120 protein-coding genes, 1 tRNA gene and 1 pseudogene (2 of these 122 cut by a window edge) are annotated in these 113,717 nt (G+C 43.6%); 50 read left to right on the forward strand and 72 right to left on the reverse strand.

What is annotated here, in order from left to right; all coding sequences use genetic code 11:
- Window positions 1-718, reverse strand: the 5' portion of a protein-coding gene (locus E7X56_RS11945) for a hypothetical protein (RefSeq protein ID WP_210409241.1). 761 nt of this gene lie to the left of the window's left edge; 718 of the gene's 1,479 nt are visible here — the first part of the coding sequence; its start codon is at window positions 716-718; its stop codon lies beyond the left edge, outside the window.
- 359 nt (window positions 719-1,077) lie between these two features.
- Between E7X56_RS11945 and E7X56_RS04070 the strand changes: the two genes are divergently transcribed.
- The 4 genes from E7X56_RS04070 to E7X56_RS04085 all read left to right on the forward strand — a co-directional run bounded on the left by E7X56_RS04070 (window position 1,078) and on the right by E7X56_RS04085 (window position 5,379).
- Window positions 1,078-2,004 carry a hypothetical protein gene (locus tag E7X56_RS04070; RefSeq protein WP_135605101.1) on the forward strand — a complete coding sequence of 309 codons (927 nt, stop codon included), beginning with the start codon at window positions 1,078-1,080 and terminating at the stop codon, window positions 2,002-2,004.
- Window positions 2,005-2,127: 123 nt separating this feature from the next.
- Window positions 2,128-2,634: an amino acid-binding protein gene (locus E7X56_RS04075; RefSeq protein WP_091688734.1), complete on the forward strand. Its 507-nt coding sequence runs from the start codon at window positions 2,128-2,130 to the stop codon at window positions 2,632-2,634.
- A gap of 13 nt (window positions 2,635-2,647) precedes the next feature.
- A complete protein-coding gene (locus E7X56_RS04080; protein WP_135605103.1) occupies window positions 2,648-3,643 on the forward strand; it encodes a homoserine dehydrogenase in 996 nt (331 codons plus the stop codon).
- 50 nt (window positions 3,644-3,693) lie between these two features.
- Window positions 3,694-5,379, forward strand: coding sequence for an ATP-dependent DNA ligase (locus E7X56_RS04085; protein ID WP_135605106.1), 1,686 nt, complete (start codon window positions 3,694-3,696; stop codon window positions 5,377-5,379).
- Between the two features lie 53 nt (window positions 5,380-5,432).
- Here the strand turns inward: E7X56_RS04085 and hmgA are convergent, their stop codons facing one another.
- A complete protein-coding gene (hmgA, locus tag E7X56_RS04090; RefSeq protein ID WP_135605108.1) occupies window positions 5,433-6,677 on the reverse strand; it encodes a hydroxymethylglutaryl-CoA reductase (NADPH) in 1,245 nt (414 codons plus the stop codon).
- 200 nt (window positions 6,678-6,877) lie between these two features.
- On the opposite strand from hmgA, the gene E7X56_RS04095 reads away from it, so the two are divergent.
- The 5 genes from E7X56_RS04095 (at window position 6,878) to E7X56_RS04115 (ending at window position 11,249) form a co-directional block, all read left to right on the forward strand.
- Window positions 6,878-7,105, forward strand: a complete 228-nt coding sequence (locus tag E7X56_RS04095; protein WP_135605110.1) for a hypothetical protein — start codon at window positions 6,878-6,880, stop codon at window positions 7,103-7,105.
- A 10-nt stretch (window positions 7,106-7,115) separates the two neighbouring features.
- The gene (locus tag E7X56_RS04100) at window positions 7,116-7,682 is read left to right on the forward strand and encodes a hypothetical protein (protein WP_135605112.1); all 567 of its coding nucleotides are present in this window, start codon (window positions 7,116-7,118) and stop codon (window positions 7,680-7,682) included.
- Between the two features lie 263 nt (window positions 7,683-7,945).
- Window positions 7,946-9,250 (forward strand): TrpB-like pyridoxal phosphate-dependent enzyme, encoded by a 1,305-nt coding sequence (locus E7X56_RS04105; RefSeq protein WP_135605114.1) that lies wholly within the window; start codon window positions 7,946-7,948, stop codon window positions 9,248-9,250.
- 194 nt (window positions 9,251-9,444) lie between these two features.
- Window positions 9,445-10,731: a DUF2157 domain-containing protein gene (locus E7X56_RS04110; protein ID WP_135605116.1), complete on the forward strand. Its 1,287-nt coding sequence runs from the start codon at window positions 9,445-9,447 to the stop codon at window positions 10,729-10,731.
- The gene (locus E7X56_RS04115; protein ID WP_135605118.1) at window positions 10,728-11,249 is read left to right on the forward strand and encodes a GDYXXLXY domain-containing protein; all 522 of its coding nucleotides are present in this window, start codon (window positions 10,728-10,730) and stop codon (window positions 11,247-11,249) included. Before E7X56_RS04110 ends, E7X56_RS04115 begins: the two co-directional genes overlap by 4 nt.
- Before the next feature lie 32 nt (window positions 11,250-11,281).
- Here E7X56_RS04115 and nth read toward each other — a convergent pair whose 3' ends face one another.
- Window positions 11,282-11,893, reverse strand: coding sequence for an endonuclease III (nth, locus tag E7X56_RS04120; RefSeq protein WP_135605120.1), 612 nt, complete (start codon window positions 11,891-11,893; stop codon window positions 11,282-11,284).
- 116 nt (window positions 11,894-12,009) lie between these two features.
- Between nth and E7X56_RS04125 the strand changes: the two genes are divergently transcribed.
- The 6 genes from E7X56_RS04125 to ahbC all read left to right on the forward strand — a co-directional run bounded on the left by E7X56_RS04125 (window position 12,010) and on the right by ahbC (window position 19,180).
- Entirely contained in the window at window positions 12,010-14,229 is a 2,220-nt protein-coding gene (locus tag E7X56_RS04125) for an ATP-dependent DNA helicase (protein WP_135605122.1), read from the forward strand.
- 81 nt (window positions 14,230-14,310) lie between these two features.
- Complete coding sequence (hisD, locus tag E7X56_RS04130; protein WP_135605124.1) at window positions 14,311-15,591, forward strand: histidinol dehydrogenase; 1,281 nt, start codon at window positions 14,311-14,313, stop codon at window positions 15,589-15,591.
- Window positions 15,592-15,696: 105 nt separating this feature from the next.
- Window positions 15,697-16,095, forward strand: coding sequence for a DUF1699 family protein (locus E7X56_RS04135; protein WP_135605126.1), 399 nt, complete (start codon window positions 15,697-15,699; stop codon window positions 16,093-16,095).
- A gap of 197 nt (window positions 16,096-16,292) precedes the next feature.
- Window positions 16,293-17,045, forward strand: coding sequence for a uroporphyrinogen-III C-methyltransferase (gene cobA / locus E7X56_RS04140; RefSeq protein ID WP_135605128.1), 753 nt, complete (start codon window positions 16,293-16,295; stop codon window positions 17,043-17,045).
- Window positions 17,046-17,131: 86 nt separating this feature from the next.
- Window positions 17,132-17,935 (forward strand): uroporphyrinogen-III synthase, encoded by an 804-nt coding sequence (locus E7X56_RS04145; RefSeq protein WP_135605130.1) that lies wholly within the window; start codon window positions 17,132-17,134, stop codon window positions 17,933-17,935.
- A 42-nt stretch (window positions 17,936-17,977) separates the two neighbouring features.
- Complete coding sequence (ahbC, locus tag E7X56_RS04150; RefSeq protein WP_135605132.1) at window positions 17,978-19,180, forward strand: 12,18-didecarboxysiroheme deacetylase; 1,203 nt, start codon at window positions 17,978-17,980, stop codon at window positions 19,178-19,180.
- A 59-nt stretch (window positions 19,181-19,239) separates the two neighbouring features.
- Here ahbC and E7X56_RS04155 read toward each other — a convergent pair whose 3' ends face one another.
- The 3 genes from E7X56_RS04155 to E7X56_RS04165 all read right to left on the reverse strand — a co-directional run bounded on the left by E7X56_RS04155 (window position 19,240) and on the right by E7X56_RS04165 (window position 22,633).
- Complete coding sequence (locus E7X56_RS04155) at window positions 19,240-20,706, reverse strand: NosD domain-containing protein (RefSeq protein WP_167879439.1); 1,467 nt, start codon at window positions 20,704-20,706, stop codon at window positions 19,240-19,242.
- Between the two features lie 114 nt (window positions 20,707-20,820).
- Window positions 20,821-21,237 carry a hypothetical protein gene (locus tag E7X56_RS04160; protein WP_135605136.1) on the reverse strand — a complete coding sequence of 139 codons (417 nt, stop codon included), beginning with the start codon at window positions 21,235-21,237 and terminating at the stop codon, window positions 20,821-20,823.
- 139 nt (window positions 21,238-21,376) lie between these two features.
- Window positions 21,377-22,633: a M12 family metallo-peptidase gene (locus E7X56_RS04165; RefSeq protein ID WP_135605138.1), complete on the reverse strand. Its 1,257-nt coding sequence runs from the start codon at window positions 22,631-22,633 to the stop codon at window positions 21,377-21,379.
- Between the two features lie 573 nt (window positions 22,634-23,206).
- On the opposite strand from E7X56_RS04165, the gene E7X56_RS04170 reads away from it, so the two are divergent.
- Window positions 23,207-24,061 (forward strand): helix-turn-helix transcriptional regulator, encoded by an 855-nt coding sequence (locus E7X56_RS04170; RefSeq protein WP_371413345.1) that lies wholly within the window; start codon window positions 23,207-23,209, stop codon window positions 24,059-24,061.
- Between the two features lie 137 nt (window positions 24,062-24,198).
- Here E7X56_RS04170 and E7X56_RS04175 read toward each other — a convergent pair whose 3' ends face one another.
- From E7X56_RS04175 to E7X56_RS04205, 7 genes are all read right to left on the reverse strand, one after another.
- Entirely contained in the window at window positions 24,199-24,465 is a 267-nt protein-coding gene (locus E7X56_RS04175; RefSeq protein ID WP_135605140.1) for a hypothetical protein, read from the reverse strand.
- 224 nt (window positions 24,466-24,689) lie between these two features.
- Complete coding sequence (locus E7X56_RS04180) at window positions 24,690-25,307, reverse strand: hypothetical protein (protein WP_135605142.1); 618 nt, start codon at window positions 25,305-25,307, stop codon at window positions 24,690-24,692.
- Window positions 25,308-25,346: 39 nt separating this feature from the next.
- Window positions 25,347-26,600, reverse strand: coding sequence for a C39 family peptidase (locus E7X56_RS04185; protein ID WP_135605144.1), 1,254 nt, complete (start codon window positions 26,598-26,600; stop codon window positions 25,347-25,349).
- Window positions 26,601-27,629: 1,029 nt separating this feature from the next.
- A complete protein-coding gene (locus tag E7X56_RS04190) occupies window positions 27,630-28,061 on the reverse strand; it encodes a hypothetical protein (protein WP_135605146.1) in 432 nt (143 codons plus the stop codon).
- Between the two features lie 3 nt (window positions 28,062-28,064).
- Window positions 28,065-28,256, reverse strand: coding sequence for a hypothetical protein (locus tag E7X56_RS04195; RefSeq protein ID WP_091688773.1), 192 nt, complete (start codon window positions 28,254-28,256; stop codon window positions 28,065-28,067).
- A 305-nt stretch (window positions 28,257-28,561) separates the two neighbouring features.
- Complete coding sequence (locus E7X56_RS04200) at window positions 28,562-28,921, reverse strand: carboxymuconolactone decarboxylase family protein (RefSeq protein ID WP_135605148.1); 360 nt, start codon at window positions 28,919-28,921, stop codon at window positions 28,562-28,564.
- Between the two features lie 5 nt (window positions 28,922-28,926).
- Window positions 28,927-29,457 (reverse strand): ferritin, encoded by a 531-nt coding sequence (locus E7X56_RS04205; protein ID WP_135605150.1) that lies wholly within the window; start codon window positions 29,455-29,457, stop codon window positions 28,927-28,929.
- A gap of 279 nt (window positions 29,458-29,736) precedes the next feature.
- Between E7X56_RS04205 and cca the strand changes: the two genes are divergently transcribed.
- Window positions 29,737-31,077, forward strand: coding sequence for a CCA tRNA nucleotidyltransferase (cca, locus tag E7X56_RS04210; protein ID WP_135605151.1), 1,341 nt, complete (start codon window positions 29,737-29,739; stop codon window positions 31,075-31,077).
- Between the two features lie 6 nt (window positions 31,078-31,083).
- On the opposite strand, the gene E7X56_RS04215 is transcribed toward cca, so the two are convergent.
- From E7X56_RS04215 to E7X56_RS04235, 5 genes are all read right to left on the reverse strand, one after another.
- Window positions 31,084-31,923: a DNA-3-methyladenine glycosylase gene (locus tag E7X56_RS04215; protein WP_135605153.1), complete on the reverse strand. Its 840-nt coding sequence runs from the start codon at window positions 31,921-31,923 to the stop codon at window positions 31,084-31,086.
- Window positions 31,924-31,958: 35 nt separating this feature from the next.
- The gene (locus E7X56_RS04220; protein ID WP_135605155.1) at window positions 31,959-32,549 is read right to left on the reverse strand and encodes an indolepyruvate oxidoreductase subunit beta; all 591 of its coding nucleotides are present in this window, start codon (window positions 32,547-32,549) and stop codon (window positions 31,959-31,961) included.
- On the reverse strand, window positions 32,546-34,351 hold the full coding sequence (gene iorA / locus E7X56_RS04225; RefSeq protein ID WP_135605157.1) for an indolepyruvate ferredoxin oxidoreductase subunit alpha: 1,806 nt from the start codon (window positions 34,349-34,351) through the stop codon (window positions 32,546-32,548). Before iorA ends, E7X56_RS04220 begins: the two co-directional genes overlap by 4 nt.
- A gap of 130 nt (window positions 34,352-34,481) precedes the next feature.
- Window positions 34,482-35,090, reverse strand: a complete 609-nt coding sequence (locus E7X56_RS04230; RefSeq protein WP_135605160.1) for a hypothetical protein — start codon at window positions 35,088-35,090, stop codon at window positions 34,482-34,484.
- Window positions 35,074-35,298, reverse strand: coding sequence for a hypothetical protein (locus E7X56_RS04235; protein WP_135605161.1), 225 nt, complete (start codon window positions 35,296-35,298; stop codon window positions 35,074-35,076). The genes E7X56_RS04230 and E7X56_RS04235 overlap by 17 nt, the downstream gene beginning before the upstream one ends.
- Window positions 35,299-35,353: 55 nt before the next feature.
- On the opposite strand from E7X56_RS04235, the gene E7X56_RS04240 reads away from it, so the two are divergent.
- The 3 genes from E7X56_RS04240 to E7X56_RS04250 all read left to right on the forward strand — a co-directional run bounded on the left by E7X56_RS04240 (window position 35,354) and on the right by E7X56_RS04250 (window position 39,477).
- On the forward strand, window positions 35,354-35,701 hold the full coding sequence (locus tag E7X56_RS04240; RefSeq protein ID WP_135605163.1) for a MarR family transcriptional regulator: 348 nt from the start codon (window positions 35,354-35,356) through the stop codon (window positions 35,699-35,701).
- Window positions 35,702-36,319, forward strand: a complete 618-nt coding sequence (locus tag E7X56_RS04245) for a 4Fe-4S binding protein (protein WP_210409242.1) — start codon at window positions 35,702-35,704, stop codon at window positions 36,317-36,319.
- A 110-nt stretch (window positions 36,320-36,429) separates the two neighbouring features.
- Window positions 36,430-39,477, forward strand: a complete 3,048-nt coding sequence (locus E7X56_RS04250; protein ID WP_135605165.1) for an FAD-binding and (Fe-S)-binding domain-containing protein — start codon at window positions 36,430-36,432, stop codon at window positions 39,475-39,477.
- A gap of 11 nt (window positions 39,478-39,488) precedes the next feature.
- On the opposite strand, the gene E7X56_RS12295 is transcribed toward E7X56_RS04250, so the two are convergent.
- Window positions 39,489-39,764, reverse strand: a complete 276-nt coding sequence (locus E7X56_RS12295) for a hypothetical protein (protein ID WP_371413346.1) — start codon at window positions 39,762-39,764, stop codon at window positions 39,489-39,491.
- 250 nt (window positions 39,765-40,014) lie between these two features.
- On the opposite strand from E7X56_RS12295, the gene E7X56_RS04255 reads away from it, so the two are divergent.
- From E7X56_RS04255 to E7X56_RS04275, 5 genes are all read left to right on the forward strand, one after another.
- The gene (locus tag E7X56_RS04255) at window positions 40,015-40,644 is read left to right on the forward strand and encodes an ATP-binding cassette domain-containing protein (protein WP_135605167.1); all 630 of its coding nucleotides are present in this window, start codon (window positions 40,015-40,017) and stop codon (window positions 40,642-40,644) included.
- Complete coding sequence (locus E7X56_RS04260; protein ID WP_135605170.1) at window positions 40,645-41,442, forward strand: ABC transporter permease; 798 nt, start codon at window positions 40,645-40,647, stop codon at window positions 41,440-41,442. It abuts the gene before it with no gap.
- A gap of 133 nt (window positions 41,443-41,575) precedes the next feature.
- The gene (locus E7X56_RS04265; protein WP_167879440.1) at window positions 41,576-42,103 is read left to right on the forward strand and encodes a YbaY family lipoprotein; all 528 of its coding nucleotides are present in this window, start codon (window positions 41,576-41,578) and stop codon (window positions 42,101-42,103) included.
- 34 nt (window positions 42,104-42,137) lie between these two features.
- The gene (locus E7X56_RS04270) at window positions 42,138-42,467 is read left to right on the forward strand and encodes a hypothetical protein (RefSeq protein ID WP_135605175.1); all 330 of its coding nucleotides are present in this window, start codon (window positions 42,138-42,140) and stop codon (window positions 42,465-42,467) included.
- A 20-nt stretch (window positions 42,468-42,487) separates the two neighbouring features.
- Entirely contained in the window at window positions 42,488-44,002 is a 1,515-nt protein-coding gene (locus tag E7X56_RS04275) for a protease inhibitor I42 family protein (RefSeq protein WP_167879441.1), read from the forward strand.
- 15 nt (window positions 44,003-44,017) lie between these two features.
- Here the strand turns inward: E7X56_RS04275 and E7X56_RS12045 are convergent, their stop codons facing one another.
- Window positions 44,018-44,287, reverse strand: coding sequence for a M23 family metallopeptidase (locus tag E7X56_RS12045; protein ID WP_244603392.1), 270 nt, complete (start codon window positions 44,285-44,287; stop codon window positions 44,018-44,020).
- Window positions 44,284-44,559 (reverse strand): M23 family metallopeptidase, encoded by a 276-nt coding sequence (locus E7X56_RS12050; protein WP_244603393.1) that lies wholly within the window; start codon window positions 44,557-44,559, stop codon window positions 44,284-44,286. Before E7X56_RS12050 ends, E7X56_RS12045 begins: the two co-directional genes overlap by 4 nt.
- A 66-nt stretch (window positions 44,560-44,625) precedes the next feature.
- On the opposite strand from E7X56_RS12050, the gene E7X56_RS04285 reads away from it, so the two are divergent.
- Window positions 44,626-44,925 (forward strand): carboxymuconolactone decarboxylase family protein, encoded by a 300-nt coding sequence (locus tag E7X56_RS04285; RefSeq protein ID WP_135605179.1) that lies wholly within the window; start codon window positions 44,626-44,628, stop codon window positions 44,923-44,925.
- A gap of 74 nt (window positions 44,926-44,999) precedes the next feature.
- Here E7X56_RS04285 and E7X56_RS04290 read toward each other — a convergent pair whose 3' ends face one another.
- The 11 genes and pseudogenes from E7X56_RS04290 to E7X56_RS04340 all read right to left on the reverse strand — a co-directional run bounded on the left by E7X56_RS04290 (window position 45,000) and on the right by E7X56_RS04340 (window position 54,105).
- Window positions 45,000-45,803 (reverse strand): 4Fe-4S binding protein, encoded by an 804-nt coding sequence (locus E7X56_RS04290; protein WP_244603394.1) that lies wholly within the window; start codon window positions 45,801-45,803, stop codon window positions 45,000-45,002.
- Window positions 45,804-45,854: 51 nt separating this feature from the next.
- Entirely contained in the window at window positions 45,855-46,370 is a 516-nt protein-coding gene (locus E7X56_RS04295) for a gamma carbonic anhydrase family protein (RefSeq protein ID WP_135605181.1), read from the reverse strand.
- 253 nt (window positions 46,371-46,623) lie between these two features.
- Window positions 46,624-47,604, reverse strand: a complete 981-nt coding sequence (locus tag E7X56_RS04300) for a radical SAM protein (protein WP_135605184.1) — start codon at window positions 47,602-47,604, stop codon at window positions 46,624-46,626.
- Between the two features lie 67 nt (window positions 47,605-47,671).
- Window positions 47,672-48,187: a DUF134 domain-containing protein gene (locus tag E7X56_RS04305; protein WP_135605186.1), complete on the reverse strand. Its 516-nt coding sequence runs from the start codon at window positions 48,185-48,187 to the stop codon at window positions 47,672-47,674.
- A 302-nt stretch (window positions 48,188-48,489) separates the two neighbouring features.
- Entirely contained in the window at window positions 48,490-49,236 is a 747-nt protein-coding gene (locus E7X56_RS04310; protein ID WP_135605188.1) for a phospholipase D family protein, read from the reverse strand.
- Between the two features lie 136 nt (window positions 49,237-49,372).
- Complete coding sequence (locus E7X56_RS04315; protein WP_135605190.1) at window positions 49,373-49,645, reverse strand: hypothetical protein; 273 nt, start codon at window positions 49,643-49,645, stop codon at window positions 49,373-49,375.
- Between the two features lie 51 nt (window positions 49,646-49,696).
- Complete coding sequence (locus tag E7X56_RS04320) at window positions 49,697-49,963, reverse strand: hypothetical protein (protein ID WP_135605192.1); 267 nt, start codon at window positions 49,961-49,963, stop codon at window positions 49,697-49,699.
- An 87-nt stretch (window positions 49,964-50,050) separates the two neighbouring features.
- Window positions 50,051-51,814, reverse strand: coding sequence for a hypothetical protein (locus E7X56_RS04325; protein ID WP_135605194.1), 1,764 nt, complete (start codon window positions 51,812-51,814; stop codon window positions 50,051-50,053).
- A 280-nt stretch (window positions 51,815-52,094) separates the two neighbouring features.
- Window positions 52,095-52,674, reverse strand: a pseudogene (locus E7X56_RS04330) (flavodoxin family protein).
- Between the two features lie 133 nt (window positions 52,675-52,807).
- Entirely contained in the window at window positions 52,808-53,149 is a 342-nt protein-coding gene (locus E7X56_RS04335; protein WP_135605197.1) for a hypothetical protein, read from the reverse strand.
- A gap of 422 nt (window positions 53,150-53,571) precedes the next feature.
- Window positions 53,572-54,105, reverse strand: a complete 534-nt coding sequence (locus E7X56_RS04340) for a J domain-containing protein (protein WP_135605199.1) — start codon at window positions 54,103-54,105, stop codon at window positions 53,572-53,574.
- A gap of 128 nt (window positions 54,106-54,233) precedes the next feature.
- On the opposite strand from E7X56_RS04340, the gene E7X56_RS04345 reads away from it, so the two are divergent.
- A complete protein-coding gene (locus E7X56_RS04345; RefSeq protein WP_167879442.1) occupies window positions 54,234-54,506 on the forward strand; it encodes a hypothetical protein in 273 nt (90 codons plus the stop codon).
- A gap of 163 nt (window positions 54,507-54,669) precedes the next feature.
- On the opposite strand, the gene E7X56_RS04350 is transcribed toward E7X56_RS04345, so the two are convergent.
- From E7X56_RS04350 to E7X56_RS04385, 8 genes are all read right to left on the reverse strand, one after another.
- Window positions 54,670-54,757: transfer RNA gene (locus E7X56_RS04350), tRNA-Leu, on the reverse strand.
- 214 nt (window positions 54,758-54,971) lie between these two features.
- Window positions 54,972-55,202, reverse strand: coding sequence for a hypothetical protein (locus E7X56_RS04355; RefSeq protein WP_244603395.1), 231 nt, complete (start codon window positions 55,200-55,202; stop codon window positions 54,972-54,974).
- Between the two features lie 354 nt (window positions 55,203-55,556).
- A complete protein-coding gene (argF, locus tag E7X56_RS04360) occupies window positions 55,557-56,462 on the reverse strand; it encodes an ornithine carbamoyltransferase (RefSeq protein WP_135605203.1) in 906 nt (301 codons plus the stop codon).
- Window positions 56,463-56,484: 22 nt separating this feature from the next.
- Entirely contained in the window at window positions 56,485-57,786 is a 1,302-nt protein-coding gene (gene purD, locus E7X56_RS04365; protein WP_135605205.1) for a phosphoribosylamine--glycine ligase, read from the reverse strand.
- 610 nt (window positions 57,787-58,396) lie between these two features.
- Window positions 58,397-58,711, reverse strand: coding sequence for a cupin domain-containing protein (locus E7X56_RS04370; RefSeq protein WP_135605207.1), 315 nt, complete (start codon window positions 58,709-58,711; stop codon window positions 58,397-58,399).
- Between the two features lie 27 nt (window positions 58,712-58,738).
- Window positions 58,739-60,358: a hydroxylamine reductase gene (gene hcp, locus E7X56_RS04375; RefSeq protein WP_135605209.1), complete on the reverse strand. Its 1,620-nt coding sequence runs from the start codon at window positions 60,356-60,358 to the stop codon at window positions 58,739-58,741.
- A 268-nt stretch (window positions 60,359-60,626) separates the two neighbouring features.
- Window positions 60,627-61,172, reverse strand: a complete 546-nt coding sequence (gene pyrE, locus E7X56_RS04380; protein ID WP_135605362.1) for an orotate phosphoribosyltransferase — start codon at window positions 61,170-61,172, stop codon at window positions 60,627-60,629.
- 28 nt (window positions 61,173-61,200) lie between these two features.
- The gene (locus tag E7X56_RS04385) at window positions 61,201-61,728 is read right to left on the reverse strand and encodes a CDP-2,3-bis-(O-geranylgeranyl)-sn-glycerol synthase (protein WP_244603396.1); all 528 of its coding nucleotides are present in this window, start codon (window positions 61,726-61,728) and stop codon (window positions 61,201-61,203) included.
- Between the two features lie 259 nt (window positions 61,729-61,987).
- Between E7X56_RS04385 and E7X56_RS04390 the strand changes: the two genes are divergently transcribed.
- From E7X56_RS04390 to ccsA, 4 genes are all read left to right on the forward strand, one after another.
- Window positions 61,988-62,479, forward strand: coding sequence for a rubrerythrin family protein (locus E7X56_RS04390; protein WP_210409243.1), 492 nt, complete (start codon window positions 61,988-61,990; stop codon window positions 62,477-62,479).
- 124 nt (window positions 62,480-62,603) lie between these two features.
- Window positions 62,604-63,137, forward strand: a complete 534-nt coding sequence (locus tag E7X56_RS12055; RefSeq protein WP_244603397.1) for a cytochrome c-type biogenesis CcmF C-terminal domain-containing protein — start codon at window positions 62,604-62,606, stop codon at window positions 63,135-63,137.
- A gap of 18 nt (window positions 63,138-63,155) precedes the next feature.
- Window positions 63,156-63,590 (forward strand): hypothetical protein, encoded by a 435-nt coding sequence (locus E7X56_RS12060; protein WP_244603398.1) that lies wholly within the window; start codon window positions 63,156-63,158, stop codon window positions 63,588-63,590.
- Entirely contained in the window at window positions 63,587-64,654 is a 1,068-nt protein-coding gene (gene ccsA, locus E7X56_RS04400; protein ID WP_135605213.1) for a cytochrome c biogenesis protein CcsA, read from the forward strand. Before E7X56_RS12060 ends, ccsA begins: the two co-directional genes overlap by 4 nt.
- Before the next feature lie 66 nt (window positions 64,655-64,720).
- On the opposite strand, the gene alaXM is transcribed toward ccsA, so the two are convergent.
- The 10 genes from alaXM to E7X56_RS04450 form a co-directional block, all read right to left on the reverse strand.
- Window positions 64,721-65,425: an alanyl-tRNA editing protein AlaXM gene (alaXM, locus tag E7X56_RS04405; RefSeq protein ID WP_135605215.1), complete on the reverse strand. Its 705-nt coding sequence runs from the start codon at window positions 65,423-65,425 to the stop codon at window positions 64,721-64,723.
- Between the two features lie 61 nt (window positions 65,426-65,486).
- A complete protein-coding gene (gene endA, locus E7X56_RS04410) occupies window positions 65,487-66,542 on the reverse strand; it encodes a tRNA-intron lyase (RefSeq protein ID WP_135605217.1) in 1,056 nt (351 codons plus the stop codon).
- Window positions 66,539-68,011, reverse strand: coding sequence for a Ni-sirohydrochlorin a,c-diamide synthase (gene cfbB, locus E7X56_RS04415; protein WP_135605219.1), 1,473 nt, complete (start codon window positions 68,009-68,011; stop codon window positions 66,539-66,541). The genes endA and cfbB overlap by 4 nt, the downstream gene beginning before the upstream one ends.
- A gap of 14 nt (window positions 68,012-68,025) precedes the next feature.
- Window positions 68,026-68,820: a Ni-sirohydrochlorin a,c-diamide reductive cyclase ATP-dependent reductase subunit gene (gene cfbC / locus E7X56_RS04420; RefSeq protein ID WP_135605221.1), complete on the reverse strand. Its 795-nt coding sequence runs from the start codon at window positions 68,818-68,820 to the stop codon at window positions 68,026-68,028.
- 15 nt (window positions 68,821-68,835) lie between these two features.
- Window positions 68,836-69,951, reverse strand: coding sequence for a Ni-sirohydrochlorin a,c-diamide reductive cyclase catalytic subunit (gene cfbD, locus E7X56_RS04425; protein ID WP_135605223.1), 1,116 nt, complete (start codon window positions 69,949-69,951; stop codon window positions 68,836-68,838).
- A gap of 29 nt (window positions 69,952-69,980) precedes the next feature.
- Window positions 69,981-71,375, reverse strand: a complete 1,395-nt coding sequence (gene cfbE, locus E7X56_RS04430) for a coenzyme F430 synthase (RefSeq protein WP_135605225.1) — start codon at window positions 71,373-71,375, stop codon at window positions 69,981-69,983.
- 18 nt (window positions 71,376-71,393) lie between these two features.
- Window positions 71,394-71,789 carry a sirohydrochlorin nickelochelatase gene (gene cfbA / locus E7X56_RS04435; protein ID WP_135605226.1) on the reverse strand — a complete coding sequence of 132 codons (396 nt, stop codon included), beginning with the start codon at window positions 71,787-71,789 and terminating at the stop codon, window positions 71,394-71,396.
- 267 nt (window positions 71,790-72,056) lie between these two features.
- Window positions 72,057-72,677 carry a DUF2150 family protein gene (locus E7X56_RS04440; protein ID WP_135605228.1) on the reverse strand — a complete coding sequence of 207 codons (621 nt, stop codon included), beginning with the start codon at window positions 72,675-72,677 and terminating at the stop codon, window positions 72,057-72,059.
- Window positions 72,678-72,758: 81 nt separating this feature from the next.
- Window positions 72,759-73,211 carry a UPF0179 family protein gene (locus E7X56_RS04445; protein ID WP_135605230.1) on the reverse strand — a complete coding sequence of 151 codons (453 nt, stop codon included), beginning with the start codon at window positions 73,209-73,211 and terminating at the stop codon, window positions 72,759-72,761.
- A gap of 119 nt (window positions 73,212-73,330) precedes the next feature.
- Window positions 73,331-74,386: an NAD(P)-dependent glycerol-1-phosphate dehydrogenase gene (locus tag E7X56_RS04450; protein ID WP_371413348.1), complete on the reverse strand. Its 1,056-nt coding sequence runs from the start codon at window positions 74,384-74,386 to the stop codon at window positions 73,331-73,333.
- A gap of 109 nt (window positions 74,387-74,495) precedes the next feature.
- Between E7X56_RS04450 and E7X56_RS04455 the strand changes: the two genes are divergently transcribed.
- From E7X56_RS04455 to E7X56_RS04480, 6 genes are all read left to right on the forward strand, one after another.
- Complete coding sequence (locus tag E7X56_RS04455; protein WP_135605232.1) at window positions 74,496-75,347, forward strand: DUF63 family protein; 852 nt, start codon at window positions 74,496-74,498, stop codon at window positions 75,345-75,347.
- Window positions 75,348-75,352: 5 nt separating this feature from the next.
- Complete coding sequence (locus E7X56_RS04460) at window positions 75,353-76,057, forward strand: stage II sporulation protein M (protein WP_244603399.1); 705 nt, start codon at window positions 75,353-75,355, stop codon at window positions 76,055-76,057.
- Between the two features lie 140 nt (window positions 76,058-76,197).
- Window positions 76,198-77,355, forward strand: coding sequence for a formate--phosphoribosylaminoimidazolecarboxamide ligase family protein (locus E7X56_RS04465; RefSeq protein ID WP_135605234.1), 1,158 nt, complete (start codon window positions 76,198-76,200; stop codon window positions 77,353-77,355).
- A gap of 314 nt (window positions 77,356-77,669) precedes the next feature.
- On the forward strand, window positions 77,670-77,876 hold the full coding sequence (locus E7X56_RS04470; RefSeq protein WP_135605236.1) for a DUF5371 family protein: 207 nt from the start codon (window positions 77,670-77,672) through the stop codon (window positions 77,874-77,876).
- A gap of 41 nt (window positions 77,877-77,917) precedes the next feature.
- Window positions 77,918-78,289 carry a type IV pilin gene (locus tag E7X56_RS04475; RefSeq protein WP_135605238.1) on the forward strand — a complete coding sequence of 124 codons (372 nt, stop codon included), beginning with the start codon at window positions 77,918-77,920 and terminating at the stop codon, window positions 78,287-78,289.
- A 354-nt stretch (window positions 78,290-78,643) separates the two neighbouring features.
- Window positions 78,644-78,760: a type IV pilin gene (locus E7X56_RS04480; RefSeq protein WP_135605240.1), complete on the forward strand. Its 117-nt coding sequence runs from the start codon at window positions 78,644-78,646 to the stop codon at window positions 78,758-78,760.
- A 120-nt stretch (window positions 78,761-78,880) separates the two neighbouring features.
- On the opposite strand, the gene gatD is transcribed toward E7X56_RS04480, so the two are convergent.
- The 8 genes from gatD to E7X56_RS04515 all read right to left on the reverse strand — a co-directional run bounded on the left by gatD (window position 78,881) and on the right by E7X56_RS04515 (window position 88,924).
- Entirely contained in the window at window positions 78,881-80,131 is a 1,251-nt protein-coding gene (gatD, locus tag E7X56_RS04485) for a Glu-tRNA(Gln) amidotransferase subunit GatD (protein ID WP_135605242.1), read from the reverse strand.
- Between the two features lie 45 nt (window positions 80,132-80,176).
- Window positions 80,177-81,652, reverse strand: coding sequence for an argininosuccinate lyase (gene argH, locus E7X56_RS04490; RefSeq protein ID WP_135605244.1), 1,476 nt, complete (start codon window positions 81,650-81,652; stop codon window positions 80,177-80,179).
- A gap of 159 nt (window positions 81,653-81,811) precedes the next feature.
- The gene (locus E7X56_RS04495) at window positions 81,812-83,728 is read right to left on the reverse strand and encodes a PAS domain S-box protein (RefSeq protein WP_135605245.1); all 1,917 of its coding nucleotides are present in this window, start codon (window positions 83,726-83,728) and stop codon (window positions 81,812-81,814) included.
- A gap of 148 nt (window positions 83,729-83,876) precedes the next feature.
- Window positions 83,877-86,057, reverse strand: coding sequence for an ATP-binding protein (locus E7X56_RS04500; protein WP_167879443.1), 2,181 nt, complete (start codon window positions 86,055-86,057; stop codon window positions 83,877-83,879).
- A gap of 193 nt (window positions 86,058-86,250) precedes the next feature.
- Window positions 86,251-86,415 carry a hypothetical protein gene (locus tag E7X56_RS11725; protein ID WP_167879444.1) on the reverse strand — a complete coding sequence of 55 codons (165 nt, stop codon included), beginning with the start codon at window positions 86,413-86,415 and terminating at the stop codon, window positions 86,251-86,253.
- Between the two features lie 39 nt (window positions 86,416-86,454).
- Window positions 86,455-87,282, reverse strand: coding sequence for a metal ABC transporter permease (locus tag E7X56_RS04505; protein ID WP_135605248.1), 828 nt, complete (start codon window positions 87,280-87,282; stop codon window positions 86,455-86,457).
- Window positions 87,283-87,293: 11 nt separating this feature from the next.
- A complete protein-coding gene (locus E7X56_RS04510; RefSeq protein WP_135605250.1) occupies window positions 87,294-88,043 on the reverse strand; it encodes a metal ABC transporter ATP-binding protein in 750 nt (249 codons plus the stop codon).
- An 8-nt stretch (window positions 88,044-88,051) separates the two neighbouring features.
- Window positions 88,052-88,924, reverse strand: a complete 873-nt coding sequence (locus tag E7X56_RS04515) for a metal ABC transporter solute-binding protein, Zn/Mn family (RefSeq protein WP_244603400.1) — start codon at window positions 88,922-88,924, stop codon at window positions 88,052-88,054.
- A 406-nt stretch (window positions 88,925-89,330) separates the two neighbouring features.
- Between E7X56_RS04515 and budA the strand changes: the two genes are divergently transcribed.
- The 3 genes from budA (at window position 89,331) to E7X56_RS04530 (ending at window position 92,740) form a co-directional block, all read left to right on the forward strand.
- Window positions 89,331-90,161, forward strand: a complete 831-nt coding sequence (gene budA, locus E7X56_RS04520; RefSeq protein WP_135605254.1) for an acetolactate decarboxylase — start codon at window positions 89,331-89,333, stop codon at window positions 90,159-90,161.
- 141 nt (window positions 90,162-90,302) lie between these two features.
- A complete protein-coding gene (gene tnpB, locus E7X56_RS04525; RefSeq protein WP_135605256.1) occupies window positions 90,303-91,421 on the forward strand; it encodes an IS200/IS605 family element RNA-guided endonuclease TnpB in 1,119 nt (372 codons plus the stop codon).
- A 161-nt stretch (window positions 91,422-91,582) separates the two neighbouring features.
- Window positions 91,583-92,740: an LL-diaminopimelate aminotransferase gene (locus E7X56_RS04530; RefSeq protein ID WP_135605258.1), complete on the forward strand. Its 1,158-nt coding sequence runs from the start codon at window positions 91,583-91,585 to the stop codon at window positions 92,738-92,740.
- A gap of 182 nt (window positions 92,741-92,922) precedes the next feature.
- Here the strand turns inward: E7X56_RS04530 and aroC are convergent, their stop codons facing one another.
- A complete protein-coding gene (gene aroC, locus E7X56_RS04540; protein WP_135605260.1) occupies window positions 92,923-94,020 on the reverse strand; it encodes a chorismate synthase in 1,098 nt (365 codons plus the stop codon).
- Window positions 94,021-94,046: 26 nt separating this feature from the next.
- A complete protein-coding gene (locus E7X56_RS04545) occupies window positions 94,047-94,916 on the reverse strand; it encodes a cation diffusion facilitator family transporter (RefSeq protein ID WP_135605262.1) in 870 nt (289 codons plus the stop codon).
- Window positions 94,917-95,086: 170 nt separating this feature from the next.
- Here E7X56_RS04545 and E7X56_RS04550 point away from each other — a divergent pair, with 170 nt between their 5' ends.
- Genes E7X56_RS04550 through E7X56_RS12170 form a run of 3 tightly spaced genes read left to right on the forward strand, consistent with a single transcriptional unit; the run spans window position 95,087 to window position 96,212 of the window.
- On the forward strand, window positions 95,087-95,863 hold the full coding sequence (locus E7X56_RS04550; protein ID WP_135605264.1) for an AAA family ATPase: 777 nt from the start codon (window positions 95,087-95,089) through the stop codon (window positions 95,861-95,863).
- Complete coding sequence (locus tag E7X56_RS12065; protein WP_244603401.1) at window positions 95,850-96,068, forward strand: hypothetical protein; 219 nt, start codon at window positions 95,850-95,852, stop codon at window positions 96,066-96,068. The genes E7X56_RS04550 and E7X56_RS12065 overlap by 14 nt, the downstream gene beginning before the upstream one ends.
- A 9-nt stretch (window positions 96,069-96,077) precedes the next feature.
- Window positions 96,078-96,212, forward strand: a complete 135-nt coding sequence (locus E7X56_RS12170) for a hypothetical protein (RefSeq protein WP_256360044.1) — start codon at window positions 96,078-96,080, stop codon at window positions 96,210-96,212.
- Window positions 96,213-96,267: 55 nt separating this feature from the next.
- On the opposite strand, the gene E7X56_RS04560 is transcribed toward E7X56_RS12170, so the two are convergent.
- Entirely contained in the window at window positions 96,268-96,828 is a 561-nt protein-coding gene (locus E7X56_RS04560; RefSeq protein WP_135605266.1) for a YbhB/YbcL family Raf kinase inhibitor-like protein, read from the reverse strand.
- A 120-nt stretch (window positions 96,829-96,948) separates the two neighbouring features.
- Here E7X56_RS04560 and E7X56_RS04565 point away from each other — a divergent pair, with 120 nt between their 5' ends.
- Window positions 96,949-97,293: a 4Fe-4S binding protein gene (locus tag E7X56_RS04565; protein WP_244603403.1), complete on the forward strand. Its 345-nt coding sequence runs from the start codon at window positions 96,949-96,951 to the stop codon at window positions 97,291-97,293.
- Between the two features lie 18 nt (window positions 97,294-97,311).
- Window positions 97,312-97,617: a 4Fe-4S dicluster domain-containing protein gene (locus E7X56_RS04570; protein ID WP_135605270.1), complete on the forward strand. Its 306-nt coding sequence runs from the start codon at window positions 97,312-97,314 to the stop codon at window positions 97,615-97,617.
- A gap of 54 nt (window positions 97,618-97,671) precedes the next feature.
- On the opposite strand, the gene E7X56_RS04575 is transcribed toward E7X56_RS04570, so the two are convergent.
- Window positions 97,672-98,034: a class II SORL domain-containing protein gene (locus E7X56_RS04575; RefSeq protein ID WP_091688917.1), complete on the reverse strand. Its 363-nt coding sequence runs from the start codon at window positions 98,032-98,034 to the stop codon at window positions 97,672-97,674.
- Window positions 98,035-98,636: 602 nt separating this feature from the next.
- Here E7X56_RS04575 and E7X56_RS04580 point away from each other — a divergent pair.
- Window positions 98,637-99,119, forward strand: coding sequence for a hypothetical protein (locus E7X56_RS04580; protein WP_135605272.1), 483 nt, complete (start codon window positions 98,637-98,639; stop codon window positions 99,117-99,119).
- 418 nt (window positions 99,120-99,537) lie between these two features.
- On the opposite strand, the gene E7X56_RS04585 is transcribed toward E7X56_RS04580, so the two are convergent.
- Window positions 99,538-99,813 carry a metal-sulfur cluster assembly factor gene (locus E7X56_RS04585; protein WP_135605274.1) on the reverse strand — a complete coding sequence of 92 codons (276 nt, stop codon included), beginning with the start codon at window positions 99,811-99,813 and terminating at the stop codon, window positions 99,538-99,540.
- Between the two features lie 117 nt (window positions 99,814-99,930).
- Here E7X56_RS04585 and E7X56_RS04590 point away from each other — a divergent pair, with 117 nt between their 5' ends.
- Complete coding sequence (locus E7X56_RS04590) at window positions 99,931-100,272, forward strand: PRC-barrel domain-containing protein (RefSeq protein ID WP_135605276.1); 342 nt, start codon at window positions 99,931-99,933, stop codon at window positions 100,270-100,272.
- 192 nt (window positions 100,273-100,464) lie between these two features.
- On the opposite strand, the gene E7X56_RS04595 is transcribed toward E7X56_RS04590, so the two are convergent.
- A complete protein-coding gene (locus E7X56_RS04595; protein WP_167879446.1) occupies window positions 100,465-101,871 on the reverse strand; it encodes a tripartite tricarboxylate transporter permease in 1,407 nt (468 codons plus the stop codon).
- Between the two features lie 252 nt (window positions 101,872-102,123).
- On the opposite strand from E7X56_RS04595, the gene E7X56_RS04600 reads away from it, so the two are divergent.
- Window positions 102,124-102,633: a DUF6141 family protein gene (locus E7X56_RS04600; protein ID WP_135605278.1), complete on the forward strand. Its 510-nt coding sequence runs from the start codon at window positions 102,124-102,126 to the stop codon at window positions 102,631-102,633.
- A gap of 47 nt (window positions 102,634-102,680) precedes the next feature.
- Here E7X56_RS04600 and E7X56_RS04605 read toward each other — a convergent pair whose 3' ends face one another.
- The 6 genes from E7X56_RS04605 to E7X56_RS04625 form a co-directional block, all read right to left on the reverse strand.
- Window positions 102,681-103,544 carry an HD domain-containing protein gene (locus E7X56_RS04605; RefSeq protein WP_135605280.1) on the reverse strand — a complete coding sequence of 288 codons (864 nt, stop codon included), beginning with the start codon at window positions 103,542-103,544 and terminating at the stop codon, window positions 102,681-102,683.
- A gap of 120 nt (window positions 103,545-103,664) precedes the next feature.
- The gene (locus E7X56_RS04610; protein WP_244603402.1) at window positions 103,665-104,702 is read right to left on the reverse strand and encodes an adenosylcobinamide amidohydrolase; all 1,038 of its coding nucleotides are present in this window, start codon (window positions 104,700-104,702) and stop codon (window positions 103,665-103,667) included.
- Between the two features lie 231 nt (window positions 104,703-104,933).
- Complete coding sequence (gene pyrF, locus E7X56_RS04615) at window positions 104,934-105,581, reverse strand: orotidine-5'-phosphate decarboxylase (protein WP_091688948.1); 648 nt, start codon at window positions 105,579-105,581, stop codon at window positions 104,934-104,936.
- Window positions 105,582-105,633: 52 nt separating this feature from the next.
- Window positions 105,634-107,580 (reverse strand): acetate--CoA ligase, encoded by a 1,947-nt coding sequence (gene acs, locus E7X56_RS04620; RefSeq protein WP_135605284.1) that lies wholly within the window; start codon window positions 107,578-107,580, stop codon window positions 105,634-105,636.
- A gap of 470 nt (window positions 107,581-108,050) precedes the next feature.
- On the reverse strand, window positions 108,051-108,194 hold the full coding sequence (locus tag E7X56_RS11730) for a hypothetical protein (protein WP_167879447.1): 144 nt from the start codon (window positions 108,192-108,194) through the stop codon (window positions 108,051-108,053).
- A gap of 48 nt (window positions 108,195-108,242) precedes the next feature.
- A complete protein-coding gene (locus E7X56_RS04625) occupies window positions 108,243-108,692 on the reverse strand; it encodes a hypothetical protein (RefSeq protein ID WP_135605286.1) in 450 nt (149 codons plus the stop codon).
- 284 nt (window positions 108,693-108,976) lie between these two features.
- Here E7X56_RS04625 and E7X56_RS04630 point away from each other — a divergent pair, with 284 nt between their 5' ends.
- Window positions 108,977-110,995, forward strand: a complete 2,019-nt coding sequence (locus tag E7X56_RS04630; RefSeq protein ID WP_135605288.1) for a sodium-translocating pyrophosphatase — start codon at window positions 108,977-108,979, stop codon at window positions 110,993-110,995.
- A gap of 266 nt (window positions 110,996-111,261) precedes the next feature.
- Here the strand turns inward: E7X56_RS04630 and E7X56_RS04635 are convergent, their stop codons facing one another.
- A complete protein-coding gene (locus E7X56_RS04635; protein WP_135605290.1) occupies window positions 111,262-111,717 on the reverse strand; it encodes a 2-thiouracil desulfurase family protein in 456 nt (151 codons plus the stop codon).
- 142 nt (window positions 111,718-111,859) lie between these two features.
- On the opposite strand from E7X56_RS04635, the gene E7X56_RS04640 reads away from it, so the two are divergent.
- On the forward strand, window positions 111,860-112,765 hold the full coding sequence (locus tag E7X56_RS04640) for a hypothetical protein (RefSeq protein WP_135605292.1): 906 nt from the start codon (window positions 111,860-111,862) through the stop codon (window positions 112,763-112,765).
- 61 nt (window positions 112,766-112,826) lie between these two features.
- Here E7X56_RS04640 and E7X56_RS04645 read toward each other — a convergent pair whose 3' ends face one another.
- Window positions 112,827-113,717: the 3' portion of a TIGR00269 family protein gene (locus tag E7X56_RS04645; RefSeq protein ID WP_135605295.1), read on the reverse strand. The gene runs 18 nt beyond the window's last position; the window shows 891 of its 909 coding nt (coding positions 19-909); its start codon lies beyond the right edge, outside the window — the gene reads right to left on this strand; it ends in the stop codon at window positions 112,827-112,829.

Genomic DNA, 113,717 nt, shown 5'->3' on the forward strand with positions numbered 1-113,717 from the left:
CTTCTTCCAGTAGTGCCTTAGCTTCAGCTATCAGAGTGTTGTATTCATCGAGAAGTTCCTGGAGTTCAGCAGCTTCCTCTCCATCTTCCATTTGGTCGACTTCTTCTTGTAGACGTTCGGAAACATCATCGGATTTCTCAAGGTAATTTTCAAGTCCATCGTTCACTTTCTCTCTTGTGCTTTTTCTAATGTCCTTTATTGCATCTTTCCAGAGCTTCCTAATATCCTTGGTTGCATCTGAGAGGTCCTTTCTTGTTTCAGCTTCCTCAACATCTGTTCTGATATCTTCGAGTTCTGCGATGTACGCATCAATTGTAGCGTTTACCTCTGGCGTGTACTCACCTTCATCTTTGATATTCTCAAGACGAAGAACCATGTAGTCTATAGTGCCATTGAGGTAATCTTTAGAATTATTGATCATCACAGATTCATTGATGTCTCCTCTTGCCTGATTTCTCTTTATCATCTGGAATTCAGATGTCATATTGTTGTAATCGTTCTTGGCAGCCTGGATATCGTTCTTAGCTTCCTGATAATTCGTCCTTAACCTGTCCTGGTCCTGTACACCTACTGTCTCACCGGTAGCATTCTTTTTCATCTGTCCGGGTGCGTCCTCAAATCCATTTCCATTATTTGCAAGTGCTGTCATCGGAAGTAAGCTGACTACCATCAGCACAGCAGCAATAATTGCAAAACCTTTCATCGTTCCTCTCTTCATTACGGATTCCTCCATTATCATGAAATTAACTTACAAACCAATATTTGGTATCTTTAAATATAAGTTTACTTTATATATTATCTTTCAGATAATCACCACTTATAATTTGCAGGCACATTCAAGCATTATATTTGTAATAAAACTTGATGATGGTTTATTTACTGAAACTAAGCTTAAATAAGCTTTTTATTGTGAATTAATACTTTAAAGTCGGTTTTTCTGCCGATTTTACTGTTGTTCCCATATCCGGTCCCCGGCGATATGCGCTCTGTATTGCGACCTTTAATGAAAATGATCTGAAAATAGGTTCGAGAACAACAATAAACTATATTAGTTGAGTCCGATATTGTTGGACTGTGATGATCAGAACCTTATTTGTTTTCAGCGTATGTATTTTAGCATGCCTCTTTTCAGCAGTTCCGGTAAGTGCCGAAGGAACAGCTACCATTCATGGTGCCATCTATGAGTGGGATACTTTCCAGCTGATGGAGAATGTGATCATTGAAGTGAACACCACGCCGCCACAGTCCATAGTGGCGAAATATGGTGTGTATTCCATGAACCTGGCACCGGGTGAATACATGATAACAGCAAGTTATTATGAGAACAACACGCTCACAGCTTCTACGCAGGAGACTATAACCATCAGCGATGATGGCGATTATATTATAGACCTGATCCTTCTTCCTTCATATGATAGTGATCTTACCGAAGACTCTGATCTTTTGAACATTACCACTTCATTGGAAGCTGATTCAGAAGCAATTGAAAATGGAGCAGATGATAGTACACTATACTATGTTGCAGGTCTTATTATTCTTTTAATGGCCGGAACCGGTCTTTACCTGTTCTCAAAGAAGAACGGAAAGAATGAGGCGGATGAAGGGGGGCAAATTCCTCCTGTGGCTGATGATGTGGCAAAACTGGCAGACATGGAAACTAAAGTTGAACCCCCAGTAGTTGTATCAGATGAAACTGATGAAACAGAAGAATCGGAAGGTGCAGAAGGATCGAAACCGGAAGTTTCTGAAGTTTCCGATATGCCTGAAGCACCTAAAGTTTCTGAAGTGGAGGGGAAGGTCCCATTGCCTTCGGACCTGCAGGAAGTTCTTGATATTATACGTTCGAGTGGTGGTCGGATCACCCAGAAGGACCTGCGTGCAAAACTGAGCTATTCTGAAGCAAAGGTAAGCCTGATCGTTTCAGACCTTGAGAACCGGGGACTTGTGGAGAAGTTCAAGAAGGGAAGAGGTAATATTATTATAATTCCTGATGATCATAGGTGATAACGGACATAAGTTCCTTTGATCATTATCAGAATGTTTCCCTGAACACTTCTTTCTACTATTCTAAAGCTAGGGTCCTTTCTTATCAATACATTTATATGAGAAATAACTAAGAGGGAACACATGAGAGTTTCAATGGATATCGAACTAAAAGATGCTCCCGGACAGTTGCTTCTGGCTCTGAATCCGATCTCAGAGCTAAAAGGGAACCTGAAGTCCATCGTACACCACCATGAAGAACGAACACCAAGAAGTACTATTCCTGTTCAGCTTGTGTTCGAGGTGGAACCTGAGAACCTCGATCTTATTATTTCACGTCTTGAAGAAAATGGTATCGGTGTTGCCAGAGTAGATGAAAAGCGCTTTATGGAACATGGTGCGGTAATCCTGATAGGTCACATTGTACATACTGACATACAGGACACGATCGATACTATTGACAAGACCGGCTTTGCAGAAGTTGTGGATATTTGCCTTTCAATGCCTCACATCGATAAGCGCTCATCTGCTTCTCTGAAGATAGATGCTGTTGGCAGGAAAGAGCTTCATGAGGCAATGGCTGTCTTAAAGGAAGTAGCAGAGAAGAAAGACCTTCTGGTCATAGAGCCGATAGAGGCTGAAGTTGCATAAAGGTGATATTTCAATGAGAAAAGTACGCGTATCCATTATTGGATTTGGTTCAGTGGGACGGGGTGTTGCAGAGGTCATACTGCAAAAGGATGATGAACTGAAGTCTCTTGATATCGATCTTGATGTGGTGGCAATAGCCGATTCAAGGGGAGCCGAGATCAACACCGAAGGTATTGATCTTAATGCTTCTCTTGCAAGGAAAAGCGAAACCGGTACTGTGGCCATTGAAGACCTCACCGGTGAATACGTCATCAGGAACGTCGATCATGATCTTGTCATCGAGACGACACCTACTGATATTGAGACCGGTGGTACCGGACTGGTCAATATGCTTGCAGCTTTTGAGAATGGCAGAGATGTCGTAACCTCTAACAAAGGCCCTCTTACACTGAAATATCAGGAGCTTATGAAGGCTGCCAGTGAAGCAGACTGCAAGTTCATGTTCGAGGCTACCGTAGGCGGTGCAATGCCTATCATCAATCTTATAAAAGGCACACTTGCCGGTAACGAGATCCTGAGCATTGAAGGCATCCTTAATGGTACCTGCAATTACATACTGACACGTATGATGGAGGAAAAAGCATCATATGAGCAGATGCTTGCTGAATCCAAGGAACTGGGTATTGCTGAGACCGATCCTACCTACGACGTAGAGGGAATCGATGCCGCCTGCAAGCTGGTAATTCTTTCAAATTCCATCTTCGGGCAGAATGCCACTTTCCAGGATGTCGAGGTCACCGGTATTACCAAGATCACGCCTGAATCACTTGCTCTTGCGCATGACGAGGGCTATGTGATCAAGCTCATTGGAGAGGTCAGGAAGGATCGCCTAAGGGTATCACCACGTCTTGTACCGGCTTCCCATCCGCTGGCAGTTGGTGGGACACTTAATGTTGCATCAGTACGCACCGATCTTGCAGGCACTGTCACGGTTGCTGGAAGAGGTGCAGGTTCAATTGAAACTGCAAGTGCGATATTGAGTGATGTCATATCCATTTACAGGGAATAAAACCCTCTTTCCATGCTGCTATTGGAGAATATTTACAGGAAGTTATCTGCATGACCGATTTCAAAGAATTCGCTGACGTATGTAAAAAAATAGAACATACTGCAGGCTCACTGGATATGACGGACATCGTCTCTGAGATGTTACATTCAGTTTCCAGTGAAGAACTTCCGGTTGTTGCCCATTTTATTATGGGCGATGTTTTCCCTGCATGGAGCACCGAACAGCTTGGAGTTGGTCCGAGTCTTCTTTACACAGCTCTTTCCAGATCGTCAGGTCTCTCGCAGAAAGAGATAGAGAACCTCGTACGAAATACAGGTGATATCGGAGAGACTGCAATTGCAGCATTGAAAAAGGAAACCAGGAACCAGGCAACATTCTCTTCCTTTATGGATGATACTCCATCTCTTTCTATTATGGAAGTATTTGAGAGGTTCAACAACATATCAAGTACTACCGGCAAAGGTTCACAGACAACCAAGATAAAGAACCTGCAGTATCTTTTTAATTCAGCAACGCCGGAGGAAGCCCGTTATCTTGCCCGACTGGCTATCGAAGATCTTCGAATTGGTGTTGGTGAAGGTATCGTAAGGGATGCTATTTCCAAAGCATTCGAGGTGCCTGTGGGGGATATTGAACGTAGTTTTATGCTGACCAATGATCTCGGCCTTGTGGCAATTGCTGCAAAAGAAGGTGGCTTGGAGGCTGTTTCAAAGCTTGGTATGGAACTGAACCGCCCGATTAAGATGATGCTGGCACAGGTCACGCCAAGTATTGAAACTGCTATTAATGATCTTGGTGTTGTGGCTGTCGAGTGGAAGTTCGATGGTGCCAGGGTGCAGATACACAAGGATGGGGATAACATCAATATCTTCTCAAGACGCCTTGAGAACGTAACAGGTTCCCTTCCCGATATCGTTGAAGCCGTGAAAGAGAACGTAAAGGCAGATTCTGCAATTATTGAGGGTGAGGCCGTTGCTGTTGATGAGCATGGAGATCCTCGTGCATTCCAGGATATACTCAAGCGTTTCAGAAGGAAGTATGATGTTGAGACTACGGTGCGCGAAATTCCACTTATATTGAATCTTTTTGATATTCTCTATCTTAATGGTGAAGTTTTGATAGACACACCACTTACTGACAGGAGAACCGTTTTGGTTGATTGTGTGGAGAACACCTCTCGCATCAAAGTTGATATTCAGGTACTTACCGATGATCCAGAAAAAGTGAACGAGATATACTCTGAAGCACTGGCCGCAGGTCATGAAGGTGTCATGCTCAAGAATCCGAATGCACCATATTCACCCGGCAAAAGAGGCAAGAACTGGTTAAAGAAGAAGCCTCTCATGGAAACCCTCGACCTTGTGGTCATTGGTGCGGAATGGGGTTATGGAAGGCGTGCAAACCTTATTGGTTCCTATGCACTGGCATGTTTTGATCCGGATGCAGGCACTTTCCTTCCAATAGGAAAGGTAGCTACCGGTTTTTCAGATGAACAACTTGCAGAACTTACAGAGCTTCTGTCCGATCAGATCGTTGTTGAATCCGGAAGGGAGATCGAGCTAAAACCCGAGGTAGTGTTCGAGGTAGCTTTCGAGGAGATCCAGAAAAGCACTAATTATGAATCCGGATATGCATTAAGGTTCCCAAGGCTTGTGAATGTCAGGGAAGATAAATCCCCTGAAGAAGCCGAGACCCTTGAGCGTATCGAGAGTATCTACCTTGCCCAAAGGAATTAATCTCAAACGATATTAGATTTAATTAAATTATTTCTTAATTAAAATTAAAAAGATTACCGGCCGAGCTCGGCATGAGCTCTTGCCAGATGTCCGGCAGCCTGTGCTCCTATCAGTGATATCTCACCTGCAAGGACTGCTGCTGCTACTATTTCTGCCAGTTTCTTTGAGTTCTCACCCGGAACCTTGCCGGCACCTGCAACTCCCAGCAGGTTCAGACAATCTCTCTGGGTGCCGATACTTGTTCCCCCTCCCACTGTACCCACCTGCACCGATGGCATGGTAACTGCACAATAAAGGTCTCCATATTCATTCACTTCCATTGTTGTGATGGCGGTACTGCCTTCCACAACGTGAGCTGCATCCTGTCCGCATGCAATATATAGTGCTGCCACGATGTTGGCTGCATGTGCATTGAACCCAAGTGCTCCTGCTCTTGCAGAACCAAGGAGGTTCTTCCTGTAGTTTACTTCTTCCATCATCTCTGGAGTGGTCTTCAGTTTCTTCTTGACAAGTTCTTTTGGAATTGTTACATCCGCTGCAACTGTTTTTCCTCTGCCAAGTATATTATTGATGGCTGCAGGTTTCTTGTCAGTACACATGTTCCCTGAAAGAGATATTGGATAAGCTCCGAACTCATCGGAGATAAGATTGAGTATTGCATCGGTGGCAATGGTGACCATGTTCATTCCCATTGCATCCTTTGTGTCATAGGCGAACCTTAAGAAAACGGTGTTTCCTGTAACAAATGGGTCAACGCTGAGAAGTTCACCGAAGCGTGTTGTTCCGCCGGCCTTTTCCTTCATCTGTTCAAAGGTCTCAGGCTTCCTTACCCAGTCTACGAATTTTCTTGCATGTGCAACATTATCCATCTTGAAAACAGGTGCACGTGTCATCTGGTCCTGGAATATCCTGACATTGGCACCGCCGGACGCTGTAATGGCAGAACATCCGCGGTTGGTACTTGCAACAAGTGCTCCTTCGGTCGTGGCAAGTGGAAGCATGAACTCATCGTTAGCATATTCGCCGTTCACTTTGATGGCGCCTGCAATTCCAAGTGGGATCTGTATAGCACCTATCATATTTTCGATATTGCGCTTTGTAACTGATTCGGCATCAATTGTATAGTTCTGAATATGTTCGAATTGGACACCTTCCATCTTCTCGATCGCACATTTCCTCAACCTGATCGCAGTGTCTTTATCCGTGTATGCATCGATCTTCCTTAGAGGGATCTCTCCTGATACGACCTTCTCAATCAATTCCTCTTCGTTAAATGTGGGTTCGGTGTTTGATGCCATGATATTCCCCTGTTGTATGATGTCAGATGATTAATGTTAGATGATCTCAGAATGAATAACTTTTTCGTGGTCCGGTAAAAATATGTTCAACTTATTCCTGTTATTGGTCGCTGATTATAGTATTTGATGATATTTATATGTTCATATTCGATAAATCAGTATCAAGCAACTTATTTATCAATTTTCTATTTTTTTGTAAATTGGTTAAAAAGCTCCCCGTGCCCATTATGATGATGATTACTATTAACTTGAGTGCAGATAAGTTTAAATATGAAACTGCTAATGTTTTTAAGGAAGCCATATCTCTGGTATGGGTTCACAAGAGAGGGATGAAACAGACCGTCAGCGGTTTGGTTGTTATCATTCAAGGTTTAATTGCACTTGTCTGTGAGGTCTTCATAGAGGATTCTGGACATGTGGTTACATAGGTGGTATTGAATGATTAATTCGAACAGTCTTACAGGGGATCATGTTGCCAGGTTAGACTCCGGCTCTAAAGGGGAGTTTAATAAATGGCGCAAGGAATGGATCGTTGAAAATGCGAAGTCCAGGCAGTTAGAAGTCTATCAAGAAATGACTGACCACAACAACACCAATGGTTTTTGGGCCTGGTATCTTGAAAAGCATAATGATCTGACCCGTAGGTATAATAATCTTTATTCTGATATAACTGCAAAGGACTGCAGGGAACTGGAACTTAGTGATTCCAATGGTTCAGGTTTCAGCATCTATCCCGGATATGGCGACCTTGACAGGATCAGACAGGATTTTATCAAACATGACAACGAGGCAATCGAACGCATAACCTCAAGCCTGAGCAAGATCGGTCTGGAAGGAGAGGCGCAAAAACTTGCTTCGACGGAACCAATGGATAAAAAGACCATTCACACTCTTGACAGGTTCTTTGATTCATTGCATGAAAATGAATTCAATGATTTTCAGATAATTGATTTTTATCTGTCACTTTCTCCTGAAGAACGGGTTTCTCTTGGATGTAAACCATAATATCCAACCACATATTCAACCACATATTCAACCATGAATCATGCCAACAATATCATGATGCGGTTTCAGGTAGATTACTTCAGGTAAACAATTTACTTTTTCTTACTGTTTCTGCTAATGCCTTTAGTGCTATCTCTCTTGAGGTTTTTTAGATATCAGGCAGGCGGCTTTTGGAATCTGTGATCATTTTAGAACACAACAACTATATATCATAATTTAATCTACATCATAGTACTTATTTGTGCATTATATGAGGAATATCTATGGAACAGACTAAGATCCTACTTGATGAAAACGAGATGCCAAAAAAATGGTATAATATCCTTCCGGATATGCCCACTCCATTGGCTCCTCCACTTAATCCTGTAAATAATGAGCCACTGGCACCAGAGGACCTTGCTCCTCTTTTCCCGATGGAGCTCATCAAACAGGAAATGAGCAGTGAGAGATATATTGACATTCCAAATGAGGTTCTCGAGATCTACAAGCTCTGGAGGCCTGCTCCTCTGTACCGTGCACACAGGCTTGAACAAATGCTTGACACTCCTGCAAAGATCTACTACAAATATGAAGGAGTCAGTCCTGCAGGCAGTCACAAACCAAATACTTCTGTGGCACAGGCTTACTATAATATGAAAGAAGGCACAGAGAGGATAACCACCGAGACCGGAGCTGGTCAGTGGGGCAGTGCACTTTCACTTAGCTGTAATTATTTTGATATCGAATGTAAGGTCTATATGGTACGCTCCAGCTTCGAGCAGAAACCATACCGTAAATCCCTGATCAATCTCTGGGGTGCACAGGTAGTACCTTCACCAAGTCCTGATACTGAGTTCGGACGTCACATGCTTGATAAATATCCGGACACAACAGGCAGTCTTGGTATCGCGATCGGGGAAGCTGTAGAGGATGCTGTGAAGCATGATAATACCAAATATGCTCTTGGCAGTGTGCTCAACCACGTCATGTTACATCAGACAGTTATAGGTCTTGAAGCCCAGAAGCAGTTCGATAAGGTCGAGGAATATCCTGACATTGTTATCGGTTGCTGTGGTGGCGGAAGTAACCTTGCAGGTATCAGCCTTCCATACATGAGGGATAAGATCGAGGGAACTCATGATCCACGCATCATCGCTGTCGAGCCTTCTGCATGTCCGACACTTTGTGACGGCAAGTTCCAGTATGACTATGGTGACATGGCAAAACTGACCCCACTCCTTAAGATGTATTCACTCGGATACGAGTTCATGCCACCTGCCATCCATGCAGGCGGTCTGAGATACCATGGCTGCTCACCGATAATCAGCCAGTTGACCGCAGATAAACTTATGGAAGCTACCACCTATCATCAGGTAGAAGTATTCGAAGCAGGCGTTATGTTCGCCCGTAGTGAAGGTATTCCACCTGCACCAGAGTCCAACCACGCTATCAAATGCGCTATCGATGAAGCTCTTAAGTGTAAGCAGACCGGGGAAGAGAAGACCATTCTATTCTGCCTTAGCGGACACGGTCACTTCGACATGTACTCTTACGACAAGTACTTCAGTGGTGAACTCAGCAACGACTGATCCGGGAAAGCGGCTTAACATCCGTGTTCCTTTACTTTCTTTTTTATTTTGATTACTTTGTTAATTTTGTTAACGTCAGAATTTTCATATTTCTTTGTTATTTCTGTAATTGCTTTATTTTGGTTCGTTTTCATTCATTCCTCTGACATCATAACAAAACGTTAAGTATTCATAAATTCTTTGATAGTATTGCAATGGGGGAAAATGAGCATAAAGCCTGGCTTCAAGAAGAGGTCGATGACTGGAGTCGGGAAGGGATAGTTGACGATCATCAGGCAAAGCTGATCCTATCAAGATATGGGCTGGCTGAGGCACCTTCCGGAATTGAAAAGGTAAGTCCGAAGAAGGATACTTCACAGCTTGTCACAGTGGTTTCAATATTGGGTGCCTTCCTGATCGGTATCGGGGCAATACTATTTGTTGCATCGAACTGGCAAAGGATTCCTAATATTGCAAAAATGGTGCTTCTGCTTGGTACAACGTATGGGACCTACTTTGTTGGCTGGGAATTAAAATTTAACAGGAGAACACACCCTGTAATGGGTGAAGCATTGCTTTTCCTTGCTTCGTTGTTCGTTGGTGCAACAATATTCCTGACTGCCCAGATATTCAACGTGAACGCAAATGCTCATTGGCTTCTACTGGTGTGGTTCCTGGCTATACTTCCTTTCGGTTACGCTTTCAGGTCTTCAAGCATCCTGTCATTGAATATAATCACATTTGCTCTCTGGACAATGTTCTACATATCGCAGAGCAGATACTTGATACATAGCAGTTTCGAAATATTCATGCTCTACCTGCTGTTTGGTATCAATCTCTATGGTCTTGGGCAACTACATCTGAAATTTGAAAAATATGCCCATTTCCGGCTTGTTCATCAGGGCTTTGGTCTGTTCTTCATCCTTATCTCATACTTCTACTTCAGTTTAGAAACACCCTACAGGGAGAGCTTAACCCGATTTATCCCAATAAGCTGGCAGGTCCAGTTATTCTTCCTGTTGTTCACGGTAACGTCAGTTCTCTTTTTGGTATCGAACTTTTCAATGTACAGAAAGGTCAAAAATACAAAATACGAACTTATCGTACTTTTACTGGCATTTTCAGGTTGGGTAGGCGCATGGTTGCTAACCTTTTTCATAGATTCATTTACAACATCGGTAACAGAGTATGGCTATACCTACACGCGAATTGATCCACAAATAGCTACAATATTATTCATATTGTTCAACCTGACATTCTTTGTACTATCCATTGGCAGCATCCTGATCGGATACTATAAATCTACAGTACCGTTTGTCAATATAGGGATGCTCTTTTTTGTGTTGGGTGTGCTACATCTGTACTTTACGACACTTTACGAGCTTTTGCCAAGATCTCTTGCTTTCATTGCCGGAGGTCTGATCCTGATAACACTTGGCTGGTATCTGGAAAACAAGAGACGTTCGATCATAAACGAGATTCGGGGAGGTCATATCGTATGAATTCAAAAAGATTTCTTTTGCTTATGGTCTATTCACTGATCATCATCACATTGATATTCATGCCAAAAATGGTCACATTAAGCCTGGGCAAGGATATTTTACTAAAGACCGAACCTGTGGATCCGAGAGATGTATTCCGGGGAGATTATGTTACTCTGAGATATGAGATCTCAACAATAGACCTGGACAAAACTTCTTATGATGACGATTTTCTGATAGGTGAGCCAATATATGCAACCCTTTCTGAAAAAGAGAAATATTGGTCGATAGATTCGGTAAGCCATACAAAACATGATGTCAATGATGAGGAGGTCTGCATGAAAGGAACGGTCACAGGTAGCTATGATGATACGGTGACCGTTAGTTGGGGCATTGAAAGTTACTTTGTACCTGAAGGAAAAGGTATTCCGATCCAGAGGCAGATGGAAAATACATCCGTTGTTGTTTCAGTTGGTCCGGGATGTTCATCCGTACTAAAACAGCTTTTGATAGACGATGAACCTGTTACATTTGAATAAGGATTGTTCCTACTGAAGCAAATTCATTATCTTCAGATCAACTTCGGACAAATGTCATTCATTATGCATTTGTCACATTTTGGTGATACGGGACGACAGATACTCTTGCCGAACAGTACCATCAGGCCGTTGATATCTTTCCACATTTCCTTCTCGGTCACTTTTTCAAGCTCGATCTCTGTTTCTTCAGGAGTAGCGGTCTTAACAACCCCCATCCTGTTGGAGATGCGATGTACATGAGTATCCACAGCAATGGCATCTTTGTCAAAAGCATAGGTCAGTACGCAATTTGCTGTTTTTCTGCCAACCCCCGGAAGCTTAATGAGCTTGTCGATATCATCAGGAACGATCCCGTCGTATTCATCAATAAGCGTACGGGATATTTCGATCAAGCGCTGTGACTTGACCCTATAGAATCCAACATCCCTTATTAGTTCCTGTATCTCATCCACATCCGCATTTGCCATTTTCTGAGGAGTGTCGAAAACAGAAAAGAGCTTCTGGGTTGTCGGGATCGTTACTTCATCGCGGGTACGCTGGGACAATACTGTGGAAATAAGAAGATAATAAGGGTCCCGGTTAATGTGGAAATCGCCTTTCGGATACAATTTCTTAAGGCGGAAAATGATCTCTTCGACATACATCAAATAGTGTAAAATCCCGGATTATTTAACCTTTTGTAGCAGAGGGTCCTTTGCCGGTTTTAAGAAATTACTTATACGATACTGAAGCAATCGCTGTAAAGTGATGTGAAATTCCCATGCTGATAAGAGAGCTTGACATTCCCGAAGATATCATTCGTTTCTATGAAGATTCCGGTATAAAGGAGCTGTATCCTCCACAGGCTGAAGCTGTCGATAGGGGCCTACTTGAAAGAAAGAACCTTCTTGCTGCGATACCCACAGCTTCAGGAAAGACACTTCTGGCAGAACTTGCAATGCTGAAGGCTATTCGTAATGGTGGAAAAGCACTATACATAGTTCCGCTTCGGGCGCTCGCTTCTGAGAAGTTCGATCGTTTCAGGGAACTTGCACCTTTTGGTATCAAGGTTGGCATATCCACAGGTGATTTTGATTCTAGGGATGAATGGCTTGGTGCGAATGATATTATTGTGGCAACATCGGAAAAGACCGATTCTCTTCTCCGCAATGGTACTTCCTGGATGGAAGAGGTCAACACCATTGTTGTGGATGAGGTTCACTTGCTGGATTCAAAGAACAGGGGTCCGACCCTTGAGGTCACGATCACTAAACTTATGCGTCTGAATCCCGATTGCCAGATAATCGCACTGTCTGCCACTGTTGGCAATGCCCGTGAGATGGCAGATTGGCTTGATGCAGAACTTGTCCTGAGCGAATGGAGGCCCACTGATCTGCATGAGGGTATTTTCTTTGGTGAAGCTATCAATTTCTTAGGAAAGCAGAAGAAGATAGAACGCCGGGATAAGGACAATGCCACAAATCTTGTGCTTGATACGCTCAATGAAGGTGGGCAATGCCTTGTTTTTGAGAGCAGTCGCCGAAATTGTACGGGTTTTGCGAAAACTGCATCGAAAAAGGTCGGGAAATTACTTGATCCTGATGTTCGCGGGAAACTGGCGCAGATGGCTGATGAGGTGGAATCCACTGGTGAGACAGATACTGCAAAGGTGCTTGCGAATTGCATAAGGAACGGCGTGGCTTTCCATCATGCAGGATTGAACTCGTCTCACAGGAAGACAGTGGAAGACGGGTTCAGGCAGAACCTTATCAAGGTAATCTCCAGCACCCCGACGCTGGCAGCCGGTCTCAACCTTCCTGCAAGGAGGGTCATCATCAGGAACTACCGCAGGTTCGATTCAAATTTCGGGATGCAACCGATACCTGTGCTTGAATATAAGCAGATGGCAGGAAGGGCGGGGCGTCCTCATCTAGATCCTTATGGGGAATCTGTGCTGCTTGCTAAGGAATATGCTGAATTTGAACAATTGTTGGAGAACTATGTGGAAGCTGATGCGGAAGATATCTGGTCGAAACTTGGTACTGAAAATGCTTTGAGGACACACGTTCTTTCTACCATTGTGAACGGTTTTGCATCTGATCGGGCAGAGCTGATGGAATTTATGGGTGCGACGTTCTTTGCGTTCCAGCAGGATACCTGGAGCCTTGAGGATGTCATCGACGATTGTATCGAATTTCTGACTGACAATGACATGATCGTGAAGAATGAAACTCCGGAATCGACTTCCTTGAGTTCAACCCAGCTCGGGAAGCTTGTCTCTATGTTGTATATCGATCCGATGTCAGGGGCAAAGATCGTGGATGGGCTGAAAAAGGCGACCAATGTTACTGATCTTACGCTTCTTCATTTGATATGCAGTACGCCTGATATGAGGCAGCTGTACATGCGCAGCGGTGATTATGTAAAGATAAATGATTTTGTGATGTCGCATAGTGATGATTTCATCGAGATTCCGAATCAGTTCAAACAGACTGATTATGAATGGTTCCTTGGAGAAGTAAAGACTGCAATGCTGCTGGACGAATGGATAAGTGAGATCTCTGCAGACGAGATCACGCAGCACTTCAATGTTGGAGAAGGTGACATTCATGCTCTTGCGGACACGGCAGAGTGGCTCATGCATGCGACCACGAAACTGGCGGAACTTGTCGGGGTGAAATATTCTTCCTATGCACGCGGACTTGAGAAACGGATACATTACGGTGCCAGCCCGGAGCTCATGGAGCTTGTTGGTATCCGGGGTGTTGGACGTGTGCGTGCACGTAAGCTCTACAAAGCCGGATTCGTGTCCCTGGCAGAACTTAAAAAGGCCGATTATTCAATATTATCGAAGCTTGTTGGTCCGAACGTGGCTGCAAATATCCTTTCGAACATCGGTGTTCGTGTCAAGAAACAGGTGGATAAGAGCACACCTATATATTCAAATACTCTAGATACATTACTGGACAAAGACCAGAAAACATTCAGTGATTTCCAGTAATGTTAAAATAATTTGATGCGGACAAACCTGCGATCTGTGATGCAGTCCTGTCCTTTCTAACCTTAATAACGAGATGATCACATGCTGTATAAACACCTATCGGATGTCACCGAAGAAGAGATGGATAAGCTTCTTAACCGTACAGGAGAGCTGATGGACGTTTCAGAGACCGTTTCATCAATACTCAGGGATGTGCAGGAAAAAGGTGACGATGGCCTGCGTGAGTACACGAAGAAGTTCGACAGGGCAGACATTCAGGATATAGAAGTGACCTCTGAAGAGATAGAAGAAGCAATGGAACTTGTTGATGCTGAACTTCTCAGGCATCTTAAGATCGCAGCAGAGAACATCAGGAACTTCCATGCAGCACAACTTCCGCAGAAGACATGGTTCATCGAACCTTCTCCCGGCATCAAGCTTGGTCAGATGGCCAATCCTCTTGCATCGGTTGGTGCTTATGTGCCTGGAGGTAGGGCTTCCTATCCTTCCACTGCACTGATGACAATAATTCCTGCAAAGGTGGCAGGGGTTAAGAGCGTTGTAATGTGCACACCACCGGGTCCGGATGGCAAGATCAACCCGCTTACACTTGTGGCAGGTAAAGTTGCAGGCGCAGATCATATCTACAAGGTTGGCGGGGTCCAGGCAATTGCAGCGATGGCCTATGGGACAGAAACGGTATTGAGCGTTGACAAGATCGTAGGACCTGGAAATGTCTTTGTGACTGTTGCCAAGATGATGGTACGGGATAAAGCCGAGATCGATTTCCCGGCAGGTCCAAGTGAAGTGCTTATCATTGCCGATGATTCTGCTGATGCTGGTATGATCGCATCCGATATTCTTGCACAGGCAGAGCATGATCCAAAGTCTGTTTCAGTGCTTGTGACAACATCTTCTGAGCTTGCAGAGCAGACGAACGATGAAATCAAAAAGCAGGCAGCTGCAGCTGTCCGTAAAGAGATCGTGGATTCTTCCCTTGAGAATGCGGCTATTATTGTGACCGATACCATGGATGAGTGTATAGATATCTCCAATGGTTTTGCACCTGAGCACCTTGAGATCATGGTCAACGATGAAGATTCTGTGCTTGAGAGGATAGAGAATGCAGGTTCCATCTTTGTAGGGAATTATGCTCCTGTAGCAGCAGGTGATTATGCATCAGGTACGAACCACGTACTTCCAACAGCCGGCTATCCTAAGATATACTCAGGTCTGAACATCCACCACTTCCTGAAGTACTCTACCATACAAAAGATAACAAAGGAAGGCTTAAGCTCGATCGGGGATACGATCATTTCTCTTGCTGAAAAAGAAGGACTTCAGGCACATGCTGATTCTGTGAAACTTCGCCTCAATGATTGATCGGTTCCTAAAGAACCTTTCAGTCGTTAATTATTTAATAGGTCACTGGTTAATAATTAATTTGATAAGTTATGTTGAACTGTTTATATATAATGAGGGGTTCCTATGAAAATTAGAGTCGTAAGCAAAAGAGACGAAATTCAAAATCTTGACACCGGCGAAAAAGTAATCCATCTTGCATTCAGGCCATCAAATGAGGATATCTTCAATCTCATAAAAAGATGCAAGAATGTAGAAGTTATCCAGATACCTACATCATACCGCCGAACTGTTTCTAAATCCATAGAAATGTTCCTGGACATGCAGAAGATAAAGCTCGTTGAAGGCGATGTGTGGGGACACAGGAAGGACATCAATGAGTACTACAGCATCTCACCTGCGATCATTGAGAAGATAAAGGACATGAAATCTGAAGGAATTGCAGATGATGATATTGCTGAGAAGCTTTCACGTGAAGGGAAACTTAACAAGGAAATGCTTCTATATATTCTCGGCAAGAGCTGATTTTTTCACTCAATTTTTATTGGGTAACCTCTTCTTTCTTTTCGATAGGTATTTTTCTACACATTGTGTTATTTTCAAGAGCCAAAGAGCTTTTGTTCTGAGTATCTCTTTGCAATCCCGGAAGAACCGCATATCAATCTATTTATTATATCAGGTTCTTACCATCAGAAAAATAGAAATTGAGGATATCTGGTAATATGGCTCAAAAATACGGAAAAGTATATCTTGTAGGCTCAGGTCCCGGTGACCCTGAACTGATGACCGTGAAGGCTCGCAGGCTTATGGATACAGCTGATGTCATAGTGTATGATCAGCTTCCGGGAAAGCAGATCCTGGATTCCATGCCGGAGGCAGCTGAGAAAGTAGATGCCGGTAAGCATGCAGGTGATCACACACTTACGCAGAGCGAGATCAACGATGTGATCGTTGAGAAGGCAAAGGAAGGCAAGATGGTAGTCCGTCTTAAAGGCGGAGATCCGTATATGTTCGGTCGCGGTGGGGAAGAAGCTGAAGAGCTTGTCGAGGCAGGTATTGAGTTCGAAATAGTGCCCGGCATCACATCCGCACTTGCAGCTACTGCTTATGCAGGTATTCCGGTAACACACAGGGACTATGCTTCTATGGTGACCTTCATCACCGGACATGAGGACCCTACCAAGGAAGAAACAGCTCTTGACTGGGAAACACTTGCAGCTTTTGGTGGCACGATCGTTATCTTCATGGGAGTCAAGATGCTTGAACGCAACATGAACGAGCTCATGAAATTCGGAAAGGATCCAAAGACCCCTGTTGCAATGGTGGAAAGGGGAACACGTCCTGACCAGCGTGTGACCATCGGCACAGTTGAGTCCATCGCACAGATCGCGAAGGACCATAATGTAAAAGCTCCGGCTCTTACTATTGTCGGTGATGTTGTCAAACTTCATGAGATACTGGGATGCCAGATCTGAAAGTTCGTTAATTGCCAGTTGATGGTATATTGACGATGGTATACTGATAATTGATAATTGATATCTAATAATTAAGAGATGTTCATATGGATCCAACTGATCGTAAGCCTGTAATTGCAATCATGAGACCTCTGGGATATATGGAAGGTTCCCGAAAACTTGCGGAATCCTTTGGTTTCGAGGTCGTGGCAATTCCAATGATCGAGCTTGAGGCTATGAAGGACAAGTACTTCGACACTTTCACAGAGAACGTATTCTCCGGCAGGTCCGATTACGTTATATTTACAAGTGCTAATGGCATTGATTTCACTCTGGAGAAGATCGCTGAGGAAAGGCGTGATGAATTCATCGAAGCGCTCAACAGCACCAAAGTGATAGCTATCGGACCAACCACTCGCAAGCAACTGGAAAAGCTTGGTATCGATGTAATGGGAATGCCCGGTGTTTATAGCTCTGAAGGACTTGTTGAGTTCCTCTGCCCCGATGTTAAGGGTAAGAACATAGATACTGCAAGGAGCGCTTACGGTTCACCACTGCTGATATCAGGACTTCGGGAATGTGGTGCGAATGTTCTTGAGACAAAGGTCTATACCCTGACCATGCCAAAAGGACCATTGCAGGAGGAGCTTATTACCAGAAGCCTCAACAAGGAGATCGATGTCTTTGCATTTACAAGCTCCATGATGGTACGAAGTTTCTTCGACCAGGCAGGATCAATGGGAGCAGGCGAACAGATCAGGCAAGTGCTTGCCGATTCACTTGTGGCTGCGATTGGTATTCCTACGGCCAATACATTGAAGGAATATGATGTTGAAGTGAACGTTACACCTGATGAATACACTTTCAAAGAAATACTCCGGGTTGCAAAAGAAGCACTTGAGAACAAGTAATTGAAAAATGGAATAATTGACTAATATTGCAGGAGGATCATAATGATAGGAATCTCAAAACTCTATTGCGGGACCGTTGAACCATCAGACGCCCTTCGTTACGGGCGGGATTCAAAACGGCTTCCTTCACACCTACTGCAATTCTCAAAGGACAAGAAACCTGTTGTCGTCTGGAACATGACCAGACGCTGCAATCTTCGCTGTGTTCACTGTTATGCACATGCAAAGGACATCGAGTTCAAGGACGAACTTACCACTGAGCAGGGCAAGGAACTGATCGACGACCTTGCAGAATTCGGTTCTCCCGTGATGCTTTTCTCAGGCGGCGAACCGCTGATGCGCAAGGACCTTCCTGAGCTTGCAGAATATGCGATATCCAGAGGAATGCGTGCGGTTATCTCCACCAACGGTACGCTGATCGACGAGGAAACGGCAAAGACGCTCAAGGAGATCGGTCTTTCATATGTAGGTATTTCCATTGACGGCGTGCGTGAGACGAACGACAAGTTCCGTGGCATGAAAGGCGCTTTTGATGCTGCAATGGAAGGTCTTCGCAACTGCAGGAAAGAGGGCATCAAGGTGGGATTACGTTTTACCATTAACAAGCAGAATGTGGCTGATATTCCTGCGATATTCGATATGATCGAGGAAGAGAACATACCACGTATCTGTTTCTACCACCTGGTCTATGCCGGAAGGGGTACCAAAATTATCGATGAGGACCTCTCGCTCGAAGATAGCCGCAAGACCGTTGACCTGATCATGGACCGCACAAAGCAGCTTCATGAGAAGGGGATGCCTGTTGAGGTCCTGACAGTGGATAATCACTGTGACGGTCCATACATCTACATGCGATTGGCAAAGGAGAACCCTGAACGTGCAGAGGAAGTGTACGAGCTCTTGCAGATGAACCGCGGTAATTCCACAGGTATCGGCTTTGGCTGTGTTTCATGGGACGGATCAGTGCACCCCGACCAGTTCTGGAGACACTACACCTTCGGCAATGTGAAGGAAAGGAAGTTCAGTGAGATCTGGACAGATCTTGATGATGATCTTATGGCAGGTCTTAAGGACAGGAAGCCCCGCATCAAAGAGAATGCTGACAGATGTGCAAAGTGCAAATGGTTCGATGTCTGCAACGGCAATTTCCGTGTACGGGCCGAGGCTGTGTACGGTAATGTCTGGGCAGATGACCCTGCATGCTACCTGACAAAAGAAGAGATCGGTTATTACGACGAAGAGTGAGTATTCGCTCTTCGATCCTTGCTTTTATTTTTCCAGTTCCTTATATTCCTCTTCTTCTATTAGCCATTCCTTTTATTGTCTTTATTTCCTTTTTTTCTAAGAAATACAAATGCTATTCCTAATATAATTACTGTCAGTACCGAATCGATGAATGGTATGTTAGAGACATCCTTATCCTTAGTTTCGTTATCATTGATCTCTCTGTCTTTGATTTCATTATTGTAGACTTGGTTGTTGGAGTCTATCATCTCAACACCTTTGCTATTGTTTAATAGGAAATTACCCTTCACGATATTGTTGTTGGAATCCACCAGATATATGCCAAAATCGATGTTAGAATTTGCAGTGTTATTGTTCAAGTCGTTGCTATTGGATTCATCCAGATTGATGCCGTTTTTCTTATTTAGATTTACAATGTTATTGATTAAATCATTGTTTTCAGAGTATTCAAGATGGATACCATTCCAGTTATTCGAGTCTGCAATGTTATTAATTAGTCTGTTGTTGTTGAAAATCCTAAGGTGAATACCATTAAAGTTGTTTAAATTTGCAGTATTATTTTTGAGCTCGTTCCTGCTTGAACGCCAAATTTTGATTCCATTATTGTTGTTTGAGTTTACAGTGTTGTTATTCAGATAGTTGTTATTAGAATCATAAACATTGATACCAGCTCCATTATTTGAAACATTGTTATTGATTAGCTTGTTGTTGCTGGAAGTACAAATCTGGATACCGCGAGTATTGTTCAATGCAGTGTTATTGCTCAGTATGCTATCATTGGATCGGTCAAGATCGATGCCATTATTATTGTTCAAAACATTATTATTGCTCAGCGTATTGTTACCTGACAGCATGAGGGCAATGCCACTTAATCTGTTCGAATTTGCAACATTATCATTCAGCCTGTTATTGTTACTGGATTCCTGTAACCATATCCCTGCCCATGCGTTGTTTGAGTTGGCAGCATTACCATACAAAGCATTGCTGTCTGAATTCTTTAGACAAAATCCTATTCCATTGTTTGATGCAGTATTATTTGTGAGGGCATTGTTACTGGAGTTTTCAAGATAGATACCATAATTGTTATTTAATGCATTATTATTTGTGAGATTATTGCCATTTGATCCAAACAGATTGATGCCTCTATAGTTGTTCGACAAACTATTATTGCAAATAATACTATGCTGAGCTTCATCAAGATATATTCCAGCTACACGGTTATATAGGGAACCTTCCGCTTGTTTAATTTCAAACCCGCTGATTGTAACGTTATTTGCACTCACATAGAAAACATGATCATGTGGGTTATCAGCTTGTACAATCGTATCACTTGGATTTCCAGACTTTGAAATTATAATTAATCCCTTATCCACATCCACATTTTCTGTATATATTCCCCTGAATACAAGAATAGTATCGTTGTCTTTTGCAAGATTTACAGCAGTCTGTATCGATGTATAATCTGCAACTGGGCCAGTGCTATTGTTCACAGTGACTGTAGTTGCTGCTATTGAAGATGTACTCATAACTAAAAAAACGAACGTCATTGTGCAACAAATTACCATCTGCCTTTCAATCATTAATGACCAACCTCATTGAAATAATTTATGATAATGAATTTTCATGCTTTAAGATCAGAATCATGAGACTACAACACCTATATCCAAAGGATCGTCAGGGTCGTCTACTATAGCTATAATTAAAGAATCTGAACTACTCAAAGTAGTCGCATAGCGCACATCTGCCATCTGGGTTTTGGTAATATTGTTATCCAAAGTAATTTCATATTTATATGTTCCAATTATGCATGTTATTTTAGGAGATTTTACATACTCTCCTGGAACCAGCAAATATGATTCTTTGAATATGGAATTGTTATTTGAATCAAAGATTTCCACTGCGACTTCATGATCATTGATATCCATATTATTTAAGGAAAATACTAAAGGATCAGGCTTTTGGAAAAGAGACGGTAAAACAAAAACAATGCTTGCTAACAACATTCCTGCAATAACTATACCTAGAATTGCAGCCAGAATTGGTTTCTTTTCTGTCATTTTACTCCCTTAGACCCTATCTAGTATAAGAATTTATATTTAATTCTTAAAAAAAAGAAAATTGTGTAAATTTACCCACTTATTTGAATATTGTTGATTTAACAATGGGATTAAAATTACACAATTATCCACTAACAATTCATTGGAATCCTGCAACCGTTCCTTTATTAGCTATAATATCCGCGATATTGTTGTGACTAGAGTCTCCATGGTCGTTTATATTAGAGAATTCAAGTTCCATATAATCTGGATAGGATGTACCTGCGAATGGACTCCACATTGTTGTGAAATGGGTTGTACTTGCAATATTCCATTTATAGGCTTCAGAATGGGTTGCACCGAAATTATGTCCAATCTCATGTGCTGTGAGAATACATCTTTCATTATAAGTTGCACCATAAGACGAAAAGATTCCAGGCGATACCATCTGAGCTACCGCATATGCTTCACTTGAGCTTCCTGTATATTGCATAGATTTTCCAATAACAGAACCGTCGAACTCTTTTCCAGAGAATAAAAATGCCAGATCACAATTATCACTGTCTCTGTCACTTGAAGCTTCAGATACAAAATTATCTCTGACAGCGGTTGCATCATCATTTTGGATATTTGAATAGTAGTAGATGGCTTTGGTATTCAGATTTACATTCGCTGCAGAGAATGCACTATTTGCACTGGCTACCATATTGTTAATTTCAGCCGTAGGATTAGAGAATTTATTAGAAAATTCCGTATCATAACCTGCCAGAAGATCAACAGTGGTTGTACTCAGTGTACTTAGTGAGGTGGTTTTTTCGGGTAATGGCAAAATTTCTAGAGGTGCTTGTTCGAGTGTTCCATCGGTATTATACTCTAGAATTTCTCTTTTCTTTATTGCATCTGAAACATAAACAACATGGACAACCTTTCCATTATGTTTTTTGTTGGTTTGTTCAAGATAGTAGGATTTATCTTCAACTGCAACTTTTCCAAGAATGACGTCATCAGCTACTGTCAACAAAACACTGCTGTTTGAATCACCAATAATTTTCCCTTCGTATGTATGTATTTTTGGTGCATCCATGACATATTGTTCGGTTTCATTTACTATTACAAGTTTTGCATCTTCGCTTTGGATAGAAACTTCCTGAAGTTCTATATCAAATTCTTTTCCTAACAGTCTTAGTTTTACCAAACCATCATCCGCAGATTTTTTAAAAATTGCAGGATTTACTGTGACCGTTTCAAAATCGTCTAGTATTTCCGCAAATTCGAGTGAATTTTTATCAAACTCGATTTTTTGTAAATTATCTGGATTGTTGCCATTCGCAAACGCTGTTCCAGGTACAAATGCCATGCTTACCAGCAACATTGCGGCAAGTATCACACCGATTCCAAATTTCATGTTTGTTTTCATTTATTTTATCTCCTGCTTTATTCATTTCAGGAGGCAAAGCTACGCTTATATAGTACAACGGTTAAAACCTAATCTTGCCTCCGGGCACGTGGGGTTCAGCTTCTACCTAAATCCGGTTGACCCCCACTCCGGAAAATTCTATTACCTTCATCATATACATTAATTACTGTGATGAATATTCATCGATCCGGTTAATATTAATCAGACCGATTAATATTCACCATTCTGATTAATGTCAGTAACAGGATAATTCCTGGATATTTTTCATGATGTTCCTTGTGGTTTCAGCGGATAACATTTACAGCAAACAAAAAAAATCATGACTTATTCACAAATCTGATGATTTCAGATATTGCGTCACATGAAGTATTGGGGCGAAATCCCATATATTTTACATTCATAATGTTTTTATTGTTAATCCAGCCATATAATTTATATTCTACGTGTAATTTTATTCCAAATAACTTATTTATAATGACACTGTATATTTTAACTGGGAGCAAAGGTACGAGATTTTACTTTCGTCTAGGCAGACAAAAGACGTAAAACTACCAGAACATTCAATAAATCACCATGAGCAGATTATCTGCATACCTCTTCAGAATGGTACAGGATATGGATATTCTTGAGATCTACAGAAAAGCCGGGAATGATGTCCAGGCGATATACAGATCCAGACTCATTACCGAGATACTGCTGTCATTAAATGAAGGCAGCAAAACGCTTTCTCAACTGCGTGAAATTACCGGCAGCACATCCCAGGCAATACTGCCAAAGATCAGGAAACTGGAATCTGGCCAGCTTATAGAGGCAAAGAAAGACGGATACTGCCTGACCCGGCTCGGACAGATCATAGCATCAAGGATCGTGGATTCCTTCATGATAATGGGGACAATCAATAAGCATAAGTGTTTCTGGTCAGATCATTGCCTCGAAGTAATACCTTCCTCATTATTGAAGGAGATCGGATACCTTTACAATTCCGAGATCATCAGTGATAGCAATATAGAGATATTCAATGTATACGGCACTAATCTGAAGATCATAAAAGAGGCTGAGCATGTGTTCGGGGTCTCATCCGTCGTAACCACGGAATATGCGGATTCCATATCAAAAAAGGTATGTGAGGGAATTCCTGTTGAACTTGTAGTTTCCTCCGATGTTGCAGAACAATTGAAGCAGGAACCCTATGTCGAAAAGATCAATGCACTGAAGGATTATGAAAACTTCAAATTAATGGTCATGGATGAAAACATCAGACTGGGGCTCATTGTCACCGATAAATGCCTGTCATTGAGCCTGTACAAAAAAGACGGGGTGACCTATGATATCACGAATGGCATATTCAGCTTTTATCCGACGGCGGTTGGCTGGGGAAAGAGACTCTTTGAGTATTATAAGGATCGGTCAAAAGTTATAATGATTTGAGGCCGGTGTACTTTGACCTAAAAACTTATTTATCCCAAATTTGAAAGTACACATCCTATCCATCCAATGTACCGGCCCTTGAGGTAAATAGTATGCCTCTGAGTTCAATCAATAAATCCTCTGATAAAAATTACCACTCAGAACAGAAAACAACATATCGCAAGAATGTTGTACTGTATTTCTTTTATTGATGCAAAATAGCCTTCCATACCAGCGAGGATGGCCAGAATTCCAAAATAAGCAAGAATCCCCATACTGATAAATTCTCCAGATATGATTGAACTCAATTCGAAATAAAGGAAAAGTCCGACCACAGGTACCACTCCAATTATGACGGATCCGATCTTATCCCTTGTGATCAATCCATACATGATTAGGGCCAGTGCGAGAAGAAATAATCCCAAAATCTCAATCAGAGATGTCAATGAGCTACCAATTGTTGTATCTAATTATGTTCAAAATGAAATACTCCAGTTGTAGTAACGATAATCACTGAAGATATGATTATTGAAATGACTAAATTTTTAATGTTCATTAATTTTTCCACCAATGTTCTGAACAATAAAAAGGTGGATTGAACCGCCTCCTGGATACTATTCAATTTTCATTTATCACAGTAGCTTTCCCATTATATTTTTAGACCTTCTACTGTTCCATCTTCATTAGCCATATAATATGACTTTGCAATCAGCTTTTTTAATACTGGAGTTTGTTCTGAGAGATTAACAGATTCTCTGGTTCCATAGTAAACTATAAAGTAGTCTTCTCTGCTTTCAAGGAATGGATTTTTATATACCAAAAAATATCCGGACGTTATTTCACTTTCATACTTGGTGGCATCGAAACGTTTTGGACCTAGTGTTGGTCGCCAGACATTCTTACTTTCAAGTCTTTTGATTTCTTCATCTATTTCTTCACTTATATCTAATTGTAGAGTAGAAATTTTTCCATGTTCTGATAAATATTCGTTCAATTCATTCTCTGATTGCAGGAACTTTTTATCATCATCAAAGTACCATACAGCTAACATCGTCCTTCGTGTATAATTCCCATAACTGCAAAATTTTGAGATTTTTGGAAAGAATGGAGTACATTCTTGTTTACTATCAGTGATTGATTTTGGGACATACCAATCTGGCATGGATTCAGAAGGGGGGAGACCTGGACCAATCGTAATGAAATCAAGAATAAACCATACTCCAACAGCAGTTATAAAAAGTACCAACAGAATTGCTTTTTTGTTCATTTTCCATACCTTAAAATTCTGTAAAAATAAAGTGGGTGATTAAGGTCTCACCCATGTTGCCATTGCACCCCACCAGTTTCCAAACGCTATGTAATGGTGATTTTCTGTATCCCAGGTATCATGTATGAAAACATAGTCTTCGGTCCCATCGGAGTATCCAATACAAGTAACACGATGATCTCCATAGGGTTGAGAATATCCACTGCCTGTGCCACCCTGTAACATATTAATCACAAAAGGTCTGTTCCCATCCACTTCAGTTTTTACTTCATTCCATGATACATAGTAATCATTGCTTGCATCGAAGTTGCTATATCCATGATTTTTGCAGACTGTCTCTATCCCGTTGTCAATATCCCATGGCCAAGTCCCTCCATCCGGCCGTGGCCAATCAGATGTTTCCATTGCAGCTGCCAACTCTTCTATCAGTGGCTTTTCGTCGCTGGAAAGGAGAATATTTGGATAACCATGGATGTCCCAATATCCCAGCACCATCGCAGCTGCGGTTGGAGAACACCCTACATGCCATAGATAGTTAGGTACGTCATAGATATATCCCAAACTACCGGATAATGTACTTTCTGTTGTGGTGCTCTCCATCAACATTCTTTCTTCTAAAGCATCCCATTGTACACTAGCTTCCTCCTTTTTCATCTGCTGTTGTTGTAGTAAATCCCCTTCACCGATTGGGATTTCCATCTGTAATTCGGTAAAGTCTACTATCGATGGTGCTGTCAAATCCACTACTACACTGTCTACAGTTTTTCCATGTGCATCTATCAGAGGATACTCCTTATAGTAAAAAGTTGCACCCAGATAAAGAGGTCTTGCTTTTCCAATGGATAATTTGTTTTTGTTTGCACGCTCTTTTGCCATTGTTTCAGAACGAGTTGTAAGTTCTGCTATTGCATTTGGTGTTTTGCCTTTTGAGAACTCAAGAATCGGGTAATTATCCTTCGTTGCTGAAACAAGAATATATCCTGCATACTGTCCATTTTCAATTACGTTGAAGGCATAAGCCGATTTTTTACCATCGAGATCATAATATACTTCGGATTGTTCCACAGTTGCTTCTTGCCATCCCTGGAAGTTTTCCATAAACGACGGGATGTATCGTACATAATATGAAGCAACTGCTTCAGCATCTTCTATACTAACATCGTTTGTTGAATTGACATATTGATCTTTGTTTGGAAGCCCACTTTGCGCACTCACAGCCGGTACAAATGCCATGCTTACCAGCAACATTGCGGCAAGTATCACACCCATCCCAAATTTCATGTTTATTTTCATTTATTTTATCTCCTGCTTTATTCATTCCAGAAGGCAAAGCTAGGCTTATATAGTACAAAGGTTAAAACCTAATCATGCCTCCGGGCACGTGGGGTTCAGCTTCTACCCAAATCCGGTTGAGCCCCCACTCCAGAAAAATCTATTACTTTCATCTTATACATTAATTACTGTGATGAATATTCATCGATCCGGTTAATATTAATCAGTCCGATTAATATTCACCATTCTGATTAATGTCGGAAACAGGATAATTCCGGGATATTTTCATGATGTTGCTTGTGTTTTTGGTGTCTGCAATGGTCATTTCCACTAAAATGTGCCACTGCATTGGAATTTACCGCTCTCAGTCGAGGTCTCTGCAGGAGCAATGTGAAGCTAGGAAGGTCACACAATCCTTGTCATCACCACTTCGATATAAATAAAATTCCAAAATTGCCCAAGATCAACAGTGATATGTTCCGGGATTCAATGGATTATACAGTTATTACTCCTATATCCATGGGAAAGTTGGAAGTATTTGCTTTATTTATATCTATATCTACAGAACTCCAGGCATGTGGCAGTGTTCTACAAGTGTCCGTAATATTTCTGTCTAAACTAACTTTAAATTCATACTCTCCCTCTGCCCAATACATATATTTTCCCTTAGACCATGGCATTGACCATCGAAACAGTAGCCATAATGATTTAGGTTGCGATACGTGCTCTTCGGGAGCCAATTCATACGTTTCTTTGAATATGGATTTATTATGTGAGTCAAATACTTCAACGATTACTTCATGGCTTTGGAGATCATTGTTATTTATATAAAATAGAGGTGTTGGAGATCCGACCAATAAAAGAGGATAAACAATAAAGTAACTCAGCAGAATTAGCACCAAAATTTCTAAGCTAATGAGTAGTTTAGTATTTTTTTAATAATTATACCCCCACTTTGACAGTTCTATTTTTTAACCCTATATAATTTGACAGTGCATGCACTCCCCACCAAATGTACTGAATTTTCAGGTGAACAGCATGCCTCTGAGTTCAATCAACAAACCCTCTTATAAAAAATACTACCCAGAACAGAAAACAACATATCGCAAGAATATTGTACTGTATTTCTTTTATTGATGCAAAATAGCCTTCCAAACCACCGAGGACAGCCAGGATCCCAAAATAAGTAAGAGTATCCATACTGGTAAAGTCTCCTGATATGATTAAGCTCAAATATATATTAAGAAAAAGTCCGATTACAGGTATAACTCCAATTATAACGGATCCGATTTTATCCCTTGTAATCAATCCATACATAATAGGAGCTATCGGTAAAAGAAACATGCTGAAAAACACAATAGGAAATGTCAATAAGTCCCCAATTGTTGTGCGCAATGCGTGCTCTAGATGGTTTACTCCAGTTGTAATAACGATGATCACTGAAGATATGATAATTGAGAGTATTAATTTTTTGATGTCCATTTATTACCCTTCAATGTTTGAAAACAGAGATTTAGCAAAATCCTCCTTAATAAATTCCCAACTTTGTTCCTTCCAATAAAAGTTTTTCACTCTTATAGTAACTAATGTATTCAGTGTTACTGAAGCAGCAGGTGATATAAGTAGACCTATTAGACCAGCAAATCCTGCAACTGTAATTGTTCCTGCAAGACCCAATTGAGCTCAACATTGTAAAAATCTATGACTGTTATCATATATATCAATTACTGTGACAATCTTTCATCGATCCGATTGATATTAATCAGCCCGAAGAATATCCTTTATTCTGATTAATGTCCGGAGCAAGGCAATTTTAGGACATATTTTGTAATGTTCTTTGTAGCTTCAGTGATAAAATTTACAGCAAACAAAAAGATCGTGGGGTTTTGCAAATCCAATGGCCTCAGGTATTGCATCATATGCAACATTGAAGCACAAAGTTATTGTGACCACAAAAAAGAAGTTAAGGCTTTGATAAAGCCTTAGAATCCAAGTTTATCCATTTCCGGCAGCACATCGGTGCTGATGTCAGTAAAGTTCTGGATTCCGCCAGCCCATGAGGCCATCATCATTGCATCATTGATCTCAGCTCTTGTAGCACCGTGCTTCTTGAGCTTCACAAGGATCTTCTTGGCACTGTTGGTGTTGTTCCTGGAGCAGGCTATGGCGAAGACAATGAGGTGTTTGTTCTTCATTGAAAGTCCGTCTTCCCTGTCCTTCCAGATAGCCTTGTAGAACCCTGCAAGTCCCTGTCCGAAGTCATCGTCCATCTCTTTAGCCATTCTGATAGCTTTCGGCATAGAGCCTTTGACCTGCTTTACTTCTTCTGGATTTCCTGTCACAAATATCACCTGACCTGTGTCCAGTCAGTTACTGCTGCAGGCGGGTTGAATATCCTTGTTGCAAGTTCCTTGTCGATCATGAACAGGCCGTTACCTTCCTCGCCTGCAAGTTTGAGCTTGTCGATGATCTCATTGTCATTCCCTTCTTCCTCGATCTGCTCGGTGATGTACCACTGGAGGAAGATATGGGTTGCATGGTCCTTCTCTTCTATTGCAAGGTCAACAAGGTCATTGATTGAACGTGTGATGAACTGCTCATGCTCAAGGGTTGCATAGAACATATCAAGTGCAGTGCCGAAATCCTGTGGTGGTTTTTCTATCTCCATAAGTTCGACCGGAGCTCCCTGATCACTAATATAATTGTAGAGCTTCATGGCGTGTACCATCTCTTCCTGATACTGGATCATGAACCAGTTCGCGAACCCGTTAAGTCCGATGTTCGAACTGTAAGCGGACATTGCCATGTAGAGGTATGCAGAATACATTTCCTTGTTGATCTGTGAGTTAAGCGCATCGACCATCTTTTCACTTATCATGTTATAGACTCCTCCGTAGTGATCTTTAGTGGTTCCATTTCGGCACCGGCTCCCCGATATTTCCGGTCGTTCCCCCTGAGCCTCCGAATGGTATTTTTGTTCTGGAAGTACAGTAAAATATAGTTTTAATCTGTATAAATGGTTATCTGTTTTGGTAATTAAAGCATCTGTATAGTATCCTGCACACAAAAGAACCTGTATTCAAAAATGGTTCTATATCAAATGGTTTTATACCTTTGAGGAGTAGTATGTACAAGGACTATCATTGAGAGAGTGAACATGGAAGATATCAAAAACAGAATTCTGGATAAGATCAAGCCATCAGATGAAGAACGGGCACGCCTGACCAAAGTTGCCGATGAACTGATGTACAAGATCGATTGCATGACCTTTAAAGTTGGCTTAACGGGTGTAAAGACACAACTTGTAGGCTCAGCTGCCAGAGGTACTTGGATATCCGGAACTCATGATCTTGATATATTCATCATGTTCCCTGATACGACAAGCCGTGAGGACCTTGAAAGCTACGGTCTGTCCATTGGCCGGCAGATCGCAAAAGAAGCACAGGAGTGGGATGAACACTATGCTGAGCATCCTTACGTCAAGATGAAATACGGTGGTTTTGACGTTGATCTTGTTCCATGTTATAGTGTTTCCAGTGCATCATGTATCCTTTCTGCAGTGGACAGGACTCCTTTTCACAATGAGTTCATAAAGGCCCATCTCCATGGTCGCGAAGACGATGTACTGTTGCTCAAGCAGTTCATGAAAGGTACAGGTGTCTATGGCTCCGAACTTAAGACCGAAGGTTTCTCGGGGTATCTCACAGAGCTGTTGGTGATCAACTACGGTTCTTTCGAAAAGGTGCTGGAAGCTGCCTGTGAATGGCATCCGGGTCTGCTTCTGGACCACATGGAACACGGCTGCCTGAAATTCGAGGACCCTCTTGTTGTTATCGATCCCACAGACCCCCGAAGGAATGTGGCTGCAGCACTGTCTCTGGACAAGTTCTGTACGTTCATAGATGTTTCCAGAAGCTTCCTTAATGCTCCCGATGAAAGTATGTTCTTCTCTTCTGCAAAACCTCCTATCTCGGACGACGATCTGCTGGACAGGATGAATCGCCGTGGTACATCATTGATAGCTATTGTTTTCAAGACACCTGATGTTGTGGATGATATTTTCTATCCGCAGTTCGCGAAGATGGAACATTCCATTGTACCACTGCTTGAAAAGAACGAGTTTACCGTTTTGAAGGCAGGTAAATGGAGTGGCGAGGATTCGATCGTATTCCTGGAGATGTTGTCAAGAACACTTCCTGATGTGAAAAGGCACAGAGGGCCACCGGTTTGGGTACGAGCTCATGCTGAAGCATTCAGGGCAAAATATGTGGATAATCCGGATGCTTACTCGCTGAGCATTAAGGATGGTTTCTATGTTGCTGAGATCCCCCGCAAATATACCGATGCAGTTGTATTTCTGGAATCCGAAGTTGCCGGATGTTCCCTTGGAAAGCACATCTCAAAGAGCGTAAGGGAAGGGTTTACCATTCTTGAAGGTGAACAGATCCTTGAGTTGAATGACGAGGGACTTCGAAGTTTCATCAATAGCTGGCTTTGAGTGGCTTTAGATAAGGCCTTCGAGACGTTTCTGGTAGAACAGGTATTGCTGGGCGTAGCCGCAGTACTTCCCAAAATATTGCCTGCCCCAGTTTCCTATTTTTGTCTTGGTGACCTTGTCTTCAAAGAAAGGGTCATTGCCGTAGTAGGTCCTGACGATCTTCTCCACGTGGGTATCCACAGGGAAGCCTTCCATCTTATCAAAGGCGAACAGCAGGATACAGTCAGCAACCTTCTCACCGATACCCTCCAGTGACATCAGCTCTTTCTTTGCAGCCTGATAGTCAAGCCGGAACAGTTCATCAAGGACAATGTCCTCGCTTACAATGACATTTGCTGCCTTGATTATACGGGCTGTGCGAAATCCCATCTTGCATTCGCAAAGTTCATCACAGCAGGTTGCTGCGAGGTCTTCTGCTTTCGGGAAGCTGTAGAGACCGTCTTCCAGTTCTTCTCCGAACATTGCTGAAAGCATGGATATGTTCTTCTTGATACGCGGGATGTTCGAGGCAGTGGCAAGCATGTAGGAGATAAGGCATTCCCAGGGATCCTGACGTATCAAACGTAATCCGTGATATTTACGGATCGCAATATCCATATGCTCGTCCTTGTCGATCTGCTCGAATATTGCCGGCAGGTCGTCGTCGAGCCTGAAATAATGATAAAAAAAGTCTTCATCAAGAGATGAATCGACCAACAGGTCAGCGGTTCCAGGGTTCTGCTTTATGCGGGCAATAGCACCGTTGACAACGCCTGTCCACCAGTCACCGTCCTTATCCCAGCGGAACACCTGACCGCAGTCGAGCGTAAAATCCAGGTCGAGATCTTCTGTCCTGATGGTATACATCTCTGGTTAAAAAACAAAAAATTGAAGCTATGGTCTTATTCGACCATGCTTCTTCCCATTTCAAATGCTTTTACGTTCGTGTCAATGGTCTTTGGAGGGACCATCTCTTTAACGCGGTCAAGCAGGGTTTCCGTCTTGATAGGCAGGAAGTTGGAAACGGCTCCGACAAGGACAACGTTCGTTGCCTGCCTGCTTCCGGCCTCTGCTGCTTTTTCACCTGCATTGAAAGCGATGACGCGGTGTGTTTCCTTCAGCTTTTCCACGATGCTGTCAACAGGCGGGTAAGTTGCCTTTCCTGTACTGACCGTTACCGGGTAGACTGATTCGGTGTTCATGATGATGACACCGTCATCTGCAAGGAACTCGATGTAACGCAGGGCTTCCACGGGTTCGAGCGCGAGCAGACAATCTGCGCCTTTGAGCGGGATCATGGAGCCAAGGTCACAGCCAATACGGATGTGGTTGACAACTGAACCGCCACGCTGTGCCATTCCATGTGTTTCTGCTGCCCTTACGCTTTTTCCTTCAAGGACTGCTGACCTGCCGATGATATCTGATGCAAGGATCGCTCCCTGCCCACCGACACCTGAGATAACAAGATCAAATTCAGAAGCTTTACTGCTCATTTCTGCACCTCCACGATAGCATCGAACTTGCAGACTACACTACAGAGTCCACAACCTGTGCACATTGCATTGATATGTGCTTTCTTTGATTCTTTATCGAACTCGATAGCAGGACATCCGAGATTGACACACATTCTGCATCCGATACATTTCTCTGTATCAACTCTGAAAGGTATGCGTCTGACACCGGCTCTGCGTGCTGAGATGACACATGCCTGTTTTGTGATGACCACAGAAGGACCTTCGAAGTCCTTTGCACGTTTGAACACTTCTTCGGTGGCCTTGACATCATACGGATCGACGGTTTCCACGAATTCCGCACCAAGTCCGCGGCAGAGCAGTTCCATATCGACCTCTTTTGTAGGTTCGCCTGTGGATGTCAGTCCCATGCCAGGGTTTGGCTGGTGACCTGTCATTGCAGTGATACGGTTGTCAAGGATGGTTATTGTGATGTTGGCCTTGTTGTAGACCGCGTTGAGCAACCCATTCATCCCGGTATGGAAGAATGTGGAATCTCCAATGGAACAGCAGATAGGCTGCTTCTCACCTGCATCGTAGATACCTGATGCAACGGTGATACTTCCACCCATACATAGTGTTGTATCGACGGTTCCGTTCTGTATGCCAAGGGTGTAGCAACCGATGTCACTTGGGAACACAGCGTTCTTGCCGAAGACCTTCTTCATTGCATGGTAGGCCGCACGGTGTGAACATCCGGGACACATTGCAGGTGGTCTTGGTGGCAGTTCCATATCAATTTCAGCTATTTCCGGAACATTCGTTTCAATGCCGAAAGCTTCTCCGATCGCCTTTACACAGATATCGACTGTGAGTTCGCTGACCCTTGGAACAAGACCGTCTGTCTTACCGAGTATCTTCACAGGGCTTTCGATGTCCTTTGCTATGATCTTACAGCGGTCTTCCACTATAGGCTCAAGTTCCTCGATGACAAGCACTGTCTCAGCCTGCTCATACATCTTCCTGATAAGACCTTCAGGTACAGGATATGCACCGATCTTCAGGAAGGATACTTCCAGACCGAGGTTCTCCATGGCTTCCTTAGCATATACTGAGCCCAGGCCGGATGCGATGATGCCGATCTTTGAGTTCTCGTTGATGGTAAGGTCGTTCCATGGTGAGTTCTCAAGCTCTTCCCTGATACCGTCCTGTATCTCAAGGAGGTGTGGGTGCCTGAGTCTTGCATTGCTTGGGATCATTACCCAGCGTGAAGTGTCCTTTTCGAACTTTGCTTCGACACTGTGTTCGGTTATTGGCCCAAGCTCGATGTTGGATTTGCCGTGTGATATCCTTGTTGTTGGCCTGAATATCACAGGGAGCCCGAACTTCTCGGAAAGTTCGAATGCGTATGGGATCATGTCCTTTGCTTCCTGTGGGGTGGAAGGGTCAAGACATGGCATAAGTGAGAATTCGGAATACTTACGTGTGTCCTGTTCATTCTGTGATGAATGACATGCAGGATCATCAGCAACAATGATGATCATTCCACCTTTGACACCCATGTAAGAAAGTGTCATAAGGGGGTCTGCTGCAACGTTCAGACCGACGTGTTTCATTGTCACCACAGAACGCACACCTGTCATGGCAGCTCCTGCAGCAACCTCCATAGCAACTTTTTCATTAACTGACCATTCAACGTAGAAATCACGTTCTTTCATTGCAGATAACGTATCAACGATCTCAGAAGAAGGCGTACCGGGATACCCGGAGATAACTTTACCTCCTCCTTCCACGATACCGCGTGCGATCGCCACGTTTCCAAGCATATACTCGCGTGTGCTCATGTTAATCTCCTGCCGTTTTGATAATAGTCCATCATTGATAAATATGTAGGTAAAATCCGGCAGGCGATTCTTTTTTCCAATGTCGGTTGTTGTACGTTGGTGTATATGTATTGTTCATGTTCTCTTTTGTTCAATTTTCAAATCCACATTTTTCACAAAAATAGTTATTTTGGCTTGAATCCCATGAACATCTTCCACCGCATGCATTACATTTTTTGTAAGAAAATGTTCCGTTCTTATTTCTTTTTCCTTGAGAATCCACCCACGGGCTTGAAGCGATTAATTCACCTTCTGATGTGGTATTTGGAATGTTTGGGACTAATACTTGTCTTTTTTTGATGGGTGTTTTTGCTTCCGGGTTTACTTTTTTAGCATGTATGTTATTATTGTTATTATTTTGAATTATTTGAATTTTTATTTCATCTCCGATTTTCATACCAATATAGTTTTCAACATATATTCTAGAATTCATTTTTTTTGCAACGCCCAATCCAAATCTTGTTTTTTCTACAATTTTCACTTTGTATATTCTTCCCGTTCTAAAATGGTTTGGATTAGATTGCTTTTTTGAAAGGTTTGATTTTTTTGGAGCAATTTCAGATTTTGTTTTATTTCTTTTGTTTGAATTTTTCTCACAAATTTCTGGAAAACCTTGTTCAACCAATTTACATTGATATCTTTTTTCACATAATGAACAATTTAGATTTTCTTTGCTTCTTTTCTCAAAATCTTTCCTCATACAAATCATCTTCTTTATCGTATGAAACAATACAAATAGAAACATTATAAACATTTGGCAAGCAATGTGAAAGTATTGGTATGAACTGTTTATTTTTTGATATACTCTTGTATCCTGAATAATCTTTTACAATTTGAAAAACTGCCAGATCCTCACAGTTATCCACGGTACTGCCAAAACCATCCCTCTTCCTCCAGTACTTAACCATGTTTATATAGAACTGTGGCAATGTAGCAGTACTGATAATAAATGAAGGTGATTCAATGATAGATTTCGCATGTAAGGAATTCAAAATTAAAGATGTGATAAAATGTGCTCTGAACCTGACGCGGGCTGACATGAAAGTATTGGAGTACTTCTTTGAAGAGCCTGATATCTGGAGCAAAACGGAGCAGATCGCAATTCTTACAGAACTCGACCTTTCAACCGTCCAGAGGTCTGTCAAGAAGCTGCATGAGAAAGGTATACTGACAAAATCACAGAACAACCTCGACGGAGGCGGATATTCATTCATTTACAGGATAAACAGCAAAACAGAGATCAAAGAGCTGATCATGGGCATTGTCAGCAAATGGGTAACGAAGGTCGAACAGGAACTGGAGGGCTGGTAAATGCTTAAGATAACACCTTATCTTGGTTCTTTGGTGGTCATAGTCTCTCTCGGGGGTCTCTGGTATCCGATCCTTGGTTACTTCATGTTCCTTGTCATGGGTACACTGTTCATAACCAGCCTCTTCAGAGGGCGTTGGTTCTGTGGGAATCTCTGTCCACGTGGAAGCTACTTCGATTACGGGATTATCAAGATCTCAAAGAAAAGGAAGATCCCAAAGATCCTGTCAAGCATGTGGGTCAGGGTTCCTGCATTCACGCTCATGATGGCTCTCATGATGTACCGTATCTCAGTCACATTTGCTGCACAGAACACCTTTGAGCTCATCGGTACCATCCTTGTCTCAATGTGTCTTGTAACAACCATCATCGGCACAATGCTTGGAGGTTACTTCAATACAAGATCCTGGTGTAACGCCTGTCCAATGGGAACAATGCAGAGGTTCATCGGCGGTAACAAACACCAGCTTCAGATGGATCATGAGTCATGTGTTGACTGCAAGCTCTGTGAGAAGGTCTGTCCCATGGAACTTAAAGTTCGTGATATAGGCAACAACCCGGATTGTATCAAATGCGGACGATGTGTTGAGAAATGCCCGAAGGATTCACTGTCATTCTAAAATGAAGAATATTTGTTTCCAATTTTTTCTTTTTTAAATTGGATAAATCTCAAAAAATAACTTAAAAGTTTATATTGAAAAACGACCCACATTATAAGGAGGAAGATCGTATGGTAAAAAACACAGCAAACCTCACCTCCTCCCAGGAGGAGGAACTCGGTGGCATATTTGGCGACCGCGTGAATTTCAGCAAACGTGAAAGACACTTCTACTGTCATGATGTCGGAGCACTTCCGTCAATGGCAAAGATGATGTTAGGCAACACCGACCCTGCAGCGATAGTCAAATTGCGTACAGAGGATGATATTGTCAAACTGATGGATTTCTCACTAAAATATTCTATTCCTATTGTCCCCCGTGCCGGAGCATCATCCGGTTATGGTGGTGTCATTCCTACAAAAGGCGGTATCATTGCAGATGTCAACCTGATGAACGACATCATATCCATCGATCCTGAGAATATGACCGTAACTGTCGGAGCAGGTATCGTATGGGAACGCCTTGAGAGAAAGCTCAATGAAAAGGACCTTTCTGTCTGCGCCATGCCTTCAAGTGCCCCGGCTGCAACAGTAGGTGGGTGGCTTGCACAGAACGGTATCGGTTATGGTAGCTATGAATACGGCTGGTCACAGGACACCATGGTCTCTGCAAGAGCAGTACTGCCAACCGGCGAGGTCAGGGATTTCACAGGCGATGAAATGGACAGCCTCATCGGAAGTATGGGTACTGTTGGTATCATTACCCAGGTGACCCTGAAGATACGCAATAAGGAAGATACCGCATCCATCTCTGCGGAATTCGCTGATTCAGAGTCCATGCAGAAGGCTCTCCTGGAAGTATCTAAAGAAAAAGTGCCACTGTGGTCTATCTCATTTATAAATCCCGATTGGGCAGGCATGAAAAATGAAATGCCATTTTCTACCCACCATGGCGAACCGGTAGTCGAGGACAGGCCGGAATTGCCGAAGTCATATCTTTGTAACTTCATTTATCCAGAGTCAAGGGATGTTAGTTCCCTTGAAAATATCATAACCAGCAATGGTGGCAAGATCCTTTCTGAAGATATTTCCAAACATGAAGCCAGCGAATGGTTCCGTTCCATGAAGGTCAAGAGGCTTGGTCCTTCGTTCATCCCTGCGGAGATCATCGTTCCTGTTGACAAGGTCGGCAAGGTCTTCAATGAGATCAAAGCTAAGATCGATCTTCCTGTGCTCATAGAAGGTATGGTCGCAAAGGACGGAAATGTGATCCTCCTCTGTTTCATTCCTCACTCCGAGAGGTCATTCAAGTTCAACCTTGCATTCCCACTTGGTATCAGCATTATCAAGATCGCTGAGGAGAATGGTGGTAGAATCTATGCTTCAGGACTTTACTTTGCAAAAGAGGCAGAAAAGGTCTATGGTGACCGTCTTAAGAAGATGCTGGCACTGAAGCATCAGGTCGATCCGGATGATATCATGAACCCGGAGACCATCTCAGGTAAAGGCATCCTCAAGACCGGAATTGCATTCTCCAAGGCCTTCGAACCAATCATGAGATTTGTCGGAAACCGAAGCGGTGTAGGGAACGAGACGTTCAAAAAACAGAAGGATATCCCTGCAGACATCGTATCCCATGCATACACCTGTGCACAGTGTGGTTACTGTGTTGAGGAGTGTGACCAGTACTATGGTCGCGGATGGGAATCCCAGTCCCCGAGAGGTAAGTGGTTCTTTATCAAGGAATACCTTGCCGGAAGGGATAAAATGACACAGGAGCAGGCAGATACTTTCCTTGCCTGTACAACCTGTGAGCTATGTGACCACAGATGCCAGCTTGACCTTCCGATCAATGATTCCTGGATGACCATGAGGGAAGAACTGGTCTTAGAGCGTGGCATGATGACCATCCCGCCGTTCGAGATCATGGCTTCCAGCCTGCTTAAAGAGCGTAACATCTGGGGAGAATACCTCAAGAACAGGGAAGAATGGCTGCCAGATGACCTTAAGCCTAAGATCAAGGACAAGGCCGAATATGCTTACTTTGCAGGCTGTACCGCTTCCTTTGTGGAGAAGGACATCGCTGAAGCATCAGTGCGTCTGCTGACAGATGCAGGTATGGAGATAACATATCTTGGCAAGGAAGAATCCTGCTGTGGTATCCCTATGCTTGCTGCCGGCAAGTGGGATGTTTTCGAGAAGATCATGAGGATGAACATCGAGAACATGAAGAAGAAGGGTGTCAAGACCGTTATCACATCCTGTCCTGCATGCTGGCTGGTATGGGATACCTTCTATCGTCAGTGGGCGGAGAAGCTCGGTATCGAATACGACTTCGAGGCAAAGCACTATTCGCAGGTGCTTCAGGACAAGCTTGACATTCTTTCTGAGAAGTTCGTAACACCTCTTGACAAGGTCGTCACAATCCACGATGCATGTCACATGGGTCGTGCCGGTGGTATCTATGAGCCACCAAGGGACCTGATCAAATCGGTACCAGGTGTCGAACTGCGTGAAATGGAGCACAACAGGGCAGAAGGCCACTGTTGTGGTTCAGTGCTGACACTGGTTGCAGATCCGGATGTTGCTAACGTCATCGGTAACATGAGGCTGAAGGAGGCTGAGGATATCGGTGCTGACATTATGGTAGCTGCCTGTCCATGCTGTCAGGTACAGCTGAGAATAGCTGCAGAGAAGAGTGGCAGTCCGGTGGATGTCCAGGACCTTTCAGCAACCGTTGCCCGCAGTATGGGATATGATATTCCTGATACGACGAACACCGCACTTACCGCATGGGTGACATTCGACCAGATGATCGCGCTCCTGAAACCTGAGAACATGACCGACCTGATGGTGGAACTGTTGCCTCAGATGATGGATGCAATGCCTGCTCCGCTGCGTGGTATGATGAAGATGGTCAAGTACGTACCGGGCATGGACCTCCTGATGAAGCCAATGATGCCTGTCATGATGCCAATGCTTTTGCCATCCATAATGCCAAAGATCATGCCTGACATGCTCAAAGCTGTCGAGAAACGTGTTCAGATGTCCGATGATATGAAGGAGCAGATGCCTGATCTCATGCCACAGGCAATGGGGAACCTGATGCCGAACATGCTTCCGCAGATCATTCCAATGCTGACACCGAGGATGATCCAGTACATCAAGGAAGATCTGTAATGCAATAAGGGTTAACTGAGTGAAAAAGACAAACAGATTATCATAGAAGAAATAAAACAAGGATGGAAGATGTAAATCGCATCATTCTTCTGTCTTTTTTGTTTTCTTTGAATAACGTCTGATGGAATATTTTTCTGTGGACAGACTATTGATAGTTCCTCTTCCGTCCTTGTGATGGAGATTAATCCTTTATTTCTTGCCCAAACAGGCGTAGGGCTGGTTTTTTCCAGCCGAGAAATTCCAAGTCTGTCTTTCAGTAGAGTTAAGCGCAGCTTCTTGGTTTTCATTCCAATCGTATAGTTATTTAATTAGCCACATATCACAAGTGTTATTTTCATTCAACGAAAATAACACAAAATATGAAATATGTATGAACGAATATGTAGAATATGCTATTTTTGGATAAATACTTTCATATAACATTCGTGTGCAGTAGTGTTTAAAAGCATTTACTGGCAGTGACTGGTGTATTATCCTGCTGGGACATAAGGATTTTCCTATAAACCTATCTCAACATCATAAGGTGACCAAAAGCTCATGAGTTCAGAACTTTTGAATTATAAAGATATCTCCATCAGTTATGGTGAGAAAAAAGTATTATCGCATTTCGATCTTGATATTAAACAAGGGGATCGGATCCTGCTGAAAGGCAGGTCCGGTGCAGGCAAATCCACACTTTTAAAGATGCCAATGGGCTTTGCCCATCAAACAAGTGGAAACCTATATTTTAACAACAGTTTGCTTGATAGCAATACTGTATGGGATGCAAGGAAAAGGATTGCTTATGTATCTCAGGACCTTGACATCTACGAAGGCTCCGTTGACGAATTTATCGAGGAAGTATTTTCTTATTCATTTAATGAAGGAAAACTGGACCGGACCAAGCTCAGAAGGCTTCTTGTTTACTTGGGTTTTGAGAAGGATGTTCTTGATATGAATTTCGAAGAGCTCTCCGGTGGTGAAAAGCAGAGGATCGGCATTATAATGTCAGTACTCATAGGAAAGGACATCTACCTGCTTGATGAGATCACTTCCTCCCTTGATGCTGTATTAAAGGAAAAGGTCGCTAATTATTTCCTGGAACGCAAGGAATGGACCCTGGTGATAATTTCCCACGATAATGTATGGGAAAAGGAAAATGTGAAGGTCGTACCGGTGGGTGTTTGAATGGAAGTCTATGATATTAGCTATCTGTCTCTGGTAGCATGTTTTCTTTTGCTTGTAATACCTGTTTTTGTAAGTTACTACCTTAAACTCGGTATCATACATGATACAGTTGTTTCGGTTTCAAGGATGGTCGTACAACTTGCTTTTGTGGGTGTTTTCCTGACAGTGCTCTTTGATCTGAACAATTCAGTTGTGAACCTGCTATGGTTATTGGTCATGCTCATCATGGCAACCCATACTACAATAAGCGATGTCGGGCTTGATCTGAAGAAGTTGCTGGTGCCAACGATATTTTCGTTTATAATAGGTAATTTCCTGGTACTTCTTTACTTCAATATGTTTGTGGTGAACCTCGAGAATCTGTTTGATGCCCGATTTTTGATACCCATATTTGGAATGTTCCTCGGCAATTCCCTTCGTGGCAATATCATCAGCATTAGCAGCTTTTATGATACTATAAAAAGGAACGAGAATCGTTATCTGTACAGTTTGTCGCTGGGTGCGAAGAAGCATGAAGCTATTCTTCCCTATGCAAGAAAAAGTCTCGATCTGGCATTGAAACCCTCCATTGCAAATATGTCCACCATCGGCATAGTTGCATTACCGGGAATGATGACGGGTCAGATCATTGCAGGTTCCAGTCCGATCCTTGCTATCAAGTACCAGATGGCTATAATGGTCGGGATATATGTCTCCACTGTGATGACGGTAGCCATTGGCATATTTATGACGATCCGTTCAAGTTTTGACGATTATGGTATCCTTAAGCAAGATGTCTTCAAGTCAACAAATGCCTGATTATACCATTTTCTTCCTTTTTTCTTTTGTTGAATTTCCTGCTTCTAAGACTACGAATTATTTTGTAGCTTAAATAAATGATATATATCTACGAGCCATTTGTTCATTTAGTTAACATTGAGGAATGATAAAAATGAATAGATATTTTGCATTAGGCCTGACACTTTTGTTAGTAATGGCTGCTGCTTTTTCAATGGGTTGTACGGAAACCGCCTCCGATGGGCCGGCAGATGAGGTAATTGGAGTTGATGAAGTAGCAGATGAAGGAACAGACCATGAAGCCGATGAAGATGCTGAAGATCAGCGATCAGAAGAAAATGCTGTTCAGGGAATGATCATCTTCGATGAACCTGTGGAGTCCTTCTCTAATGCGACTATCTACCTGAAAGTTGAGGATGTAAGTCTTCAGGATGTTGCATCAGTTGTGATCTCAGAGGATACTATTACTGGTGTTTCCATGGATCGTGATAATATTGAGCCGATATCATACCTGATCAATCACCCGGAACTTGATGAAAGAATGACATATTCACTGTCAGTACATGTGGACGTGGATGGGGATGGAAGCCTTTCAAATGGTGACTATTATAGTACCTGGCACAACTCTGTACCTACAGATCCCGGGGTACATGATCTTGATGTTCATGTGGAAATGATCTGATAATAACGTCTAAAGAAAAAAGGGGACTATCGTTATGGACTGTGTATCAAATCCCGTAAACGTTGATAAGTTCCTGATCCTTCCTATTGCTGAAGGGTCAAGGACTGTAACTGAAGTGCTTTCAAGAGAAGGTTCTTTCAGGATACTGGAAGTGCTTTCGGAATATCCACTTTCTGTTCGGGAAATTTCCCGGAAGACCGGTCTTCCTTTTGTGGAGGTTGAAGATAAGGTACTGGCTTTGATGGAGTCCGATCTTGTAGAGATAAAGAGCACATCCTCCGGTCTGGAGGGGAAAGAAGATATCTACGGACCTGCTAAAAGGTTTGTTGCATTCTCTTCTGAAGACAATAGTATGGTTGTATGAGATCAACCTCTGGTGCGAACATGGTCACTAAAAACGTTGAAAATAAGAACAAGGCTGAAACTGAAGATACAGATCAGGAAAGTTCGGACAATGTAGTTGTGCTTCCGCTCAACGAAGATTCAAAGAAGATCACCCAGACGCTTTCCAATGAGAAGTCCCTGAAGATCCTGGACCTTCTTTCCGAAGAGCCCATGTCTGCAACGGATATTTCAAAAAAGCTCGGTCTTTCCATTACCACTATCAAGTACAACATTGACAGTTTGCTGGAAGCCGATCTTATCAAGGTACACAGGATAAAATGGAGTTCCAAAGGTCGTGAGGTCAAGATATACGAGCCGGTACAGAAACTGATCATAGTAGCTCCGGGAAACATGAATGTCAACAGGGCTTCCATAATTAGCATGCTGCAACAGTATATTGGTGTTATCGGTGCTGCATTCCTTGGTGCTGCAGGGCTTCAGTATCTGTCAAGACCTGTTGCTATAGGGAATGGAGATGCCTTCACAGCACCTGCAATGATGGCGTATGATATGGAAGAGGAAGTCCTCCGTGAAGCACCTATGGATATGGCTCCTTCGCTTGCTGCTGATGAGGTCGTAGAAGAAGTTGCAAAGGCAGTTCCTGAAGAAGCAGCTCCTCAACTCATGGACAGCGTTCATACGTTCTTTTCGAACCTTTCCGATAACATAGGTCTCTGGTTCTTCCTGGGATGTCTTTTTGCTGTCCTGCTAATGATGCTAAAAGGACGCTACTACGACAATGCCAGCAGTTCTACAAAGAGGTCCGTAAAACGCTACCTTCTACCGGTAATGCTTGTTGGTGTGGTGATAGCTGCACTTTCTGTGGGAATGGCTCCGGCGGAAGATGACCAATTCGTTTTCCCTGAGATCGAGAAGATACCCGCGGACTATGTTTTCACTGAGGAGGACAATGGCAGTACAGTATCGGTAAAAGCCGGAAGCATTGTACGTATCGATCTTGATGCACCATCGGATGGCTACTGGGATCTTTCAGGACGTGATGACCTGTCCATAAAGGAAGAGGGATATGGATATTCATCATCATACAGTCCTGCAGATGATGATTCTGTCTATGGATGGACCTTTGAGGCCCTGTCCATTGGTGAGAAATCCATTATGACAGAATACAATTCCTGGAACGGCCAGTCCTCTGTTCCGGAAGATTTCGAGATGACCCTGGTCGTGGAAGGGGATAATGAACTTTATCCTTCATTCATCGTGGATGGCTACTATTTCGGTAATGCGATTGAGATCAAAGAAGGTGAATGGATGCTTATCAGGCTGTTCGAATCCACAGCCGATACCTATGCTTGGAATATGACCTTGACGGACGGTCTCCAGGTAAGAGGGGATGAGTTCATCCCGCAATCAGAGGGGTCCCTTTATGGACAGCATGTATGGGAGATCGAGGCAATTGCAGTAGGTGGGCAGAATGTCTCTGCTGTCTACATGCAGCCAGAGGTGAACCTTACAGGATACGAACAGACCCTTGACCTTACGGTCAGGGTCCTGTGATCTATTTCTTAAACTTTAATTAATTTCAATGGACCTCAAGTATTCAGTAGGGTCAAGAAGCTTTTTGGGTCGATTATCTCCGAACCAATTGCCTCCGAGATAATCGCTATCTTCAACGACAGGATCAGCTTCCCACAGCTCAAAGTGGAGCATGCTGGGATTCTTGTCTTTTAGCTTCCGGATGTATTCGGGGGCATTCCCATCGATCTTCTCAATGTTCAGCACGGTCCCGACGTGACCGATCACCTGGCCGGCTTCAACGGTATCTCCGACTTTTACGTTCAAGGAACCAAGCTCGCCGTATTTGCAGAAAGGCCTGAACGATTCCTGATGATAATGTAATAGGTCTCATTCCAGTAAGATATCATTTCAGGAGATGTCATTGTCCCAACGTCGATAACTTCTCCGTGCTCAATAGCAATAACAGGTTCACCTTCAGGTGCATAGAGGTCGATACCGCAATGGTGCCGGTCTTTCCTGTCTTCCCAGAAGGACCCGCTTTCTCCGTTTTTCCGGAGGATGTTCTTTGTCTTGTCAGGTAAGGGAAATGCTCTCATAGCCATTTTGATTATGAACAAATTGATATATATTCCTGTCAGTCTTAACACGAAGGTGATCACAATATGTCAGAAAATCCACTTCAGGTCATAATAGATTCCGATGCAGACTTTTTCCAGCTTCTTGAGGATACACGTGTAAGTTCTTTCGAAGAAGACGGCATCCCGCTGAAATACAAGCTTCTTATGGCAATGGCCCTTGACGCATCAAAAGGTGCCGTGAACGGTGTAACCTCTCTTGCAGTACAGGCTATGGAAGCAGGAGCCACCAAAGAAGAGGTCATGCAGGCAGTAAAGGTCACCCATTACATATGCGGTGTCGGAAGTGTTTATGTTGCTGCAAATGCTTTAAAGGATGTCCTTTGATCCTTTTCATCATTTTTCTTTCCTGATTTTATTAGTCAGTGCAGGTTACTTATCCTTGATCCGTTCGTTTTCACTCATTTTCCACCGTAAGAACGGATATGTTCCCACGCATTGTGGTATTCTTTAAAATCATCCTTCTTTTCGTACATTGAAGCGTCTTCCCTTCCATAGGTCCTGCGATCCTCTCCTATCGGACAGACCTTTATGCAGATCCCGCAGGGCGATACATAGCGTTTGTTCAATTCATCGCTAAAGGAAGCACAGGCTTTCTTGTTGATTATTCCCTGAGGATAATTCTTTTCGTCAAGTGCATTCGATGGACACATTCTAACGCAGCGCATACAGTGGTTGCATAGCTGCTCTTCCATGATGTTGTCAGGCTCGAGTTCAGCAGTAGTGAGAATTGTACCGAAGCGTATCCGAGGGCCGTATTCAGGAGTAAGGATTGTGTTGTTCACTCCGAAGTTCCCAAGCCCGGCAAGAAATGCAGCGTGCCGGTGTGAAAAGAAAGCAACGGGGTTTTCCAGAAGTACCTTGATAGAGCCGTATCCGTCCCTTGGAATGAAGACTGAGGGGTATCCTTTCTCAGTAAGGAAGCTGGACAGGCGGTAAGTGTACTGGTCCAGCAGGCTGTTCACTGTTTTGTAGAGCTCCCTGTAATATATCGACGGGGAGGTTTCCAGTACCGGGAGGGTGACCGGCAGTCCGATGACGATCACAGACCTTGCTTCAGGGTAGATGGAATGGGGGTAGAACTCTTCCGGTATCCATGGTTGGAACAGGGGCTTTTCCCAGCGTTCAACATTGGCTACCCCTACCACAGGTATTTCCATTTCCCTGCATTTATCCAGAAGAACTTCCTTCTGATTATGTTCCATGACTCTTTCCTCGGGATCTGTTCAGATCAACCGATCAAAATATGAACGGAATTATTCCTTTTGCTGCTTCTTATATTCCGCCGCCAGCTTCACATATTCTGCTGCATTTTCCTTGATCATGGCAACATCCTCAGGTGTGGCTTCCCTCCTGACCTTCCCGGGAACCCCTGTGATAACGCTGTTAGGAGGGAACTTCTTTCCCGGAGGAACTAAGGCATTGGCACCAACGATTGAGTTCTCTCCGATCTCAACCCCGTCAAGAACTGTGGAGTTCATGCCTATGAGGACATTGTTCCCGATCTTGCAGCTGTGCAGGACCGCTCCATGGCCTACGGTTACGTCGTCACCGATCTCGACTGCCAGTGGGGGGTCGGTGTGGATAACTGTATTGTCCTGAATGCTTGTGCGGTTCCCGATATGTATCCTGTCCATGTCTCCCCGGATGACCGCATTGAACCAGATGCTTGAATTGTCACCTACAATAACATCTCCTATGATCTCTGCAGAATTCGCAACGAAAGAAGTTTCAGCTACAAGAGGTCCCTTGTCCTTGAATTTTGATAGCATGTTTGTCACCTGATCAAATCGTTCTGTTCTATTTGTGGAATATCGGGCTATTTAGTCCTATAGATTGCAGCAATTTCGTCTTAAGAATAATATATGAACTCCGATCTATGAAACTATTTCCGATGTTTGTATACTATCGTATAATGAACGGGAGATATAGTGATCAAAAGGTTCATTGCATGGAGTTGTATAGGATGCAATGCACCTCCGGAGGAAAATATATCTCCCGACAAATTGCAAAAAGCTAAAAAAGTTATGTTGGGCGATAGTAAGTCCCGTTCTCAGATAAGATCTCAGTGACCTTCTGCTCCTCGATCAGGCCATCGATTATCGGTTTTAGCTCCTCTTTATCAATATCCAGAGATTGAACGACCTGCTCAAATGTACAGGGTCTTCGGAGTATGAGGTCATAGACCTCGTCCGCAAGGTTCTCATGTTTTATGTTCGACCTCTTTCTTTTCAGGCCTTTCAGTACCAGTCTTACTCTTTCCCTTCCCAGTTCTTCATCGAACTTCTGTGCGATCTCCTTGAGCCGTGTTTCAGATACCGGGACAATAAAATCCTCAGCAGGTGGGCGGCTTGTGGTCAGTACCTCGATCTCATCCGGATCGATGTACCTGAGAACTTCGGCCAGCTTATCGATTTCCTGCTCGCTTGAATTTGTAGGATAGTCATTACTCGAGTCAAGTAGCATGACCTCTATGGCAACCTTCGGACCTTTCATTTTCTGCAGTTCTCTCAGGCCTTCGATGATATCCTGAAGTTCGATCCCGGGTGCAGGTCTGTTGATGGCCTGGAAAGTATCTTCATTTCCTGACACCAGTGTAGCAACCACAAGATCTGCTTTTGATAGGTTCTTCCTGACATCCTCTCTGTTCATGAGGGACGAATTCGTGATCACACAAACGGGAACATCGCTGATCTTCCTTATCTGGTCGATCATGTTACCCAGTTCCAGGTTCAGTGTAGGTTCACATGTTCCTGAAAATGTTATGTAATCAAGATCATCCACTTTCTTGTGGTAGTTAGTGATGCCATCGATCACTTCTTCAGTTGTTACAAGGCCTGTAGCTTCTGAAGGGGTTGATATTTTCCAGTCCACATGTCCAAGCTGACAGTAGACGCAATCGAAATTGCAGTTCTTCCTGAACTCGCCCTTTTTGATCACATCAATTCCAAGCGATCTTCCAAGCCTTCTTGAAAGGATTGGTCCGTAGATGATTCTTGATTTCATTTTGATCACATTTGTTGATGGCACTCTGTTTTTTCTGTGTGATTCCGCAGTTTACTGTTCTGCCTGATCATTTCCTGATCATAGGTTTTCCGCATTGCGGACAGGTCATCTGGGCACAGGGAACCCCTGGCTGGTGAGTTTGTTCATAACCACAGCTCGTACACTTGCATTCTCCTCCGGGTCCGGCAGTTCCTGCACCCATTCCTCCGCGGAATCCTCTCTGTCCCCGACCTTGACCCTGATTCTGTCCTCCGACTGGTCCCTGACCCATCGGTCCTGTTCCGTCCTTTCCTGGCATTGTATAATCTCCTCCTTCTACTCGAATTGATTTTCCATGTACGAGAGCATCTGCAATCTTCTGCAGTGTTCTCTGGAGCGTCCTTTGAAAGGTAGACTGGTGTATTTCCATTGTTTGAGCTGCATTGTCCTGTTTCATTTTTTCAAGATAGCTCAGCCTAAGGGTTTCCAGTTCATCAATGGTTATGTTGACCTCTTCCAAATCTTTCAGGTAAACACCTGATGGTTTGAAATGCCTTACATTGTGGTCAAAATTAACCATTCTCCTTTTTCTCGGGCGTCCCATAGTTATGCATTATAATGCATAATGTAGATAAAGGTTTTGGATTGTAGCCTGAGGACGTATTGGTTAATGGGAGAATGTTTAATGTGGGTGGGGTAGGGGAGGTGCAGATCTTACCCCTGCACAGCACGTTGGGGATATAGTTATCTCCAAAAAACCGAACTCTTACAAATAATTGCTGAGGATGGGATACTTAAAGCAATTTTCGTTACAATTTAAAGAGTGGGTGTTATTCAAAAAATTGTGTTTTCATCTTCATATCATTTAATGACTTTAGAAGATGAAACTATAAGCTAATGTGATGTTTACATCGGGAAATTAAAATCCTTTTTGTGTTTTTTGTAGCAATTGTAACAGGTCGGTTTCATCTTCGAAGATTCAGTTGTTTTACCACAAATATGGCAATATTTTTCTTTGTATTCTTCATTCTTGTATTTATTCCAAGACGTGAAACATTTTTTGCAGTATGGATACATTGGATCTAACTTTATCTGATCTTGGCAACGAACACAAAAGCCTGTTTCTGTTTTGTTCTTATTACCATTCATCTTAGCAGAAACGTGTTTCTGTTTTGTTTCCACTTTTTTGTCTTCTTTTGATTCTACTTTCTCAATCGTTATTTTAAGTTCATCACTCATTTTGAATATGTCCATAGCCTCAATATAGATCTCATGATACAGTGAAGGATCATTCTCTTTTGAAGCATAAATTCCCATTTCGTAATTATTAACTTGGGAGTATTCATAAAGATTCATTGATGTTATTATTGCTTCCTTTTCGCTAAGATAACATTTTGCATGCAGGTCTTTACAGAAAGCTAGGCGAACAGAAACCAGTTGTTTAATCCAATTATTTTCGTCTGGTTGAAGTTCATTTTTTCCATAAATAATTTTTATATCAGTTGTCCTTTTTCGGTCTTGGTTTTCGATTAAATTTTTTATTTTTTGATTTATTTTTAAGAATGGACTTATTAATACGATTTCATGATCTGCATTTTTTATTAATTGATTTAATTTATATGAAGTCCCTTCTGTATTTAGAAATTCAACCATTCAATTCACCTGTTTTATTTTTTAGTAAATACTACATTAAATATTATATATTTATTTGATTCGTAAAGTATCAATCAAAGTTATCCAAAATAGAAACAAGGTACACAATAAATACATTTGTTGAATACAAATATTTTTATCTATTAGACATGGCAATATACCAACTTATTCCAGCAACTACTGAACCCACAAAAGGCTGAACTATTAACTGAGATAAGGAAGTTGGTGGTAAAGCACTATATATAAAATATTCCAAAAAAGCATTCATAAAATTATCCGTAAATATTTCCGAAACGGTATTGAAAAATGTTAGTATTGTCCCACCAAATATGTACATACTTCCATATCCAACGGCTGATGTAAACGGTGTCTTAACAACATATTTTAAGAATCCAAGTTCTAAACTCAAATAATCCCCCCATATTTCTAAAATATTTTAGCTTGTATATTATTTAAGCATTTAGTTTTCAACCACCCTCCTCACAGCAGGAGTATACAAATTAACATCCCCTGTTTCCCTTATTCTTTTCTTTATCCCCTGAAACGTACTCCTAGAAACACCCAACGATTCAGCCTGCTTTTGAGAAATACTAAGAATCCTCTGCATGATCTCCTGCTTATTGATAAAAACCTGAGCCTGCTTCACATTCAATTCCTGCTCATCAATACTATTAGCTTCCTTCCCAATGTAAACAACACCATCAACATGAATATACCTGCGTTTCATCTGTCTAATCTCTTGTTGCTATCCAGCGCCATAAAAAAAGAAACCGGATGGCCAAAATGCCACCCAGCATTAATTCACAAAAAAATCTTAGAACCCAAGTGCCATCCGTATAAGCACTATCAATCCAACGAACAGGTTAAGCACGATCAGTCCACCGATCACCATGGCACCCAGCTTGATCTTTCCGGTATCCATATCCAGGAAGGAAAGTGCATTCTGGATGGAATCCATTGTGTCATTTGCTTTTGAAAGGGTTTCCTGGGATTCCGTCAGATTCGCATTCAGGTTGTCAAGTAGCTGGTCTATGCGTGGCTGCTCTTCTGTCCTGACGTTCTTAAGCACTCCGTGAAGTTCATCCAGTGTCTTTGGGATTATTCCGGGCTCTTCCACCCACTTATTTGATAGGAGCTCGTACTTCCTTTCAAGCTTCAGGGACTGCCTGTAGTAAAAGGTCTTCTGCGCTTTGAGTAGGTCGTAGTTTCTCTGATAGCCATCGAACTTTGTGCTTAAGGATGCAGATATTATGGCACCGTGTGGCTGCATCGACATCATTGAGTATTTAGGACCCTTCGCAACAGCCCTTTTCATGCTTGAAATAGCTTCCATGCTGGGTTTTGCTATTTCGGGAGTGTAAGTGGCTGCTGCTGTACGCATTTCACGTTCTTCAACGGCCATATCTCTTGAAATTTCCCTGTCAATGTCCGTTCCGGTAGTGCTTTCCGCTCTCCTGATGAAATGATCGTCAGTTATCTTTTCATGCCTGATGGCTGTACCTGTTCTTTCGATCTCGGCTCGGTGTGGTTCTTCCTCTTCGATGAAATGATTGTCAGTTATTCTTTCATGTCTTATCGCCGTATCCGCTCTTTCAATATCGGTTCGACCTTCTTCCTCTCTGATGTCTTCTGCACGACCTCTTTCCCTTGCAATATCCTCGGCACGTGTTCCTTCTCTTACAATATCGTCCCGGTGAGGTCTTTCCGTTGCAATGTCTTCGACATAGGGTCCTTCCTTTACGATATCACCTGCATGGATATTTGCTCCGGCAATGGATATGGATCCCATGTTTATGTCGAATTTCTTCTCCGGGAAAAGTTCAATGACATTTGCAAGCTGGGAAGTGACCGTATCCTTCCTTGCGATCAGTCCTTCATAATACTGCTTATCCTTCTGGATCATCTCCAGCTGTCCCTGTACGCTGGGGCTGAGGTCGGCTATTGAAACCGGTACTTTCCTTTTCGTTACAAAGAGTTTCTTGACTTCCTGAAGCACTTCTTCGCTAACTTCCAGGTTATCATCAAGGGAATCAAGTATGTCCTCGAGCATTGGCTGTTCAATGGTATTGAAGCGCTCAAGTGCTTCTTTGGCATTGTAGATACCATTGGCAAGGACACCCGGCTCCTGATAGAATATGTCATGGATCTCTTTTCTGACAGCTGCAAGTCTTGCCATTATCTGGAACTTCTTAATGACATCCTGCATATCGGAAAGCATGTCCCAGAAATCAAAGCTGAAATCGGTTACGTCTTCAACTCCCATTTCGGCAAGCTTGTTCTTAAGACGGGTCTCTTCCTGTCGAAGTGCATTCAGCCTGTCCTTTTCCTCATCCCAGAGATCATCTTCATCCCTTGGTGTCATTCTTCTTATTGTCAGCAGCTCTTCTGCTTCCTTAAGTGTTGATTCGAGCTGCTCCCCTACAGCTTCAATGGTCGAACCAATGACCGCAAGTGCCAGTCCTGCTTCTTCGGCTGCATTTCCGGCAGACTCTGCCGCATTACCTGCCTGGTAAATAGCTTTCCCGGCAGTGTATAGACCGCCTGTACAAACACCCGCAACGACATCAAACCATCCCATAACATTGCCTCCTATCTTAAGATCGATCTACAGAATACAACACAAATTCTTTGTCTAACTACAAAATAAAATAATACATTACAGCATCTGCAAGTATCCTGTTTTTACTCCCCGGTCAAGATTATGACCAGTTTAATTTTATATGTCTCTTGGAATATATACATTGCCGACAGTAACTATAAATTTCAACAAGAATTATAAAAAAGTTATCAGATGATATATTTACGCATTATAGTCAAAAAAGTAAAGCTGAATGACCGAGTATGGTCAAGTTCAGCCATCAATCAGTGATCTTATTCAGGAGCCATGCCATGTTCTGCCCGAGGGTTTCCATGGTATGAACGCCTTCTTCATCTGAATCCACATCGCCAGGCATGAGTCCCAGTCCCACGTTCCAGTAGCTTGAGCCCGGGATTATCATTTCAGATATCGTGAAGAAATGGTTGATGGAATCAAAAGCATGGATTCCCCCTGCTCTTCTTACAGCCACTACAGCTGCTCCGACCTTGCGTTTGAAAAGCTCTCCATTTGCTTTACCAACGAATCCAGCCCTTTCGATCAGGGCTTTTGTTTCTGCACTCAGGTCTGCAAAATATGTCGGGGTTGCAATTATGATGCCATCGGCTTCGATCATCTTTTCAATACATTCATTGATAATGTCATTCTCAATGACACAACGCTTGTCCTTTTTATCAAAACATTTCATGCAGGCAGTACATCCACGAACGGCATTACCACCAAGCTGGACCATTTCTGTCTCAATTTCTTCCTTCCTTCTCAAGTTCTTCCAGTACATGTCCGACAAGGCGTGATGTATTCCCTTCTTTTCTGGGACTTCCATTGAATGCTACGACTTTCATTATTTTCCTCCGGGTTTTCCGAAACAAATGGAATTAACAATATGATACGAACAAATTGACACGAAATAGGATCAATTAAAAAAAGAAAAAGTAAGTGGCTTTACTATCGATATACTATCAGTAGACTGATAATTTAATTTTTAGCCTTCCTCATACTTTTCATCTTCTCAAGCTCAGCCTCAAGTTCATTGATCTTCATTTCATCGATCTTATCTGAAAGGTTTTCCAGTTCCTTATCTGCCATCTGGATCGTGCCGTGCAACTTCTCAATGATATTCTTCTCCAGATTAAGCCTCTGCTTCTTTGTTTCGCTCACAAGGTCTTCAACAAGCATTTTTCCTTCTTCTTTGCTCACTGCACCTTCTTCGATCTTTTCCTTGACGAAATCCTTAATTCTCTCTTCGGATAGTGCTGCCAGTCCTGCACCGATCAAAGCTGTTGCCCCTAACAGCCCCATTTTCTTCATCTTGTCCATTTATTTTCACTCCCACTGTTTATTTATAATATACTTTTGAGCTTACTTTTTATTTTATTAAAGCTGTTTATCGGGTTCTTGCAGGGTGCAATAGGTTGGTTGTAACACAAATGATGGCCACACCCCATCTGCTAGATTGTGATTTCTGTATCATATCCATTAGCCAATATTTCAGCATAAGTGCAAGCGTCAATATTTTACTGATTCAGAAATCCTGCAATACCCCTAATTGCATTTTCCCGTTAGAATAAAAAATGTGTTCAATTTAATATATATTTATTGGAAGATCTCAAGGTAGATCTGTTGAGGAAGAAGGTTATTGATCTACTTTGTACCCGTTGAAACAGCAAAACTCGAAATCATCGCATAATTAAACGATAAGCATTGAAATAATTTTCAATGCATTGAGGGCTGAAGAGATCTTATGTTAATTCTCTCTTCAGTATCTTATGTGCAATATTTAGCTTCTTGAATTTCTCAGTGTCTCCAGTTGGCATATCCGGGTGCAACTCTTTTGCCATCGACTTGTATTTTTTATTAATGATCTCAAAATCGGTTTCATCATGGTCACAGTCAAAAAACTCTCGCGCTTCTTTGCGCTTATTATAAACATCTGAATCCTCTTTGAACTCTAAAATAAAATCGGATAGTGTTTTTTCCTCAGAAAGGACCCTATTTACCTCGATCTCAATTACCTTGGATAGGACATGAAGATTTTCAACATATTTACTTTGCAGGTTATGGCTGTAATGCATTCGATGGTCTGATAGGTACCAGGTTGCAGAAGCTTTAGCTTTTTTCATTGCTATACGTTCAAGAGGGATATCAATGTCATTTTCGTTAACACCAATCCTTCTTAAAACCGTAACAATATTATTCTTAAATTGCATAGCTCTTCGATTGCCAGCGTCCTTAATAATGATCGAATCGATTTCGTGTCCTTTTATTTTTACCATTTAATTCACTCATTTCCGTTTTTGAAGACTGCACTAGTACTATGCTCCTTTATAAAATCATATGCATATTCTGGGGTATTATTGGTGCTTAAAGCCAATAAAATTTAAAGAGAGTGGGGGCAAAAATCATGGTAAAATATCTTGTAGAATCACCACACACTGAGGAGGAATGTCCGAAAGCGGTGGATGAAGTGCTCGCAATGGGAACTGACGTATTGAAACAGTATGATTTCGGTTGCATGGCTGGCGAACACACAGGCTGGGTTATTTTAGATGCTGAAAATGAATCAGAAGCTTTAGAAGTTGTTCCCAGTTTCCTGCGTAGTAAAGCACGGGCAATCGCGTTAAACAAGTTTACTCCTGAGCAGATTAAGAAATACCACGAGGAACATGACGATTAATCTGCAATTGATCTTTTTGAGCTATCCCTAATTTCTTGCCTACTACAAAATACGTATTGGTGATTTGGGGTAAACGCATTATTTTACTTTTATTCTCACAAAGATTAAGTAATTATTTTAAAAATCAGGTTTTTTTTGTTTTATCTATATCCAAAAAAAGAATTGGTGCGAGAGAAGGGATTCGAACCCTTGTACTCCTACGAGACTAGGCTCTGAACCTAGCGCCTTTGGCCTGGCTGGGCAACCCTCGCAATGCGGATAGCCAATAGTAGTGTTTTTCATTATTAAGCGTTGTGGTTATGGGAATCTGTTGGCTTAATTTGATTGCCTGGAACCAATTATAGAAAGTAGAAAATCCGTTCTTTTCTTTATGATCTAAAGAAATATAGTTATTTTTAGAGAACTAGACCTTTGATATTGAGGAAAAAAAGAAAAAGAGAGGGGTGTAAGGTGTTACATCCACTTTTAGTCTGTTTCAAGAGCTACAAGGGAAAGGCCTAATTTCTTTTCCAGCTCTTTTACTTCTTTGATAGCGTCATCGCTGAGAGCTGCATATTTGGTACCCTCTTCTGAAAAAGCAATAAGGGTTACACCCAGCTTTCCTTCTGCAGCACCAATAGCGTCCATATTTTCTTTACTTAATTTTGAGAATGTCCACATATCTATCACCAGTACTACGTTATACTTTATGGGCAATATACCTAACCCTGAATTTAGGAAGTTGCATGTATTATTTATTTTCTTATAAGTTAGAAAAGTCACAACTGAAAACTTTCAATATTGAAAAAAGAGCCGGGGATCCTTTCAAAGCAGTTTCGGAGGTTGTCTTGAATACCCCGGTCTTCAACAGAGTCAATAAAGGAGTCGATCAAGAGAAGAAGAAACAGGAACTCTTGATCTAATATATAGGTTGTTGTCGTTCATATATAGCCTAATCCACTTCTAATCGGCGACTGATATGTAAAATGGAATGTGGTCTCAAAATGGACAACGGCTTTAAAATTGTACAAAGCCTTTTGAATGGCTAAAAAAAAGAAGGTGGATGGCATATCATGCCATCAGTTTCAGGATAAGGGCCTTCTGTGCGTGCAGGCGGTTCTCTGCCTGGTCAAATACTACGGAATGAGGACCTTCCATGACCTCTGCTGAGATCTCCTCGCCTCGATGTGCAGGCAGGCAGTGCATTACGATCACATTGTGTTTTGAGAGGCCGACCAGTTCGGAATTGATCTGGTAGTCTGCAAGGTCGCTTAGCCTTTTCTCCCTCTCTTCCTCATCACCCATGGATACCCATACATCGGTATACAAAACATCTGCGTCCCTTGCGGCTTCCTGCGGATCGTTCGTGACGTTGATATTTCCGCCCAGTTCCCTGCCCTTTGCCACGATATCGGCATTTGGTTCATAACCTTCAGGGCATGCGACAGCGATCTCCATGCCAACGAGGGCACAACCGAGGATAAGTGAATTACAGACGTTGTTACCGTCACCTATCCATGCGAACTTCAATCCTTTAAGGCGGTTCTTGTACTCGCGGATGGTCAGGAAATCTGCCAGGATCTGGCATGGGTGTTCAAGGTCGGAAAGTGCATTAATGACCGGTACCTGTGAATGTTCAGCCAGGTCCTCTACGGTCTTGTGGCTGTTCACCCTTGCAGTGATCCCTGCAACATAGCGGGAGAGCACTTGGGCAGTGTCTGAAACGGTTTCACCGCGTCCGATCTGTATATCCCTTGAATTAAGATAAATGGAGTGTCCACCAAGATCGCTCATGGCAACCTCGAATGAAACCCTTGTTCTTGTGGATGATTTTTCGAATATCATCGCAAGGCTTTTGTTCTTAAGCAGGTCTGTGACCTTTCCGCGTACCCTCTTCTCCTTGAGGTCTTCTGCCATATCAAGGATCTCGATGATCTCATCGGATGTAAGGTCGGTTATTGATAGTAGATGTTTCATGTTATCAACTCAGGTTTGAGAGTTAACCACGGATCTCTTCCATGTGGTCTATTCTTCTCTGGATAAGCTCAGGCTTTCCAATATCACTTCTGAAATGGAGGTCTCCAATAATGTTCTCAAGTGCATTCTGGGCGATCTTCTCAGCTTCATCGATGGTGTTCTCGATACCCACAACAGCTACAGCCCTGGAACCGGTTGTATAGACTTTTCCATCTTTCTCATATACACTTGAATAGAATAATATCGCATCACCGATATCGCCAACGACGACTTCCTTGTCCTTTGTCGGTTCGTCAGGATAGCCTGCAGGTACCGCATACTTACAAACAGTTGCCTTGTGAGCGAATTTCACTTCAAGTTCATCAAGTGTTCCATTGGCAACTGCGGACATGACATCCACCATGTCGGTATCGAGGAGTGGTAGTACGTTCATTGCCTCCGGGTCACCGAATCTGGCATTGAACTCGATGACCTTTGGTCCTTCCTTTGTAAGGATGAACTGCCCGTAAAGGATTCCTTTAAATGGTGTGCCTGTTGCTTCATGGAGTGCTTTCACGGTTGCCTTCATGATCTCCCTTGCAGGTTCGATATCATCAACATTCATGAAAGGAAGAAGCTCATCTGAGTTGGAATATGATCCCATTCCACCGGTGTTTGGTCCAAGGTCGTTCTCAAAGGCACGTTTGTGGTCCTGCACACATGGTGTGAATGCAAGGTTCTTTCCATCAACAAATGCCTGTAATGTGAACTCCTCACCGATCAGGTTCTCTTCCACAACGACATTGTCACTATCAAGGAGTGATCTTGAATACTCAAAAGCAGCCTTTGTGTCAGGCAACTGGTCACCCATGACCTTGACACCTTTGCCACCGGTAAGTCCTGCAGGCTTGATCGCAACGTTGCCTAATTCCTCAATATATTCCTCAAGTCCTTCCTCACTGGAGAATACCTTGAATGCAGGACAGCCTTCGATGTTGTTGTCCCTCATGAAATTGCGTGCCCATGCCTTGTCGAACTCGATACGTGCGACATCTTTCCTGGGTCCCACTGCTCCGATCCCGACATCCTCAAGGGCATCCGCAAGACCGGCTGCAAGAGGTGCTTCCGGCCCGATAAACGCGATCTCTATGTTCTTTGATCTTGCGTACTCGACTACCTTTTCCACTTCTGTCTCTTTAATCAAAAGGACATCTTCGCACAAGCTGGCAATTCCCGGATTCTTCTTTGCCATCACTGAGAACATAGTGGGTTTGCGTTCACTTCTTGCAACAGCATCTGCAATAGCATTTTCTCTGCCGCCGCCACCAACGATTAGAACATTCATCTGTATAACCTCATTTGATCAAAAAATGTATCGATATTAATAATAAATTTATTTTATTATATTATTGAAAAATAACGTTGATCTGTTTATTTAAATCTATTAAGGGAGCTAGTTTTCTTTGTATTAAATAAATAGTTTCCGACATGGTTGCTTTGTTAATGTCTGCATTTCGTTAATTTGGGCTGATATCTCCGCTTCATTATAAAAAACAATCGAATCATCGTACATTTCTATCTAATGAAGTCCAATAGCTTTCTAATTAAATCTGGAGTGAACACGAAATGGTTTCCCGCAAAAACTGTTCATACTCAAAGCCGCTGTATATGGTGCCAAGATCTGTTTTCTCTTGAGGAGAATACAGATACACGGTCTGTGCTACGTTGGACAACAATACCACCAAAAACATGACCATAAATATGACCATAAATATGACCATAAATTATCATCTATGGAACAATCCTCGTATAATAGTATATAATGGTAATATAAGCGTAGGCGAGATAACTGTCTGATATTAACTAATTACAAAAGAATCAGATCGTAAATTCAACAATAAAAAAAAATCTAGAGGTCTTCTTAGATTTAAGACTGACCTCTACATATGATTTCTTCACTCTTTCAGTTTTACAACGAGGAAACGGAACAGGCTATCACTTTCATTCCTCAATAAATGAGGTATTGCTTTCGGGCTTTCGATAAGCATATCCTTTGAGACCGTTTCTTCCTCATCTCCGATCACAACAATCCCGGTCCCTTCGAGCACATAGAAGAACACGTTCATTGGTGTTTTGTGTAACTTAAGGGCTTCTCCGGGTTTAAGCTCAAGGTGTACGACCTGTGCCTGATCGGTATCAAGGAGTCCTTTAGCAAGTACTTTGTGAGGGTTTTCTTTCTCAGGTGCTTTCTCCAAATCTACAATTTTCATAATTTCCTCGTCTCCATTAATCAATGTTTATTTTAAGAGTCTCTCCATATCCTCTTCTACGGTGGTGTTCAAAGTTATGTTGAACTCATCGACCAGCACGTTGAGGACATTCGGTGACACAAAGGCCGGAAGCTTTGGTCCGAGGGTAATATCCTGTATTCCAAGTCTTAACAGGGCAAGCAACACAAGGACTGCCTTTTGTTCGTACCATGCGATATTGTACGAGATCGGTGCTTCGTTAACATCTGTAAATCCAAGTCTGGACATAAGTCCTTGTGCAATGATGACCAGTGAAAATGAATCATTACACTGTCCTGCATCCAGTACCCTTGGAATTCCATCAATGTCCCCAAGGTTAAGTTTATTGTAGCGATATTTCGCACATCCGGCGGTAAGTATGACAGTATCCTTTGGCAGTGCTTCTGCAAAATCCGTATAATACTGCCTGTCCTTGTGGCGTCCGTCACATCCTGCCATGACAATGAACTTCTTTATCTTGCCTGCTTTGACGGCATCAACGACCTTGTCTGCAACAGAGAGTACGGAGTTGTAAGCAAAACCGCCCATGATAGTTCCCTCTTCAAGTTGGACAGGGGGTTCGCATTTCTTAGCCTGTTCGATTATCGCTGAGAAATCTTTTTGTCCGTCCTTTCCGGTAAGATGTGCAACCCCATCAAAACCAACTGAACCGGTAGTGTATATTCTGTCAAGATATGTATTCTTTGGAGGTACGATACAGTTAGTTGTCATCACTATAGGTCCGTTGAAGCTTTCGAACTCCTTTTTCTGATGCCACCATGAACCACCATAGTTCCCGACAAGGTGTTCGTACTTTTTAAATTCAGGATATGAGTTTGCAGGCAGCATCTCACCGTGAGTATAGACATCGACACCGGTTCCCTCAGTCTGATCCAATAGTTGTTTCAGGTCCTTTAGATCATGACCGCTTACGAGAATTCCGGGATTGCCTCTTGTTCCAATATTGACCTGCGTAGGTTCTGGATGTCCGAATGTAGTGGTATTTGCCATGTCAAGTGTTGCCATTACATCAAAACCCTTTTCCCCACATCTTAGGACCAGTGACATGAGGTTCTTATCAGTTAGGCCGTCATCCGTAGTTGCCACAAGGCCTTCTTCTATAAATGAATTAACTTTTTTATTGGTATGCCCAAGCATCATAGCATGATGTGCATATGCTGCAATTCCTTTGATACCAAAGATCAACAGTTCTCTTAATGATCGGATATCTTCGTTCTCTGTTGCAAGTATGCCGGTATTCCTGTCCTTGAGGTTTTCAGGGTTCAAAGTTGCGATCTCGGGCAGATCGTTCTCATCAAGTGCATTGTTATCCAGAAGTTTCTGCTTGATCTCATCCTGAAGCTTGAATCCTCTGTCAATGCGGTCCTGAATTCCGGTCGCTCTGAAATCGGTATTCGTTATGGTTGAGAACAGTGCATCGAACATAAAATCATCAGTGCTCTCTTCAGAAATGTCTGCCTTTCTTGCTTTCTGGTTGTAGAATGCAATGCTCTTAAGCACATAGATGAGGTCGTCCTGAAGGTCTGCGACCTCACCTTTCTTACCGCACATTCCGTTCTTTGTGCAGCCTTCTCCGTTCATTGTTTCTTCACACTGGTAACAGAACATTTTATCACCTTTATTTTGTAGGTCGTTCGGTCAGTAGGTAGAGGGACTCATTAGCTCTAAATTATGGTCAGTGTCGGTATATTTGAGATACTGGTATTTATAAAGGTAGTTTCCACTTTGATACTTCAAAACGAATACTGCTAAGCCCACTCCGGTATAGGCTATGTAGCTGCATCTATTTATAATGCGAACAGCAAAAATTTATAATGTTAAATCAAGTCAAAAAAGGCTGTTGCAGCAGTGCAAATTCACTACTGCAGTTATATTTTCAGTTATCAGCAAGCAGATCACTTGCACGCACAAGAGGGATCAGCTTAACATCGATCTCATTGAGGTTCTCTGTTGCACCATCTTCACGGTCCACAACAGTGATCACTTTATCAATGATACATCCGGCTTCACGTATGGCACCGATGGCCTCCAGAACGGAACCACCACTGGTGGTCACATCTTCAAGCAGGATGATCCGGTCACCTTCTGTAACATCACCTACGAACCTGCCGCCGGTACCATACTCTTTGGCAGATTTGCGTATTAGCAGGAGTGGCATGTTCGTCTCAAGAGATACGGCTGTGGCGACTGGAACGCCACCCAATGCCACACCACCAACAATATCGATGTCCATTTCCTTGATCTTTGCAGCAGCCTGCTTTGCAATTATCTTCAATGTGCCCGGGTCGGAACTGGCTTTTTTGATGTCGATATAATACTTGCTCTTCTTTCCTGATGCAAGTGTGAAGTCCCCGAACTTGACAGCCCCGCAGGCTTTGAGTGCATCTATAAGCTCTTCCTTATCGTTTGATGATGTTGTCATTGTGATCCTTTCCTTTTTTCTGGTGTTTTCACCATGGTTCTTTCTTGACACCCATGAAATATCCTATGACATTCGTCACAAGGTGGAGCAGGGGCGTGATGATCAGTATAACTAATATGATCTTGAATGTGAATTGTTCGGAGAACCAGTAGGGTGATGCAAGGTAGGCAAATAACCATGCTCCCATGACGAAATCAAGCTGGTCTACAACAGGTAGCGGAGCTCCGCGTTTTAATCCCATACGCCGCTTGAAGAAGCTCATGAACATATCCCCGAAAAGGGAACCAAAGGCAAGCGCGAACACAACGATGGTAGAGTTCAGTCCACCTGTTCCGAATGTGGGAAGTTGTGCTCCCAGTATTACCGGGTAGCTTTCGATCAGTCGCATCTGTAATAGTCCTGCGAGAGTGCCGCATATAAGCCCTGCAAAGAAACCGCGGAAGGTCTTTCCATCTCCAAGGATTCGTCTGCCGTCGGACATTGTTTTTCCTCCATCGATGGGCCTGCCGCCTCCAAAGACAGCTGCAAAAGGATTTGGAATATATGCAGGAAGCATTAACCATATTGCAAGAACAATTAGCTCGATCGTGTTATCAACTCAGTAGGTTTTGCTCTAATCTGCTTCATTGCTATATAAAACCAACTCTAATATCCACTTCTATTTCTTTCTCTACCTACTTCTCTTCCTCTCTTTTTTCCTTTCTTCCTTTCTTTCTTTCATTCACTCATTCTTCTTTAGATTCTTCCTTCCATTAATCATATATTTGATATGTACCCAGTTATCTTGCAATATAGTAAAAAAGTGGAGGCATATTATGAGTACAATGGAAAATCTGAAAGAAGCGTTTGCCGGCGAGTCAATGGCAAACAGGAAGTACCTTGCTTTTGCAAAAATGGCTGACAAAGAAGGCTTTTCACAGATCGCCAAATTGTTCAGGGCTGCAGCTGCTGCAGAAACGGTACATGCTCACAATCATCTGAGGGTCATGGGAGAGGTCAAGAGCACTGAAGAAAATCTTCAGGAAGCAATAGCTGGCGAGACCATGGAATTCAGCGAAATGTATCCTGCCTTTATAGAAGAAGCAGAAAAAGAAGGCAATAAAAAAGCTGTCCGTAGCTTTGATCTGGCAAATCAGGTCGAGAAGGTCCACGCTGAACTCTACCAGAAAGCCCTGGACAATATGGGTAGCAATGAAGAAGTTGACTATTATGTCTGTGAAATCTGTGGATATACTGTAGAAGGTGAAGCACCTGAAAGGTGTCCGGTATGCGGAGCCGTACATTCAAAGTTCACGAAGGTAGACTGAATCAAAAAGCGAGTTTCTTTAAAGGCGGGTCATTACCGTCTTTTAGCTTTTCTTTTCCAGAGAAATGTAATGATCCGGGATAGTACCGATACATATTTTAATAGAAATTACAATTGTGAATTCCATGAAAGAAAGCAAAGACCTCGTAAACAGCAGCAACATCATGCTGGCAGCAGTATTGACCATGCTGCTCCTTGCTGCTCTTATAACAGTGGGCATGCTGACCCCACTTATAGTCAGGCTGACCACAGGCGTTGAGATGGGCATGACTGCTGAGTATTTTAACAACAGGAGTGCTCTTCCCACAGCAGCCCTGGTAATATTGCTTACGATGGGTTTGCTTTATGGTTATTTCGATGCTAAGAGAACGTTGTTCGTTGGTGGTCTCACAGTGGCGATCTCCATTGCATTTGCTTTTCTATCTCCTTTTGGAAACCTTCCTCTTGATTTGGCCGTGCCTGTGGTGAGCATGGCTCTGGTCGCTACATCCTATAAAATATATATGTCTCTGCAAAGGGATTCCCGTGCAATGAAACTGCGCAGTGTCAGTGCACATGTGATCCATCTCGGGATCATTCTGATCCTCATAGGGATCGTTGCCAGCAGTAATTTGAAAGTAGATGGTTCTGCTGTGGTTTCAATGGATTCTGCCGGTTAGTTCGAAGGGCAGAACTATATGGTTTCGATGACCGGAATGGATTCCACTTTCGAAGGCTCCCAATATAAGCAGTATTCTGGTTCTTCCTATGCAACCTATGTGGATTTCGATGTCTACAAAAAAGGCGTTTATTTTGATAGCGGACAGGTCAAATACATCACCGATTTCAAATGGGGTCAGACGTACACAACCACCTACGTACATCGCGGTATATTCGAAGAATTGTTCATCGCCCCCAAAGCACTTAACGAGACCAGTGGCGAGGTCAGCATATATGTGAGAACGGTACCGTTCATCACATTCATCTGGGGTGGCCTGTTCCTGATGCTCGCCGGTATGATAGTTCTTGGAGTGATCGATTATTCAGCTGACGGAAAGGTAACAACTCCTATGGCTAAGATAAAAGGAACAAGGAAAAAGGCTTCAGAAAGCCGGAAGGGGGGGAAGAAATGAACTTTGGAATGATCCTCATATGGATGGCCTTCATTCTGGGTGCCGGCTCAGCGATATATTCCATCATCCATCTGCGTACAAATAATGCTAATGCAGGTTCACTTTCCAGAAAGCTTGAGTTGGGCTGCACCGCGGTCATTACACTCGCCATCCTGATGCTTACCTACTACCTGCTAACGGCATCAGCATCCTATGTTTATGTCTACATGCATTCAAGCATCGACCTTGAATTTGTCTATCGTCTTTCCGCATTGTGGGCAGGCCAGGAAGGTTCATTCCTGCTCTGGACATGGTTCACCCTGCTGATGCTTCTGGCAATGCAGTATACAGGCCACACAAAAGAGCTGTCCGATACCAGGCTAATGAACATCACACGTGCAATATGCCTGTGCATCGTTACAGTTTTCCTTATGTTGCTGGTATTGAAGAATCCGTTCTCCATGTATTATGGGGATGTAGGTGCATACGTCGAAATTTCCAACTGGAACCCATTTGTATCAGCATACCCGCTTGTGGACGGACAGGGTATGAACCCGCTTCTGAGAAATCCCTGGATGGCAGTCCATCCTCCGGTACTGTTCCTTGGCTATGCAGCTTTTACCCTTCCATTTGCAGCTGCCTTTGCTACACTGCTAATCGATGATGAAAGATGGATCAAGATATCAAGGGACTGGATGAGGATAGCATGGTTTTTCCTTACAGCAGGTATTGGTCTTGGTGGCTTCTGGGCATACGAGGTCCTTGGATGGGGGGCATGGTACTGGACATGGGACCCTGTGGAAACCTCATCATTGATCCCATGGATAACTGCGACTGCTTATCTTCATTCCCAGACAAGGGTCCAGCAAGGGGAATACAGGTTCCTTGCGCCGATGCTTGCAGTGGTGTCTTTCATACTGGTCATATTCGCGACATTTGTTACCCGCAGTGGGATGTGGGTGTCGGTTCATTCGTGGCAGGACTTTACTCTCGAAGGCATGATTATCGCAATTTTCCTGCTGGTACTGCTTGGTTCAAGTCTTGTACTGCTTGTGAGAAGATACTTCGAGGAAAATGATGATTGATGTTAGTATAATGGCGAAGAGCACCGAGGAAAAATGAAGGGCAAAATAGTCATCCCAAAAAAGTGATCAGGTGAATCTGAAATAGATCCTCCTGTTGTTCTTTCCTTTATTCTCTGCCTTGAATATCTCTATGTGTGGGATCTCTCCGGTATTTCGGACATGTGTTCCGCCACATGCCTGATCATCAACATCAGGAATTCTGATCACACGTATTTCTTCTATCTCTGGAGGGAATGCATCCCTGAGCTTGACCACGGAAGGTATTGCAAGTGCTTCTTCTCTTGGAAGGATGTCGATTTTCACATCCAGTGCCCTGTCGATCACGTCGTTGACCTTTGCTTCGTATGAGCTGATCTGGTCCCTGTCAAAGTTCTCCAGATTGAAATCCACACGTGTTTTTTCCTCTGCGATCTGGTTTCCGGATATCTTCGCACCGGTCTCATTGTGTATGATGGCACTGAGAATATGGGATGCGGTATGGTAGTTCATGAACAGGGTACGCTTGTCCCAGTCAATGATCCCCTTTACCTTATCTCCTTCTTTTAGTCCGGGTTCGCTGACCTCATGGCTGATCTGCCCATCGAACTTCCCCGTGAAGACAACCTTGTATTCCTTCCCTTCATTGATCAGAACTCCGGTGTCATGCGGCTGACCTCCGGATTTTGGATAAAAAGCAGTCCTGTCAAGAACAACGAATTTGCCGTCCTTCACACTCGTCACAGTAGCTTCGAATTCTTTGACGTAACAGTCTTTCAGATAAAGTGCTTCCATAGCAAATGATTCGAAAAGGTACTTAATAAATGTTATTTTGGAAAAGTGATTATGAAGATGATCACATCTTCACTCTTCCGATATCGATGTAGTCGATACCAGCTTCTGTAGGAATTGCATATAGCATGCTTTTCCTGACACTGTTCGCAAGGCGGATGGCCCTTGACATTAAAGGCAGTGCAAATTCATGGTCTGACGGAATTGAATGTACCAGATATTCCGAGTGAGGTATCTTTGCAGGTGATTCCACCTGTGCATAAACACGGAAATGACTGCCGAACTTAAATCCTGTTTTCGGCACGACTCCCTTCTCACGAAGGTCTGTGTATACACTGCTCTTCAGGAGAAACTCGGGTTCGATCTTCGAAGCGATCTCTGTGAACGACTCGCTATCCAGTGCATTATCCTGACGGTCCATGATATTGATCACGTTGTTTTGCATCAGGTAGCGTGATTCCACAAGTGAAAGCTGTAGCCTTTGCTTATCAAGTGGTTTGCCATAGAAACCATTTTCAAAGAGCGTGGTGGATGCGTCCTCATCCCAGATTATGACCCTGTCCTCAAGGAACGTGGCATCGGCAGTGATGTCCGGGTAAAGCGTATCTCCCATTCCTCCTTTTATCCTCGGTCTCTTTACCTCGTAGAACGTGATGTCACTTTCTTCATCCACGATCGCAAGTATCATCTGTTTGCGGACATTTTCCGCTGCATTCAGCGATCGAAGGAGGTCCTTGAGTGGCATTGGTATCCTCTCAGACCTGACATAGACGAACTGTTTTGCAGCACCTTTTCCAGGATGGCTTCCACGCGGGTAGACCCGGAAATCAGTAACTCCGGGCTGGACGTAGAATCCTCTTTCCCTGATGTCCTTGTAAACAATGTACTTTAGCTCGAATGCTGGCTGCAGGGTTGATGCTGTCTTGAATAATCCGGCAAAATCAAGCACTTTGCCCTCATTTTCCACTTTGATCTTCCCGCGGTATGCAAGATAGGCAGCTTCAATAAGTGTAAGTTCCAGCCCGTTGTCCTTGGGCCTGCCGTAATAACCTGTATTGTAAAGTTCGTTTATTGCTTTCTTCTCTACAAGTACACGGTCTTTGATTATCTCTGCTCTCAAGCTTTTTCACTCCTGTATTTTGCTGCCGAGTCCACAAAAGATGTGGCAAATTCCCTGTATGAAACTGCTTCCAGATGGGCATATGCTCCAAGTGTATTATTTGTGATCAGGCCATCCCATCCGTCTTTTATCCCGGTTCCCCGTGAAAGTTTTATCGCGAACTTTGCGTCGGATGGTATCTCAGTTATCTCGGAATGGTGGAACTCATGTCCGATGAACGAATTTCCGGATTTGCCAATGATCGTATCCACATCAAGTGCTCCGATATTGTAGCTGACCACACGTTTGTGACCCATCAGTGAATGGCCGGGAAGTGCTCCCACCATCTCATGTGTGGACTCTGGCATTTCTGCCATATGGTAAGTTCCCTCGTCCTTAACGCCTGTGGTAATACGCTCTGTAAGATACATCAGGCCGCCGCATTCCCCGTATATGGGAAGTCCGTTCTCGGATGCCTGTTTTATATCCTGCCTCATGCTCTCGTTTGCTTCCAGCTCGGAAGCGAAAAGTTCAGGATACCCGCCTCCAAGATAAAGGGCGTCTACATCCGGTAGATGGCTGTCATGAATAGGGCTGAAATACTCGATCCTGGCTCCTGCAAGCTCCAGAAGCTCAAGATTGTTATGATAGTAGAAGTTGAATGCCTCATCAAGTGCAATTCCGATCACGGGGGCTTGACCTTCCAATTTGCGTGATGTGAACACGGAAGTTTTCGGTATTTCCACGGCTTCAGCCTGTCTTGCAAGCTCCAGCACTTTATCGATGTCTATGCCTTCAGATACCCTCTTTTCAATGGCAGCGATACGCTCATCAAGATCATTTATCCGGCGTCTCTCTTCAATGGCCGGAACAAGTCCCAGATGACGCATGGATATCTGCATTGCATTGTCCCTTGGGATTATTCCCAGCACAGGGAGGCCTGTGAAGTGTTCCACAGCTTCCTTTGCTTTGCTGGCATGTCTCATGCCGCCGATGTTGTTCAGTATCACCCCGACGATGTTGACATCAGGATCGAAGTTCTTGTAGCCGTTGACAAGGGCGGCGGCAGAACGTGTGATACTGCGGGCATTGATTATCAATATGACCGGGCAGTTAAGCATCTTGGCTATCTGGGCAGTGCTCCCGATCTCACCAAGGCTTTCCAGTCCTTCGAAAAGTCCTCTCACACCTTCGATAACAGCGATATCGGCTTTCCCATCGACCTCGCATGCATGTGTGAACACATCAAGTACTCCTTCCTCTTCCATGAGGTACCCGTCAATGTTGCGTGCCCGCCGACCGGTGATCTCGGAATGGTAGCTTGGATCGATGTAGTCAAGGGCGACCTTGAATGGCTGCACACTGTAGCCTCTTGAAGTGAGGGCTGCAAGAAGTCCTGCTGTGATGGTGGTCTTGCCTGAAGATGACCTGTCGGCTGCCAGGAGAATTCTTGGCATGTCCATTTTTCTGTCCGCTGTTTCTGCTGGCATGAGATGTTCTCTTTTTACCTTGTAAGTTCTCTAAGGCGTTCATCGTCAAGGGCTTTTGGCATGACCGAAGTGTCCCTTTCCATGATGGCCTTTGCAAGTTTGCGATAGATCTGTGCTATATTGGAATCCGGTGCTTTTTCTATAACAGAAAATCCATCCCTTTCGCAGTCCTGCACTATCTGTTCCTTTGGGATGAATGCCATAAGCTCGCTTCCGATCTCTGCTGCGAACTTTGTGACTATCTCCTCTTCACGGCTGACACTGCGGGAGTTGCAGATTATTCCGCTAAGTGGTGTGTTGATCTTTGCAAGTCCTCTGCAGATGTTGTTCGCTGCATAGAGGGGCATGTATTCACCGGACGTCAGGACGTAGGCTTCCTTCACAAGTCCCTTGCGTATAGGTGCGACAAAGCCGCCACATACGATATCTCCGGGGACGTCATAGATGATGAGGTCCATTTCATTAAGTGATTTTGAGATCTTCTTAAGGGTCTGGATGGCAACGATAATACCACGTCCTGCGCATCCTATTCCAGGCTCAGGACCGCCGACTTCCACGCATTGTACGCCTTTGTAGCCTTTAAAGATCACATCTTCTTCTTTCACATCGACCCCGTCACGCAGAAGGTCTAGAATGGTTGGTATGCGCTTGCCTCCAAGCAATGTGATGGATGAGTCGCTCTTTGGGTCACAGCCGATGATCATTACTTTGTATCCTTCATCTGCACAGGCAGCTGCAACGTTGGATGCGGTACTGGATTTACCGATACCGCCTTTTCCATAGATAGCTATTCTTTTATGTACGTTCATCTGTGAATGCTCCGTTTAAAGTGATTCCTTTGCAACTTCCCTCAATGTGGCTCCGAACTCTGATTCTACGATATGGTTGACACCAAGTGTCTTCGGATGAAGGTCGATCTCCACGAGCACATGTTCATGTCCAAGTTCCTTGAGAGGCAGTACCTGTCTTGGTCCGTTGGTGACAGAGATGATCTCCATGTCAGAGAGATGGTCCATTGGTATGGCGTGTGGAACTCCGGTGATAACAGCAAAGTCATAGTCGCTGTATTTCTCCTGTATCAGCTGGTCTATGGTAGTTCCTGCAACCGGATACTCGTCCAGGCCGCCAATGATCTCATGGACCTTCAGACCTTTTTCCTCAAAGTCCTTCATAATGCACTCTGCATGATGGCGTACCCTTGGAAGTCCCAGGTTCTGGTCGATGTTAGCCATGTTAATGATATTATCAGCTTTGCCAAGTTGCTCAGCGACCTCGTTCACAGCAAGTGTGATATCTGCGAACATGTATCCGGTCTCTTTCTTGGCGTTCATGATGGTAATTCCACGTTTTCCTTCTTTAAGCAGCTCGATGATCCTCTGTGCTACCTTGTACTTCACATCACCACGGGATGGTGCAAGGTATTCCTTACTTGCAGCACCATGGCGCAGTTCAACATTGGTCGCTTCTTCCAGAAGGTGCTGCTGTCTCTTGAATTCCTCCCTGTCGATGATGCCTGCATCAAGGGCAGATTCCAGTGCAAAGAGCACACCTTTAGTGTTGTTCCTGTATCCTGCATGAACTTCCACTTCAATTACAGGTACATCAAGATTGGCTTCCATTACAGGTTCATGCATTTCCTCGCCTATGATCATGCTTGCACAGGTACCCACAACCCCGATGAGCTTTGGGTGGAACATATCGTTTACCTTATGGAGTATATTGACAAGTGCATCATGTCCTCCGAAAACGAAACCAGTTTCATCAAGGGCTGTTGTTACAACATGTATCCCATCCTCTTCCAGCAATCTTGCGTGCTTGAAAGAGCATCCCGGCGGACCGTGAAGTATTGCAACATCAACGTCCAGGTCCCTCAAAGTATACAATGCGGCCACGATGGAGCTTGGTCGTGGGTGTATGATCGAAATATTCTTGTTGTCCATGACAGTTCCTCATTTTTCATTGATTCGTTTTATCTGAAACATTTAACACATAATATAATTATATCGCCAATACTGGTATATTGCAAAGCTGCGGATAGTCCGTCCTCAAATGATCCTGCATAATATGCGTCATCATATTTTATATCACGCATCCGGTTTCCTACCAGTGCAACTCTGTCCAGAGATCTGCCATTTTTCAGCAAGAAGTCAGATACATCTTCAGGCGGAAGGCCTTCACATACCTGTTCAGCTTCCTCTCCCAGAACCACGACGAGTTTCCCATCGTTAGTGTCTGATGAAATACCGGATGCATAATCAAGAGCTCTTTTTACAGATCGGATGTCCATGCCCGAATTGGAATTATCTATCAGTATCCTGCCTTCGAGTTCTCCTCTTACCATCCTTCCTGTAAGGCCCCTGAACTTTCGGAATGTATCAATGATGTGCTTATCTTCAATTCCCATGGCAAGTGAGATGGCAGTGGCAGCGGAAAGTGCAGTTCTATATGCGGAGAGGTCGAATCCATCCTCCATGATCGCTTCTATTGTCCGGTCCTTTGTGGAAATGACAACACGGTTGCCGCATATCTCAAAATCCACATCCGCAGTGGTCTTGTTAACATCACTGGACCTGTTTCCATCACTAAATGTGATCACTTTAAGGTCCTTCTCTGCGGCTCTTTGCAATGCTTTTTCAGCGCTGAGGTTGATGACGGCAAGGCTTCCGTCCTTTGCGTTGTCCAGCATTTGCAGTTTTGCATCGCTTGCAAGGGCAGTATTATTTGCTATCCCGTAATCCTGTTCAAGGGATGTTATGACACCGATGTCAGCACATCCTGTGCCGCCTATGGATGTCTCAAAGATGAACACTTCCGGTCGGATATTTTCCTCTTCTATCTTTCCGATAGCAGAAAGGATACTTCCGGGAGCTATACTGAGGCCTTTGTGAATGATGGTCGCAACACCGTCCTTCCAGTGTTCCAGTCCTCTTGATGTGTGGAGCACGACATCCATACTTCGTGAAAGGATGTCTGCAAGGATCGAAGCTGTACTGGTCTTGGCTTTTGTACCGGTCAGCTCGATGACCTTTGAACCCGAAAGCCTGCCACTTTCCAGAATAAGTTTTCCAACCATCGTATGATGGGTAATGACAGTGTTCCCCTTTTCCTTTGCACTTTTCAGCACATGGTATTCGGGATTCAGATGCACAGGTGAAACAATTGTTTCTGCAGGTTTAAGTTCAAAAGTTTCATTTGAAGAAAGAACAGGGAATATCTGCTGCAGGTCAGAAATTGTCGCATTGTCCAGTGTATCATAGACATCAATGGCACGAACATTGTGTCCAAGTCGCACCATTTCTTTTGCAATTGGTATGCCGGCGTGCGTCAGGTCGAGCACGACAGTTTCCCTCTGGCCTGCAGTCATATTCTATATATTTGTAATTTACAATGCTTCTGATGCTCTATCGAACACAAGGTCTGCGAGGAGTTCGTGGTGACCCAGTGGTTTACCATAGACGACAGGAATTTCCTTTCCATCTACTGCAAATTTACCTTCGTTTGTTTCAGGGTCAAGTTTGAGGATCTCGGGGATATCTTCTGTGATGTGTACACCTGATGCAAGGAATACTGGTACTGCTGCGATCTTTGTAACACCTGTGCCTTCAAAAGATGCGAGTCCCTCTTCTACGGATGGGCCGCAGTTCTCCATGAAGCCTGTTTTGATAATATATTCGGGGTGCTTCTTTGCAATGGTGTCTGCGATCTCTGTAACAACTTCCTTGTTGTAAGGCAGTCTGCTTCCGTGTCCAATAGCTAAGATTCCTATCTTTTCGCTCATTTTTATACCTCTGATATTAATTTTTATGTCCATGGTGTTCATACGTTTGCACACCATTTGTGTTACTCACTAGATAATGTGATTACATAAAAACAATTCGGATTTTATCCGCTGGATGTCTGTAGAACCGACTGAGTAACTATTGATTGATTGATTGATTGATTGATTGATTAATTGTTAAATCTGAAAAAAAAGAACTAAAGAACGAAAAAGAAATGAATGACAGTAAGGCTCAATAAAAAAAGCCCACAAAAGAATTAAAAATGATCAGACGGCGTCGTATTTGCCATCATCCTCCTTATAACTGTCAGCTCCCATCATGGCAGCTTCGATGGAATCAATGCCATCAAGCCATTCTGCAACAAGTCCGTATGGTAGTTCCTCCATTGAAGATTCTGGGAGTGTCTTACCGTCAAGCACAAGTGCTCCTACCTGAGCTACGTAACCAATTGCAGAGTCAATGTCTTTTGCTTCTTCAGCTTCCACTGCTGCACTGATAAGTTCATCGAGCTTTGCTTTCTTGTCGAAGCCTTTGCCAATGTAGCATTCACATGCAGCAAAGCTTCCCATAAGGGATGTCTGGAGTGATTCGATCATAAGGTCAATATCTTCTGACATTGGTTCGACCTCTGTCAGCGCAATTTCCCTGATATCATCAAGTATTGCCATGGCATCTTCTGCAGGAAGTGCATTGCTTTCATATTTTGCAATTACTTTGAGACATGAGAGAATGACATCATCCGCCATGTTCACAAATACAGCACCTTCCTTCTCAGAGTTTTCTTCTTCCTTAAATTCGAATCCGCTTTCCTTTACCTGTCCAAGCCAGTTGTTCCAGCGGTCCGTTGTATAAAATTCATGATCGATCTTTTCATGAGATTCTGGCATTTTGATACCTCGTTTTATTGTCACTTATAGGTTTATGTAGGACATGTTTCCAGTATTCATATAAAAGACATTCGAACCGTTTCAGAGCAATAGTTCTACTTTTTTAAGTGAAACCGGTTGTTCTGATTCGAGATCCACACTCTCCATCACTTTATTGATGGTGCATTTGTCCCCATTACGCAGGCCTTTTGGAGAGCACAGGTCATATGTCTCAGCATCCAGGTCACCTTCGCAATTTGGTGCCTGATATCGGATAGTTGCGCCCTTGATCGCCTTTTTGGAGTCGATAGCTGCAATTATCGGTGCTTTTATAACGTCCACTACCAATGCGCCGGTATCATGGACAAAGCACTCATGGGTGGTCTGGTTCCTTACCTTGACTATCCTGTACCTTCTTCCTTTTTCAAGACCCATGCAGGTGTTCTTCAACTTGCAATGTTGGCATTCAGGTGTCTCACCTTCGAAAAAGAACTCTTCGCCTTCCTTTGCAAGCCTGGTTCCAATGAGTGTTATAGCGGTATCCATGTCCTCCATTTAATCACCTTGTGTTATTATGAAACTGTAATAATGTCTGTGAGTATGATGTTTATCGTGGGTATTATGTTCCCATGTTCCGATAATATTGCTTATCCTATCTGCTTATAATAGCTTTATTAGGATATTACCTTTGTTTTCCTCGCAACTATCTCGGCAGCATCAGGTGTCAGGCCTGTGGCAAGTATTGTATATCTTTCGGGACGGATGGTATGTGAGAGTACAAGTGCTTCTAATATATACTTATCTTCAATTCCCATCTCCTCTGCGGTTACCGGAGCGTTTATGATCATCAGTGCATCACGTATCCTCTTCCAGTCACCACCATGCAGGTACATCATCATTATCGTTCCAACACCACACTGTTCACCGTGAAGTGCCGGTATGGGTGCTACCATGTCAAGTGCATGGCTGAACATGTGCTCGGATCCCGATGCAGGTCTTGAGGAGCCTGCAATGCTCATTGCAACACCGCTTGATACAAGTGCTTTGACCACCATACGCACAGAACTTTCAAGTTCCGGTTTTATGGTATCTGCTGAATCGATCAGTATCTGTGCTGTCATACTTGACAACGCTGCAGCATATTCGCTGAAAGGCACATTTTGGAGGCGATTTGCAAGTTGCCAGTCCAGAACTGCCGTGCAGTTGGAAATTATGTCTCCGCAGCCCGATGCAAGAAGCCGGTAAGGGGCATTTGCAATGATCTCTGTATCAGCAACCACCGCCATGGGTGCATTTGCCTGGATCGATGCTGTTTTTGTGCCATCTTTTATGGACGCTCTGGATGAGACGATGCCATCATGTGATGCAGCTGTTGGCACACTTATGAATGGTACTTCGATCTCGGTTGCTGCAAGTTTTGCAACATCTATGGATTTGCCACTGCCGACTCCAAGCAGGTATTTCACGCCTGAATCGATTGCCTGTCTTCTTACCCTGTCAACCTCTTTTATGGAAGCAGATTCGGAAACGATCATTTCCACGTTCTGTCCGCTGTCCACCAATGAATCATGGACAATGTCGCCGGCTATCTTTCTTGTGCTCTTGCCTGTGACTATCAATGCATTGTCAACAAGTTTCAGGTCTGCGCAGACATCCTTGACATCATCGATGACGCCATGTCCGACCACGACATCCCTTGGGAGTTGCATCCATTTCTTCTGTGCGTTCATATCCTGCGTCACGTCCATATGTGTATGGTTTCCTGGTATTTTCGACACCATATATTAATAAGTATTAGTGCTATTAGGTTGTTCCTATAGCTCTGTCAAGTGATAATCAATGTGTCCGTTCGTAGATAAAATTATGCAATTTGTTAACGAGTACTATCTCGATCCCATTTTTCAGGATAGTGGATATAATCCTGTAAATACCCTTACATGGGCACTGATACTGGGGATCTGTGTATTTGCAGTGGCAAAGTTGCTCGATAAATGGAACGTTAAGGTGGATGAAAGATTTGTGTTCTCTATCATTCCTTTTATTCTCGCAGGTTCTTCCCTGAGGGTCATGGAGGATGCCGGTATATTTGAACCACCTCTTAGTTACCTGTTCATTACCCCGAACATCTATTTCGTTGTGTTCATTGCTACTGTCGTATGCCTTCTTTTTTCAAGATGGCTTTATTCATCAGGCAGGATCACTGACTGGAACAGGTCCTTTGCATTACTGGGACTCGGCTGGTTCGCACTGAACATAATAGCCCTTCTTGTTGTGGAGGATATAGAGCGTCCTTTCAGCCTTATTGCAATACTTTCTTCCGGGACACTGTTTGCAGGTGCAATGTATTTCCTGCTGGAAAAGGTCGGCTGGCCTTACATAAATGACCACCTCAACCTGATGATCATCTGGGCACATCTCTTGGATGCATCCTCAACCTTTATCGGAGTTGATACCCTTGGTTATTATGAGAAACATGTCGTACCTGCCTATCTTATTGATCTGACAGGCACAGCGTTGGTGATGTATCCTCTGAAACTGGCCATATTCCTGCCGGTGATCTATATTCTGGACACACAGTTCACGGCAGATGAAGAGTCAAGGAATCTGAGGACATTTGTAAAGATGGTGATCATAATACTGGGCCTGTCTCCTGCATGCAGGAACACTATCCGTATGGCTCTTGGGATCTGATAGCAATGGATGATACTGCAATTGATGAGACTGCAATTGATGAGACTGCGATGGATGATGCTGCAGTGGAAGATGTTGATAATTTGACCTTTGAGGATGAACAGATCGGTACAAGAGGTTTGTGCAACGTACGCAACTACATTTCCGGATTGATGCCTGAGATCTCAGCAGTTGTTGTGCTGTTCGTACTATCCGGTATTGCCGGCTATTTCTACACGGCATTGAATCCGGCATCTTCTGATATTGCGCTGGAGGGTCTGGAAGATCTTATTGAACTCATCATGAACATGACGCCGATAGAGATCATGCTGTTCATTTTCTTCAACAATGCCATTAAGAGCCTGATGGCTTTTGTCCTGGGGCTGGGATTTGGTCTTATTCCCCTGTTGTTCGTGATCTCCAATGGTTATATCCTTGGTGTTGTGACCTACCTTGAATCTCAGGAGAACGGGTTCACCTACATATTCCTGGGTATCCTGCCTCATGGCATCATTGAGCTTCCGATGATCCTGATCTCTGCAGCCATGGGTCTGCGGATGGGGCTTAATGTCCTGAACGCCATGGCAGGCAGGTATGTTGATATTAAAGGTGAATTTAAGCAGGGGCTAAGTGTGTTCTTCCGTTTTATTGCGCCTATGCTTTTGCTGGCAGCAGGAATTGAGACATTTATAACGCCGGTGGTGATCGGTCTGTTCACAGGCACCATCTGATCACATTGTGAGTGATCATTTTTTGTTATTGTTTTTCTGTTATTGCTTTGTCATTTCAATGCAGGAATTTATCTGATATGCGATAATAAGTCTTTTATAACCACTTAACTATTGTATCACAAAAACCCGGAGAACAAAGGATGATCGACAGGAAAGAGATTATTGAGATTGCTGAAAGCTATTATACTGATAATATCAAGATCGGAGCGGTTGCTTCCCATTCAGGGCTGGATGTTTATGACGGTGCCATCGAGGAAGGTTTCGAGACCTTCGCGATATGCCAGTCCGGACGTGAGAAGACATATACTGAGTATTTCAAGTCCAAGAGGGATGCTGATAACAATGTTGTACGCGGTATCGTTGATGACTATGCTGTCTATGACAGGTTCGATGAGATCCTGCGTCCTGAGAACCAGCAGAAGCTCGTGGACGACAACATTCTTTTCGTTCCTAACAGGTCTTTCACCTCATACTGCGACATCGATGCGGTCGAGAACGATTTCCGTGTCCCTATGGTCGGTAGCAGGAACATGCTCCGCAGTGAGGAAAGAGGACTTGACCAGGACTACTACTGGCTTCTGGAAAAGGCAGGTCTCCCCTTCCCTGAACGTATCAACGATCCGGAAGATATCGATGAGCTCGTAATGGTAAAGCTCCCTCACGCAGTCAAAAAGCTCGAGCGCGGTTTCTTCACAGCAGGAACCTACAGCGAATATGTGGAGAAGTCCGAGTCCCTGATCAAACAGGGCGTCATCACAAGGGAAGCTCTCAAGGATGCAAGGATCGAGCGTTACATCATTGGTCCTGTGTTCAACTTCGACCTGTTCTACTCTCCGATAGAGGAAGAGATGAACAAGACCGAGCTGCTCGGTATCGACTGGAGGTTCGAGACAAGCCTTGACGGTCATGTCAGGCTTCCTGCGCCACAGCAGATGACCCTTGCAGAGCACCAGCTTACTCCGGAGTACACCGTCTGTGGACACAATTCCGCAACACTTCGCGAGTCTCTCCTTGAGGAAGTCTTCAAGCTCGCAGAGGCATACATAAAAGCATCCAAGGAATACTACGACCCCGGAGTTATCGGTCCGTTCTGTCTCCAGACCTGCATTGACAAGGACCTGAACTTCTACATATATGATGTTGCCCCAAGGGTAGGTGGCGGTACCAACGTCCACATGTCCGTAGGTCACCCATACGGCAACACTCTCTGGCGCAAGCCAATGAGCACCGGAAGGCGTGTGGCACTCGAGGTCCGCCGCGCCATCGAGTCCGGCCAGCTCGACAAGATCATCACATAAGTCATTCTATACAGTTCAAAAGCTCCTTTCAAAAGGAGTTTTTATTTTTTATTTGTTGTACTTCAGTTCTTTGCAATTCTCTTTATAACCTGAGCTTGCTCTTGATTTTGTTCCTTAAACATTGATCATGGCCATTGATCAGTTTTAACAGTATGCAATAGTTATTATATTTCATTCCTCATATCTCTTAATAGGATTATATTTGTCTGATATTTTTGGCGAAATGGTTTTATACCAATTATTATAATAATTATTATTATGATGAGACTGGTTGTGTGTATGTTCACATGATGTTCTTATCAGGAGAAGGTCTCATGAAAATAGTACATGCACAAACTGTACTTACTCAGGACCAGCTTGAAGAACTTAAGAAAAAGACCAAAGAACCCTCTACAAAGGATGCCCTGAGTACAGCGGTTCAGCACTATCTTGAGTGTGAGTACACTGAAATGAGTGATGAAATGTGGACTCACAAGCTAGAGAAAGTAGTACAGAAGAAGCAACAGAAAAGTATTAATTAAACCTAACCTATATAAAAGTGGAGGAATATAATTTGTTTAAAATGAATCGAAATGAAGACGCAGTGTCTCCGGTCATCGGTGTAATCCTGATGGTCGCAATCACTGTGATTCTTGCTGCTGTTATTGCAGCATTCGTGTTTGGAATGGGACCATCCGAGATGGCACCACAGTCAAGTGTAAGACTGAGCAATGTATCAACTGACGGTTTCACACTGGAACATCAGGGTGGAGATGAGATTCTATGGAACAATACCTACATCACTGTTGATGGTGACCGAATAGCTGATAGGACAGGTAACCTGACTGCAGGTACGTCTGTCTTTATCACCGCAACTGTGGAGAATGGTGATTCTATCAAACTTATCGATATATCCAGCCAACAGTTGATTGCTGACCTTGATGTCAGGCTCTAAGTTCAATAACCATGGTGCTTAATCGCACCATTCTTTTTTCTTTAACTCCAGCGACAGTCCATTTTGATTATCGCAACAACATGCTTTCATCGATTTATTGATTAGCTCTTGTGCTCTGCTTGAATGAATATACCTCTACCCCATACCGTCGGGTCGGTTTTTTGAGATTCATAATCTGATGTCTAATAAATGCAATAATTTCTATTTTTGCCCAATCATATGTCTGGATTTATAACTTACACGATTTGTTCTTAGATTACATCTAATGATAATTAGAAATGAATTATTAAGTTCTGAGGACATACCAATATTTAAATGGGAATTACACATTGTACACATATTGGAGAATCTAAAATGTTTAAGATAATTAATAACGAAAATGCAGTATCTCCTGTCATAGCTGAGATCCTGATGGTTGCAACAGGTGCAGTTATTGCTGCTGTTCTTGCAGCGTACGCACTTGGGATGTGAGCTCCCGATGTAGCACCACAGTCGAATATTCTAAAATTAAGAAAAGGATGGTGCATGACTGCACCAAATATACTCTTTTAAAATTCAATTTTGATTAAAAAACAAGTTGAATCAATTCCCTCACTTCAACGTACATTCCGTTATCTCTTTTTCAACACTTGTACTCATAACCGCAGCGATCTCGCTCGCATTCCTGCCCTGCCCAAGTGCCCACATAAGCTTCACCAGAGCAACCTCGGGCAGCATATCTTCGCCTTCTATTGCACCGGCTTTCTGGATATCCCTTCCTGTGTCGTAGACGCGGTCACAGACACGTCCGTTGAGACACTGTGATGTCATGACCACCGGGATGCCTGCTTCTGTGGCACGCCTGATATTTGGGATCCAGTCGGTGGAAACATGTCCCAGTCCGGTTCCTTCGATGACGATGCCTTTGTAGCCGGAGTCGATGTAGTATGAGAGAATGTCCGGGTCGGCACCGGGTACGAATTTTACCAGGGCGCATTTTGGTTCAAGGGTGGCTTTAACTTCCAGTTCATGGGTGCCACGCTTGGTGTATGGCTGTCTCGTCTCGATCTTCTTTGTGGAATAGTCCACATAGCCGATGGGGTTGGAATTGATGGACTGGAAGGCGTCCCTTCTGGATGTGTGCATCTTCCTGACCTTTGTGCCATAATGGATGGCACACCTGTCGTCGCAGGTGGTATCGTGCATGACCACGCATACTTCGGCAATGTCACTGACCGCGACCTTTGTGGCACAGATAGCGTTCATGGCATTATCACTGCTGGGCCTGTCAGCACTGCGCTGGGAACCCACGAAGACTATTGGTACCGGGGTTTTGAGCATGAATGACAGGGCTGCTGCGGAGTACATCATGGTGTCTGTTCCGTGGGCAACGATGATACCGTCTGCTCCATTCTCGATCTCTTCGGCGACAGCGCGGGCAAGTTCGGTCCAGTATTCGGTCTTCATGTTCTCGGACAGTATGTTGTACACAACCCTTCCGCTGATGTTTGCGATCTCTGTGATCTCCGGGATAGCATCCACGATATCGTCAGCAGAGAACTGTGCGGTGACAGCGCCTGTGCGGTAGTCCACTTTACTGGCAATGGTGCCGCCGGTGGAGAGGATGGTTACCTTCGGGAGCTTCTTCGATGGTTTGGCTTTTTCAGCTTTCGCTTTCTTCGCTGATGCTTTAGGTTGTGCTTTCTCAAGTAACGTTATCGTTGCACCTTCAGGGTCAATACCTGCATTGTAGCCACTGACCATCTTGAACACAACATGATCGGTCGTGGTTGGCATCACAATGCCTTCGTAAACATTTCCGTCCTTCTCTATCCTTATCCTGTCACCAAGTTCAAATTCCATCATCATCCCTCATCAATATGATCGTTCGTTATTTTCAGCCATTTCTCAGGCACTCATGCAGTCATCCACGACACTGAACAATGTTTCCATAGCACTGTCAACATTTGCCTTCAGTTCCCTGAGGCTGTTCTCATCCTCTGTTGATCTTGTCTTGCAATTGCTGATCAACTGCTGCATGGTGTCCGGTGATGGTCCGCCGGTCACAGTTCGCTTCCTGACATTCAGTATGGGGTCAAGTGCCTCGTTGACCATCTCCTCGGTAAGTCCTCTTCCGCTTAAGCTCTCCCCGATGACATTGTGGGCGACCGCATCGATCTCACCAAGTGTCGGTTCGCCATTTCCGCGTGCAAGCACGCCAACTATCTGATGTGCTGTCCTGAACGGGATGTCACAGACACGCACCATGGTATCTGCAAGCTCGGTTGCAGTTGTAAAGCCTGCTGTTGCCAGACCTGCCATGTTCTCCTTGTTGATCTTCATCGTTGCTATCATTCCGCTCATGATCCTGACAGATGCCCTTGTTGTCCTGAGGGAGCGCCAGATGTTCGGTGTTGCTTCCTGAAGGTCACGGTTATAGCTTAACGGCAATCCCTTGCAGATGGATATCAGCGACATCAGTGAACCGATGGCAACGCCGCTCTTTCCTCTCAGCAGTTCGGCAGTGTCGGGGTTCTTTTTCTGCGGCATGATGGATGAAGTGGAAGCATACCTGTCATCCAGTTCAATGAACGCGAATTCGGATGTGGACCAGATAACGAGCTCCTCGGCCATCTTGCTCAGGTTTATCATGAGATTTGCGAACACCGATGCTGTCTCTATCAGGAAATCCCTTGAGCTTACGGCATCCATGGAGTTCTCAACAATTCCGTCAAAACCGAGGAGTGTTCTTGTCCTTTGCCTGTCAAGATCAAAACCTGTGGATGCAAAAGCAGCAGCACCAAGCGGGCTCATGTTCACACGTGAGTAGCAGTCCCTTGTACGCTCGAAGTCACGACCGATGGCATTTGCATGTGCTGTCAGGTGGTGTGCCAGCGTGGTTGGTTGTGCATGCTGCAGGTGTGTGAATCCTGGCATGAGTGTGTCAACATTTTCCGAAGCTACATCTATCAACGTGTTGCGCAGTCCGATCAGGTCTTCCATGATCAATAACAGTTCATCCCTGAGCGTAAGCCTGATGCAGGTAGCGACCTCGTCGTTGCGTGACCTTCCGGAATGCATACGTCCGCCGACATCTTCGCCTACCATGTCAATAAGCCTTGATTCAAGTGAGATGTGAATATCCTCATAAGTGTGGTCGAGCTTCTCGATGCCTTCCTCTCTGATCTTCAGGAGCCCTTCAAGTATCTTCTGGCAGTCCTCTGCCCTTATCACATTTCTCTCTTTGAGCATGACCGTGTGTGCAAGGTCTACGAGGATATCCGAATTGAATATCCACTTGTCAGCGCTCATTGATGAGGTGTACTCTATGATCTCTTCATCAGGGACGGACGCCAGTCGCCCTCTTCTTAAAATATCGCTCATTAAATACCTCGGGATGATCTAATATCTATAAATTTGTCAGGTTATGTAGCGTGGTATGCCACAAAGACTTAAAAACGAATCGGTTTCCCTTATACATCCCGACGTTCATTGATGAAAATACAGAAAAATGGAGAATAAATAAAAAAAGGAAAAGCAGAATCATGAGGCGTGTAATGCTAGTAATTTAGGAAGCTGGATGTGGATCTCTGTTCCCTTGTTCTCTCCTTCGCTTTCTGCCCGGATCGTGCCGTTGTGAGCTGTGATGATCTCCTTACAGATATATAAGCCCAGACCGGTACCGCCATATTTGCGTGTTCTGGTAGCATCTATCTGATAGAAGCGCTGGAAGAGCATTGGAATAAGGTCTGGCGGGATACCGATACCCGTATCCTTCAGGACGATATGGAGGTATCCATCCTCCTCTTCAACAGTGAAGGTAAGCGTTCCGCCTTCTGGCGTAAATTTGATGGAATTGTCCACGATGTTAGTGAACATATCTGTGAGCTTGTCCTTATCGCCGTTTATCAACGGAAGTTTGTCCGGGATCTTCCTCTCCACATTGAGCATTTTCTGTTCTATCTGTATCTTAAGGTCAAGGAGTGTCATGTCGATGATCTCTGCAATGGAGGTTGGCTCGAACAGGTATTTCACATTGCCGGACTGCACCCTGCTTATGAATAACAGGGACTCCACAAGTCTCTTCAGTCTTTCAGCATTTCGAAGTACGGTGGTTTCCACCTCTTTCTGCTTATCGGTCAGTGGTCCCAGGGATTCTTCCGAGATAAGTTCGGTATAACCTTTGATCGATGTAAGGGGCGTTTTCAGCTCATGGCTCACGTTGGACAGGAACTGGTCCTTCATCCTGTCGAGGGTCTTGAGTTCCTCATTGGCAGCTGCAAGTTCCTCTGCATACTTCTTCAGTGCTTCTTCTGCTTCTATGCGGGCTGTGATATCCTCAACGATCCCGATACCACCCAGAAGTTTTCCATCATCCGAGATGTTCGGGCTGTAATCAGCTTTTAGGGGTGTGATCTTATCGCTTAACGGGTGGCTGTATTTTCCCTCGTAATGCCCGGACTTTATCGAGAAGATCGCCTTGACAGCTTCTTTCATCTCCCTGTCATCGATGTCGCTTAGCATGTTCATGCCAACGATCTTGTCCTTTGGCACGCCCATGATCTTTGCAATATTGTCATTACAATGGGTTATGATTGCATTTTCGTCGAAATTAAATATTCCAAGGGGTGAGTTCTCGAAAATGAACCTGTATTTTTTCTCGCTTTTAAGAAGGGCTTCCTCGGCGAGTTTACGTTCGGTAATGTCTATCATTATACCCTGATAATAGGATGGCTTATTATCCTCATCAAATCCAAGTAATGATCTTTCAGCTACCCACCTAACCTCGCCGGACTTTGTCAGTATTCTATATTCCTTAGAAAAGAACTGCCTTCCTTCAACTTCAAGCTGTGTTACGTCATTGCGCACAAAATCAAGGTCATCCGGATGGATTATATCTCCATATATCAGTTTTCCGGATGTGAAATCCTCAGTTGTGTATCCGAACTGGGATATGTTATCTGAAACGAACTCTACCGGCCAGTCCTTTTCTGCTGTCCAGAGGAATGCGACCACGGGACTGTTCTTGTAGATATCTTCAAGTTTTTTCTTTGAACTTAACATATCCTTGAAGGTCTTTTCGCGTATCTTCTGCTCTGAAAAGCTTTCCACAGTACATATTATTCCGGAGTACTTGTCATCTCCGTTTATCATCGGGAAAATATGCCCGCTCTGAATACTAAGCTTCCCTTCGGGTGTCAGAAATTGTAATGAGTGGTAACGGGAAGGTTTCAGCGTGTCTTTTACACGAAGTGCCAGTTCCCTGAAATGTCCTTCATCCCCTACACTGAGGTGTGCCAGCTCCATGAAGTATTTAAGGTCTTTTCCAATGATCTTATCTCGCGAAAGGCCAATTATTTCTTCCATTCCTTCATTGAAATAGATGAATTTATTGTTGATATCAACAGCCCATATTCCTTTACACAGGTTGTTGAGCAGTTTGTCTGGCAAACCTTTCATAACATCTCCCCGCACATAGTCGGTTACTTGTTGAAGCTACTGCTAGTGGGTACAGGACATCGATCATCGTATAGGGAATGATCACATTATGTGGAGCTCCGCTTGAATAGCTACAACTAATCCCATAATTAAATTGATCCTGCTCGAATTAATAAGTTTTGGCAGTTTGGTCTTTGAGCTCATCGGTGTATCTCTTTAACTTCACAAAGAAGACAGAACCTTTTCCGGAAGGATTGTCCCTCACACCAACATCTCCTTCATGGAGCTCAATGGTCCTCTTGACGATGGCAAGCCCAAGTCCTGAGCCCTTCACTCCTGTTTTGTTCACCCTCTTGAAGCGGTCAAATACAGTTGTTTTATGTTCATCCTTAATGCCCTCGCCAAAGTCAGTGATCGTAATTTCTGCGAAATCACTGCCTTCCTTTATCTCGATGATCACTTCGCTTTTTTCAGGACTGTACTTGATCGCATTTGAGATCAGGTTAGTGAACACAGTTTCAATGATCGGGTTGGCCAGTACATAATGTGGCTCTCTTTCATTGAACTCGATGACTATTTCCTTGTTACTGGCCTGTGTGGTCAGTATCTCCATTGAATGCTCGATGATCGTGGTAATATCCTGGATCTTAAGTTCGAGCTCATCGGAGCTTTCCACTTTGGCAAACTCTGCAGCAGAGTGGATCATTTCAATGAGATTATTGTTGTTCTTCAGGATCCTTTCAAGGAACAGCTTTGTCTGCTCATCCTCCTCGGTCATAAGAAGCAGTTCAGTAAATCCTTTTATAACACTTGCAGGGTTTAACAGATCGTGGCGCATAATATCGGTGAACATGTCTTTAAGTTCATTGGACTGCTCCAGCTTCCTGGCATATTCTTTAAGTTCCTGTTCTGCTTTCTGGCGATCGATGCTTGCCTGCTGTAGTGACAGGCGTGTCTGTTCGATACCTTCTGTAAGTAATTTCAGATCACCATGGCCATGGAAATGAACCCTTCGGGAAAAGTCCTCTTTTTCCATTGCTTCAAGAACTTCATTGGACTCAGTAATGATGATATCCAAAAGTTTGGCAAAATAATTGATCGATTGGGCAAGTTGCTTGAATTCACCTTCGGTGTCACCTTCGAATCGGACATCGAAATGACCTTTCGAAAGTTCAACTGCAACTCTGGTAGTTTCATGTACGGGAAGTACCACTCCGTCAAGGATGTTGTTGAGACCTTCCGGTATCTTTTTAAAATCTTCATCGATAGCCGTGTTTGCCCTTGTGTTCAATTCTCCATCAGCTATAGAATCAGCCATTTCCTTGAAATCGTTTACAATATCGTCTATGGATCCAGTTACAGTTCGTGAGGTAAGGTATGCTGCAATACTGGTAAAGAATATTGAAAGGATGCCGATCGCGATCAGCTTATCCCTTAATGCAAAAGTACCTTCAAGCATTTCCTCTTTTGGTATTACGAGGAAGAATCCATAGTTCTTTGACTCGATAGGTTCGTAGAACACGACGACCTCTTTCCCTGTGTCCGGGTCTATCGTATTGACATAACCACTTTTCTTATGTTTGATATCCTCTGCAGCTTTGGAGAATTCATCATTCCCATAATCATAGATCGTCTTATTTCCGATCCAGTCCTTGTTATAAGGTTGGGAAAGTATCAGTCCGGAACTGCCGGTCATGATGGCATATCCTGTATCGAATGCTGTGATCTGGCTTACAATCTCATCCATATAGTCCAACGAGACATCAACTCCTCCGACACCTATGAATTCTCCGTCTCTTATGATCGGTGAAGCATAGCTGACCATGAATATGCCATCGTAGAAATATGGGTCGGTGATCATATCTTCTTTGAAGACCTTTGGATAAAGGTAGTAATCATAATTTTCGCAATCCTGCAAATAATCCTTTTCAATATTTTCATTGATCCTGTGCCAGTATGGTGCGAATCTGCCGGTGCTGTCGTAACCTTCAACGTTTGCAAATTCGTTATCCTTGCCATCAAAAGCATTTGGCTCATAGGATACATACGTTCCCAAAAGATGTGGATTGTCTTCCAGGATCGCAAATAGGACCCTGTTTATCTCATCCCTGTCAGATGAATCATATTCACTCAATGTGGAGCTGATAGAGCGGGCGATCGCAAGGTCGGAACGCATATCTCCATCGAACTTGTTCGCGTTGCTCTTTGTGATCTCAAAAGCTTGCTGGTGGGCAAGCTCTTCCTGCACTGAGATCTGAGTTGTTATCGTGATAGTAGTTGTCAGTACCATTACAAGAAGAACTCCTGTAACAGCAGCAAGAACAAGTTTAGATCTTAACGGGATCTGCATCCAATTCATGTGACTCCATTCTTTAAAAGCGGATAATGCGATATTAACGTTTCTGAACTGTTTTTATATTTTTGCATTTTTATGCCAGATTCTCGCATTATTGCACTTAATTCTGTCACATCTGTTTATATTTCAAATCACATGAATTTGTCAAATTAGATGCATATTATGCAAAAAAAGAGTTACTCCGAAACTAATAATTTGTTAGGAACATGCTGTAATTGTAAGTAACCATCTTAATAATGGTGTAAATGCCTGTGGAATGATGTGCTTCAAGCTTTTCGATCTCAATTCCATAAAGCTTGAACACATCTGCTGCGAAGGTATCGACAATATTCACAAGCTCATCTATCTCCATGTTCGATATTGCTGGTCATTATATCTTTTGATATTGGTCTCAGCTATCAACTCGATTCCCTGAAGCACTTTTCCATTTCTGTAATACTATATTTAAAAGGTATGCAGTAGCCATTACAATAATTATGGTAGCTCCGGATGCGATATCAAAATAGTATGATAGTATCAGTCCGGTTACGGTGAATATAGCACCGAACAGTATGGAGAGGTACATCATGATCTTCATGTTGCTGGTGTACTGACGGCTCAATGCTGCAGGAATTGTAAGAAGGGCTATTACAAGTATCAGTCCGACCACGCGTATCATCACTACGACTGTCAGTGCAATAAGGCATAGTAGTAGGAGGTATAACTTTTCTGTAGGAACTCCTGATACTTTGGAGAATTCCTCATCATAGCACAGTGCCATGAACTCTTTGTAAAGTACGTATACAGTCCCTATGATCACTGCATCGAGTGCCAGCATCAGGTAGATATCCGAACCGGGCACGGTCAATATGTTCCCGAACAGGTATGTCATAAGGTCAGGGGCATACCCGGGTGTCCATCCGATGAATATAATTCCAATTGCCATTCCAAGGGACCAGAGAATTCCAATGATGGTGTCTTCCGGAACATCCGATCTTTTACTGATAGTTCCCATTGTCAGGGCTGAGAACAGGCCGAAAGGGAGAACTCCGAACATCGGGTTGATCCCGAGGAAGTAACTGATACCAATGCCTCCAAAGGAAGCATGTGCAATACCACCACTGATGAAGACGATCTTCTTTACTACAACATAAACACCGATTATGCCACATGCGATACTTGCCAGTAATCCTGCAACAAGGGCATTTGTCATGAACTCGTATTGTAAAAGCTCTATCATTGAAGTTCCTCTCAATGTTCATGTAATACCCTGTGCGGGACACCATGTGCAATAAGCTCCACAGGACATCCGTATGACTCTTCTATATCTTCAGGGTTCAGCTCCTTTGAGCCGTGGTAGTATAGTTTACCGTTAATGCAGGCGATCTTGTCAACAAGGACTGATACTGCGCTCAGGTCGTGGGATACCATGATAATGGTCACCTTTGACTTAAGCTTCCCCAGAAGTTCGTAGAACTCTTTCTGCATCCGGGTATCAATACCCGTTACCGGTTCATCTAAAAGGAGGACCTTTGGGTCGCTTACGAGAGAACGTGCAATGAAGACCCTCTGGCGCTGACCGCCTGAAAGTTCTCCTATCTGCCTGTCACGAAACTCGAGCATATCAACAATTTCGAGTGCCTTATATGTTGCTTCACGGTCCTCATCAGTGTAATGCTGGAACAATCCTTTTGTTCCCAGGCGTCCCATAAGCACAACTTCCCATACACTGATGGGGAAATCAATGTTCGAGGGCCCGTACTGTGGCACATATCCTATTACCTGATGTGCCTTCTCCGGACTTTTTCCGAGAACTTTCACTTCTCCTTTTTGTGGTTTTATCAATCCGAGGATGACCTTTAATAAGGTACTCTTCCCACCGCCGTTAGGTCCTATGATTCCCAGGAAGTCCCCTTCGTTAACTGTCAGGTTCACATCTTCCAGTACGGTGAGTTTGTCATATTTTACCCATACATCCTTAAGACTGATCACTTCTGCCATTCAATCCCTCATTCTTTTGTAATGCCCTGTGAAAATGCTTCGGTGATAATGTCAAGATTGTCGATGTACTCTTTTGCAAGGGGGTCCACAGTTACCACTTCACCATCAATTGCAGATGCGATCGCTTCAGCACTCTGTGTGCTGAACTGTGCCTGTACGAATATCACTTTGATATTTTTCTCTTCGGCTTCATCAATAAGTCTTTGCATATCCGCTGGGCTTGGTTCCTTTCCTTCTTCCTCGATAGTTATCATATCGAGTCCGTATTCAGTTGCAAAATAGTTCCAGGAAGGATGGTATGTCATGAAACTGCCGCCTTCTTCACCAAGAGTGGCTCTAATTCTGGCATCAGCTTCGTCCAGCTCTTTCAGGTAAGCCTCTTTGTTCTGTAAGTAGAGCTCGCTGTTATCCGGATCGATCTCGATAAGGCCAAGGTATGTGTTCTCGACCATGATCTTAGCATTCATTGGAGATGTCCAGATATGAGGATCAATTCCTCCATGGTCGTGACCAGCTTCTTCTTCACCTTCATGCTCTTCTTCATGCATTTCAATTATCGTGATTCCTTCTGAGCAATCCACTATCAGCATGTCTTCATTTACCGTTTCTATCTTCTCAAGCCAGACGTTCTCAAAAGGCAATCCTGATCCCACTGTAAAATATGCTTTTGCATCTGCTACATCCCTCAGTTGACCGGCTGTTGGTTCATGAGTGGCAGGACTTGCTCCGGGCGGTATCAGGACAACGACATTAACTCTGTCGCCAGCTATTTTTTCTACAAATTCCTGTTGTGGCAGTATGCTTACCGCAACAACGATACTTTCATCCTGATTGGTGTTCTCTTCTGTCTGGTCAATGCAACCGGATATGAATACTGCCATCAGTAAAGTGAAGAGGCTCAATATGAGTTTAATATTTCTGTTCATGCTATCCATCTTGCAGCGGTTTTAGTTTCGGCTTTTCCTTTTTTACACATTTTTGGCATTATACCAAAAAAAACCAATTTCATATTTTCACTTTATAGTTAAAACATATTACTTATATATGTATTCCGCCTTCAAAACGAATTGTTCACATTTCATTCAATAATTTTGCCATACCCCAAATTTGGTATTTATGACTGTTTTTGATATTGCAAGCCTCTTTTATTAGGAACGTACATTATTTTTTAGATGCGCTTTCATATGTTTCACGTTTATTTTCCAGGCTTCAAGATCCAAATAACTAGTACCATTTGATTAATTATTTATAAACATATTAATTATGTTATAATGAATGAGGTAGAAAATGAAAAAAGAATTTCAATTATTTATCTGTTTATTGATCGTTTCTGGAATATTGACACTATCCGGTTGTGTTGATGATTCTCCGGACATGCCGGATGTTACGCAAAGCGAGTTGCAGAATGATGTCCTGTATCAGGTATCGACCATTGATGCCTTGCTTGAGGGTTTGTATGATGGGCAGTTGAGCATGGGTGAACTGAAAGAGCAAGGAGATCTTGGTCTTGGGACATTCGATGCTTTAGATGGCGAGATGATCGTTATTGATGGTGAGGTCTACCAGATGAAAACCGATGGATATGCCTATTCTGTGGACGATACCGTCACTACGCCCTTTGCCGCTGTAACTGATTTTGAGACGGATGAGTCCATTGTATTGAAAGAACCATCCCACTCCTCTGAAGTTGCTTTATTGATATGGGAATTGCTTCCTTCAAAGAACTTGATGTACGCTATACGAATTGACGGTACGTTTGAGCATATGAAAGTACGCAGTGTCCCTGTTCAGGAAGAGCCATATCCTCTGCTGGTCGATGTGATCGCTGATGAGCAGGCTGTGTTTGAGCTTGAGGACGTTGAGGGCAGTATTGTAGGTTTCTGGCTGCCTTACTATGTTGAAGGCATAAATGTGCCGGGTTACCATTTCCATTTCATTGACACTGGCAGGGAAAAAGGCGGTCATGTACTTGAGTATGTGATCCGGAATGGTACTATATATATAGATCAGACAGCAGGTTTTGAATTAGTACTTCCAGAGTCTGCTGAGTTTATGAATGGGGATATTTCACGTGACAAAGGTGATGAGCTGCACACTGTGGAAAAGGATGATAAATGAAGGTGGGCCTGTTTTCCGGTCACCCATGATTTTTAATTCTAAGGCGAGAAATCCCCTTGTGTGAGTTGGGGGCTGAAAGCCGTACCACTCCTAAATTTTTATGCGAAATGTATATACATTGTTAAAACTATTGACATAATAATGCTAAAAGCTTACAAATATCGATTATACCCTACTGGATCTCAAAAAGAGATCCTTCTGAAACATATCGGTGCATGTAGGTTTACATATAATTGGGCATTAGAACAGAAGATCAAAGCATACGAAACTGATAAGAAGCATTTGTCAAGGTTCGAATTGCAGAGCTGTCTTGTTCATGAGCTGAAGCCAGAGAACACATGGCTCAAGGAAGTTAATTCACAAGCGTTGTTGAATACACTAATCAACCTTGAATCCGCTTTCACCCGATTTTTCAGGGAAAAGAAAGGATTTCCAAGATTCAAGTCAAGGAAGGTCCCTTTCCAATCGTTCCAGATTCCACAGCACTATGTCGTGGATTTTGAGAACAATACGATCAAGCTCCCTAAGATAAAACAACCGATCAGGGCAAAACTGCATAGGAAGTTTGAAGGGAAACTGAAAACCGCAACGGTATCATTTACAAAGACGAGGAAGTTCTATATCAGTGTCCTTGTAGATGATGGAAAGGAACTTCCTGAAACACAAAAATTTGATAATAATTCAACATTGGGAATAGATGTGGGTGTAACCCATTTTGCTACACTCTCCAGCGGCAAAAAGATCGACAACCCCAAACATCTCAAAAATAGCATTAAAAGATTGAAAGTCCTGCAAAAAAGGTTGAGTAAAAAACAAAAAGGCTCACAGAACTGTGACAAAGCAAAGCTAAAAGTGGCAAAACTTCATGAAAGGATACGAAACCAGAGGATAGATTTCCTGCACAAGACCTCTTCTAAACTGGTAAGCGAGAACCAAGCAATAGCAGTGGAATCTCTGGATGTATCTGGTATGCTGAAAAGTCATTGTCTTGCACAATCGATCAGTGATGTTTCATGGAGTGAGTTTTTCCGACAACTTGAATACAAAGCACAGTGGTATGGGAAAACATTGTTAAAGATCGGTCAGTTTGAACCATCTTCGAAATTATGCAATATTTGTGGACACTATAACGGTGAAATGACACTTGCAGATCGAAAATGGGAATGTCCGGATTGTAGTACAAAACATGATAGGGACATCAATGCCGCAATTAACGTCAAGAAGTTTGCACTTCAAAATCAAAATTTACTAAACATTTGACACCCTCGGAACGAGGGGAAGAGCCTGTGGACTTGTGAACGATGGTTCAAAGAATGAAGCAGGAAGCTCCGTCCGTAAGGACGAGTAGTTCACATAGGTTTGTAGCAATAGAAGCGCTACAATACCTAAGAGATCTTTTTAATTTAAACCAAGGTGAACATATGTACGCAGACAGAATCAACGCATTACCTCCTTATTTATTTGCAACAATCGATGAAGCAAAGGCAGCCCAGAAGGCAAAAGGTGTCGATGTTATCGACCTCGGTGTGGGTGATCCGGACCAGCCAACCCCATCTCATATTGTTGATGCCATGTGTGAAGCGGTAAGGGACCCTGGCACCCATAGGTACCCTTCCTACACCGGCATGATGGAGTTCAGGGAAGCAGTAGCAGACTGGTGCAAGGAATCCCGCGGTCTTGAACTTGATGCTGCAACAGAGACCCTCACACTTATCGGTTCAAAGGAAGGTGTTGCACACGTTCCTCTTGCATTCATCAACCCGGGCGATGTGGCACTTGTCCCTGATCCAGCATATCCTGTTTACAAGATCGGAACACAGTTCGCCGGTGGGGAGCCCTACATCATGCCTCTTCTTGAGGAGAACGGCTTCCTTCCTGACCTTGAAGCTATCCCTGCAGACAAGCTTGCAAAGGCCAAGCTCATGTTCCTGAACTACCCTAACAACCCAACATCTGCAACTGCTGATGTCAAGTTCTTTGAAGAGGTCGTGGAATTCGCTAAAGAGAACGATGTTGTTGTAGTTCATGACAATGCTTACTCTGAGATGGTCTATGATGATTACAAGGCACCAAGCTTCCTTAGCGTAGATGGTGCAATGGATGTCGGAATGGAGCTTTACTCCATGTCCAAGACCTACAACATGACCGGCTGGAGACTTGCATTCGCTGTTGGTAACAAGGACCTCATCACAGGATTTGGAAAGGCAAAGTCCAACATCGATTCCGGTGCATTCGATGCTATCCAGAGGGCAGGTATCACAGCTCTCTCAAGCTCACAGCAGTGCGTTGCAGATATGAACACAATGTATGAGGAAAGGCGAGACGTGCTTCTTAAAGGCTTAAGGGGCATTGGTCTTGATGCAAAGGCACCAAAGGCAACTTTCTACATGTGGGTACCAGTTCCGGATGGTTATGATTCCATCGGATTCTCCAAGCTCTTGCTCGAGGAAGCAGGAATTGTAGCAACACCAGGTGTCGGCTTCGGTGAATACGGAGAAGGTTATGTGAGATTTGCTCTTACACAGTCCGCTGACCGCCTCGAAGAAGCTGTTGGAAGAATGGAAAAACTGACCATTTAAGGTCAGATCAAAGTTATATCAAAATAAGTAATGCCACCAATCTTCGGTGGCATCATCTCTTCTTTTTTACTTGTTTGTGAACTTTGGACCAGCCAAAGGTTTGATTGATTGATTGATTGATTGATTGATTGATTGATTGATTGATTGATTGATTGATTGATTGATTGATTGATTTTTTTTGATCACTTCAAAAGCGAATTTGGATGAATGTGACCACTTCTGATCATGTGGTCAACGATCACCAGTGCCATCATGGCTTCTGCCACAGGGACCATTCTTGGTGGGATCGTCGGGTCGTGGCGGCCTTTGATGTTGATTTCAGTATCCTTCATCTCTTTCATGTCCACGGTTTGCTGCGGTTGTGAAATGGATGGGGTTGGCTTGACTGTAGTGCGGCAGATAATGGGCATTCCCGTGGACAATCCGCCGAGTATTCCGCCTGCATTGTTGGTCCGGGTTGCTACCATTGCATCTTCCATGACAAAAGGGTCGTTCATCTGGCTGCCTTTCATCCGGGATGCCTCAAAACCTGCACCGATCTCTACAGCTTTGACCGCACCGATGCTCATCATGCCCTTTGCGATATCGGCATCCAGCTTGTCAAAGACCGGTTCGCCGATGCCTGCCGGAACGCCGGTTGTAATGATCTCAACGACTCCTCCTATGCTGTCATGCTCTTCTCTTGCTGCTTCGACCTCTTTGAGCATCTTCTCTGCGGCTTCCAGGTCTGCACATCTGACAGGTGTCTTTTCCAGGTTTTCCCTGATAGCATCCAGGGGCATTGGTCTTGCATTTACTGTGCCAAGTGCTATGACGTGGGCAATGACCTCTATCCCGAATTTTGCAAGTATCTCTTTTGCGATCGCACCGGCGGCTACTCTGCCAATGGTCTCACGAGCGGATGAACGCCCGCCACCACGGTAGTCGCGGATACCGTACTTTTTCATGTATGGGTAATCTGCATGTCCCGGCCTTGCAAGGTCTTTGATGTTGTCGTAAGAACTTGATCTGGCATCCTTGTTCCATACCATCATGGAAATTGGTGTGCCGGTTGTCTTGCCTTCGAAAATACCTGAAAGTATCTCAACGCTGTCTGCTTCAGAGCGCGGGGTGGATACCTGGCTCTGTCCGGGGCGTCGCCTGTCCAGTTCTTTCTGGATCATCTGCGGCTCAAGAGGAAGTCCTGCCGGAACTCCATCTACCACGACTCCCAATGCTTTTCCATGTGATTCTCCCCAGGTTGTGATCCTGAACGAGTGTCCAAAGGTATTTCCGGGCATGTTGATCAATTCCATTTGATGTTATTTTATTTTTTTTCCCTAAATGGGTCGATGTGAACCAATACTTCGGCTACACCTTCCAGTTTTTCTTCAAGATGGTCCATGACCCGATGTGAGATCGCATGAGCTTCGGAAACGGTCATGTCAGGTTCTACCATGATATGAAGGTCGATATGTATGTTGCCTTTACATCCTCTGGTCCTGATCTTGTGGCAGTCACGAACTCCATCTATCTCATAGGCCAGTGAACAGATCACATCTTCTTCAAGCTGGGCTGCATCACACAATGTGTTGGAACTTGCCATTATTATTTTGATGCCGGCCCTGACAATTACGGCTGCTATTATCAGTGATATCAGAGGATCTACTATTGGGTATCCTGCTTCGATCGCTACAAGTGCCACGAGTACTGAAAGTGAAACGAATATGTCACTTCTGGTGTGGATGGAATCGGCCAGCAGTATCTCGCTGTTAAGTTTTTCACCCTTTCTTCTTTCATATTCGGTTACCATCAGGTTAACAGCCATTGTGCCTATCATGACGATAAAGCTCAGGCCGGTTACGGTGGGTTGTATGTCCGATGTGAACCTTGTAATTGAATTATGGATTATCTCGAACCCGACGAAGATTATCAGTACTGCAATGACGATGGATGCAAGGGTCTCGAACTTCTGGTGTCCATAAGGATGTGTCCTATCAGGAGGTTTGGCTGCAACAAAGATGGCAACGATCCCGACGATGTTTGATATCCCGTCAAAAAGGGAATGATAACCGTCGGATTTCATGCTGAGAGTATTTGTAATTGTACCATAGATTATCTTTGCAAAAGCTACTATCAGATTCAGAACTAATATAATTACCAGTATCTGCTGTATCTTCTTCGAACGCTCATCCATGAAAATCTTTCCAACAATATCTTTGACGTGACATATATAGTTATGTTGAAATTTCAGACCTGCTTAAATAATTATATCACTTATATGTCATTAATACAATATACTGACAAAAAAGATGATAAAAAGACGATATACAGTAACATTATAGAATATCAATGAGGTCTATATTAATGGTAAAAATCGCAGTTACAGGTAAAGGGGGTGTTGGCAAGACCACCCTGTCCGGAACTCTTGCAAGGCTGCTTGCCAGGGACGGTTACGAGGTACTTGCCATTGATGCTGATTCGGATATGAACCTTGCATCTTCACTGGGTATAGCCGAACCACCACGTCCGCTCACGGAGTACAAGGAGATGATCGACGAGCGTGCCGGCGAGGTTGGTGGCATGTTCAAGTATAACCCGAAAGTGGATGATGTCGTGGACAAGTTCGGCGTTGTCGGCCCAGATGGCGTTAAGATGCTGGTAATGGGGACAGTGGAGCGTGGAGGAAGCGGTTGCATGTGTCCTGCATCTGCATTTTTGAGAGCATTGCTTCGCCATGTGGTGCTAAAGGATACCAGTGCACTGATCATGGATATGGAAGCTGGAATTGAGCACCTTGGTCGTGGAACGACCCGTGGTATCGATCTCATGATCATTGTAGTGGAACCGGGAATGCGCTCCATTGAGACCGCTGGAAGGATCAAGGAACTTGCGGGCGGGATCGGTGTGAAGAACCTTGCTGCGGTTGTCAACAAGGGGACCTCTGCTGATGTTAAGCCAAAACTTGCTGAGCTTGGTATTCCGGTTCTTGGCGAGATCCCGTTCTCTCCGGATCTCATGAATGCTGATTTTGAAGGCAAGTCCCCGATCGATGCAGGCAGCGAGAGTATTGCTTCCTTTGTGGAAATAAAGGAAAAAATGCTTGAAATGATCGAGAACTTCAGTACGGATGAAGATAACTGAATACTCACAGGTCGAACCATTCACTACAAAGGATGGCTCGACAATCCGTGAATTGATGCATCCGAACATCGGTGGCAGCAACAGTCAAAGCCTTGCAGAGGCAACCGTTCCTGTGGGATGCAAGACCCTTGAGCACCGACATCATGGGTCAGAAGAGATCTATCATATAACAACTGGAAGCGGTCTCATGACCCTGGGGAATTAGGTTTTCGGGGTGAGTGCCGGTGACACCGTTCTGATCGATCCGGGTGTCAGGCACAAGATAGAAAATACCGAGGGTGAAGACCTGAAGATCCTGTGTTGCTGCTCCCCGGCTTATTCACATGAAGATACTGAACTGCTGGAATGAACACGTCTTCTTCTCCTTTTTGCTCTTTCCCTTTCTATTCTTTTATTCTTCCTCTTTACTTTTTGGAATAGGTTCCCATCAACTCTCCTTCTGCAATGATGTGATCCTGCATTGCCTGTTCCAGAGCTGTTCTTGTGGAACCTGAATTAAGATCAATCATGGTGTCCAGAGCATATGCCCGGAAAAAGTAACGATGAGTTCCTGAGGGTGGGCATGGCCCGATATAATCTGTTCCTTTAAAATCGTTAAGTCCCTGTACTCCCGGGACGACGTCCTCGTTGATGATCGATCCCGGCTCGATGTTCCATACTACCCAGTGGGTGAACGTTCCCCCCGGAGCATCGGGATCATCGACTATCAGCACAAGGCTTTCGGTATTCTCGGGCAGGATGCCGGGTACAAGTTCCGGATTAATATTGTCTCCGTCACAGGTGTATCGTGAGGGAATCTCAGCGTTGTTGTCAAAGGCGCTTGTCGAGATCGTGAAGGTATTCTGGTTTTCATTCTCAATTATATCCGGTATTGGTTCAGGTTCAGTATCAGTGGTCGTGCAGCCTGATACTGCTATGACCATCATTATTGTAGCTAATGCAACAATCTTCGTAAATGTACTCATTTCAATTACCCCAATCCTACATTTGCCTGTACCTTTAATAAACTATATATCGAATAGGTGGTTTTCAATTATATTGTTCGATACATTCCTAACGATCATTGGGGGGCAATGCTGTTGAAAGTGGCAGGAAATATCATATCAAGGTTGCAAAAGACCGAAAAGGTGGAGAGGTTCAGGCTGTCCCTTCAGCTCGTTGGCCTTGCTATCTTCATATATTTTGGTTCGCAGTCAACATTCTATGTTGTTCTCCTGTCTGTTCCCGTTGCTCTGCTATTCGGCCCGGTCTACTGTGGATGGATGTGCCCAAGGGGCATGTTCCAGAATATCATTGGTGCCATGGGGAAAAGGGTCCTCGGTAAAAGATACAACAAACTGGTCCCCAAAAGGATCCATAAGCCGTTGCTATATTTCCGCTATGTAGTATTGCTCTTCCTGCTGACTTCTCTGGTGCTGCATGAGCTCTAGGTCATTGACGATATCATCATGGAATCGGTGGTAACAGATGGCCTGATCGTGGTGATGGTAGTCTCGATACTCCTGTCCTTCTTCGTGGACCGGGCCGCATGCAGGTACTTCTGTAAGGAAGGTGCAGCTGCTTCGCTGACAAACCTTGTTAAGATCAGGATGATCAGGCGTGACCCTTCGATCTGTAATTCGTGTGGTATATGTGACAGGGTGTGTCCGATGTGGATCGATGTTTCAAAAAAGGATGTTGTCAGGGACACTGCCTGCATCAGTTGCATGAAGTGTGTTCAAAAATGTCCTGTGGATGCGCTTAAAGTTGAATGAATTAAATGAAGCTGAAAATTTGAGGAAAAAAAGGTGATCAGGGATTAAACCCGATCATGCTTCAATGCAGTTTTCCCACAGACCGTGGATGTTACAATATCCAAGAGCACAGAATGCCTTGTATTCACCAATGTTCTCAAGCTTGAACCAGCAGTCAGGTTTTGTATTACCCGGGCTGAAGTTCACTCTTCCGAGGTTAACGACTTCGCCGCCATCTTTCTTGCCATAAAGCTCTACCCAGGCAATGTGGTGCTCAACGGTATTTGGATGTGCGGTCTCTTTACCTACGATTACCCGAATCAGGTCAGCATCTGTTCCTCCATGGCCTTTGAGGATCTCAATGGTAGGTACATGTTTTTCCTTCATTGCGCTTTCTGCTTCAATGTCCTTTCCTTTGACTAACTCTCCAAAATTCAAAGATTTCACTCCTTTATGGTTTATTCTTCATTATTTATCATTGGTTGAGATATATGCTTTTTATGGTTGAGCACTCCGTGAGTGTCGAGCATACTGGTGGTATGGTAGTGTCTTTACTTTAGAATAGTCGTGCAAAACAGGATACTACCACCGTGCTCTTTAAGAATAGTACATCAGGCGTGTATATCAAGAGGAATGTTTCTTAAAGAACTCAATATTCGATGTCTGAGTTTTTATTTATATGTGAGCATTTTAAAAAATCAGATATGGAATGTTAATGATTGGAATATTGATGCAAAGTTATTAGGAAACAGAAGGTTGAGGTGAGTTTTGGAAAGACACATCTTTACACACGCACGATCATCCATTCAGCCCATATTGTGAACATGACTATAATTGCACATATGGAACCATCGATTAGGTTTTGTTTGTTTATGTTTGCCCCTGTCATGATATTATTCCTCCTTGATCTACTATATCATTTGTTCACACATATCAATACCTTGACCACATTTTGTGTAATTGTGACCATTTGCTGCGTTTTAGTGATAGTGATCATTTTTTGGATAACTTTTAATATCAATATTAAAAATAACCAAAGCATGACTAAAATTATTTTAGTATTATTTCTATTTTCGATGGTTATTATGTCTGGATGTGTGAGTACTGCAGAAGAAACACCATCTGATGTCGTTAAACAGTTTTTTGATCTTCAAACAATGAATAAGGATCAGGAATGCTATGATCTGATGTCTGAAGATTATCAAAACGAGCATGATCTTGACGCATTCATGGATCAATTAAAAATTAATGGTAAAACTTCTGCTAATTATCGATTATTTAAAGTTGTCAATGAAACTGAAGTGATTGCTGGTGAGCATTCAATTGTACGAATTCATGTTATAGAACAGTCAAACCTTTCAGCTTTCCATGAGTCTGAATTGAATGGATCTGGATTAGGCCAGGACCTTCTGGAAACTCGGGAAATTGAATTATTCAAAGAACAAACTGGATGGAAACTTAAAAGTGTCTACCCAGAATTGGTCATTAACAAGGCAAACTACTCAGTGTTTTATTTTAATTAATGAAACCAAAAGAAATAATCGTTAATTAGTAAGAAAATCCAGATTTGTTTTACAAAAAACAGAACTGAGATGTCAATGATTGGAATAAGGGCACAAAGTTATGAAGAAACAGAAGTTTTAGGTGAGTTCTAAAAGGGCAAAAAAGTTAGTTATGGGGGGTGGGGGTACAGCCCTTAAAGAACTCGCTGAAACCACTAAACATTACACAACTATATAAACATTTCCACATGGGGTAATCGAAAAGGAATATATTAGTGATTGGAATAAAAGCACAGCCCGAACCACAATATCAATTCCTGGAATCAACTGCTGACATCTGCTTCTACGGCGGAGCATCTGCTTCAAGAAAATGACACTACCGGAAATCACATCATGGAGCAACTAAGTCATATTTTTCTATTAAATTCTCAGTCGTTTTTTACTTTTTTGATATCCGATCAGGTGTCCATGGAGGATCCCAGACCAACTCGACTTCTGCCTTCTTTATGCCGTCAATCGATTCAACCTTCTGTCTGACATTATCCACGATCATTGCAGCCATCGGGCAGCCGGGCGTTGTCAAGGTCATTTTGATATGGGCTCGGTCGCCTTCAACATCTACATCGTACACTAACCCAAGGTCCACGATATTGATCGGGATCTCGGGATCGTAGCATTTCTTAAGAACTTCCATCACGTCTTCTTTAGTTACCATAGTCAACCACTCCTTATCTTTTGCATATTATGATAATAACTAAATAGTTTAATCCTGAATAATTATTACGGGCATGATAAATGCCTATTAAATTCGTTAAATGGGGGTAATTCGAGTATGGCAAAACCTAAGATGTTATCTATAGAAACCATAGCCAGAGATCCTATAAAGGATGCAGAAGGAAAAGAAATTGGGAATTTCGTAGACTTTATAATAGACTTGGAGCAAAATTGTATTCCATACGTCATTGTGTCGCTTAAAAGTAGAGATGGATACGTTGGAATTCCCTGGGGAATTTTCAAATTAGGGGAAAAACACAGTTTTATTCTGGATGTTGCTAGCTCCACGCTTGATAGTGCACCGGGTTTTTCAGAAGATAAATGGCCTGATATATCTACTCGCGAATACGAAGAAAAGATTTACAAGCACTTTGGCTGTCCGTTGTGTGTGAGCTGCTAAATCACATCAATTTTGTATTACAGGGACGTCATGTGACGGTTCCTGAACTTTCCTTTTTATAATCCGAAGTGACGCCTACTGTATGCCACAAATTTAGTCTACTCTTCTCTCCGAAAAACCACTCATTGAAGGCAACTCTGTCACACTGCCAATTGTGAAATCCGCACTGAACCTCAATAGTTACTCATTAAATCACAAAAAATACAAGATCACCGGCAACAGTATCACTCCCATTGCATGCGACTTCCTGATCTTCATGAACGACGCAGACATGCCAAGAGGGATTGCGATCACAAAGATGAGCAGACCAAAGAAGCCGGTGAACAGCAGACTCATCAGTGCGAGGCCCAGAAGGACTGTGATGCAGATCATTGAATAATCGAGCTTTGCAAGCATCCTGTGGATATTGTTTCCGATGGCTATTGTTGAGATGTATGATAATAGTGCTGTGATGGCGATGACCAGCAAGAACAGGATGATGTCCTGAGCGCTCAGGCTGGCGGCTTCCAGAAGCTCGTCTACGGCAACCATTGCGCCACTTCTTGTTTTTCCTATCACTGCGAGGGCGAACAGGCCGAAGATTGCGTTTGCTGTGTTGACGCCGGAAACCGAGACGATGAACTCTTTGGAGCTTTCCATGGTCTCATCAATGTAGAACTCGTCATCTTCATAACGATAATCATTTTTATTATCGCATTCGTATCCATGTTCGTCATCATCTTCAGTTTGTGTGTTCTTTTTCCTGTCAAAATCGCTTTTGATGAACAGTCTTGCAAGTACTGCTGCAATGGATGACGATATTCCCGGGAGCCAGGCCACTATGGAGCCGGCTGCACTGCCGGTGATAACTCCTCTGATTATTCTTTTTGCAGGCAGCTCGATCTTTGAATATTTCTGGGGTGGGATGTGGGAACCTGAGAACAGGCTGATGAGCAACTGGGATGCACCGAAAAGTCCGCTGAGAAGCGGGAGGAGTATTGATGGAGAGCCGAAGTCGATCAGGGGGTGCATTGAGGCTTCCATCCTGAACGCGAACAGGCCGAGGAATCCGGTCAGAACGAAGAGAATGAGTGCGTAGGCTTTGTACTTGTACTTTACAAGGGAACCCTGGTTGATGGTATATTCACCTTTCTCGCTCAGTATCAGGCTTACGGAGATTAGCAGGAGGAGCAATCCGAGGTAGTTCTGTAGTATCGGGTAGATGTTGCTGAAAGCAAACGCAAGGGGAACTGCAATTATTAGTGAAAATGCCACTGAACCTGCGCTTCCCAGCGCTGAGAGGCGTATGGCCTCCGAGCCAAAGCCCTCGAGCAGCAGCCGGTGTCCTGGAAGGACTGCCAGCGCCATGTCGTCATTTGGTGCTCCAAGATATACAGCGGGAATAATATCATGAAAGGTGTGTGACAGTGAGTTTGCCAGAATGGCTATGGCTATGTAGGTTGGCGGGATGCCGCTGTCCATGAGCATGGGGGAGAGTGCTACCAGCATCAGGGCAAAGTTGTTCGTGTGTATTCCCGGGATCAGTCCCGAGAATATCCCGAGAGCATATCCGATGAGCACTGACAGTAGCAACATCGGGATGGTGATGTCGGAGGGCATTTGAGTTCCTTCTAAGTATCGTTTTTTAGAATAGGTGCAATTTCTTGCATCCGGCAGCTCGAAGGTTTTTGCTCTTAGTCGGTGTGTTACGATATAAGAATTTCCTGTTTTTATTGGGGTTGAAATATTTTAGTTGGGCTTTCCTGTAGCTCTCCTGTATTCTGGTCTTTTTACCAGTCATACAACAAATATTTATGCAATTGACGATATATAGAAATTATACACGAAATATGGTCATACCTGGAAATCAATATGTTCAACAAAAGTTCTTCATTCAGGGAAGTGCAGAAATTCAGGCAATTCTGGGTAAGTTCATTGGTACTGATTCCTGCGGTTGTGACACTCTATGGAGCTTACCAGCAACTGGTGCTAGGTCAGCCTTTCGGCGACAACCCTGCCTCGGATAACACCATGATAATTCTGACGATCATTTTTGGTTTCCTGTTCCCGTTATTCATCTTTTCGATGAAACTGGTGACCGAAGTGCGCAGCGACGGTGTTTATGTTCGTTTCTTCCCGTTCCACCTGTCGTTCAAGAAGTTCGGCTACACAGACATTGCCAGCTATAAAGCAGTGCATTACAGTGCACTTCGGGATTACGGAGGCTGGGGCATACGCTATGGAAAAAATGGTAAGGCTTACAACATAAGTGGGAATGATGGCATCATACTGGAATTCCAGAACGGAAAGCATTTGCTCATCGGTTCACAAAAGGTCCACGAATTCCTGATGGCAATGGATCAAAGTGCCAGAACTGCCTGAAAGGGCAGTCTGACATTCAAAAAGTCTATTTCTTTTAACGAGGCTGTTCAGAACAGCTCATCTACACAATCCTTGTAATCACGGTATGCACGGGTGTCTGCGATATTCTGCGGTCCGGTGGCAAAAACTTCCAGCATTGAGCGATAATACCATTCCTGCTCATCCTTTGGTGCATTGAACTTGCTCCAGAAATCATCACCTTCCTGCTTTATATCGCTGATAAGGTCCCTTATGTTGGCAAGCTTGTCCGCACATGACAGGAGTCTGATCTCACTGTTTGCCCTGCTTATCCTTTTGATGGTGTACTGCTTTCGTTCTTTCCAGGTCTGTGCCTTATCGCCCTCTGCAGCCTGTCTGAGCTCAGCAGGTTCGGTAACAGCTTCCACATAATCACCGACTGCCGGTCCATATCTTCTTCTTATGGTCACAAGGTCAACGTCCGTATCCTCAACGATATCATGGAGCAATCCTGCAAAAACAAGCTCTGAAGATGCATTGTCTTTCATCAGTATGGATGCTACGTCCATTGGATGGGATATATATGGCACTCCTGACTTCCTTGTATTATTTCTATGTTCATAGCTAACGAATGAGAATACGTCTGCAAGCTCGTTCAGGTCGCTCTCCTGCTTTTCTCCATATTCTTCATCCAGGTCAAGCAACTGTATACTGTAGGATGCCATCCTTGAATGCTCATATACAGTAATCTCACCATCGATCTCTGTTAATATCATCCGGTAAACGTCACTATTCCAGATCCTCCTTGAAGGTTCATCAGAAAGGAAATCCAGGTAGTCGAACATTTCAGGGGTTTCTACAGGCTCGGAAACATTACCGGTATGGATGATAAGTCCATTTCCTTTTTTCTCAGTGTTGTCACAGTGCTGGATTATAAGCTCGCGTATTTTCATGATAAGGACTCCATATTTGATGTGTCTGTTTTTGTTATACTGGATGGTATTCTATGGATAAAGGTTTCGTATAGATAAAGCCTGAGCTACTAAGACCAAACAGATTTTCATAAAAGATGATCAGGAAATGTTATTCTTCACGATCCATGAGGTGACAACTATCCAGTTATCAAGAATGCTATCATACTCATTCAAAAGTTCATCTGCCGGAATATCAAGATCCATATCCAGTACCTTCGGCAGTTCTCTCATGATCGCAAAAGCAGCTTTCCTACCGGCATTTTCCGGAATGAGCCCCCATGATACTTCATCGATGATGTGGAGCACAGAAACAGTTGCAGCCACAAGTGCCGGATTTCGTGATATCTTACGAAGCTGCTCTATGAATCCGGGTTTCTTGTTCTCACCCTCCAGAGTTGATGCCACTTTCCAGTATCTTGCTTCATCGATCCCGAAACGGTCCAGTCTTACCAGCATATCACGCTGGGATATCGGTGTTATGTCCGATTGGATCCCCACAGCTTTTGTTACGGCTTCAAGAACACATTTTCCGATAAGTTCCCCCAGTTTGGAATGCTTTCCGACATCTGTAAGTTTTAGTGAACTGGTGGTGTCTGCAACAACAGTCATCATATCAGTTCCTGTTCCTGTTGCTATCCCGCTCGAATAACGGCTGGGTGCCATAAGCTGCTGCAATGCTGCACTCTTTGCCTCAGTTGCGGTAATCAATGCCCTTGCAATCGAATATGCGGGCAGGTCTGCTCCTATCAAAAGAATAATGTTTATCGTGCCGCCGACTGGTTCGAACCTTTCGTCTTCCTGATAATAAGATGAAGTATCCCCTGCACGACCGCCGTTTATCTCAACTCCACCGGTTATAATTGCTGTGACCTCAAGACCTCTGAATGATTCGGATGAGATGACAGCATTTTCCATTCTTGCTGTTGTAAGCATCCCCGATGTCCTATTGGTTTCAAGTCCAAGCCTGTTTGCGACTATCTTGAGATATTCTGGAACACTCCCGCCTTCAAGGTCGCCTGCACCATGGCTTCGGTGTGGTATCATATGATTGAAGACCGATTCCAGATCCTCACTGTATCCTCCGTTGAGCCACGAAGTTGTGAGTGTCCTTCTTCCTGCAGGAAGCTTTACTACCAAAGAATTATCCTGCAGGTATGCAAGCTCCCCTGCAGAGGTTTCAAAAAGTATTTTGCGCTCCGTCTAACCACTACCTTTTGTGTAACCGTTTTAGTAATTGCTTATATCGGTTATCTATTAATAACCGTTTCTGAAAATATTTGTTTCACATTTCAGAAAATTCTGTTTCGCCTCAGTACTCATAGGGTTCATCATTGCTCAGAAAAGTTACTCATCACAGGCGATAACAGATCAGCATTTCATATCATTGCATATTTTCATGGCGGCATCGGCAGGCGAATCTGAGTTATAGATACTACGTCCTACGATCACCCAGTCAGCACCTGCATTGATAACATCGGCAGCACTGCCACCCTGTGCACCTACGCCAGGTGAGATTATGTGCAGATCATTGCCGATGATCTTGCGAATATCCCTGACCCTTTCAGGTCTTGTGGCTGGTGCAACAACACCTGTAGCACCGGCATCAACCGCCATCTTTGCAATGGTCTCTGCAACAGGTCGGAAGAACTCCACACCACCGGGGTGGCTCATTTCTGTTACAACGTAGACGTCTCTACCATATTCTTTTGCGACCTTTACACAGGAATCCAGGCTGTCACGACCTGTAAATCCGTGTGTTATGACTGCATCGGCCCCGGCTTTGAATACCTGTTCGCAAATAAGGCGGTCGGTATTAGGGATGTCAGCAACCTTGAAATCTGCAATAACAGGTGCAAGCTCGGCTAATTCTTTAACGATGCCCAGCCCTTCTCCGAGTACAAGCGGATATCCGACCTTAATGGAATCCACATATTCAGATACTTCATTAGCAATACGCAGGGCATTTTCCCTGTCTGTAACATCAAGGGCAAGGATCAAGCAATTCTTCTTTTCCATAGGGCATCTCCTGTATCCTGGTTTTGGAACAAGTATAAGTTATACTACCGGTTCAATGCTCCCTTAGCTCATTAACCTTTCTTTTAAGTTCCTCGACCACAGCAGGGTTCTGGAGAGTTGTGATATCTCCTACCTCCGTATCATTGGTAATTGCTTTCAGGACACGCCTCATGATCTTACCGCTTCTTGTCTTTGGAAGTTCCTCTGTGAATATGATCTGTTTCGGACGTGCGATGGCACCGATCTCCTCCACAACATGCTCTTTTAATTCCTGTTTAAGTTCATCACAGAGTTCGGCATCTGATTCAAGGATCACATAAGCAACGACGACTTCTCCCTTGATCTCATCTGCCTTTCCATCAACAGCAGCTTCTGCAACTGCCGGATGTGATACAAGTGAGCTTTCGATCTCCATTGTCCCGAGCCTGTGTCCGGAAACCTTGATAACATCGTCCAAGCGACCAAGTACCCAGAAGTCCCCGTCCTTGTCCCTGCGTGCACCATCGCCTGCAAGGTATCTATCTGTACCCCACTTGCTCCAGTAGGTATCAAGGAATCTCTGCTCGTCCCCGTTTATTGTCCTGATCATACTCGGCCATGGTCTCTCAATGGCAAGGTATCCGCCTTCACCTTCAGGAACTTCATTTCCTTCCTCGTCAAGGACAGAAGCCTTTATTCCCGGGAATGGCCTGGTCGCAGTACCCGGTTTCATGGTGGTGAGGCCGGGTAGCGGACTTATCATTATCATACCTGTTTCGGTCTGCCACCATGTATCTACAATAGGGCAGCGGGAATTGCCGATGACCTCATAGTACCATAACCAGGCTTTTGGGTTGATAGGCTCGCCGACACTTCCAAGCAGGCGCAGGGATGAGAGGTCATGCTTTGCGGGAATGTTATCTCCCCACTTCATGAAGGTCCGTATTGCAGTAGGTGCTGTGTAGAATATAGTTACTCCATATTTTTCCACGATGTCCCAGAACCTGTCCTTGTCAGGATAGTCAGGTGCACCTTCGTGCATTACAATGGTCGCTCCGTTTGAGAGGGGGCCGTATACAAGATATGAATGTCCGGTGATCCATCCGATATCTGCAGTACACCAGTAGATATCATCATCCTTCAGGTCGAATATCCATTTGGAAGTAACATTCGTGCCGACCATATATCCGCCGGTAGTATGGACAACTCCTTTTGGTTTGCCTGTTGTACCGCTGGTGTACATCAGGAACAGTATGTCTTCGGCATCCATTTGTTCAGGTTCACATACCGAATCAATATTGTGTATAAGGTCATCCCACCAGATATCCTTGTCCTCTTTCATGGCGATAGCATTAGCAGCATGGTTGACCACAACGACCTTTTCCACACATGTAGCAGTCTCAAGTCCCCTGTCAGCTTTCTCTTTCTGTTCCACCAGTTTACCCTTGTGGGAATAACCGTCACATGTAATGACATATCGGCTGTTCGCATCATCCACACGTTGTGCAAGAGCGTCTGCGGAGAATCCTGCAAAGACCACGCTGTGGGGTGCACCTATTCTGGCACATGCCAGCATGGATATCACTGCTTCGGGTATCATGGGTAGGTAGATCGTTACAACGTCACCTTTCTTCACTCCCATTTCTTTTAATGCAGCAGCAAAACGAGCAGTTTTGTCCAACAGTTCCTTATATGTATAGGTCTCTGAATTTTCCATCTCACCTTCCCAGATAAGTGCTGTCTTGTCACCATGTTTTGGGATATGGCGGTCGAGACAGTTGTAGGAGGCATTCAGTTTTGCACCGGTGAACCACTTTGCGTGAGGTGGCTGCCAGTCAAGGACAGTATCCCATTTTTCGAACCAGTCGATGTTGTAGGCAAGATCCCCCCAGAATCCCACAAAGTCCTCTTCCGCTTTTTCATATATCAGCGGGTCCTTCATGTTAGCCTGCCTGACAAACTCTTCCGGTGGATAGTACTTCTTCTGTTCCTTAAGCAAAGATTCGATTGTTTCTGTCATTTGTTAACAAGACCTATTGATTATGTAAGGATATATGTAATTATAACGATTAATTAGGTAAATATGTAGTGGTCAAATCTTTTATCTTAATGGCTCATAATTCATCAGAAGTTTGAATTTTATTTCAGGTAGTTTCAGTTCCATTTTAAATTCTGCTTTTGCTGTCTGAACCCGTTTCAATAGTATTTCAGCTATCTATATTGTGTTCCTTTGTGGTGAAAATAGAGAAATCTAAAGGAGGTCTGAAGAATAAAAGGTTCAAATGGGGGACACTCATGGACATGTTTATGGATGCCAGGTGAGGGGAAGCGCAGACAAGAGCGTAATTTGGGGATCACCTGGCGGGGAGTGGTGGTACGTATGGAAAGCCTGCGCTCTAATTATTAATCTGTCACAATTCTATAAATAGACAATCATTAATCATGATATTTTTATACTAATACCTATTTTTAATGACACCCATTTTTAATTCATACCTGAAGGTCAATTATCTCTTCAAGGGTCATCGACGTATAGGATGCAGGCACGAGGGACCTTTTGTGATCGCTGTGCAAATGATACTCTGTGCCATACTCTGTACCACATTGAATGAATTTAATGATGAGATCGCCCATAGATATTCAGTATATTATAGTACATTAACAGGTACTGAACTAAAAATATCAGTTCCTGTCATAGAATATATTTGGTGTTTTTGTAACATCCGTAAGTGTTTTTGAAGTTCCGCCGGGATATATGACCTGAAGGGAATGGATGTTGGTTCCCAGATTATGACCGTCGTGCAGGTAGTAACTGTCACTTGACCTGGAAACATCCTTTAATGTAATAACTGCAGTATCGTAACCTATCTCCTCGATTTCTGTTTCTTCATATTCGGAAAAGATGTTCTCAAAAGATGATTCGAGGTGACGTGTGCCGAATGCAAGCACGTACATCCTGGCGAACATGTCAAGGTCATAGGTCACTGTCACATATGCATCTGTTTCATCAAAGCGCATGACCATCCTGTCAAAGTGCATAAAATCAGTTTCTTCTTCTATTTCTTGTGCTAATGCAGGTATCGAAACAGAGGAAACTAATATGAATAATACAAGGAAAGAAAGCACTTTCATATTAACAGGATTGTGCTACAGGTAGATATTACTAACGCGTTTTCTTTGGAAGAATGAATGTAATTGGAGTTAAAAGAGGCTGAATTGTACAAATCGAGCTCAGTTCCTAACAGTTTGACATTTCCCAATCGATACATTCATATTTAGTGTGTTCTATTTCAACCTGCTTTTAGCATTAATATATAAGTGAACACAATGATCCGTTAACATGATTTGTATGTTGTTGCTATTATAATAATATCATATTGATCAAAAATTAGATCTAAACAAAGAGGAGTATGATTATGGAGAGTTTAATTTACCTTGCCCCTCTGGCAGGTATTGTAAGCTTGGTATTTGCTGCATTCTTTGCTTCCCGTGTCCTGAAGGAAGGAACCGGTTCAGAAGAGATGCAGGAAATATCACTTGCGATCCAGGAGGGTGCTATGGCTTATTTGAATCGTCAATATAAGACAATAGCTATCGTAGCAGTTATACTTGCAGGACTTATCTTCTTCCTTCTGGGAGATGACAGTGGCAAGATCGCAGTAGGATTTATCGCCGGTGCTGCAGCTTCCGCAGTAGCAGGATACATCGGTATGAACGTTTCTATCAGGGCAAACGTCAGGACAGCACACGCAGCTTCCAAGGGACTTCAGGAAGCAATGTCCGTCGCATTCCGCGGTGGAGCTGTCACAGGACTTGCTGTGGTCGGCCTTGCATTACTTGGTACCAGTGGTTTCTACATTCTTTTCGGCGATGTTGACCTTGTTATCGGATTCGGTTTCGGTGCAAGTCTTATCAGCCTGTTCGCAAGGGTCGGTGGAGGTATCTTCACAAAGGCTGCAGATGTAGGTGCTGATCTTGTTGGTAAGATCGAGGCTGGTATCCCTGAGGATGACCCAAGGAATGCCGGTGTCATTGCTGACAACGTAGGAGACAATGTAGGAGACTGTGCCGGTATGGGTGCAGACCTTTTCGAGACCTATGTCGTTACCGTCCTTGCGTCAATGCTTCTTGGATCCCTTATCCTTGAAACATATCCAAACGCAATCCTTTACCCATTGATCCTCGGTTCAGTGGCTATTTTCGCGTCCATCATTTCCATGTTCTTCGTGAAGGTCGGCAGCGATGGAAAGATCATGAAAGCACTCTATAAAGGAGTTGCTGTATCAGCAATTCTTTGTCTGGTTGCATTCTACTTCGTCACCGATTCACTCATGGGTGACATCCGCCTTTACTATGCATCCATCGTGGGTGTAATTATCATGGTGCTGATGGTAGTGTTCACAGAATACTACACTTCCACAAGCTTCCGCCCGGTCAGGACCATTGCCAAAGCATCAGAGACCGGTGCAGGTACCAATGTCATTTCCGGTCTTGCTATCGGATTCGAAAGTACGGTACTCCCAGTGATAATCATCATTGCAGGTATCCTTGGTTCCTACTTCATTGCAGGCGGTGCAACAGACCCTGCATTAGGTGTTTACGGTATTGCTATTGCAGCAGCAGCAATGTTGTCCACAACCGGTATGATCGTAGCACTTGACTCATACGGTCCTATCACCGACAATGCCGGTGGTATCGCTGAAATGGCAAAGATGCCTGAAGAAGTACGCAAGATCACCGATGCACTCGATGCGGTCGGAAACACAACGAAGGCTGTAACAAAAGGTTATGCCATAGCTTCTGCAGCACTTGGTGCAATGGCACTTTTCGCAGATTTCAGGCACAAGGTCAACCTCGAGGCAGGTTCGCTCAGCCTTGACAACCCTATAGTTATTGTTGGTCTGCTTATAGGTGCACTGCTTCCATTCCTGTTCACTGCAGTTACAATGAAGGCAGTAGGAAAAGCAGCATTCGCTATCGTGAACGAAGTTCGCCGCCAGTTCAGGGAGATCCCTGGTATCATGGAAGGCACCGCAAAGCCTGAATATGGCAAGTGCGTGGACATCGTCACTGCAGCAGCTATCCGTGAAATGGTGATTCCGGGTATCCTCGCAATCTTCGTTCCACTTTTAGTTGGAGTTGTGCTTGGTCCGGAAGCTCTAGGCGGTCTGCTTATCGGTATCATCGTTGCAGGTCTTCTCCTTGCTCTTACAATGAACAACGGAGGAGGAGCATGGGACAATGCAAAGAAGCTCATTGAAGATGGAGAACACGGCGGAAAGGGTTCCGACGCTCACAAGGCAGCAATTGTCGGTGACACAGTCGGTGATCCATTCAAGGACACATCAGGACCCGCTCTTAACTCACTGATCAAGGTAGTGAACATGATCGCGATCCTGTTCTCTTCTCTCTTCATCGGAAGGGGCCTGTTCTAAATTTGAAACATCGATCCGGCATTGTCCGGATCATCTATTTTCTTTTTTTGTTGATCTTTCTGATAACGTTCTCATCACTAATTGTTTTGAAAAGCCAGTGGCTTATTAAAGATCCGTGATTTGATATTATCTGGCAATGGCTGGTACTAGTTAGCAAAAAAAAGAATATGGCTGATCAATAATAGAACTAAATAAGGACTAATATGTCCAGATAGGACTGTCCGAGATACTTATTATTGAACACCGATCTGTAAATGCCTATTGGATCAGGCATCGCATATCTCGAAGAATACACCTCTCTCTTCTAGTTCTTCCATTATCTCTTCGTAGAATACTCCCATACCTTCCACATTCTCATGTGTAAATTCATTGACACGCCCGCAAGGTCCTCCTATGGTCGTGGTCTGTGCACCGCATGAGGGGCTCTTTGGAACTCCGAGTATCTTTATGGAATAGCCTTCCTGGTAGAATTGCTCGAGCATATCTGCAAAAGGCTCGAAAAGAGAGCGGCAAAAGCGTTTGTAATTCGGCGTTTCAAGCTGGTCTTTTGTGATCGCCCTTCGGGAACTGCCAAGGTATATCATTTCAGGACATGGTAGCTGGATCACGTTCCTGTTGCATATCTCTATTTTAGGTGGAGCTTTGATGCCTTTAAGTCGGGAATATACATTTGCCAGGCAATGTCCGATAACCAGTATCTCTTTTCCATTCTTTTCTTCCATGATACGACCTCCTCACTAACCTATATCCTATATCCAATATTCTTCACATGCTTCATAAAATGTTCAGTATTATTGTCGGGATCTAAGCAATATTTATATAGTGTCAGAAACGGTTTAAATCTATCTCGAGGAGATAATAAACATGCATGAAGATCTGGGAAAAATTCTCAACAAAGGATTTGGAACATGGAAACGTAATTTAGGGATTGCCGTTCCGTTCATCTTTAACATGCTGCTAAGTATGCTCGTCATGGTAATGGCTGTTATTATCCTGTCGTTCCTTGTCATCGCTCCGTCGATCTCAAAGATATCTGATCCGTCTTCCCTTTCCCCGGAAGAGGCAATGGCGTTGATCATGCCTCTGTTCAATGATAGCATTGGTGTTGTCATAGTATTCGGGCTTCTAACAATACTGGTACTGACATTTATCCAGTCCTATTTCACTGCCGGTGCTGTAGGAATGGCAAAGGCAGCATCAGAGTCCGGGCATACGACCCTTTCCGATATGTTCCATTATGGGAATAAAAACGTTATCAACCTGCTTCTGGCAAAGATCCTTGTGTTCCTGATAAGCCTTGTTGGCATCGTTTTTATTGTACCCGGGGCACTTGTTACAAACGACTTTGGCACATTGATGTCCAATCCTGAAAATGCCATAATCACAAGTGTAATGCTACTTTTTGGTTTTTTATTGTGGATCCTTTATGCCATAATCGTTGCTCTGGTCCTTAGTCCTCTTGAATTCTGTCTGGTGGTGGACAACCTTGATCCCATATCAGGTCTTAAGAGGGGTTACAGTTTCTTCATGGAAAACAAGCTGGACGTTCTACTGCTTTTCATAGTAATGATCAGTATATCTGTCCTGAACAACCTGCTTAGTGAAGTGATGGCTTCCATAGAAGCAGTTGGAGCCGTCTGGGCATTTATCAGTTTCATTCTATCTATAGCTGTAATACAACCACTTATTACGGTCTGGTGGACCCGCCTTTACATGTCTAGGTCAGAAAAAGAACTGTATGATATCAGTGAGTTGCTGGAACATCCTTAAAAAAGATATCTTTAGAGAACCACTTTGAAAATTATCATTAAGTTATTCGCTGTCAACTCTATTAACTTCGTCCAAGCAGCTTACATGCCTGACAAAGCTCAGCTGTACATGGCTCGCCACACACCCTGCAATCCGTGAGACTGGCCTGTGGGAATTCCTTCCCAAGTATTCCTACCATCTTGTCAAAACCTCTCATGATAGAGTACTTGGTGCCGGGATGTCTTACTTCAAAATCGTTGATCATATCCCTGACCTCTCCCCTGAGGGCCTCATGGGCATACGGACATTCGCTCATATCGAATGGAAGATCGTTCACAATAGCATACAAAGCGACCTCTTTCTCAGGAACCTTGCGTAAAGGTTTTGCACGAAGCACGAGACCTTCCAGGGCGCGTGGCGGTGAAAGACGTATCATACGCTCCACATCACCTCCAAGGTGGTTCATCATTATGGTCTGGGCCTCATCATCCAGATTGTGGCCGGTGGCAAGCTTTGTAGCACCTATCTCATTAGCTATCTTGTTCATCAGGGATTTTCTCAGGACACCGCAATAACTGCATGCTCCAAGCTCCCTCTCCTGTGCGACCAGTTCATCCAGTGTCTTGTCATATTCATCCTTAAAAGAACGCACAATGTGCCTGATGCCAAGCTCGGATGTGAGCTTTCTTGCTTTTTCAAGGGTAACTTCCCTGTAGCCCTCAATGCCTTCGTCAATAGTGATCGCAACGATCTCCACATCCCGTCTCTTGCTGAATATCTTGTGAAGTATGTGTAACAGTACAATACTGTCCTTTCCTCCGCTAAGCGCGACGGCAATGATGTCACCTTTTTCGACATTGTATTGCTTTCTGATCGTCAGTTTGATCTTGCGTTCCACATCTTCAATGAAATGTTTCCTGCAAAGGTGCATGCCTGAGTATTTCTGAAAAATAATGGCATCCTTGTTACATTT

It is taken from the genome of Methanococcoides sp. NM1, assembly GCF_900774285.1.
In the GTDB taxonomy this organism is placed as follows: Archaea; Halobacteriota; Methanosarcinia; order Methanosarcinales; family Methanosarcinaceae; genus Methanococcoides; species Methanococcoides vulcani.

What these genes read in the sequence shown, in the direction of transcription:
- iorA (WP_135605157.1), bottom strand. Translation starts at nt 34,351, where the DNA reads ATGAGCACACGCGAGTATATGCTTGGAAACGTGGCGATCGCACGCGGT.
- E7X56_RS04385 (WP_244603396.1), bottom strand. Translation starts at nt 61,728, where the DNA reads ATGCTTCCTGCATATATTCCAAATCCTTTTGCAGCTGTCTTTGGAGGC.
- E7X56_RS04160 (WP_135605136.1), bottom strand. Translation starts at nt 21,237, where the DNA reads ATGACAGAAAAGAAACCAATTCTGGCTGCAATTCTAGGTATAGTTATT.
- E7X56_RS04165 (WP_135605138.1), bottom strand. Translation starts at nt 22,633, where the DNA reads ATGAAAACAAACATGAAATTTGGAATCGGTGTGATACTTGCCGCAATG.
- E7X56_RS04530 (WP_135605258.1), top strand. Translation starts at nt 91,583, where the DNA reads ATGTACGCAGACAGAATCAACGCATTACCTCCTTATTTATTTGCAACA.
- tnpB (WP_135605256.1), top strand. Translation starts at nt 90,303, where the DNA reads ATGCTAAAAGCTTACAAATATCGATTATACCCTACTGGATCTCAAAAA.
- E7X56_RS04580 (WP_135605272.1), top strand. Translation starts at nt 98,637, where the DNA reads ATGACTAAAATTATTTTAGTATTATTTCTATTTTCGATGGTTATTATG.
- cfbB (WP_135605219.1), bottom strand. Translation starts at nt 68,011, where the DNA reads ATGCCAGCAGAAACAGCGGACAGAAAAATGGACATGCCAAGAATTCTC.
- cca (WP_135605151.1), top strand. Translation starts at nt 29,737, where the DNA reads ATGGAAGATATCAAAAACAGAATTCTGGATAAGATCAAGCCATCAGAT.
- E7X56_RS12055 (WP_244603397.1), top strand. Translation starts at nt 62,604, where the DNA reads ATGAAAGAAAGCAAAGACCTCGTAAACAGCAGCAACATCATGCTGGCA.
- pyrE (WP_135605362.1), bottom strand. Translation starts at nt 61,172, where the DNA reads ATGACAACATCATCAAACGATAAGGAAGAGCTTATAGATGCACTCAAA.
- E7X56_RS04460 (WP_244603399.1), top strand. Translation starts at nt 75,353, where the DNA reads ATGGATGATACTGCAATTGATGAGACTGCAATTGATGAGACTGCGATG.
- E7X56_RS04250 (WP_135605165.1), top strand. Translation starts at nt 36,430, where the DNA reads ATGGTAAAAAACACAGCAAACCTCACCTCCTCCCAGGAGGAGGAACTC.
- argF (WP_135605203.1), bottom strand. Translation starts at nt 56,462, where the DNA reads ATGAAACATCTACTATCAATAACCGACCTTACATCCGATGAGATCATC.
- cobA (WP_135605128.1), top strand. Translation starts at nt 16,293, where the DNA reads ATGGCTCAAAAATACGGAAAAGTATATCTTGTAGGCTCAGGTCCCGGT.
- E7X56_RS04220 (WP_135605155.1), bottom strand. Translation starts at nt 32,549, where the DNA reads ATGAGCAGTAAAGCTTCTGAATTTGATCTTGTTATCTCAGGTGTCGGT.
- E7X56_RS04265 (WP_167879440.1), top strand. Translation starts at nt 41,576, where the DNA reads ATGAATAGATATTTTGCATTAGGCCTGACACTTTTGTTAGTAATGGCT.
- E7X56_RS04455 (WP_135605232.1), top strand. Translation starts at nt 74,496, where the DNA reads ATGTGTCCGTTCGTAGATAAAATTATGCAATTTGTTAACGAGTACTAT.
- E7X56_RS04630 (WP_135605288.1), top strand. Translation starts at nt 108,977, where the DNA reads ATGGAGAGTTTAATTTACCTTGCCCCTCTGGCAGGTATTGTAAGCTTG.
- cfbE (WP_135605225.1), bottom strand. Translation starts at nt 71,375, where the DNA reads ATGACTGCAGGCCAGAGGGAAACTGTCGTGCTCGACCTGACGCACGCC.
- E7X56_RS04235 (WP_135605161.1), bottom strand. Translation starts at nt 35,298, where the DNA reads ATGGTTAAGTACTGGAGGAAGAGGGATGGTTTTGGCAGTACCGTGGAT.
- E7X56_RS04260 (WP_135605170.1), top strand. Translation starts at nt 40,645, where the DNA reads ATGGAAGTCTATGATATTAGCTATCTGTCTCTGGTAGCATGTTTTCTT.
- E7X56_RS12295 (WP_371413346.1), bottom strand. Translation starts at nt 39,764, where the DNA reads ATGAAAACCAAGAAGCTGCGCTTAACTCTACTGAAAGACAGACTTGGA.
- E7X56_RS04275 (WP_167879441.1), top strand. Translation starts at nt 42,488, where the DNA reads ATGGTCACTAAAAACGTTGAAAATAAGAACAAGGCTGAAACTGAAGAT.
- pyrF (WP_091688948.1), bottom strand. Translation starts at nt 105,581, where the DNA reads ATGGAAAAGAAGAATTGCTTGATCCTTGCCCTTGATGTTACAGACAGG.
- cfbD (WP_135605223.1), bottom strand. Translation starts at nt 69,951, where the DNA reads ATGGACAACAAGAATATTTCGATCATACACCCACGACCAAGCTCCATC.
- alaXM (WP_135605215.1), bottom strand. Translation starts at nt 65,425, where the DNA reads ATGGAAGCACTTTATCTGAAAGACTGTTACGTCAAAGAATTCGAAGCT.
- E7X56_RS04475 (WP_135605238.1), top strand. Translation starts at nt 77,918, where the DNA reads ATGAATCGAAATGAAGACGCAGTGTCTCCGGTCATCGGTGTAATCCTG.
- nth (WP_135605120.1), bottom strand. Translation starts at nt 11,893, where the DNA reads ATGTATGTCGAAGAGATCATTTTCCGCCTTAAGAAATTGTATCCGAAA.
- E7X56_RS04545 (WP_135605262.1), bottom strand. Translation starts at nt 94,916, where the DNA reads ATGGATGAGCGTTCGAAGAAGATACAGCAGATACTGGTAATTATATTA.
- E7X56_RS04570 (WP_135605270.1), top strand. Translation starts at nt 97,312, where the DNA reads ATGGAATCGGTGGTAACAGATGGCCTGATCGTGGTGATGGTAGTCTCG.
- E7X56_RS04465 (WP_135605234.1), top strand. Translation starts at nt 76,198, where the DNA reads ATGATCGACAGGAAAGAGATTATTGAGATTGCTGAAAGCTATTATACT.
- E7X56_RS04070 (WP_135605101.1), top strand. Translation starts at nt 1,078, where the DNA reads ATGATCAGAACCTTATTTGTTTTCAGCGTATGTATTTTAGCATGCCTC.
- E7X56_RS04585 (WP_135605274.1), bottom strand. Translation starts at nt 99,813, where the DNA reads ATGGTAACTAAAGAAGACGTGATGGAAGTTCTTAAGAAATGCTACGAT.
- E7X56_RS04500 (WP_167879443.1), bottom strand. Translation starts at nt 86,057, where the DNA reads ATGCAGATCCCGTTAAGATCTAAACTTGTTCTTGCTGCTGTTACAGGA.
- E7X56_RS04605 (WP_135605280.1), bottom strand. Translation starts at nt 103,544, where the DNA reads ATGAAAATACGCGAGCTTATAATCCAGCACTGTGACAACACTGAGAAA.
- E7X56_RS04320 (WP_135605192.1), bottom strand. Translation starts at nt 49,963, where the DNA reads ATGAAACGCAGGTATATTCATGTTGATGGTGTTGTTTACATTGGGAAG.
- E7X56_RS04255 (WP_135605167.1), top strand. Translation starts at nt 40,015, where the DNA reads ATGAGTTCAGAACTTTTGAATTATAAAGATATCTCCATCAGTTATGGT.
- E7X56_RS04245 (WP_210409242.1), top strand. Translation starts at nt 35,702, where the DNA reads ATGCTTAAGATAACACCTTATCTTGGTTCTTTGGTGGTCATAGTCTCT.
- E7X56_RS04510 (WP_135605250.1), bottom strand. Translation starts at nt 88,043, where the DNA reads ATGGCAGAAGTGATCAGTCTTAAGGATGTATGGGTAAAATATGACAAA.
- E7X56_RS04300 (WP_135605184.1), bottom strand. Translation starts at nt 47,604, where the DNA reads ATGAAATCAAGAATCATCTACGGACCAATCCTTTCAAGAAGGCTTGGA.
- E7X56_RS12065 (WP_244603401.1), top strand. Translation starts at nt 95,850, where the DNA reads ATGAAGATAACTGAATACTCACAGGTCGAACCATTCACTACAAAGGAT.
- purD (WP_135605205.1), bottom strand. Translation starts at nt 57,786, where the DNA reads ATGAATGTTCTAATCGTTGGTGGCGGCGGCAGAGAAAATGCTATTGCA.
- E7X56_RS04125 (WP_135605122.1), top strand. Translation starts at nt 12,010, where the DNA reads ATGCTGATAAGAGAGCTTGACATTCCCGAAGATATCATTCGTTTCTAT.
- E7X56_RS04185 (WP_135605144.1), bottom strand. Translation starts at nt 26,600, where the DNA reads ATGAAAATAAACATGAAATTTGGGATGGGTGTGATACTTGCCGCAATG.
- E7X56_RS04145 (WP_135605130.1), top strand. Translation starts at nt 17,132, where the DNA reads ATGGATCCAACTGATCGTAAGCCTGTAATTGCAATCATGAGACCTCTG.
- E7X56_RS04105 (WP_135605114.1), top strand. Translation starts at nt 7,946, where the DNA reads ATGGAACAGACTAAGATCCTACTTGATGAAAACGAGATGCCAAAAAAA.
- E7X56_RS11725 (WP_167879444.1), bottom strand. Translation starts at nt 86,415, where the DNA reads ATGGAGATAGATGAGCTTGTGAATATTGTCGATACCTTCGCAGCAGAT.
- E7X56_RS04505 (WP_135605248.1), bottom strand. Translation starts at nt 87,282, where the DNA reads ATGATAGAGCTTTTACAATACGAGTTCATGACAAATGCCCTTGTTGCA.
- E7X56_RS04515 (WP_244603400.1), bottom strand. Translation starts at nt 88,924, where the DNA reads ATGGCAGTATTCATATCCGGTTGCATTGACCAGACAGAAGAGAACACC.
- E7X56_RS04595 (WP_167879446.1), bottom strand. Translation starts at nt 101,871, where the DNA reads ATGCCCTCCGACATCACCATCCCGATGTTGCTACTGTCAGTGCTCATC.
- E7X56_RS04345 (WP_167879442.1), top strand. Translation starts at nt 54,234, where the DNA reads ATGGTAAAATATCTTGTAGAATCACCACACACTGAGGAGGAATGTCCG.
- E7X56_RS04495 (WP_135605245.1), bottom strand. Translation starts at nt 83,728, where the DNA reads ATGAAAGGTTTGCCAGACAAACTGCTCAACAACCTGTGTAAAGGAATA.
- budA (WP_135605254.1), top strand. Translation starts at nt 89,331, where the DNA reads ATGAAAAAAGAATTTCAATTATTTATCTGTTTATTGATCGTTTCTGGA.
- E7X56_RS04215 (WP_135605153.1), bottom strand. Translation starts at nt 31,923, where the DNA reads ATGTATACCATCAGGACAGAAGATCTCGACCTGGATTTTACGCTCGAC.
- E7X56_RS04135 (WP_135605126.1), top strand. Translation starts at nt 15,697, where the DNA reads ATGAAAATTAGAGTCGTAAGCAAAAGAGACGAAATTCAAAATCTTGAC.
- E7X56_RS04295 (WP_135605181.1), bottom strand. Translation starts at nt 46,370, where the DNA reads ATGCTATCAAAATTCAAGGACAAGGGACCTCTTGTAGCTGAAACTTCT.
- E7X56_RS04115 (WP_135605118.1), top strand. Translation starts at nt 10,728, where the DNA reads ATGAATTCAAAAAGATTTCTTTTGCTTATGGTCTATTCACTGATCATC.
- E7X56_RS04480 (WP_135605240.1), top strand. Translation starts at nt 78,644, where the DNA reads ATGTTTAAGATAATTAATAACGAAAATGCAGTATCTCCTGTCATAGCT.
- E7X56_RS04325 (WP_135605194.1), bottom strand. Translation starts at nt 51,814, where the DNA reads ATGGGATGGTTTGATGTCGTTGCGGGTGTTTGTACAGGCGGTCTATAC.
- E7X56_RS04635 (WP_135605290.1), bottom strand. Translation starts at nt 111,717, where the DNA reads ATGGAAGAAAAGAATGGAAAAGAGATACTGGTTATCGGACATTGCCTG.
- E7X56_RS12050 (WP_244603393.1), bottom strand. Translation starts at nt 44,559, where the DNA reads ATGAGAGCATTTCCCTTACCTGACAAGACAAAGAACATCCTCCGGAAA.
- acs (WP_135605284.1), bottom strand. Translation starts at nt 107,580, where the DNA reads ATGACAGAAACAATCGAATCTTTGCTTAAGGAACAGAAGAAGTACTAT.
- E7X56_RS04590 (WP_135605276.1), top strand. Translation starts at nt 99,931, where the DNA reads ATGGCAAAACCTAAGATGTTATCTATAGAAACCATAGCCAGAGATCCT.
- E7X56_RS04470 (WP_135605236.1), top strand. Translation starts at nt 77,670, where the DNA reads ATGAAAATAGTACATGCACAAACTGTACTTACTCAGGACCAGCTTGAA.
- E7X56_RS04190 (WP_135605146.1), bottom strand. Translation starts at nt 28,061, where the DNA reads ATGGACATCAAAAAATTAATACTCTCAATTATCATATCTTCAGTGATC.
- E7X56_RS04075 (WP_091688734.1), top strand. Translation starts at nt 2,128, where the DNA reads ATGAGAGTTTCAATGGATATCGAACTAAAAGATGCTCCCGGACAGTTG.
- E7X56_RS04560 (WP_135605266.1), bottom strand. Translation starts at nt 96,828, where the DNA reads ATGAGTACATTTACGAAGATTGTTGCATTAGCTACAATAATGATGGTC.
- hcp (WP_135605209.1), bottom strand. Translation starts at nt 60,358, where the DNA reads ATGTTCTGTTACCAGTGTGAAGAAACAATGAACGGAGAAGGCTGCACA.
- argH (WP_135605244.1), bottom strand. Translation starts at nt 81,652, where the DNA reads ATGAGCGATATTTTAAGAAGAGGGCGACTGGCGTCCGTCCCTGATGAA.
- E7X56_RS04270 (WP_135605175.1), top strand. Translation starts at nt 42,138, where the DNA reads ATGGACTGTGTATCAAATCCCGTAAACGTTGATAAGTTCCTGATCCTT.
- hmgA (WP_135605108.1), bottom strand. Translation starts at nt 6,677, where the DNA reads ATGGCATCAAACACCGAACCCACATTTAACGAAGAGGAATTGATTGAG.
- E7X56_RS04450 (WP_371413348.1), bottom strand. Translation starts at nt 74,386, where the DNA reads ATGAACGCACAGAAGAAATGGATGCAACTCCCAAGGGATGTCGTGGTC.
- ccsA (WP_135605213.1), top strand. Translation starts at nt 63,587, where the DNA reads ATGAACTTTGGAATGATCCTCATATGGATGGCCTTCATTCTGGGTGCC.
- E7X56_RS04370 (WP_135605207.1), bottom strand. Translation starts at nt 58,711, where the DNA reads ATGAAAATTGTAGATTTGGAGAAAGCACCTGAGAAAGAAAACCCTCAC.
- E7X56_RS04285 (WP_135605179.1), top strand. Translation starts at nt 44,626, where the DNA reads ATGTCAGAAAATCCACTTCAGGTCATAATAGATTCCGATGCAGACTTT.
- E7X56_RS04155 (WP_167879439.1), bottom strand. Translation starts at nt 20,706, where the DNA reads ATGAGTACATCTTCAATAGCAGCAACTACAGTCACTGTGAACAATAGC.
- E7X56_RS04310 (WP_135605188.1), bottom strand. Translation starts at nt 49,236, where the DNA reads ATGGTTGAATTTCTAAATACAGAAGGGACTTCATATAAATTAAATCAA.
- aroC (WP_135605260.1), bottom strand. Translation starts at nt 94,020, where the DNA reads ATGCCCGGAAATACCTTTGGACACTCGTTCAGGATCACAACCTGGGGA.
- E7X56_RS04080 (WP_135605103.1), top strand. Translation starts at nt 2,648, where the DNA reads ATGAGAAAAGTACGCGTATCCATTATTGGATTTGGTTCAGTGGGACGG.
- gatD (WP_135605242.1), bottom strand. Translation starts at nt 80,131, where the DNA reads ATGGAATTTGAACTTGGTGACAGGATAAGGATAGAGAAGGACGGAAAT.
- E7X56_RS04110 (WP_135605116.1), top strand. Translation starts at nt 9,445, where the DNA reads ATGGGGGAAAATGAGCATAAAGCCTGGCTTCAAGAAGAGGTCGATGAC.
- E7X56_RS04640 (WP_135605292.1), top strand. Translation starts at nt 111,860, where the DNA reads ATGCATGAAGATCTGGGAAAAATTCTCAACAAAGGATTTGGAACATGG.
- E7X56_RS04100 (WP_135605112.1), top strand. Translation starts at nt 7,116, where the DNA reads ATGATTAATTCGAACAGTCTTACAGGGGATCATGTTGCCAGGTTAGAC.
- E7X56_RS04180 (WP_135605142.1), bottom strand. Translation starts at nt 25,307, where the DNA reads ATGAACAAAAAAGCAATTCTGTTGGTACTTTTTATAACTGCTGTTGGA.
- E7X56_RS11730 (WP_167879447.1), bottom strand. Translation starts at nt 108,194, where the DNA reads ATGGGCGATCTCATCATTAAATTCATTCAATGTGGTACAGAGTATGGC.
- E7X56_RS04440 (WP_135605228.1), bottom strand. Translation starts at nt 72,677, where the DNA reads ATGCCAGAATCTCATGAAAAGATCGATCATGAATTTTATACAACGGAC.
- E7X56_RS04340 (WP_135605199.1), bottom strand. Translation starts at nt 54,105, where the DNA reads ATGGTAAAAATAAAAGGACACGAAATCGATTCGATCATTATTAAGGAC.
- E7X56_RS04390 (WP_210409243.1), top strand. Translation starts at nt 61,988, where the DNA reads ATGAGTACAATGGAAAATCTGAAAGAAGCGTTTGCCGGCGAGTCAATG.
- cfbC (WP_135605221.1), bottom strand. Translation starts at nt 68,820, where the DNA reads ATGAACGTACATAAAAGAATAGCTATCTATGGAAAAGGCGGTATCGGT.
- E7X56_RS04240 (WP_135605163.1), top strand. Translation starts at nt 35,354, where the DNA reads ATGATAGATTTCGCATGTAAGGAATTCAAAATTAAAGATGTGATAAAA.
- E7X56_RS12060 (WP_244603398.1), top strand. Translation starts at nt 63,156, where the DNA reads ATGGTTTCGATGACCGGAATGGATTCCACTTTCGAAGGCTCCCAATAT.
- E7X56_RS04085 (WP_135605106.1), top strand. Translation starts at nt 3,694, where the DNA reads ATGACCGATTTCAAAGAATTCGCTGACGTATGTAAAAAAATAGAACAT.
- E7X56_RS04170 (WP_371413345.1), top strand. Translation starts at nt 23,207, where the DNA reads ATGAGCAGATTATCTGCATACCTCTTCAGAATGGTACAGGATATGGAT.
- E7X56_RS04600 (WP_135605278.1), top strand. Translation starts at nt 102,124, where the DNA reads ATGTTCAACAAAAGTTCTTCATTCAGGGAAGTGCAGAAATTCAGGCAA.
- E7X56_RS04230 (WP_135605160.1), bottom strand. Translation starts at nt 35,090, where the DNA reads ATGAGGAAAGATTTTGAGAAAAGAAGCAAAGAAAATCTAAATTGTTCA.
- ahbC (WP_135605132.1), top strand. Translation starts at nt 17,978, where the DNA reads ATGATAGGAATCTCAAAACTCTATTGCGGGACCGTTGAACCATCAGAC.
- E7X56_RS04290 (WP_244603394.1), bottom strand. Translation starts at nt 45,803, where the DNA reads ATGGAACATAATCAGAAGGAAGTTCTTCTGGATAAATGCAGGGAAATG.
- E7X56_RS04550 (WP_135605264.1), top strand. Translation starts at nt 95,087, where the DNA reads ATGGTAAAAATCGCAGTTACAGGTAAAGGGGGTGTTGGCAAGACCACC.
- hisD (WP_135605124.1), top strand. Translation starts at nt 14,311, where the DNA reads ATGCTGTATAAACACCTATCGGATGTCACCGAAGAAGAGATGGATAAG.
- E7X56_RS04335 (WP_135605197.1), bottom strand. Translation starts at nt 53,149, where the DNA reads ATGGACAAGATGAAGAAAATGGGGCTGTTAGGGGCAACAGCTTTGATC.
- E7X56_RS04625 (WP_135605286.1), bottom strand. Translation starts at nt 108,692, where the DNA reads ATGAAAGTGCTTTCTTTCCTTGTATTATTCATATTAGTTTCCTCTGTT.
- cfbA (WP_135605226.1), bottom strand. Translation starts at nt 71,789, where the DNA reads ATGAGCGAAAAGATAGGAATCTTAGCTATTGGACACGGAAGCAGACTG.
- E7X56_RS04205 (WP_135605150.1), bottom strand. Translation starts at nt 29,457, where the DNA reads ATGATAAGTGAAAAGATGGTCGATGCGCTTAACTCACAGATCAACAAG.
- E7X56_RS04445 (WP_135605230.1), bottom strand. Translation starts at nt 73,211, where the DNA reads ATGGAGGACATGGATACCGCTATAACACTCATTGGAACCAGGCTTGCA.
- E7X56_RS04305 (WP_135605186.1), bottom strand. Translation starts at nt 48,187, where the DNA reads ATGGGACGCCCGAGAAAAAGGAGAATGGTTAATTTTGACCACAATGTA.